The following is a 109723-nucleotide window of genomic DNA, read 5'->3' on the forward strand; positions in this document are numbered from 1 at the left end:
TCGATCTCGTCCGCGATCGCCCACTGGAAGGCGAGTATCGGCGGTGTGGCGCTCCGGAACGCGGCGACGACCGCGGAGGGATCCGCGTCGGCGATCAGTCGCGTGCGCCCGCTCCGGGACACGATCGGGACGCGAACGAGGGCGACGACGCCGACCGCGACGAGCGCGGCCGGGAGGGAATCGAGCGACAGGAACGCGGCGGCGGCGACGACGAGGAGGGCGACGAGCCAGCTGACCGCGCGTTCGGTTCGGTGGTATCGCCGGACGACCGACGCGACTTCGGGCGGGGACTCCGCGGTACCGCTCGTGGAGGACATGAGGGATACTCAAGATGGCGGTAACGTAACACCCCGAGTACGCCGACAGAATTTTTTCAGCTACCAACGACGCCCGCACATGGATATCCGCCCTCCTGAAACGGACACGGACATCGTGGAGCTGATCCGAGCCCACGGACGGGCGTGGCGGGAAGCGTACGACGACGTCCTCCCGGACCCGGTGCTCGACGAGGTGACGGTCGAGCCGACTCCTGAGGAAGTCGAGGAGTGGGCGGAGGGACTCGACGGCGACTGCGCCGCTACCTTCGTCGCGGTCATCGATGGAACGGTCCGGGGGTTCGTCGACGTACGCTGGGGCGACGACAACACGAAGCCGTTCGTCGGGATCGGCGAGGCCGGCCTGAAAGCCATCTACGTCCACCCCGATCGGTGGGGAGAGGGGATCGGAACGGCGCTGCTCGAGCGCGGTCTCGACGCGCTCCCGACGGATATCGACGCGATTCGGCTCGACGCGTTCGCCGACAACGAGTCCGGCGCTCGCTTCTATGAGTCGCGCGGCTTCGAACGAGCCGGCGTGAGAGCGGTCGAGATCGCCGATGAAACCTACCCGCTCGATGTGTGGGTCCGCAGTCTCTAGGTGTCTCGCTCTCGATCGGAGGCGTTGGCGGGACCCGGTTCCGGATCCACGCTCCGATCCGGCTCCCCGCTCGGGTCGGGCTCCGGCTCGGTCACGTACGCGCGCAGGTCGTCGGGGTCGACGTCGATCCCCTGTCGGGTGAAGAAGGTCGCCACGTTCTCGCAGTCGCGGTCGAGGAACTCCCCGGCGTTCGGGTGGTGAACGGTGACGGCCTGCCCCATGTCGATGACCACCAGCTCGCCGTCGTGGATGATCATGTTGTACTCCGAGAGGTCGCCGTGGATCAGTCCGGCGCGGTAGAGCCGACGCATGTACTCGCGAACGACCTCGTAGGCCGTCTCGGGGTTCTCGACGTCGACCTCGCTCAACCGGCGGGCGCGCTCCTCGGCGTGACCGACCAGCTCCATCACCAGCACGTTCCGCTGGACCGCGATCGGTTCGGGGACGCGCACGCCGGCCTTCCGGGCGCGTTTCAGGTTCGCGAACTCCTTGCGGGTCCACGCCAGCACCACCGCCTTCTTGTCGTTCGCGATGCCCTCGAAGCGCGGGTCGCCCTCGAGGTAGTCGCGCATCTGTCGGAAGTTCGAGGAGTTGATCCGGTACACCTTCACCGCGACCTCGCGGGCGTGCTCGTCGGCGGCCGCGGCCGATCCCGGTTCGGGCCGCTCGCCCGCCTCCCCGCCGAGCGCCTCGAAGACGCTCGCCTCCTTCCCCGTCGAGACCGGGCCGCCGAAGGCGTCGACGTAGCCGTCCTGGACCAGCTTGTACACCGCCGCCAGCGTCGCGTCGTCGAAGACCGACTCCTGGAGTTTGAACTGCTCGGTGTCTTTCACCCGCTCGCGGAACTCGCTGAACTCCCGGTCCTGCCGGCGGGCGATCCGGTCCGCCTCGGTGTCCGAGACGTCCAGCTCCTCCCACTCGTCGCCGGGCTGGTCCTCGGGCTCGAGCAGCACGAACTCCTCGCTCATTCGTCCGGTCTTCGCCGGGACGACGTATAAGCGGGCGGGTCGGAGCCGCGGATCGGAGGCGAGAGTCGACCCGTCGGAGCCGCGCGGGCGGTCACCCCCGGCGTGGGGTATATACGCCCGACCGGCCTACGTGAGTCCGTGACATCCCGGACCATCCGCGCCCGCGACCGGCCGGTGTTCGGCGTCGACGTGCAGAGCGGCGACGTTCGCGGCGACGACCCCTCCTACGCGCTCGTGATCCTCGACCCGGTCGACGACGACGACCCCGACGCCCCGGACGCCGAGGGGCCGCTCGCGCGGGTCACCCGCGACGTGGTCTCCCTCCGGAAGCTCCGCCGGCTGATCGACGACCGCGAGCCGCTGTACGTCGCCACCGACAACGCCTACGAGCTGGCCCCCGACAAGAACGCGCTCGTTGGCTTTCTGCGGTCCTTGCCGGACGGCACCCGGCTCGTTCAGGTGACGGGCGCGGAGCGCCCGGAACCCCTCTCGCGGGTCGCCTCCAGACACGGGATCCCGTACGGGAAGAAGCCGATGGAGGAGGCGGAGGCGGCCGCCCGCCTCGCCGCCGCCAACGTCGGCCACGAGGTGACCGCGTTCACCGACGAGACCACGGTGAAGGTCTCCCGCGGGCGCTCGACCGGGAAGGGCGGCTGGAGCCAGGACCGCTACACCCGCCGGATCCACGGCAACGTCCGGAAGCGGACCAGACAGGTCCAGTCGAAACTGGAGGAGGCGAACCTCGAGTTCGACCGCGAGGTGACGGAGAAGTACGGCGGCTACGCGAACGCCGTCTTCACCGTCGAGGCCCGACCCGAGGACATCCCCGTGTCGAACTCGCGCGCGGGCGACGTCCGCGTCGAGGTCGAACGCGAGCGCCGCGACGGGATCGAGTACGAGCCGCTCGTGAAGCGGCGCGACCGCGTCATCGTCGGGATCGACCCCGGCACCACCACCGCGGCCGCGGTGGTCGGCCTCGACGGCACCGTCCACGCGCTCTACTCCTCGCGGACCGCCGACACCGCCGAGGTGACCGAGTGGGTGATCGAGCAGGGGCGGCCGATCCTCGTCGCCGCCGACGTGGAGCCGATGCCCGAGACCGTCGAGAAGTTCCGTCGCTCCTTCGACGCCGCCGGCTGGCGCCCCACGACGGATCTCCCGGTCGACGAGAAGCTCCACCGCACGCGGGAGGCGAGCTACGGGAACGACCACGAGCGCGACGCGCTGGCGGCGGCGCTGTACGCCTACGACGCCCACGAAGACCAGTTCGAGCGGATCACGGAGAAGACGCCGCCGCGGCTCGACCGCGAGGAGGTGATCGCCGGCGTCGTCGCCGGCGGCGCGTCCGTCGAGGCCGTCATCGAGGACCTCCGGGAGGACCCCGACGGCGGCGAGGAGGCCGGGGGGAAACACCCAAAAGACCCCACGGAGCCGGAACGCACCGAGGAGGAGGAGACGATCCGGCGGCTCCGCGACCGGGTCGACCGGCTGGAGTCGCACGCCGAGTCGCTGGAGGCGGACCTCGCCGAGCGCGACGATCGGATCGAGGAGCTGGAGGCCGACCTCGAGGAGGCGAAACGCGAGGAGCGGATCGAGGCGCGCAGCCGGCGGATCGTCTCGCGGCTCGAACGCGAGACCGATCGCTTGGAGCGCGAGCGCGACGAGGCACGCGAGACGGTCGCGGAGCTGGAGGGGAAAGTGGAGACGCTGAAGGAGCTGTGGCGGCTCGACCACTCGAACTTCGACGACGTCGCCGAGGGACGGGGGCTCGTCAGCGTGAAGCCAGTCGAGCAGTTCACGCTCGACGCGCTCGACGCGGCCGACGAGGCGTACGGGCTCGTCGCCGGCGACGTGGTCTACCTCCGGGACGCCTCCGGGGCCGGCCGACGGACCGCGGAGCGGCTCGCGGGGACCGACCCGCGGGCGGTGATCCGCGACGGCAACCTCTCGGAGGTCGCGGATCGAGTGCTCTTCGACGGCGGGATCCCGGTCGTTCCCGCCGATGACGTCCCCGTCCGCGAGGTCGACGAGCTCGCGGTCGCCGAGGAGGCGGCGCTGGAGGCCGCGATCGACGACTGGGAGTCGCGCGCGGAGCGTCGCCGGCGCGACGAGCGGGCCGAGCGGCTCGACCGGATCATCTCCGAACACCGGGCGGGGACGAGACTCGAGACGGAGGAGTGACCGCCGACCCGGACCGGCGCGTTTCCAGAAGTCATATGCCGAGCGGTCGCGCTATCGTAGCCATGGACGCCCACGAGCGGATCACCCGGAACACGGCCGAGGTGGTCACCGAGGAGGAGATCGAGACGCTGGCCGACGACCCCGACGGCAAGCGGGCGTACGTCGGCTACGAGCCCTCCGGCGTCCTCCACATCGGCCACATGCTCACGGCGAACAAGCTGATCGACCTCCAGGAGGCCGGCTTCGAGGTCACCGTCCTGCTCGCGGACGTCCACGCGTACCTCAACGACAAGGGGTCGTTCGCGGACATCCGGAGCACCGCCGAACGGATGCGCGACCAGTTCATCGCCTACGGGCTCGACGAGTCGAACACCCAGTTCGTGCTCGGCTCCGATTTCCAGCTCGACGAGGACTACACGCTCGACCTCCACGCGCTCGAGCTGGAGACGACGCTCGCGCGCGCCGAGCGGGCCATGGCCGACATCAAGTCGGGCGACTCGGTGAAGGTCTCACAGGCGGTCTACCCGCTGATGCAGGCGCTCGACATCCCGTACCTCGGGGTCGACCTCGCGGTCGGCGGGATGGAACAGCGGAAGGTCCACATGCTCGCGCGCGACGTGCTCCCGAGCATCGACCGCGAGCCGCCGACGAGCCTCCACACCCCGCTCATCGCCGACCTCGGCACCGGCGAGGGGAAGATGTCCTCCAGTACGGGCGTCACCATCTCGATGGAGGACTCCCGCGAGGCGATCGAGGAGAAGGTGAACAAGGCGTACTGCCCGCCGACGGCCGACCCCGAGCCGACCGAGGAGGGCGTCGAGCGCGAGAACCCCGTCCTCCAGGTGTTCGAGTACCACGTCTTCCCGCGGTTCGAGACCGTCGTCGTCGAGCGTCCCGCGGAGTACGGCGGCGACCTCGAGTACGCGGAGTACGACGCGCTCGAGGCCGACCTCGAGTCCGGCGAGCTCCACCCGGCGGACGCCAAGGGGGCGCTCGCGGCGTACCTCGACCGACTCGTCGCGCCCGGCCGCGAACAGCTCGCGGAGTAGCCGCGACGACCGTAGCTACCGTCATCGAGTAGCCGCGACGACGACCGCGACCGCCGCCGGGCCCCCGTTCTCACCTCCCGCCGCCGACCGGGCAGGTCCCGTCGAGACAGCGTCGGCCGGTCGCCGTCTCGAACGCCGGCAGTCCGCAGTCGCACTCGTCGACGGCGACGCCCGACGGGATCGAGAAGGTGGTCTCGCAGTCGGAGTCGTTCTCGCAGGCGAGGTAGACGCGGCCGGGCGCGAACCGAACCCGGAGGTCGCCCCCGCAGTCCGGGCACTCCCAGACGCGGTCGAACCGGTCGCGGACCGCCTCGAAGAGCGGGTCACACGACGGGTCCAGACAGAGGTGGAACGCCTCGCCGCGCTCGACGCGGATCTTCGGCAGCCCGCACGCCTCGCAGGTCGCGTCCGTGACGCTCGCCCCGGCGGGGAGCCCCCACCGACGCTCGCAGTCGAGACAGACCACGTCGCCGCGCGAGCGCACGAGCGACCCACCGTCGTCGGGACAGGTTCCGACCGGGATCCCGGCCTCGGTGACCGGAAGCGCCCGGCTGGCGGTCGCCCCCTCGGCGACGACGCGGAGCCGCCGGGATCCCTCCCGTGCGGTGACGGTGAAGCCCGTCCCGTCGCCCTCGACGACGACGGAGTCCGGACGGGTGAGCCACGCCACGGGCTGGTAGCCGTCGGCGTCGTGGACGAGCGTGGTGTTGTCGGGTTTGATCAGGACGACGACGCGGCCGCGGTGGGTGCGGGTCCGGTCGCCCCGTTCGGTCACTCGACAGTCGCCGGCGAGGACGCGAAGGCGTGCTGGCATGCGCCGACTGGCCGCGGCATGCGGCTTAAGCGGTCGCCAGCTCAGGACGCCTCCTCGACCCGCGAGACGAGGTCGCTCGCGGCCGCGGCGGCGCGGGCGCGGATCGCGTCGGAATCGAGCGTCAGCACCTCCCGGTCGCGCATGAGGACGCGCCCGTCACAGACGGTGTGACGCACGTCGCTGCCGCGGACCGCGTACGCGAGGTGCGAGACCGGGTCGTGAACCGGCGTCAGGTGCGGCCGATCGAGGTCGACGACCGCGAGGTCGGCGGCCGCTCCCGCCGCGATCCGCCCGCCGGGCAGGCCGAGCGCGTCCGCGCCGCCCGCGGTCGCCATCTCCACGACGGCCTCCGCGGGCACCGCGCTCGCGTCGTCCGCGGCGAGTTTGCCGACCATCGCGGCGTCGCGCATCTCGTCGAACAGGTCGAGGTCGTTGTTCGAGGCCGCCCCGTCGGTCCCGAGCGCGACGGTGACGCCCGCCTCGCGCAGGCGCTGAACGGGGGCCATCCCGCTCGCGAGCTTCATGTTCGATGCCGGACAGTGAACGGCCGCGGTCCCCGTGTCGGCGAGCAGTTCGATCTCCGCGTCGTCGACGTGGACACAGTGGGCGAGGAAGTTCTCGGGCCCGAGCGCGCCGAGGTCGTCGGCGTACGCGAGTGGTCGTTCGCCGCGCTCCTCGAGGATCGGGTCGACCTCCGCGCGCGTCTCGTTTGCGTGGAGGTGGACGGGGACGTCCTCCGCCGCGGCCCGCTCGATCCCCTCGCGGAGGTACGCCTCGCCGACCGTCGTCAGCGAGTGGGGCATGAACGCGGTTCGCACCCGGCCGTCGGCGGCCCCGTCGAGGTCGGCGGCGACCGCGAGGCTCTCCTCGACGTCCGCGACCGCTTCCGCTTCCGATTTCCCGACCGTGACGACCCCGTGGCCGAGGCGCGCGCGAACGCCCGCGCGGTCGACCACGTCGGCGACGCGGTCGGTCGCGAAGTACATGTCCGCGAAGGCGGTCGTCCCCGACCGGATCATCTCGAGGACGCCGAGCTCGGCCCCGACCTCGATGTCGTCGTCGGTGAGTTCCGCCTCCGCGGGCCAGACGTCCTCCCGAAGCCACGCGTCGAGCGGCTTGTCGTCCGCGTAGCCGCGCAGCAGGGTCATCGAGACGTGGGTGTGCGCGTTGACCAGACCGGGGATCACCAGTCCGCCCGTCGCGTCGAGGATCTCCGCGGCGTCGTCGACGTGGTCGGCGACCGCGTCGTCTCCGCCGACGGCGAGGACCGTCCCCGTCTCCCGGTCGACGACGACGTCACCCTCGCGCACGCGGCCGTCAGGGTGGAGGACCCGTCCGCCCGTGATACACAGCGTGTCCATGCGGGTCGGTTTCGCGCCGCGGGCCTAACGCCTTCCGTTCGTCGTCGGGTCGTCGACCGCCGCCTACCCCGCGTCGACGACGGTGTACAGCGTGAGCGCGACCGTCGCCCCCGCCGCCGGGACGAGGGCCAAGAGCAGGAACGTCCGCCCGACGGTCGTGGCGTCGAGGAGGAAGCCGGCGAGCGCCGCGCCGGCCGCGCCGATCCCGAAGTTCGCGAGGTAGGTGTAGCCGTACGAGAGCCCGCGCCCGTCCGGCGGGCTGTACACGGCGATGGCGGCCTGATACAGCGGCTGGATCGAGAAGAGCACGAAGCCGAAGACGGCGCTGATGGCGACGAGCGGCCAGAGCCCGGCCTCGGCGACCGGGATGAAGGCCACGGCGAGGACGACGAGCGCGCCGAAGACGGCCGCCAGCCCCGCCGACACCGGGATCCGGTCGGTGAGCTTCCCGCCGACGTACTGGCCGGCGATCCCGACCGTCAACAGCCCCGCGTAGAGGTAGGAGGCGAGGTCGAACTCCTCGGCCATCGGGCTGTCGGGCGCGAAGAGGCCGAGCGTCTCCGAGACGTCCGGGAGATAGCCGCCCAGCACGTCCGGCAGGAAGGTGAGCACCCCGCGGTAGAACACCCCGTTCATGAGGACGACCGCCATCGCGAGCGCGAACCCGAGGGTGAAGAGCGCCCGGCTGTCGGCGAGGAACCCGGCGAGGGAGTCGGGCGCGCCGGAGCGACCGTCGTCCGCGGCCTCGTCGTCGGCGTCGCCACCGTCGTCCCCGCCGACGTCGACGGCCGCCATCTCGTCGAACTCGGCGGTCAGCGCGTACGCGACCGCGAGCACGGCGGGCACGACGAGCAGCGCGGAGACGAGCCGCCAGTCGAAGACGATGAGCAGCGAGGCGGTGACGAGCGGTCCGAACGCGATCCCCAGGTTGCCGGCCATCCCGTGGTACGCGAAGCCGGTGCCGCTCTCGGAGACGCCCGTCGAGATCAGCGAGAGCGACGCCGGGTGGTGGACGCTCGCGAAGACGCCCCACAGCGCGAGCGCGAGCGCGATGGTCGCCGTCCCCTGCGCGGCGCTCAAGAGCAGGAAGGACGCGCCCATTCCGGCCAGCCCGATCAGCACCATCGACTTCGTACTGTAGCGGTCGGCGAGGAGGCCGCTCGGGAGCGCCCCGATCCCGAAGAGCGCGTAGCCGACCGCGACGATGGTGCCGATCGCCGCGGTCGTCGCGGAGAACTCCGAGAGCCAGATCACGACGAGGATCGGGATCGAGAGCTCGTAGGTGTGGACGATCGCGTGGGACACCATCGTGAACGCCACGATCGACCGGCCGTTCTCGTTCATTTACGTCCACGAGGCGCGGCGCGTGGGTAAAGCGTATCGAAGCCGGCGGGTGACGCGGGAACCCGCACCGCTCCGTCCCCGGAAACGAGGCGGCTCCGAAGCTTCTTACGCCGCCGGACCGCGCCTTCGACCATGGCCACCGACGCCCAACAGGCGTGTTTCGAGGCGGGGATCAAGTTCGGCTCGCTGTACCACCAGTTCGCGGGGACGCCCGTGAGCCCGGCGAGCACGCGGAGCCTGGAGGCCGCGATGGCGGAGGCGATCGAGAACCAGCCGTTCTGTGAGTCGGTCGACGTGACGATCCACGACGACCGCGTCGCGGACGCGATCGACCACGCGAACGGCTACACCGAGCTGACGGGCTCGCTCATGGACGTCGAGATGCGGATCGACTACGAGGGCGTCGTCGTCGACGCGCGGATGGAGACGGTCGACGGCTACCCGCTGATGGAGCTGGCCTCGGTGGCGGAGTGACCCGACCGGGGGCTTCCACGGGGAGGGTCCCCACGAACGCGACGCCCGGATCCACGAGAGGCGCATCAGCGTTCGTCCACAAGGGAGCACGGTAAGCACAATAGATAGGAACTATATTGTCAATATGTGATTGAATATTCGAACAATCCGGACAATAAGTTTATGTTAGTGAAGACGGGTTCGGTAGACGATATCGAATGGACGGATCCGAATCGGACGACCTCGATCACCTGTTCAGCGAGACGGTCCGGGAGACGATGGACGGCTCCGTGTACGGGGCGTGGCGATCGATCCGGGACGCGGACGCCGTCCCGCTGAGCTTCGGCTTCCCGTATCCGGAGTCGTTCCCGAACGGGGAGCTGGTCTCGGCGGCCGAGTCCCTCTTCGAGTACGAGGGGGATCGCGCGCTCCAGTACGGCGGCGGCGAGTACGCGGACGCGCTCCCGGCGGTGATCGTCGAGCGGGCCCGCGACCGCGGGATCGACTGTACGACCTCGCAGGTCCACCTGACGAACGGCGCGACGAACGCGATAGACACGGCGTGTCAGACCTTCCTCGACCGCGGCGACACCGTGTTCGTCGAGGCACCCACGTTCATGGGCGCGTTGCGGCTGTTCCGTAACTACGGGGTCGACATCGAGGACTGCGAGATGGACGAGAACGGGCTCGACGTCGAGGCGCTCGCCGCCGACCTCGCGGCCCGCGAGGAGGCGGGCGACCCGCTGCCGAAGCTCCTGTACACGATCCCCAACTTCCACAACCCGACCGGCGTGACGCTTCCCGAGGGTCGACGCGAGCGGCTCCTCGAGCTCGCGGAGACGTACGACTTCCTGGTCCTCGAGGACGACCCGTACGGACAGCTCCGGTACGACGGGACGGAGCCGCCGCCGATCAGGGCGCTCGACGGGACCGGGCGGGCGATCCGGATCAACACGTTCTCGAAGACGGTCGCTCCGGGCGTCCGAACCGGATGGATCATCGCCGAGGAACCGTTCGTCGAGCAGTTCGACCGGATCAACGCGGGCGGAGAGCCCAGCTACACCCGCGGGCTCATCGCCCGATACGCGGAGGAAGGCCGGCTCGATCGGGCCATCGAGGAGCTGTGTGCGGGGTATCGAGAGCGACGGGATCGGATGATGGAGAGCCTCGCGGATCGGATGCCGCCGGGAACGACGTGGAGCGAGCCGGACGGCGGATTCTTCGTCTGGGTGGAGTTCCCCGAGGGCGTCGACGCGGAAGGGATGCTCCCCGACGCCATCGACGAGGGCGTGACGTACCTCCCCGGCTCGTTCTTCTACGCCGGCGACAACGGCACGCGTCACGCGCGGCTGTCGTTCAGCCACGTCCCGCCCGCCGCGATCGACGAGGGGATCGCGGCGCTGGCGACCGCGGTGCGTGCGGAGGTTCCCGCGATCGGGGCGGGCGACTGAGCCGCCCGAGGGGCAGTCATCCGACGACCAGGTTCCGTAGTTCGTCGCGTTCCCCGGCCGCGTACCGCGCGTAGTTCTCGACGAACAGGTCGCCGATCCGGTCGGCGTACTTCGGCGTCGTTCCCGCCATGTGGGGAGTGACGATCGCGTTCGGCAGGTCCCAAAGCGGCGACTCGGGCGGCAGCGGCTCCTCCTCGAAGACGTCGAGTGCAGCCCCGCGGATCCGGCTCTGTTGGAGCGCGGTCTCGAGCGCGGACTCCTCGACCACCTCGCCCCGTGCGACGTTCACGAGGACCGCGTCCGACCGCATCGACATGAACTCCTCCGTACCGATCAGTCCGCGAGTCGCCTCGACGAGAGGGCACGCGAGGACGACGTAGTCCGAGCGGGCGAGAAGCTCCGGGAGCCCGGAGGGCGGATACGCCTCGTCGACGACCGCCGGAGCTGTCTCGGGAGTGCGCTTCGTCCCGATCACGTCCATGTCGAACCCGGCGGCCAACTCGGCGACGCGCGTGCCGATCGCGCCGACGCCGACGATCCCGAGGGTCTTCCCGCGGATCTCGCCCGCGGAGTAGCGCCGCCAGATGCCGTCCCGCTCCTGTTGGCGGATCCCCGTGTGGATCCGTCGCTCGAAGACGAGCAGGTAGCCGAGGACCTGTTCGGCGATCGGGTTCGCCGCGACGCCCGCGGCGTTCGTCACCGCGACGCCCCGATCCGCGAGCTCGTCGAGGTCGTACGAGTCTACCCCGGAGTTGAGCGTCTGGACCCAGTCGGGAGCCGTCCCGTCGGGGAGGTCGTCGGTGATCGGCCGGACGGTCAAGACGACGTCGACGTCGCCGACCGCCCCGCGGGACTCCGCGGCCGTCGCCGCCGTCTCGATCCGGTCCGTCGACGGGAGCGCGGCATCGATCCGGGAGTACAGTCCTCGAACGAAGTCGGTACCGAAGACGGCCGGGACGCTGTGGTGTACCAGCACGTTCGCTTCGGCGACGTCGGTCTCGGGGTCCACGCTCCCCTTCATGCGGCGTCGGGAGGTCCGTTCGCGGGTTCGATACGCCCTTTCGAGTCGATCGGGGTCGCCGTCGATCCCACGACCGCGAGCGGGCGGGCGGGACGGCTACTTCGCATACACGCTCATCGCGTCGGGATTGAGTTCGACGGAGACCTCCTCGGAGTCCGGCAGCTCCGACCGTCCCTGGACGGCGACGTCGAACTCCGGAAGCGAGTCGTCGTGCGGTTCGACCACCAGATTGGTCCGGTCGCCGTGGAAGAAACGGTTGACGATCGTGCCGTCTATCGTGCCGGCACCCGGCTCCACGAGATCGACCTCCTCCGGCCGGATGGAGGCGATCACGTCGCCTTTCACCGCGGAGTCGCCCAGATCGATCGTCATCTCGGTTTCGGCGTCGAGCTCGAGCCGTGGCGGGTGCGTCGTGTTCTCGACGACGCCGTTGAGCAGATTCGTGTCGCCGATGAAGTCGGCGACGAACGCGGTCGACGGCTCGCGATAGATCTCCCTCGGCGTGCCGATCTGTTCGATCCGCCCGTCGTTCATGACGGCGAGCCGGTCGGACATGCTCATCGCCACGTCCTGGTCGTGTGTCACGTAGAAGAACGTGCTCTCGACGCGGTCGTGGATCTCCTGGAGTTCGACCTGCATCTGTTGGCGCAGCTTCCGGTCGAGACTCGAGAGGGGCTCGTCGAGAAGCAGGATGTCCGGTTCGTTCACCAGCGCACGCGCGATCGCCACGCGTTGTTGTTGTCCACCGGAGAGGTCCTGTGGCTTCCGGTCTCCGTAGCCGGAGAGGTCCACGATGTCGAGGTACGTCTCGATGAGCCGCTCGCGTTCGTCCGGGTCGACGTCGTCCTTCTTCAATCCATACCCGACGTTCTCGGCGACGGTCATGTGCGGGAAAAGCGAGAGGCTCTGGAACACTAGGTTCGTGTTCCGCTTGTTCGGCGGGCGGTGAACGACGTCCTCGCCCTCGATGCGGATCGAACCGTCGGTGGGCGTCTCGAAGCCGCTTATCATCCGCAGAGTGGTCGTCTTCCCGCAGCCGGACGGACCGAGCAGCGAGAAGAACTCGCCGCGCTGGAGGTCGACGTCGATCCCGTCGACCGCGGTCGTGTCGCCGAACTCCTTACGGACGCCGTCGAGCTGTACTGCCGTCGTTGGTGTCGTCATACCGCGACCGACCGGACGACACGTATTCAAGCTTTCTTCCGATCAACTCGTATATTTTTGATAATACATACACCTTAATCGGATTGTTATTTGTAAGTATAACATATTCACCGGTAGAGTACGACATACGGAAGATAACGTTCGAGCACTCGCGTCTCGCGGCGGTAGCGGACGTCTCACGCCGCCCACAGAAGTGGATGATCGATCTGTATGTCTTCATCGAAGTATTGTTCATAGGAGTATTAGGACGATTTCCCAATGTTCATGTGTTAGTCAGGATAGATTTATTACATAGAAGTAGAAGTCGGTTGACGATGGTAGACAGACGGCAATTCATCAAGGCGGCAGGCGCGACCGGCGTTACGGGTATGGCGGGCCTGTCGGGGTGTATGGGCGGTAGCGGAGCGACGACGGTGTCGATCCTCACGTGGACGGGCTACGACGCGGTCAACGACCAGATCGAGGAGGCGCTCGAGGACGTCACGCTCGAGGTCTCGGTGGCGGACGGCTCGGCGAACATGTTCTCCACCGTGAACGCGGGCGGCGGCGAGGAGTACGACATCGTCATCCCGAACAACGAGTACGTCCCGCGGTTCATCGACGCGGACCTGGCGGCACCGGTGGACATGGACGTGATGACCAACTTCGACGCGCTGTATCCCACGTTCCAGAGCGCGGCCGAGGGACAGTTCTCCGACGGAGGAGAGATGTACGGGCTCCCCGTCCAGTTCGGGTGGTACGCGTACGGTTACGACAGCTCGGTGCTCCCGGAGGACCACGACCACTCCTACGACGTGCTCTTCAGCGAGGAGGTCGAGGGTGTCGACCTCACCGGCAGCATCACGCTGTACGACGGCTACTACAAGTCGATCATGGCGACGGGGCTCGCGCTCGGCTACACCGAGGCGTTCGAGGGCGACACGGTGTCGTTCACCGACGAGCAGCTCACGAACATCGAGGAGACGCTGATCGACTTCAAGCCGAACCTCCTCGGGTTCATCCACGACGAGGAGACGCTCACGCAGGACTACCAGAACGGGAACCTCATCGCGTCGTTCGCGAACCGGAGCACGCACGTGGGGATCATGAACGACGTCGAGAGCGTGGAGTTCTCCCAGCCGGCCGAGGAGGAACTGACCTGGTTCGAGGGGGCCGTCGTCACCGCCGGCTCCGAGAACAAGGAGGCCGCCTTCGAGGTGTTAAACGAGTACATCGATCCCGAAACCGGCGCTGAATTATCAGAGAATCGGAACATCATGAACGCGTCCCAGGACGCGATGGACAACATCGAAACGGAGTCGCTCCAGATCGAGCCGGAGATCCTGGATGGAATGATCCCGTTCAAGCCCGCGGAGCGGGACGACACGTGGATCGAGATGTTCGAACGGGTCAAGAACGCGTGAGAACGATATGAGCACCATCCAGGAGCTCGGCGACGCGTTCGAACGGCGGGGAAAGCGGGCGAAGCTCGCGATCATGGCGGGACCGGGAGTCGGATGGCTGCTCACGCTGATACTGGTCCCGACGACGTTCCTCGTGATGGTGAGCTTCGCGGAGATCAACAGCTCCTACGACGTGGTGTGGTCCTTCTCGGTGTCGAACTACCGGGAGCTGTTCGTCGGGGAGAGCGGGTTCCTCCAGACGCCGTTCGTCGACTCGTTTTTCCTCTCTTTGCGCATCGCGGCGGCCACCACGTTCCTGACGGTCGTCCTCGCGTATCCGGTCGCGTACCTGCTCACGCGACTCTCCGGACGGCGGTTCAAGGTCGTGTTGTTCGCGGTCCTGGTGCCCTTCTTCACCATCTTCATCGTGCGCATCTACTCCTGGCTCTCGCTCTTCGGTAGCCAGGGACTGATCAACTCGGCACTGGTCGCGACTCCCCTGACCTCCGAGCCGCTCGGGATCTTCGAGTACGGGCTCGCGGCGGTGGTCATCTCGCTCACCCACGCCTTCTTCCCGTACATGCTGTTGACGCTGTACTCGAGTCTCGAGGGGATCGATTACGGCGTCATCGAGGCGTCGCGGGACCTCGGGGCGACGCGGATCGAGATCGCGAGGGACGTCGTGATCCCGCTTTCGGCACAGGGGCTCATCACCGGGTGCGTCTTCGTGTTCGTCCCGGCGCTCGGGACGTTCATCACGCCGCAGTTCCTCGCGCGCGGGAAGTTCACCATGATCGCCGAGGTGCTCACGGCCAGAATAAACGAGCTGTACGCCATCAACTACGGCGCGGCGGGGTCGCTGTTCCTCATCATCCCGACCCTGATCGCGTTCGCGATCGTGATGCGTACCACCAGCCTGGAGGCGATGGGGTGACCCATGGCGGACAGTGAAGGACACGGTCGGCTCTCGCGTCTCGTCGGCGAGCCCGGACTGGCGGGAACCGTCTCCGTCGACCGGCTCGTGAGTGCGATCGCCTCCTACGGCATGTGGGCGCTGACGATCGGGATCGTCGTCTTCCTCTGGCTCCCGCTCTCGCAGATAATCGCGCTCTCGTTCATGGAGAACTCGGCGGTGTTGTTTCCGTTCGAGGGAGTCACCCTCCAGAACTACGTCAGCCTGTTCACCAACGAGGGACTCCTCATGGCGGCCAGACAGAGCGCGTTCGTGGCGACGGTGTCCGCCTCGGTCGCGACGCTGATCGGCGTCCCGATGGGGTTCGCCATCGCCCGCCACGAGTTCCGCGGCAGGAAGATGCTCAGGGGGCTCGTCATCGTCCCGCTCCTGATGCCAGGGATCATCATGGGGATCTCGCTTCTGATCCTGTTCCGTGTGATCGGGCTCTCTCCCGGTTTCTTCGGGACCGTGCTCGCTCACTCCGTGTACGGGCTGCCGTTCATCGTCCTCCCCGTGGTCGCCAGGCTCGCCGTGTTCGACCGCAAGCTCGAGGAGGGAGCACGCGACCTCGGCGCGGACGGACGCGGCGTGTTGACGGACGTCACCCTCCCGATCATCTCGCCCGCGATCGCCGCGGGCTTCATCTTCGCCTGGCTCCGCTCGTTCGAGGACTTCATCCGCGTCTTCTTCGTCGGCGGAACCATGGACGCGCTCACCAAAGAGATGTACGGCATGGTGGTGTACTCACAGGGGACGGAGGCGATGGACCCGATGGCGACGATCATCGTGCTGGTCGTCAGCGCCGCGCTGGCCGTCGCGATCAACTTCCGGGACATCCTCGAGTACGTCTAGTTGCGCGTCGGCGGGGCGGGTCGTTCAGTCCCCGATTCCCGTTTTTCGGGAAGCGGTTCCTACGTTCCGCCGCCCGAACCGTCGGCCCCGACCGAACCGTCCGGCTCCACGTCGCGGACGGTTCCCACGCCCTTGCTCGATCCCTCGCGGAAGACGAAGCGCTGTCCCTCCTCGATCAGGTACGGCCGGAACTTGAACCGGACCCGCGTCCGGCCGGTGTCGCCCGGAAGCAGTCGCCCCTCCTCGGGCGCGAACGCCGCCGCCTCCGAGACGGTCTCGACGTGGACGACCGGCTCGTACCCCTCGCGGATCCGCGTCGGGTGGTTGAGCACCATCACCTCCGCGTCGAACTCCCGAACCGGATCGGGGTCGCTCTCGCGGGGAACGAGCGCCATCCCGCGTTCGATCTCCACCTCGTCGACGCCCTTCAACGCGATCCCGACGATCCGGCCGGCCTTCGCCTTGTCGACCCGGTGGTAGTGCATCTCGATCGAGCGGACCTCGACCTCGCGGAAGGAGCCGTCGGCCATCGGACCCAAGAGGAGCTCGTCGCCCGCCTCGACCGTCCCGGAGTTGACCGTGCCGGACGCGACCGCGCCCACGCCCGTCACCTTGTAGCTTCGATCGACGTACATCCGGAACGTCCCGCGCTCCGGCGTCGCGCGCTTCGGCAGCGCCTCGAACAGCCGGTCGAGCGTATCCACGCCCTCCTTCGTCACCGCGCTGGTTCGAACCACGGGAACGACCCCGTCGCCCACCTCCGCGACCGCGACGTCGACGTCGTGGCGGTCGAGTAAAAGCGGCGTCTGGCCGGCGTTCCGGAGCGTCGACTCCACCTCGCGTTCGACCGCGGCGAGTCGCTCGTCGGTCACGGCGTCCGCCTTCGTGATCGCGACGATCGTCGGGAGTTCGGTCGCGAGCAGGATCCCGAGGTGTTCGCGGGTCGTCGCCGTCGGGCCGTCGTCGGCGGCGACGACGAGCAGGCCGTAATCCAGCTTCTGACCGACCAGCCCGCGGATCGTCGTGTGAAGCCACGGCTCGTGACCCACCGTGTCGACGAACGACACCAGCCGGTCCGCCTCCTCGACGATCCGTGCGCGGTCGGATTTTCGATGGGGGTTGTCCATCCGAACCGCGTCGTCGGCGTCGTCGACGAAGCCGTACACCGCGTACGAGAGGTCCGCGGAGAGCCCCCGCTCGACCTCGTGGGGCTGAACGTCGAGGAAGCCGCGCGTACCGCCCTGGCCGTCGTCGGCCCGGCCCGTGACGAGCGTCCCGACGAGCGTCGACTTCCCGTGGTCGACGTGGCCGGCCGTCCCGACGACGAGGTGGTCGTCGTCGGCCTCGAACATCCCGCCCTCCCGGACGGTCGCGAGTCCGACGAGCCCCGCGGCGTCGCCGTCCCCGTCGGCCCCCGCGCTCCACGTCTCCACGTCGGCGATGTGGGCGTCCGCCTCCTCGGCCAGAAGCGAGAGGACGTCCATCGTCTCCGAGAAGGCGTCCGGCGGGACCCCCGCGAGCCCCCCGTCGTCGGTGACGCCGAGGACGTACGTCGCCTCGCCGTCGCCCGAGAGCACTCGGTGGCGGAGCTGTGCCACGAGCGACTCCATGCGACCGTCCGCCAGGTGGACCTCGCGGGTGAGCCGTTCCTTGAACTCGATCGCCCCGCCGTCGCGCTCGCCGCGCTCGATGGCCCGCCGCAACGCGGACCGGTCAGCGCTCATGAAGCCCCGTAGGCGACAGCCGGGCTTAACGGTTTTCGTGGGAGCCGTCCCCACGCCACGTGATCGGTACGGAGCGCTCCGGAGACCGGGGGACCCGGTCGAGGCGGACCGGAACCGGTACGGGGGCATTTAACCTCTCCCCGCGGGGAGAGAACGCATGGACACAACGGTCCCCCGCGTCGCCGAACGGCGCGTCCACGTCGTGCCACTCGGCCACGAACACGACCGGATAGTCGAGCCCCTCCGCAGCCACGGCGCGGACGTGGTGTACCTGCTCGCGGACGTCCCGGACCGCGAGGCCGATCGCGGCACGGTCGATTTCGAGGCGGCCGCCGCCGGCCCGGAGGAGAACTGCGTCGACGTCGACCGGCTGACGGAGTACCAGCGGGACGCGTGGGCGGAGACCGCCGAGTTCGCCGCGGTCCGCGCGCTGCCCGTCGAGCTCGCGGACGTGTACGACGTGCTCGGCGTGACGACCACCGTCGCCGCTCGCCACGACGCCGGCGAGCCCGACGGCGACCGGCTGTTCGCCAACGTCTCGACGGGCCCGCGGATCGCGGCGGTCGGCGTCGCCATCGGCTGTATGGTCGTCGGCGCGCGGCCCTACAGCGTCGAGCCCGAGGTCCACCGCCACGACGTGGCGGAGACGCCGCTCACCGCCGGCGTCGCGGAGACGGTCGACCTGCCGCTGTACCCGATGGACGCGCCGACGACGGATCAGGTCGCGGTGCTCGGCCGGCTCCGCGAGCGGACCGACCGGAACGTGACGACGGACAAGTGGAACCTGATCCAGTGGGCTCGCGAGCGCGACCTGGCGTTCCTGCGCGAGGCCGGCGAGAGCCGGACCGCGAAGTACCGCGCGCTGGAGACGCACGTGCTCTCGCCGCTCCGCGACCGCGGCTACGTCGAGTTGGAGGACGTGGGGCGCTCCGACACGGTCCACCTCACGGAGACCGGCCGGCGCGTCTTCTTCGCGTTCCAGCACAAGCTCGGCGAGCCCTGAGCGCGTCGCCGGATCGCTCGACGGGCGACGCACGAACCGTCCACGGCCCTCCAGGAGCCGTCACGGATCCCGCATGTCGTGCGGATCGTACGGTTCGTCCGGACTATCCATGGCTAACGTAGAATCATCGACCGGGCATCGATCGAAACGCGTGACGCCCCGTCGGGCGGGCGCGGCACCCGCTCCGCCCTCCCCTGCCCTCCATCCGCCCTCGCGGTCCCCGCTGACGCGATCGCGGTCGCCCGGCGGAGCGTCACGGACGACGGCTCGTCCGTCGTTTTGACGCCGCAGAGCGGTCTCGCGAACCAACTCCGGAACGCGGCGGCGCGTCCCGCGACCGCCGGAGGTCGGTCGTTTCGCTTCCGGCGGCTCCGCCGTCGGCCGGCGGAGGGACCGTCGATCTCTCCTCGCTCGCGGAACCGCACCCGCACCTCACGCCTCCTCAGACTCGGCGGACGGGTCGGGGAGGTTCCGTCCGAGTCGAGGAGAGAGGAGCGCGGTTCGAGGAACGTCCGCCCGTGGACGCCCGGTCAGTCCCGCAGTTCGACGTACGTCCGGCGGACCGTCACGGGCGTCACGCCCGCGACGTCGGCGGTCTCCTGCTGGGTGTAGTCGGCGTCGAACTGGCGCGCCGCGGTGTACAGGCAGGCGGCGGCGACGCCGACGGGGTTGCGACCGTTCGCGATCCCCTCCTCGACGGCACGGTCGGCGAGTTCGCGGGCGCGCGCCTCGACGCTCGAGTCGACCTCGAGCTCGCTCGCGAACCGCGGGAGGTACTCGGCGGGCGCGGCCGGACCGATCGGGAGGCCGAGCTCGCGGTTCATCGCGTCGAAGGCCGCGCGGTGTTCCGCCTCGGTCGCCTTCGCCTCCGCGCACACCTCGCCGACGGTCCGGGCGACGTCGGCGGTCCGGCAGGCGACGTAGACGCACGCGGCGGCGAAGCCCTCCAGCGAGCGCCCCCGGAGCAGGCTCTCCGACTGCGCGGAGTCGAACAGCGCGCAGGCGGTGTCCCGGAGGCTCGTGGGCAGCCCCAGCGCGCCGGTGAGCCGTCGGATCTCGGTGTAGGCGTACACCTTGTTGCGGTCGCGCTTCGTGGAGATCCGCGCGCGGTTGTGCTGGGTGCGCATCCGGGCCATCCGGCGGCGCTTGCGCCCCTTGAGCCGGGTCGAGCGGCCGATCTTCGTCGAGAGTCCGCGATCGTGACGTGACCGCGTCAGGGGGGCGCCCGTGCGCTTGGGGTCCGTGTCGTCATCGGAGAAGGAGCGCCACTCGGGGCCGTGATCGATCCGGTCAGCCTCGAGGACGAGCCCGCAGTCGACGCAGGCGCGCTCCGCGCTGTCGACTTCGGTGCGCCCGCCGCACTCGGGACACTCCTCGTCGCGGACGGCGGTCGAGGACGAGGTCGTCTCGGCGGCGTCGGCGGTACCGGTGCGGTCGGTGCGGTCGGCGCGGTCGGTGCGGTCGGCACGGTCGGTGCGGTCGGCGCGGTCGGTGCGGTCGGCGCGGTCGGCGCGGGCGGACGTCGAGGCGGCGCGGGGGTTCCGGGAACGGCGCGAACGGACGCGGGTCGAGGGTGCCTTGCTCATCACACCTGAACCTCGGTCCCGATCCCTTACTTAAATCCCGGTGGATCGGGGGGTGAACCGTCGGATCCGCGCTCCCGTACCGACCGGTTACCGGTCGGTGACCGGCGTCGGTCCCGACGGAGTAGGTGGGTTTATTTATCCGAACGCGAGACCGGTCGACATGACGCTGTCGGACATCGCGGCGGGTCTCGAGGTGACGGCCAACCAGCGCGACAGGGGGGTCGCCGTCGCCGACGACACGGAGACGCCGCTGACCGAACGCCTGCGCGAGTACGCCGAGAACCTGCCGTGTACGCCGGAGGCGACCGCAACGGTAGTGGACGCGTACACGGCCGGTCGGAGCGTCGGCGACGCCGCCGCGGACGCCGGCGTCGCGCCCGTGACCGCCGCGAAGACCCTCCACCGCTGTGGCGTCTCGGGCGTCTGCCCGCTCGCGCCGACCCGCCGGGGGGTCGTCCGCGACTGGCTCGACGGCCGGATCGGCCGCAGCGAGGCGGTGACGCTCGCCGGCGGCGACGACGCGGACTTCGCGCTCGCGACGTACGTCGAGACCCACGACCCGCTCCCGGCGGTCGCCGACGTGGTGGACGCCAAGCTCGCGGGGTCGTCGCCGCTCGGGACCGGCCTCGGCGCGGACGATCCCCTCGGCGACGCGCTGGACTCGCCCGACGACCTCCGCTGACCGGCTCCGCCGGCTCCCGATCAGTGCGGTCTCCCGCAGAACCGTGCTCCACAGCCGGACCGTCTCCCGCTACGACCGCATGCGTTCGATCAGTCCCTCCTCCGAGAAGTCGACCTCGAGCGTCGTATCGAAGAGCCGGGCGTACGCGTCGGCGACCGCCCGCGGGTACGCTCCGTCGCCGGTCGCTGTCGCGGGCGCGACCGCCACGCGCGGGTCCGTCTCCGGGAGAGTCACGTCGGCGGCGGATCCCCCGGTCTCGCCGTCGATCCCGCGGGACACCGCGACCGTCGCGTCGACGCTCGCGCCCACGTCGGCGATCCGGCCGCGGAGCCGCTGGAGGGCGTCGCTGCCGTGCGGCGTCACGGGACGGACCGCGGCGACGCCCTCCGCGGCCGTGACCGCCGCGACCGCCTCGTTCGACGCCACCGGCGACGCGTCGACGAGCACCGCGTCGTAGGCGGTCGCCGCCTCGTCGATCCGCCGTTCGAGCCTACGCGCCGCCTCGGAGGTCTTCGCGCGGGCGATCCGCTCGAACGGGGCGCGGGCGGGGACGGCGTCCGCGCGTCCGGGGAGCGTCGAGGCGTCGTCCCCGTCGTCGGCGCGCCCGGATCCGCCGCCGAGGGCGATCGGGTACGTCGCCGCCGACAGCGACGCGCCGGCCTCGTCGGTGACGAGCGCCGTGAGATCGGTTCCGATCCGGCCGCGAACGTACTCGGAGAGGCCCTGCGTCGCGAACGCCGCGTCGATCACCGCCACGTCCCGCCCGCCGCGTGCGCCGGCCGCCGCCAGTTCGACGGCCGTCCGTGTCGTCCCCGCGCCGCCGGTCGCTCCGACCAGCGCGAGCGTCGTCGCGTGCATGGCTTGGATCGCCGGAGTCGAGTGTTAAGCGTCGCGGATCGCCTCCGAACGCCGGCCCGCCGGCGTCGTCGTCGCCCGTCCCGGCGGTCTCGCCGGACCCGGTGATCGCGGCGTCGCCGAGAGCGTTCCGGTGCCACAACGCTTATATCGAGATGTTGGGGTCTGTACGCACACATGGCGGCCATCGCGGACGGGAAGTGGCGTGCGCTGGCGCTCGTCGGCGTCGCGGAGCTGTTCGCGATGACGCTCTGGTTCAGCGGGAGCGCCGTCGGGCCGGAGCTGGCCGCGGCGTGGGGGCTCTCGGCCGCCGAGACGGCCTGGCTGACGAACGCGGTCCAGCTCGGGTTCGTCGTCGGTGCCCTCGCGTCGGCGTCGCTGACGATCGCCGACGTCGTCCCGCCGCGGTATCTGTTCGCCGGCTCCGCGCTGGCCGGGGCCGCGGGGACGGCGATCATCGCGGCGGTCGTCTCGAACGGACCGCCCGCGATCCTCCTGCGGTTCCTGACGGGCGTCACGCTCGCGGGCGTGTATCCCACGGGGATGAAGATGATGGCGTCGTGGTTCGACGAGGGCCGGGGGTTGGCGATCGGGGTCCTCGTGGGCGCGCTGACGGTCGGGTCGGCGTCGCCGCATCTGCTCCGGGCGGCCAGCGGTATCGGTCGTCCCGACGTGGTTCTGTACGGCACCGCCGGACTCGCGGCGTTCGGGGGCGTACTCGTCCTCGCGTACGAGGACGGTCCGCACCAGCCGGAGACCGCCCCGTTCGATCCGAGCGCGATCCGGCGGATCGTCACCGACCGCGGCGTCGTTCTCGCGAACATCGGCTACTTCGGCCACATGTGGGAACTCTACGCGGTCTGGACGTGGATCCCCGTCTATCTCGTCGCAAGCTTCGAGGCCAGGGGAGTGGCCGCCGCGAACCGGAGCGCCGCGCTGCTCGCGTTCGCGACGATCGCCGTCGGCGGCGTCGGCGCGTGGCTGGCCGGCTCCGCGGCCGACCGCTGGGGTCGATCCGTCGTCACCAGCGCGTCGATGGTCGTCTCCGGGAGCGCCTGTCTGCTCGCGGGCGTCGTCTTCGGAGCCCCGCCGGCCGTGGTCGTCCCGTTCGTTCTCGTCTGGGGCTTCGTCATCGTCGCCGACTCCGCGCAGTTCTCCGCGGCGGTCTCGGAACTCGCCGACGAGAGCTACGTCGGGTCGGCGCTGACGCTTCAGACCGCGGTGGGCTTTCTCATCACCATCGCGTCGATCCAGCTGATACCCGTCGTACGGGACGCCGTCGGCTGGCGCTGGGCGTTCGCTCCGCTCGTCGTCGGGCCGCTCGCGGGGACCGCCGCGATGTTGTGGCTCCGTACGCTTCCGGCGGCCGACCGGCTGGCCGGCGGGCGGGGCTGATCCGTCCGCAGGAAGTGACGGGCGGCAGGCCGGAGTGGTCCGACCGGAGATATCGATCGCCCGCCGGTCTCACCCGTCGATCGCGGACGCGACGTCCTCGGCGATCGCGTCGAGCTCACCGTCGGAGAGGTCGGGACGCTTCCCCGCGACCGCGTGGATAGGCGCGCCGCCGTCGCCCTCGAACCGCGGGACGACGTGTGCGTGGACGTGCGGGATCTCCTGGCCGGCCGCCTCGCCGTCGTTGATCCCGACGTTCGCCCCGTCGGCGTCGACCGCGTTCTGTACGCGGGGCGTGAGTTCGCTCACGGCGTCGAACACGGCGCTCGCGAGGTCGGCGTCGAGGTTACCGACGCGCTCGGCGTGTGCCTTCGGGATCACGAGCGTGTGGCCGCGCGCGAGCGGGTTGGCGTCGAGGAACGCCAGGACGTCGTCGGTCTCACACACCGTTCGCGCCGGGATCTCGCCGTCGACGATCGAACAGAAGATACAGTCGTCGGGCATACGCGAGGGGTCGACGCCGCGACGTATCAAGGTTTCCCGGACGGTACCGGAGACGCCAACCGTGGTGGGACCGGACCGCATGACGAGTGAACGATCACCATAGTATGAAACTATATACTTGTACGTATATTTATATGAGAGAATGAGATCGATACGTGTTTTCCTTACGGTAGTCGCCGCGGTGCTGCTCGTGAGCGCCGCGACCGGTGGTGCGGTCGCGCAGTCCGACGGGGACGAAGACCTGTTCGAATCGCTGGAGGAGATGGTCCCGGTGTACAACGAGAACGCGGAAAACGTCGACCTCGGCCCGGTCAACCTCGCGGGCACCAGCAACGTCTACATCGAGGACGGCGACTCCGAGACCGTCTACTCGATCACGATGGACGAACGGAACCGCATCACCGCGCTCGACGACGAGCCCGACGAGGACGCGGTCCGACGGATCACCGCGGATCGGGCGACGCTCGTCGGCATCACCGAGGCCGACAACCCGGCCGCTGCGTTCCGGGACGCCGTCGCCAACGACGACATCGTCATCACCGGCGAGAGCGGCCACGTCATCGAGCAGGTCAAGTGGGCGGTCGTCAATGCGTTGAAGGGACTGCTGCTCTAGGGAGGGTTCGGCCGTCCCGCGGCGCCTTTTCTCGAACTCACTCGCTCCGGTCCGGAAACGGGACCTCGATCAGCGTTCCGTCGTCCGGGAGGAGACACTCGCCGTCGAACGCCTCGCGGGCCTCCCGCAGGATCGGCGACGCGTCCGCCGCGTACCGCGAGGAGACGTGGACGAGCGCCAGCCGCTTGGCGTTCGCGCGCTCGGCGATCCCGCCCGCCTCGCGGCCCGTCGAGTGGGCGGTGTCGCGGGCGCGGTCGGCCATCCCGTCGGCGAAGGTGGCGTCGTGGACGAGGAGGTCGGCGTCCTCGGCGACCTCGACGGTCCGTTCGCGCGGTCGGGTGTCGGCCGTGTAGACGAACGTCCGGCCGGGGCGGGGCGGTCCGACGACCTGCTCGGGCTCGACGACGGTCCCGTCCGCCAGTTCGACGGACTCTCCCTCGTGGAGCCGGCCGAACGCCGGACCGACCGGGACGCCGAGCTCCTCGGCCTTCGGTCGGTCGAACCGGCCGGGGCGGTCAGCCTCCTCGAGGACGTACCCCTGTGAGACCGTCCGGTGTGTCGTCTCGAAGGCGCGGACCTCGTAGCCGTCGGCGTCGAGCGCGACGTCGCCGGGGGCGACCTCCTCGATCCGGACCGGGAACCCCGGCTGGTGGTCCGCCGCGTGGACCAGGTCGTGGAGGTCGTCGCCGGTGCCGGGCGGACAGTGGATCGAGAGCGGCTCGGTCCGATCGTTGAACCCGAGCGTCTGAACGAGTCCGGGGATCCCGAGGACGTGGTCGCCGTGGAGGTGCGAGACGAAGAGGCGATCGAGCCCGAATCCGGTGCCGGCCCGCATCATCTGGCGCTGGGTGCCCTCGCCGCAGTCGAACAGCAGGCGGTCGCCCTCGCGGTTGACGAACAGGGCGCTCGGCGCGCGCTCGGTGGTGGGGACGGCACCGCCCGTCCCGAGGAAGGTGACGCGAAGGGACATACGCGCCCTGTGGCCGGCGGGGGTAAACTCCTTTCGAGCCGCGTCCGCCGGGACGAGGGAAGCCGGCGACCACGAGAGGGACGCCGCGACCGCGGCGGCCGCCGGTCGAAGCCGACATGAGGCTCCCGCCCCGAGGTCGGGCATGCACGACGAGATCGCCGCGCTCGTCCGCCAGGAAGGGTGGCGCGCGGAGGGGGCCGCCGCCCGCGTCCACTACGACGGCGGCGGCGACCGGGTCGCGATCGAGTTCTACGCCGACGCCGAGCGCGTCCTCTACTGGACCGTCCCCGAGGGATCGGGGACCGGGGCGGAAACGAGGAGCGGGGTGACGACGGCCGACACCGGCACTACCGGCACCGCCGCGCCGATCCCGCGAGAGACCGTCCCGGACCCGCTTCGGCGGCGGATCCGCGAGGACCTCGACGCCGCGGGCGTCGACCCCGACGTCGAGCGGCGCGGCGTCTGAGGGGCGATCCTCGAGTCGGGCGTCGTCGAGGCGTCGCCGAAGCGGCGGTGACGTGCTCGGCGACGCACTCGTCGATCGCCGTCCGCGAAGGGACCGACGACGAGGTCACCACACGACCTCGTCGTCGACGGCGATCGTCCCCGACTCGACGATCCGGGCGTCGAGCCCGCCGCGGTGTTCGAGCGCCGCCTTCGCGTCGGGCTGGTCGGCGTGTGACGCCATGTACCCGCAGGGCTCACAGAGGCCGGTCCCCTCGAGGACGGTCTCGCCGACCCGGAACCGCTCCCCGACGAGGTGGTTCAACGCCACCCCGCGCGTCGTGACGTTTCGCCGGTGCGCGCCGCCGGGGAGGTCGACGTCGTACGCCTCGGCGGCGGCCTCCAGCGCCTCGGCCTCGACGAGCGTGACGTCGCTGGGATCGAGGTCGTCGCGTTCGTTGTAGATCCCCTCGCCCCTAAAGTAGCGGTCCCCCTTCAGCCCCCGGCCGGCGACGGCCTCGACCGACTCCCGCGGCTCGGGGTCGCCGCCCGTGTCCGGGGTGACGTGGATGCGTTCGACCGCGCCGACGCGGGCGTCGCGCGATGACGCGTCCTTCGCGTGTTCCATTGCCGTACCCGTTCGATCGGACGATATTGACATCCTCCCCGCCCTGAAGGGCGGGGTTTTAGCCTTGTAACTTCCATAATAAACCTACGTCGTCGCCGGCGCGGCAGGGGCCGTTACGGACTCCGGCCTCGTCGGGCGCCGAAATCAATCGCCACCCTCGCGTGCCGGTCGCCGAAAGGATATAACGGAAGCGGTGCCTACACGTTCACATGAGCATCGCCTGCGACGACGACGTCCTCGGCGGGGAGCCACGGATCGACGGGACGCGCGTGGGCGTCCGCCACGTCGCGGCACGGGTGATCGACGGCGGACGCGCTCCCGCCCACGTCGCGGATCAGTTCGACGTATCCCTCGCGGACGTGTACGAGTGTCTCTCGTACTACTACGCCCATATCGACGAGATGCGTGAACTCGAACGGGAGAACGAGGAGGCGTTCGAGCGGATTCGAGAGTCGTCGGTGAAGCCCAAAGAGCCCGTACAGTGACGGAGATCCGGATCCTGCTCGACGAGCACGTCGGCCGGGTTTTCGAGCGGACGCTTCGGGAGCGCGGATACGACATCGAACAGGCGAAAGATCGGTTCGGAGAACACACGAGCGACGCCGAACTCGTCGAGTGGTGTGGCGAGTCCGGAACGGTTCTGGTGACGAACAACGCAAAGGATTTCGAACGACTCCACCGCGAGCACGACCACGCCGGGATCCTGCTCTACTACGACCAAAACCTGCCCGACACCGATCCCGAGGGACTCGCCCGAACGGTCGAGAAAGTGTTCGATCAGTACGGACTCGACGGGGTCGCGGATCAACTCGTCGATCTCGGAGAGTGGTACGAGTGGCTCCACGACCGATAGCGGCCGTTCTCTCCGATTTCTGTCGGCCGGGATCGATCCGAAGGAAACGCACTTGGCTCGTGGTCCGATAGGGTGCGTGATGAGTAGCGCCGAGTGGGAGGACGACGACCCGTTCGAGGAGCAGCGCGCGGAGGTTGAGAACCCGATGAAGCGGCTGTTCGCCGAGTACGGCCGCGCGTACCTCCCGCAGGTGACGGTCGGCGTCGTCGCCAGCGTCTTCGCGCGACTGCTCGATCTCCTCCCGCCGCTCATGCTCGGGATCGCCATCGACGCGGTCTTCTACGAGGACGCGCTCTTCAGCGAGCAGATCCCGCTCGTCGTGCTCCCGGACGCGTGGCTCCCGACCGGCCGCACGGAGCAGTTCTGGTTCACGGTCGCCGTCATCGCCGGCGCGTTCGCGCTCGGCGCGGCGTTCCACTGGGTCCGCAACTGGGGGTTCAACGCCTTCGCCCAGCACATCCAACACGACGTCCGCACCGACACCTACGACCGGATGCAGCGGCTGAACATGGCGTTCTTCTCCGACAAGCAGACCGGCGAGATGATGTCGATCCTCTCGAACGACGTGAACCGCCTCGAGCGATTCCTGAACGACGGGATGAACTCGCTGTTCCGGCTCTCCGTGATGGTCGTCGGCATCGGCGGACTCCTGGTGTGGATAAACTGGCAGCTGGCCCTCGTGGCGCTTCTGCCCGTCCCGATCATCGCCGGGTTCACCTTCCTCTTCATCAGGACGATCCAGCCGAAGTACGCCGCGGTGCGCTCCTCCGTCGGGAAGATGAACTCTCGGCTGGAGAACAACCTCGGCGGCATTCAGGTGATCAAGTCCTCGAACACCGAGCCGTACGAGTCGGACCGCGTCGACGACGTCTCGATGGACTACTTCGACGCCAACTGGGGCGCGATCCGAACCCGGATCAAGTTCTTCCCGGCGCTGCGCGTGCTCGCGGGGATCGGCTTCGTGTTCACCTTCGTGGTCGGCGGCCTCTGGGTGTTTCAGGGGGCCGCACCCGGCCCCTTCTCCGGCGACCTCTCCGTCGGAATGTTCGTCGTCTTCATCCTCTACACCCAGCGGTTCATCTGGCCGATGGCCCAGTTCGGCCAGATAATCAACATGTACCAGCGGGCCCGCGCCTCCTCCGAGCGCATCTTCGGGCTGATGGACGAGCCCTCGAAGCTCGAACAGGACGCGGACGCCCCGGACCTGGTCGTCGAGGCGGGCGAGGTCGTCTACGACGGCGTCACCTTCGGCTACGACGACGAGCCGATAGTCCGGGACGTCGACTTCGCCGTCGAGGGCGGCGAGACGCTCGCGCTGGTCGGCCCGACCGGAGCCGGGAAGTCGACCGTGCTCAAGCTGTTGCTCCGGATGTACGACGTCGACGAGGGCGAGATCCGGGTCGACGGCCAGGACGTCAGCGAGGTCACGCTGCGGTCGCTGCGCCGGTCGATCGGCTACGTCGGACAGTCCTCGTACCTGTTCTACGGCACCGTCCGCGAGAACATCACTTACGGGGCCTTCGAGGCGACGGACGAGGAGGTCCGCGAGGCCGCGAAGGCGGCGGAGGCGCACGCGTTCATCGAGAACCTCCCGGACGGCTACGACACGATGGTGGGCGAACGCGGCGTGAAGCTCTCCGGCGGCCAGCGCCAGCGAGTCACCATCGCCCGCGCGGTGTTGAAGGACCCGGACGTGCTCGTCTTAGACGAGGCCACCTCGGACGTGGACACGGAGACCGAGATGCTGATCCAGCGGTCGATAGACCGGCTCACCGCCGACCGCACGACGTTCGCGATCGCCCACCGGCTCTCGACGATCCGGGACGCCGACACCATCCTGGTGTTGGAGGACGGCGAGATCGTCGAGCGCGGCAGCCACGACGAACTGCTGGAGAACGGGGAGCTGTACGCGCACCTCTGGGGCGTCCAGGCCGGCGAGATCGACGAGTTACCCCAGGAGTTCATCGACCGCGCACAGGAACGGACCGCGCGAGTCCTCGAGGACGTCGAGGGCGACGACGACTAGCGGTCCGAAACCGACGGCCGACGGCGGCTCACGGACGGCCGGGTCACGGCGAACGCCGGCTCCAGTCGCCCGTCTCCCTCCCGACCGTCTCCGGATCGACGGAGTTCCCCGTCCCGTCGACGCCGACGACCGCGAGGATCGCGTCGCGGACCTGACGGGGTTCCCGGAACGTCGTCACGTCGGTTCGGCGCAACACCTCCTCCAATCGGTCGGTTCCGTCGGCGTGGTCGAGCTCGAAGCCGCCGTACTGCTCTATCAGTTCTTCCTTCGTCACCGGGTAGGCGTGCTCGCGGATCGCCGGCTTCAGCGGACCGAACCGGACGCCGTAGACGGCCTCCGAGGTGGTCTCGTCGTCGGACATACTCGCCGATCCACGCCCGACGGATTAAGTTCCGGGGGCGGATCGAGCGAGACGGAACCCGCGACGCGCCGAGGAGCCGACCGTCGGCTATACGGTGTCGGTCGACACAGGGGAGGTATGCGACTCGCGGACGCAACCTGGACCGACGTGCGGGACGCCGACGTCGACGTCGCGTTCCTCCCGGTCGGCAGCACCGAACAGCACGGCCCCCACGCGCCGCTTTCGACCGACACGCTGAACGCGGTCGCCGTCGCGGAGGCGGCGGCTGCGGCCTACGGCGCGGAGCCGCGGGCGGGCATCGCCGACGGCGTCCCCCGCGGCGAGGCGCTGGTCGGCCCCCCGATCCCCGTCGGCGTCGCCGAGGAGCACCGCTCGTTCGACGGGACGATGTGGGTGAGCCCGGACGCCTTCCGGACGTACGTGCGCGAGGCGGCCGCCTCGTTCCCGGCACACGGCGTCGACCGCGTCGTGTTCGTGAACGGTCACGGTGGCAACGTCGAGGCGCTCGCGGAGGTCGCCCGGCGCTTCTCGCGCGACCCCGCACACGACGGCTACGGGGTGGCGTTCACCTGGTTCGAGGCGGTCGGCGAGCACGCGGGCGACATGGGCCACGCGGGGCCGCTCGAGACGGCGCTTCTGCGCGCGACGAACCCCGACCTCGTCCGCGAGGACCGCGTCGACGACGCGCGCGACCGGGGAGCCGAGCGGTGGGGCGAGTGGGTCTCGGGCGTGAACCTCGCGCACGACTCCGACGAGTTCACCGACAACGGCGTCGTCGGCGACCCGACCGCCGGCGACGCCGACCGCGGCCGGGAGCTGCTCGACCGCGCACGCGACGCGCTCGCCGAGCTGGCGCGGGCGGTCGCGGACCGGGAGGTCGAAAACGACGAGTAGGCCGCTCAGATGACGTCGTCGGAGTCGTGCGCGTCGCGCATCCGCCGCGCCTCCGCGGCGTAGCGCTCCCGTAGCTCGGGGTCGTCGACGGAGCCGAGCTCGCCCGGTCCGGCCTCGACCGCCGCGGTGGTGTCCCGCACGTCCGAGAAGGAGGTGAGCGCGCGCTCCTTCCGGAAGTATCGCTCGCCGTCGGGCGTGGCGTACGTGAGTATCACCACGTTCTGTTCGTCGTCGGAGTACGTCCGCTCGACCAGCCAGACGCGAACGCCCTCCGTGGTTGGTTCCGTCATGCCAGTGGGTTCGAACGCGCAGAGCATAAACCGAGGAGGGCGTTCCCGTCGGGAGGAAACGGACGTTCGGGCCGATCCCGCCTACTCGTCGTCGTCCTCGGCGTCCTGGAGCGCGCCGCGGATCGCGGGGATCGTCCCGGTGAGCGAGGCGACCTCCTCGGCCGCCGACTCGATATCTCCCACGAGCGACTCCAGATCGGCGATCTGCGCCTCGAGGTCGTCGGCGTCCTCGAAGGCGTCGGCGCGCTCGCCGAGGACGTACGCCTTCTTTGCCGACCTGACGTGATCGACCGCGTCGCCCACGTCCAGCGCCGACTTGAGCCCGTTGAGCGCGCCCAGCACGTTCTCCGCGTCGGTCACCCACACGTCGTCGGGGTCGGGCAACTCCTCGCGGGCCGCCGCGAGGTGGTCTTCGACCTCCGCGCGGGTCTCCTCGGCCGCCTCCCCGAACAGGTCGTCGTCGTCGAACGTGGACTGGCTCATGGGGGGACCGTCGTGCCGACGCGGTTTATATCCGAGCCCGAAAGCGAAAGTGAAATTCGCCGATTGCGGGGCCCTGCGCGGGATCGAGGCGAGCGCCGGTCGCCGCAGATCGAGCGTGGGTCACTCAGACCCGGCCGAGGAGTTCGAGCGTCACGAGGAGGATCGCGAGCGTCAGGAACCCGACGAGGACCGAAAGGGCCCGCAGCCACGGGATCACGGTCTCGGCGTCCGGGGTCGCCGCGATGAGGAGGCGGTGCGTCCGGGGATCCGGATCCGACGTGCTCATGATCGGGGGTCGGGAGCCGATCCACCTGAAGTCGACTATGAGGGAACCGTCCGGGATCGGAGGGCTCGGGAGCGATACGGAGGAGTTCGAACGGGACGGGTCCGCGGGTATCGCGCGTCGCCTACGCGATCTTCGCGTACTGCTCGGAGAGCTTCTCGGCCGCCTCGTCGAGGAGATCGGACTCGTACTCGTCGAGTTCCCACTCGATCACCTCCTCGACGCCGTTCGCGCCGAGCTTCGCCGGCACGCCGAGTGCGGTGTCCTCGTAGCCGTACTCGCCGTCGAGCACGACCGAGCAGGGGAGCACCTCGCCGGTGTCGTTCAATATCGCCTCCACCGTGTGTGCGACGCCGGTTGCGGGGCCCCACTGGGTCGCGCCCTTCCGGCTTATCACGTCCATCGCGGACTCCTGGAGGTCCGCGAGGATCTCCTCGCGCTCGTCCGCGTCGAACTCGGGGTCCCGGCCGTTCACGCGCACCTTCGAGAACACCGGAGCCTGCGCGTCGCCGTGCTCGCCGAGGATCGTCGCCTCGACGTTCCTCACGGGCGCGTCGAAGCGCTCGGAGAGGACGTACCGGAACCGCGCGGAGTCGAGGCGTCCGCCGAAGCCGACCACCTGGCCGCGATCGCGGTCGCCCGCCTCGTAGAGGTGGCGGTTGAGGAGGTCGACCGGGTTCGAGGTGGTGACCGTGACGAAGTCGTCGTTGTGCTCGGCGATGGAGGACCCGATGTCCTCCATGATCGGCGCGTTGTCGCCGGCGAGATCGATCCGGGTCTGTCCCTCCTGCCGAGGGATCCCCGCGGTGATCACGACGACGTCGGAGCCGGCGGTGTCCGCGTACTCGCCCTGTCTGACCGTCGTGTTCGAGTCGTAGGCGACGCCGTGGTTCGCGTCCGCGGCCTGTCCGATCGTCGTCTCGCGCTGGTCGGGGATATCGACGAAGACGAGCTCGTCGACCACGTCGCGCAGTGCGAGGTTGTAGCCGGCCGCGGCTCCCACCGTTCCCGCCGCGCCGATCACGCTGACTTTGGTCATGCCACCTGATACCGCGGGCGGGCGGCGAGTAAACGTTTCGGAAGGGCCGACGCGGTCCGGTCGCGCCGCGCCTCCCGCGCGTTCCTCCGCTCCCCGCCGCGCCGTCGCGAAAACCCTAACTCCGGGCGCGACGCAGGGGCGCGTAGTGCCGACGTTCCGCTACCCGTGTCCCGGCTGCCGGACGACCAACAGCCTTCACGACGCCGACTGCGAGTTCGAGGGCGTGAGCTGGCCCACCGTCGAGAAGGCGTACGCGGACCTCCTGGCCGTCCTCACCGCCGAGCGCGACGGTATCACCGAATCGGCGCTCCGCGAGGCCGTCGCCGGCGAGTGGGGTGGACTTCACAAGGCCGCGCTCGGCGCACTCGAACGCGAACAGCGCGTCGTCCGCGAGGGCGACGACCTCAGACTGCTCACCGCCGCGGAGTTCAAAGAGCTCGTCTCGGAGCCGACCCGCGAGCCGATGCGGACGGTCTACGAGCGCGGCTCCGTCCCCGGCTGTCACGACAACGCCGTCTTCGCGATGGTCGCGTGGTACGAGATGGTCGGGCTCTCCTGGCCGGAGACCAAGGAGAACGTCGTCGAGTGGCTCCGCACCTCCGGCGCGTGGGACCGCGGCGGCTTCGAGGAGTCCTCGCCGGAGGAGCTCGTCGAGTCGAAACGGCACGTGTACGAGTCGGGGTACGGCTGGAAGGAGAAGGGACGGGCGGCGAAGCGGGTCATCGAGCGCCACCGATGACCGGCGTTCCGGTCGACCCGGTCGACCCGTACGGACCCCCATCGTGACGCATCCGGAGGCGGGGACCGCGTCGGTCGGCGGCGTGTCGAACCCGCGACGGGCGCTCGCGGTCGTGATCGGCGTCGTGTTCATCGACCTGGTCGGGTTCGGCATCGTGATCCCGATCCTGCCGTTCTACGTGCGTTCGTTCGGGGTCAGCGACGCCTTCATCGGGCTGGTCGCGGCCTCGTATTCGCTCGCACAGTTCCTGGCCGCCCCCACGCTCGGCCGGCTCTCGGACCGGGTCGGCCGCCGCCCCGTCCTGCTCGCGTCGCTCGCGGCGGCCGGGGTCGCGTGGGTCGCGTTCGGCTACGCCGGCGCGGCGGAGGCGCGCTTCGGGACGGTCGCCGCGATCGCGACGCTGTTCGGCTCCCGAACCCTCGCGGGGGCGATGGGCGGCAACATCGCGGCCGCGCAGGCGTACGTCGCGGACATAACCCCGCGGGACCGTCGTGCGGGGGCGCTCGGGCTTGTCGGGGCCGCCTTCGCGCTCGGGTTCGTCTTCGGGCCCGCGATCGGCGGGCTGCTCGCCGCCGACGCGGTCGTGACCCGCGCCGACGCGCTCCTCCCGGCGTTCGTCCCCGCCACCCCGTACTCGCTGCCGAGCTTCGCCGCCGCGGCGATGAGCTTCCTCGCGGTCGGGGTCGGCCTCGTCCTCTTGGAGGAACCGGACCGTGCTCGCGGGACCGCGGGCCGCCGGACGACCGTCGTCGGCCAGTTTCGGGAGGCGCTCGCGTCCGTCGCGCTCCGGCCGCTGACGATCGCGTACTTCGTCGTCGCGGTCGCGTTCGCGGGCGTCCAGGTGATGTTCGTCCCCTACGTCGCCGACGCCTTCGGCTACGACGCGACCGCCGCCGCGCTGCTCCTCACCTACGTCGGCGTCCTCGGCGCGGTGAACCAGGGCGTGCTCGTCGGCCGGCTCTCGCGGGTGGTCCCCTCGCGGACGCTCGTCGCGGTCGGGGCGGTGCTCCTCGCCGCGGCGCTCGTCGCGCTCCCGGCCACGGGGGCCGTCGATCGGTTCCTCGGGGACGTCGCGCTCGGCGGCCCGGCGTGGCTCACCCTCCCGCTCGTCGCACTGCTCGTCGCCCTCGCAGCGCTCTCGCTGGGGAACGCGCTGGTGAACGTCTCGCTGGCGACGCTCGTCTCGGCGTCCGCCGACGACGCCGAACAGGGCGCGGCGTTCGGCGTGACGCAGGGGGCGTCGAGCCTCGGCCGGACCGTCGGGCCGCCGGTGATGGCGGTGCTGTACACCGTCGCCGTCGCGTCGCCGTTCCTCGTCGGCGCGGTGCTTCTCCTCCCCGTCGCCGTCGCCTTCGGACGCCGATCCGACGACGCCGACGCGGACCGACCCGGCTAGATCGGTCGACCGACCGCGACCCGATCGGGTCGCCGCGACAGGTTTACGCCGCCGGTCGCCGTCGGAGCCGACATGGGCCCCGCCGGCGTCGCCTCCGCGCTCGCGGCTCTCCCACCGTGGCCCGCGCTGGGCTCGCTCGCGGGCGGCGTCGGCGCGCTCGGGCTCGCGTGGGCGATACGCCGCCACCGCGGTCGGCCCGGCGTCGACTGGTTCCTCGTCGTGTTCGCCGCGCAGGCGACGTGGTGTCTCTCTTACGGGGTCGGCCTGCTCGTCGACGACCTCGCGCTCCGGGTCGTCCTGGAGGCGACGACCTGGCTCGGGGTCGTCTGGACGGGGATCGCCTTCCTCGGCTTCGCGCTCGCGTACACGGGACGGAGCGACGTGATCCGAGGCCGGCTCTTCGCCGCAATAGTCGGGTTCGGCCTGCTCTCGACGCTCGTTCTCGCCACCAACCCGATCCACGGCGCGTTCTGGACGGGGTTCGAAGTCGATCCCGTTCTCGGCGTCTCGACCGTCTCGTACGCCCTCGGCCCGTGGGCGTACCTCGTCGTCGCCGTCGAGTCGGTGCTCGTCGCGAGCGCGGTCTTCCTGCTCGTCGACACCCTGCTCAGCTACGGCCCGCTCTACCGCCGCGAGACGGCGGCGGTGGCGTTGAGCTCGCTCCCGCCGGGGTTCGCCTTGGTCGCGTGGACGCTCGGTGTCGGTCCCGTCCCCCAGCTCCGGCTCGCGCCACTCATGTTCGTCCCGCACGTCCTGCTCGACGCGTACGCGTTCGACCGCGCGGAGATGTTCGACCGCCACCCGACGACCAGCCGCGCCGCCGAGCGGAGGGCGATAGACGACCTCGACGACCCCGTCATCGCACTCGCGCTCGACCGCCGGATCGTCCGGCTGAACCCCGCCGCGGAGACGCTCCTGGGGGTCGACGCCGAGCGCGCCCGCGACCGGCCGTTCTCGGCGTTCCTCGACGTGCCGGCCGGCGTCGACGAGGACGGTGAGACCGACGACGCGGACGAGGAGGTCACGGTGGAGGCGGCCGACCGCCGCCGCACGTACGCGGTGTCGACCTCGAACCTGACCGACCCGAACGGGACCCACGTCGGGTACACCGTCGTCCTCTCCGACGTCACGGAACGCGAGCGCCGCCGCCAGCAGCTGGAGGTGCTCAACCGGGTGCTCAGACACAACCTCCGGAACGACGCCGGCGTCGTCCACGGCTACGGCGGGCTGCTCGCCGAGCGGCTCGACGACCCCGAACTCGTCCGGATGGCCGACGCGATCGAGCGGCGCGCCGGCGCGCTAACCGCGCTCGGCGAGAAGGCCGGCACCGTCGAGTCGCTGCTCGCCGACGCGGAGCCGACCGCGGTCGACGTCGTCGAGACGGTCGAGGGGATCGTCGAGGACGCGCGCGAGCGCGACCCGGACGCCACCGTCGATCTCGCGGTCGGCATCGGGGACGGTGAGACGGGAGCGGGCGGACCGACCGCCCGACTCAGGGCCGACGCGCTCCGGGCGATCGTCGAGAACGTCGTCGAGAACGCGATCGATCACCACGACGGCGCGGGCACGGAGCGCGAGGACGGCGGACCGTGGGTCCGGGTGACGCTCCGACGCGAGGACGCGGACGGCGGGGACGGTACCGGGAACGCCGACGGGTCGGAGGCTCGTGACTGCTTCCTCCTCGTCGTCGAGGACGACGGGCCGGGGATCCCCGAACACGAGGTGGACGCGGTCGAGTCCGGTCGGGAGACCGCGCTCGAACACGGCTCCGGGCTCGGGCTGTGGGTCGTCGAGTGGGCCGCCGGCGCACTGGGAGCCGAGGTGGCGTACGCCGACCGCGACCCGCGCGGGACGCGGGTGACGGTGCGGGTTCCGGTCGTGAGCGATCTATAACGCCCGCGCCTCGCCGTACGCCTGTGCCTTCAGGCGGTCGTAGCGTTCTCGTGAGTCGAGAACCCATTTGTATTCGAAGCCCGGAGGCGGGTTCCCCATCCAGTCGAGGAAAGAACGAGTCCCTTCGACCCCGAAACGAATGGTTTCACGATTGTACGTCGGCGAGAGGTCGACTTCCTCGAACAAATTCAAAAGGAAGTCCTGACGCTCGTCCCGATTTCGGATGCGTATCGCGGCTCTCGGCTGGCCGTACTCTTGAACATCGAGATACCCATCACAGGCGTACCACATTCGTGCGATCCGCGGCGTTAACGATAGGCCCCCCGGAAACCGTTTCTCGCCGGACCGATACCACCGTCGGAGCGACCTCATGAACGGATGGGAACGCGACACAACGGTGTACATGTCATGATAGTTCTCGGCCTTCGCTTTCGGACTGAACCCTGAGTCACGGTTATGACGCGCCAGTTCCTGCGCCGTCTTTTTTAAATTAACACCAGTACTCAAGATCCCCATCTCGTGATCGAACCACTCCAGAAATTGTCTGTTAACCATCGGGAGACGGAATGAACCGTGAGATCCGTCGTTCGTCTTTGGAACGGATCCATCACCCATGAGACAGCCGATGAGGATCTCGCGAAGGTACGTCGGTATCTCGGGATAGCTACAGTTTCCACGTGCCCAGTGGCTGCCGACCCGCTTGAACGATTTCTCGCATCCAGGACACGTTTCCCTAGGCAATTTAGTCGCTCTGGATGCGGGGTGCAAGCATATAGGTCACCTGACCCAGCCCCTCGCCGAAGGCGTAGTGGAGCTTGACGGGGAACTCCTCGCCGAGCTCGACGGTGACCTCGGCGTCGCCGGGGATCGCCTTGTTCATGTCCTTGAGGTAGTCGAGGCTGAAAAGCGAGTCCGCGGCCCCGGCGGTGAGCGCGATGAGGTCCTCGCGGGCGAGTTCGAGGTCGACGTCGTCCGTGTCGCCCTCGGCCTCGATGAGGAACGTCTCCGCGGTCTCGTCGACGCGCAGGCGGATGTGGTCGGAGACCATGTCGGCCGCCTTCACGCCGCGGTCGAGCTGTGCGCCCTCGACGACGATCTCGGCGGGAAGGTCCAGGTCGGGGATGTCCGGTTCCTGGCGAATGGAGTCCGGGTCGATGAGCGCGAGGGTGTACGAGAGCCCGTCGGTTTCGATGTGGAGCTTGCGGGTCTCCTCGTCGAGTTCGAGGTGGATCAGGTCGCCGGAGTTGGCCATGCCGGCGATGTCTTCGAGGCGGGCGAGGTTGACGCCGATGACGCCGCCGTCGGCCTCGTAGGACTCGAACGCGGCGGCCTCGAGGGTGAGATCGACCATGCCGACGTTCGCCGGGTCGACCGCGCGGATCGAGAGCGCCTCCTCGTTCAGGCGGATCTTACACTCGTCGACCAGCACGCTCACCGAATCGAGCGCGTCCTGTAGCGTCGACGCGCTCACGATGGCCTTGAACATATACGTTCGGCTAGGGCGGTATCCCCTAAAAAGACACCCGATCGAAACTCGTCGACGACGACCGTGAACCGCCCGTGAGTGACGGTCAGAGCCCTCGAATCAGCCGGGCGATCGCGGCGATAACGAGCAGCACGGCGCGGACGAGCCGCAGGCGTTCGATCCGGCGTTCCGAGCGGTCGGCGGGGTCGGCGTCGCGGTCGACAGGGTCACCGCTGCGGTCGCCGTCGCGGTCGCCGACCGGCTCGTCGGCAGCGCTCCCCGTGCCGGCGGCATCGGCAACGCCCCCCGTGCCGGCGGCGTCGCGGGGGGTGTCGTCGCCGGCGGCGACGGCGTCGCTATCGGCGCGTGCGGACCCGCGGTCGTCGGATCGGGCGGACGGCTCGGGCGGGGTGGGCGGGGTCGGTCGCCTCGGCGGGTGGTCGGGATCGTCGATCATGAGAACACGGTGCGGCCACCGGGGCCGCCGTGCCGACGGCTACACGCGTAATTCGGAAATATCCGAGCCGGACGGAAGGTGAAACTGAAAGTCGTCGAGGCCGCCTGCGACGGCAACGACGATCGACTCAGACCAGCGGCTCGACCAGTTCGCGGCCCTCGGCGAGCAGCGAGTCGACGCGCGCGTCCGAGTCGGCCTCGGCGTACACCCGCAGCTTCGGCTCGGTCCCCGAGGGGCGGACGAGCAGCCAGGAGCCGTTCTCTAAGAGGAGCTTGAACCCGTCGAGCGTGACGACCTCCGCGACCGCGTGGCCGTCGACCGACTCCGGAATGTGGTCCTCCAGCTCGTCGAGGACCGCCGTCTTGCGGTCGTCCGGACAGTCGATCGACACCTTCCCGGCGGCGATGTGGCCGTGCTCGTCGAGCAGGCGGTCGACGCGGGCGTCGAACGGCTCCGCGTCGGCGGCGTCGGCCGCGAGCAGCGCCATCAACACGCCGTCCTTCTCGCGGACGTGCCCGCGCACGGAGAAGCCGCCGGACTCCTCGCCGCCGAACAGCGCGTCGTGTTCGCCCATCGCCTCGGCGACCCACTTGAAGCCGACGGGCGTCTCGTACACCTCCTCGCCGTGCGCCTCCGCGAGGCGGTCGACGAGGAACGTCGTCGAGACGGTCCGGACCGCGGGTCCGGAGTCGCTCTCCAGGAGGCGGTCGTAGCAGGCTACATAAAAGAGGTTGGCGTCGAGCACGCCGCGCTCGGGGGTCACCACCGCGACCCGATCGGAGTCGCCGTCGTTGGCGACGCCGAGGTCCACGTCGCTCTCGGGATCGGTCACCAGGTCGGCGAGTTCATCGAGGTGTTCCGCGTTCGGTTCGGGGGATTCGCCGCCGAACGTCGGATCCCGGTCACAGCGCAGACGGCGCACCTCCGCGCCGGCGGACTCGAGCAGGGCGTCGGTCACCCCGCGGCCGCTGCCGTGCATCGCGTCGTACGCGACCGTGAGCCCGTCGAGGTCGGTGTCGACGAGGTCGCGGGCGGCCGCGGCGTGCGGCGTCACGAAGTCGTGTCGCCGGATTTCCCCGCGCTCGCTCTCCGGGAGGAGGTCCGGCTCCGCGAGCCGCGAGACGACGTCCTCGGTCACCTCGGGGAGCGCGGGCGCGCCGTCGCTCGGGATGAACTTCACGCCGTTGTACTCCGGCGGGTTGTGCGAGGCGGTGACCATACACGCGCCCGCCAGTCCCTCCGCGACGATGCCGTAGGCGACGAGCGGGGTGGGGACGTCGCGTTCGGGAAGGAGCACGTCGAAGCCGTTCCCCGAGAGCACCTCCGCGAGGCTCTCGGCGAACCCCTCCGAGGTCTCGCGGGCGTCGTACCCTACCGCGACCGGCTCGTCGTGGCCCGCCGCCTCGAGGTGGTCGGCGACCGCCTGCCCCACGATCCGCACGCGCTCGTCGGTGAAGACGTCGAGCGTCGCCCGCCAGCCGTCCGTGCCGAATGAGATCTGGTCCATGTTCGCTTCCTCGGCGGCCGGGACCATAACGTCCGGTGTCGCCTACGAACCTTGCGCGGGGGAGTCGGCGGCGACCGGGGGAGTGGATCGTTCAGTACAGTCCAGCTATGGATCGAACCGTACCTGCGGTAGATGGTTTTTATTTGACATAGATAACACAGTAGCGATAATGGATCGAAAGGCGGTCGAAGTACGGGGGACGGCAGTGGAGGAGCTGCCGGAGTCACTGTACAATGCCCTCCGTGAGACCGACAGGAAAGAGGAGGAAACGGTACAGCTGGGTGGGTCACTGTACGGGGGTTCAGATCAGAACGACGGGAACGCCGTAGTGAGACATTCGGGCAGTGGCTTTGAGGTCATCGTAGCCGAACAGTACTACTTGCGGACGAACTCGGACCTCCAAGCGACGATCGTGATTGATCAGAAAACCACGGATCGGGCGTCTGTGACGGTGATAGCAGGTGGCGGCGCAACCGGACTGGGGCCTCTGAGCTGGGACTTGGGTTCGGAATCGGCCCAAACCGACACCATCGTTTCTCTGCTCGAAGACGTGTGCGACCGGTTGGATTTGTCGCTCGACCCAGACGAACGGTGATTCTATTCATCCGTAACTGAAAACGACGCAGCGAAAAAGAGGGAACTACTCCGTCCACCTGATCTCGTATTCGAGTTCGTACCGCTGTTCGCCGGTTTCCGAATCCGTGAGCCGTTCGAGTTCGACTTCGAATCGAGGCCGTTCCGGGACGGTTACGTGCCGTTCCTCCGCGTCGCTCACCAACGTGACGTCGCCCGTGTCGACCTGGTCGGCCGCATCGCGTAACGCTTCGGCGATCTCCGTTCTCGATACCTGTTCCTCGGTTTTGAACAGTTCTTCTTCGGGCATCGGTTCCCATTACGACCGCAACTGTGATATAGTCGACCTGCGGTTCCGAACGGGCAGGAACGGTCGAGACGGCCTCGGTACCCCACACCGAATCGCTCGCGTTTTTGGTTCCCCGGCCCGAATCCGGCGTATGACACGGATCGTCGCGATCTCCGGCAGCCGTCGGGAGGCGAGCACCACGAAGGCCGCCCTCCGGGTCGCGCTCGCCGCCGCGGCCGACGCCGGCGCGGAGACCGACCTGATCGACCTGGGCGCGGTCGACCTCCCGCTGTATCACCCTGACGAGGACCACCAAGGCGACAGCGAGCGACTGAAACGCCGAGTCCGCGAGGCCGACGGCGTGATCGCGGGCACCCCCGTCTACCGCGGTTCCTACTCCTCAACGTTCAAGAACTTCCACGACTTCTGCGGCTCCCACGAGTACGAGGACACCGCGGTGGGACTGCTCGCGACCGCCGGCGGCGGCTCCTACGGCGGTACCCTCGAACACCTCCGGTCGACGTTCCGGAACGTCCACGCGTGGGTGGTCCCCCACGAGGTCGGGATCCGGGGCGCGTCCTCCGAGATCGAGGACGACGGCCGGATCCCCGACGACGACCTCCGTAAGCGGACCGAGCGGCTCGGCCGCGTCGTGACCGCACACGCGGAGCGGCTGCGGGAATGAACGCGATCCGACCGGACGAGTTGGACGAGCGCCTCGCGGACGGGAACGCCGACGGGAACGGGGAGGAGCCCTTCGTCCTCGATATTCGCCCGGCGGACGCGTACGAGTCGGGGGCGATCGACGGGAGCCACAACCTGCCCGTGTACGGGGACCTCCGCGGCGGCGACGAGTCGGCGCTCCGGGCGCGACTGGAGGAGATACCGCGGGATCGGGAGGTCGTCACGGTGTGTAAGATGGGGATCGTCGCGAGGCGGGCGACGAGGGTGCTCGAGGAGGAGGGGTACGACGCGAGAACGCTCGCCGGTGGGATGAGCGGCTGGAACGGCTACCGGGCCGGATCGCTCGGATATACACTCCGGTCGCTGTGGTGGCGGCTCCGGTAGGCCGGCTGTCGTTCCCGGCGGGCTCCGACGGTCGTTCCCGGCGGGCTCCGGTCGACCCAGGTGAGCGACGGCCGGCAGAGCGTCGCCTCCCGCCTCCCCAGCCTCGGTGGACGGGCGGCCGCGGGACCGCTCCGCGGCCGCCCGCCACCTCCCTCGCGCGCGTTCCGCTCGGACTCCCGTCGGTCGTCCTCGCGGGTCGCACGCGCCGAAGCGGGCGGTCGGAGGAACGCGATGCCGGCGGGGTCGGCAGGGTCGGCCGGATCGGCCGGATCGGCCGGATCGGTTACGACCCGGTTCCGGCCTCGCCCTCGAGCAGCTCGACGAGCAGGGCGTTCTGCGCGTGCATCCGGTTCTCCGCCTGCTCCCACGCGAGCGCGCGGTCGGACTCAAGCACGTCGTTCGTGATCTCCTCGCCGCGGTGGGCGGGCAGACAGTGCATCACCCTCGCGTCCGTGCCGGCGAGCAGGTCGGCGTTCACCTGGAACCCGTCGAAGGCGGCGACCTTCTCCTCGCGTTCGTCCTCCTGTCCCATCGAGACCCACACGTCGGTGTAGACGACGTCGGCACCCCCGACGACCGACTCGGGGTCCGTGGTCGGATCCACGTCCGCGCCGAAGGCCGCCGCGCGCTCGAAGACGGCGGGGTCCATCCCGTACTCGGCGGGCGTCGCCACCCGCACGTCGATCCCGGCCATCGCCGCGCCGACGACGAACGACTGCCCGACGTTGTTGCCGTCGCCGACCCACGCCACGGTGGCGTCCTCGCCGACCGACTCCCGGATCGTGAGCAGGTCCGCGAGCGTCTGGCAGGGGTGTGCCTCGTCCGTGAGCCCGTTGATCACGGGGCAGTCGGCGTGTGCGGCGAGCGTCTCGACGTCGCCGTGGTCGAACAGCCGCGCCATCACGGCGTCGACGTACCGGCCGAGGACGCGCGCGGTGTCACGCAGCGGCTCGCCGTGGCCGAGGTGGAGGTCGTCGGGCCCGAGGTACATCGCGTGGCCGCCGAGCCGCGTCATCCCCGTCTCGAAGGAGATCCGCGTCCGCGTCGAGGGCTTCTCGAAGATCATCCCGAGCGTCGCGTCCGGGAGTCGCGGGTCGGTCTGGCCGGCCTTCATCGCGGCCGCGCGGTCGAGCAGGGCGTCCAGTTCGGCCGGCGTCACGTCGTCGATGTCGAGGAAGTCGTCGGTAGCGAGTGGCATGGGTGAGTTCGATGAGTGGTGTGTGGCTGATCTGCGTCGATGGGTCGGATTCGGTGATGGATCGGTACGGGAGGCGTCGTCGAGAAGGGCGCGCCGCGGCGCGTGGCCGCGACGCTACAGTCGGTCGCGACAGACGTCGGCGAGGACGGTCGTCGCCCGGTCCAGCTCCGACAGCGGGAGCCGCTCGTCGGGCGCGTGGTCCAGCTCGGAGTTTCCGGGGCCGTAGGTGACCATCGGGCAGTCCCACGCGGCCGCGAAGAGGTTCATGTCGCTCGTGCCGGTCTTTCTGAGCAGCCGCACGTCGCCGCCGGCCCCGCGGATCGCGACGCGGAACGCCCGCGCGAGGTCGGTCCGCGGGCTCTCCATCACCGGCGGGATCGGCTCCTTCCAGTGGACCGAGCCGGTCGAAAGCTCGGCCTCCGCCAGCTCGTGGACCTCGTCGACGGTCCGCGCGGGCGGCACCCGAAGCTGGACGTCCATCGCGGCCTCGACCGCGAGGCCGTCGTCGGTCAGTCCGCCGTCCATCGAGACGGGTTTCGTCGTCACCTGCTCGAAGACGGGCGTCTCCGGGTCCGTCGGCGTGAACGCCTCCTCGACGCCGTGCCACCAGTCGATCGCGTGCTGGATCGCGTTGGGCTCCGGCCGCGAGGAGTGGCCCGATTCGCTCGTGTTCACGTACGTGCCCGCGAGGAAGCCGCGGTAGCCGAGCGTGATGCCGTCCCAGCCGGACGGCTCGCCGTTCACCACCGCGTCGGGCGCGTTGCGGTCGTCGACGAGGTGGCGCGCCCCGCGCGACCCGGTCTCCTCGCCGACGACGCCCGCGAAGGAGACGCCGGTCTCGACGGCGGCGACCGCCATCGAGACGAGCGGCCCGGTCGCGTCGACCGACCCGCGACCCCACAACACGGGCTCGCCCGGCTCGCCCACCTCGACGTCGGTTGCGCCGAGTTCGTCCACGTCCTCGGGGGCCGGCCGCACCTCGACGGGGATGTCGCCGGGTACGGTGTCGACGTGCGAGGTCAGGAGGACCGCGTCGTTCGCCGGCGCGCGGACGTTGCCGACCTCGTCGATCCACGCCTCGCGGCCGTTGGCCTCGAAGAAGTCGACGAGCCGCTCGGCCGCCGCCGACTCCTCGCCGGACGGCGAGGGGATCGAGACGAGGTCGTACAGCAGCTTGCGAGCCGGCGTGTCGCAGGCCTCGGGGTAGCCGCCGCCGGCGACCACGTCGGTTCCGGCGTCGTCGATACCCGCGTCGCCGGCGGCGTCGCCGGAACCGGTACCGCCGTCGGCGGGAGCCCCCTCGGCGTTCCCGGCCGCGTCGGGCGCGGCGGTCACGCGATCACCTCCTCGAGCGCGTCGACCACGCCGTCGACGTGCCCGCGCTCGACCGTCAGCGGCGGCAGCAGCCGCAACACGGTGCGACCCGCCGGCAGCGCGAGGATCCCGTGGTCGATGGCGAGGTCGCGGAGCAGCCGGTTCGATCCGCGCTTCACCTCGACGCCGACCATCAGTCCCTCGCCGCGGACCTCGCGCACGTCGTCGCCGAGACGCGTCTCGATCCCTTCGCGCAGGTACGATCCCACGTCGGCGGCGTGATCGGCGAGCCCCTCGCGCTCGATGACCTCGAGGGTCGCGCCCGCGGCCGCGGAGACGACCGGCCCGCCGGAGAACGTCGAGCCGTGGTCGCCCGCGTCCGCGGCGACCCAGTCGCGACACAGCGTCGCGCCGATCGGGAGCCCGCTGGCGAGCCCCTTCGCCGTCGTGAGCACGTCCGGAACCACGCCGTGACGCTCCGCGGCCCACATCGAGCCCGTCCGGCCGAGTCCGGTCTGGATCTCGTCGAGGACCATCGCGGCCCCCGCTTCCGCCGTGGCCCCTCGCACCGCCTCGAGGTACGTCGTGGAGGCCGGGTTGATCCCACCCTCGCCCTGGAGCGGTTCGAGGATCACGGCGGCCGTCTCCTCGTCGACGGCCTCGCGCATCGCCGCCTCGTCCCCGTACTCGACGAACTCGACGCCGCCGGCGAGCGGCTCGAACCCCTGCTTGTACTTCGCCTTCCAGGTGGTCGCGAGCGCGCCCATCGTCCGGCCGTGAAAGCCCTGCGTGGTCGCGACGATCTTCTCGCGATCCGTGGCGTGCCGCGCGAACTTCAGTGCGGCCTCGTTGGCCTCGGTGCCGGAGTTACACAGCCAGGCGTTCCCGACGTCGCCGGGCGCGACCTCGGCCAGCCGCTCGTACAGCGCCGTCCGCGTCGCGTGCGGGTACGACGCCTGGACGTACAGGAGCTCCTCCAGCTGGCTCGTCGCGGCGTCGACGACCTCGGGGTGACAGTGGCCGACCGGGGTACACGCGTAGCTCGCGCCGAAATCGAGGTATTCGGTGCCGTTCGTATCGGTCAGGTGGACCCCGTCGCCGGCGGCGATCTCGATCGGCTTCTCGGAGAAGACGAAGCCGCTCACGCGTCGACCGCCTCCGTCTCCTCGGCGTCGCCGTCCGCCTCGCCGAGCGCCGAGCGCTCGATCGTCGTCCCCGACCCGCCGAGCGCGGCGAGGATCGGGTCGTCGGCGTTGGCGTCGGCGACCACGACGCGGGCGGAGCCGCCCGAGAGCGCCTCCGTCGCCGCCATCACCTTCTTGCCCATGAACCCCTCCGCCGCCTCCTCGAGCGCCGCGAGTTCGTCGGGCGTCGCGGCCGACTCGATCAGCGTGGACGAGTCCTCGGGGTCGGCATAGACGCCCGCCACGTCGGTCAACAGGACCAGGTCCGCACCGAGCGCGCCCGCGACCGCCGCGGCCGCGCGATCCGCGTCGGCGTTGACCGGCGTCACGCCGCCGTCGTTCTCCTTCCCCTCCATCGGAGGCGAGACGACGGGAGTGTAGCCGTCGTCGAGCAGCCCGGAGAGTAACTCGGCGTTGACCGACTCGATCGTCCCCGAGTGCTCGCCACGTCTGATCTTCCGCTTTCCGTCCTCGACCACGCGGACCGCCGACTTGCGCGGCCCCGAGAGGAGCCCGCCGTCGACGCCGGAGAGGCCGACCGCGTCGACGCCGGCCTCGCGGAACAGCGCGGTCAGCTCGGTGTTGAGCTTCCCGGCCATCGCCATCGTGAACGCCTCCATCGCGTCGGCGTCGGTGAACCGGCCGGTGACGCCGGAGGCGGACTCGACGTACTCGGGCTCCATGCCGAGCCGCTCGATCGTCTCGTCGACGACGGTCGAGCCGCCGTGGACGACGACGACCCGCCGACCGTCCGCCGCGAGGTCGGCGACGTCGTCGACCGCGCCGGCCGGATCGACCGCCTTCGCGCCGCCGATCTTGACGACGACGGGCGGCTCGCCGACTGGCGCGCCGCCGGCGTCGGTCCCTTCCTCGCTCATGGCGACCCCACGGGATGGAGCCCCCCGAACTCTAAGCCGGCGGTCTCGGGCAGTCCCAGCGCGACGTTGGCCGCGTGGACCGCCTGTCCCGCCGACCCCTTGGTCATGTTGTCGATCGCCGAGAAGACGACGACGCGGCGGTTGCCGGGGTCGAGCTCGAAGCCGACCTCGCCGTGGTTCGTACCCGCGACGGACTTCGGCTCGGGGTAGCGGTAGACGCCGCCCCCGCCGGAGACGATCCGCATGAACGGCTCGTCGGCGTACGCGCCGCGGTACCCCGTCCAGAGGTCCGCCTTCGAGACGGGCTCGTCGGGGAAGACGTGACAGGTCGCGGACGCGCCCCGGACCATGTCGACCGCGTGGACGGTGAAGGAGACGGAGAGACCGAGGTACGCCTCGATCTCCGCCTCGTGGCGGTGACCGGTCGGCGCGTACGGGCGCACGACGCCCGAGCGCTCCGGGTGCGAGGAGGCCGCGCCGCCGCCCGCGCCGCCCTCCGAGGAGCCGACCTTCACGTCGACGACGACCTCGCCGGTCTCGGGGCCGAGCACGCCCGCGTCGACGAGCGGCTTGAGCCCGAGGATCGTCGCGGTCGCGTTACAGCCCCCGCCGGCGATCAGGTCCGCGCCGGGGAGGTTCTCGCGGTTGAGCTCGGGGAGCGCGTACTCCGCGCGCTCTAAGTACTCCGGCGACGCGTGGCCGTCGTACCACTCGTCGTACATGGCGGCCTCCGGAAGCCGGAAGTCCGCCGAGAGATCGACGACCGTGTCCGCGACGTCGAAGTACTCGTCGACCCGCCCCATCGAGACGCCGTGGGGCGTCGCGGAGAAGAGCACGTCGACGGACTCGAGGTCGTCGGGATCCGAAAATCGCAGGTCGAGGTCCCGGAGGTTCGGGTGCGAGCGACCGACGGTCATGTTGTCCGCCGACCGCGAGGTGGCCTGGACGACCTCGAAGGCCGGGTGGCCGGCGAGCAGGCGCAACAGCTCGCCGCCGGTGAATCCCGTGCCGCCGACGACGCTCGTGGTGTAGGTTTCGACCGCAGTCTCCGCTTCCGCGTCCGCCCCGACCGCGGCTGCGTCCGCGGCGCCCGTTCCCGCTCCGCTCATGCGATGACCTCGTCGGCGTCGGTCGAGTCGTCGCCGTCGGCCGCGAACGCCTCGGCTTTCGTCTCCAGCCAGTCGACGACCCGCGCGGGGACGTCGACGTCGCTGGCCTCGGTGAGCGCCTTGAACTCCACCGTGTGGTTCACCTCGTGGACGGTGTACTCGCCGGAGCCCTTGCCGCCGACCTCCATCAGGTCGACGCCGAGCATGCCGCCGCCGACCGCCTCCGAGGCCCGCTCGACGAGTTCGAGCGCCCGGTCGTCGAGGTCGAACGACTCCGTGGTCCCGCCCTTCGCGGCGTTCGTGAGCCAGTGCTCCGACGAGCGCGTCATCGCGGCGACGGGCTCGCCGTCGACCGCCACCACGCGGACGTCGCGGCCGGGCTTGTCGACGAACTCCTGGACGTAGAACACCTTGTGCTCGTAGTGACCGAGCGTCTCCTTGTGCTCCAAGATCGCCTCGGCGGCGCTGCGGGTGTCGATCTTCGCCATCAGCCGGCCCCACGAGCCGACGACTGGCTTGAGCACGCAGGGGTAGCCGAACGACTCGATGGCCTCCATCGCGGCCTCCTTGGTGAACGCGACCTCCGTCGCGGGCGTGGGGACGTCCGCCTCCGCGAGCGCCAGCGAGTTCTTCGCCTTGTCCGCGCAGACGTCACCGGTTTCGGGGCTGTTCACCACGGGCACGCCGTAGCTGTCGAGGAACCTCGTCGCGTACAGCGAGCGGCTGGTGGAGAGACAGCGGTCGACCACGATGTCGAGGTCGGCGACGTTCGCCGTCGTCGACTCCAGCCCGAACCGCTGGTTGCGCACGTCGATCTTCTCGACGTCGTGGCCGCGGTCGCGGAGCTCCTCGAGCAGGAGCTTCTCGTCGCGGCGGATCCGCGAGTAGAGGATCCCTACGCGCATGTCGACCACTCGCGTGTCGCCGTCGTGACGGTCGTCACCATCTACTCCCCCCAGTCCTCCTCGAGTTCGGGAGCCTCCTCCAGCGTGACGGGGTCGAGCGAGATGACCTCCAGCTCGGTCCCGGTGACCGGACTGTCGATTATCTCGCCGACCTCGACGTCGGCCGGAAGCTCGATCTCCTCGCCCGTGATCGGATCCTCTGCCAGCACCGGATCGGTATCGGTCGTCATCGTGGGAGACACTCGCCGACGAGTACACATAAACCCATCGAAAATATAATTTTGTTTACAATACGTGGAGTCGCCTCTACCGGTTCGAAAAGCGAATTCGGCCGTCGTGTGAAATCCGGTGACAGATCTCAGTAATTAGTTGTCCCCCCGCGGGGACGGCGGCGCTCGCGGCGGTCGCGGCGGTCGCGACGGCTGCCGGAGCGTCGAGTCCGGCGCAAGAACGATCTCACACATACGTCGCCACCTCCGTCTCCAAGCGATCCGCCGCGTCGGCGAGCGCGCCGCGTCGGGCAGCCAGGTCCTCGTCGTCGTCGTCGAGCGCCACCTCGCTCGTCGCGAGCGCCTCGGCGACCGCGTCGGGAGCGGGCCCGCCGGTCGAGTCGCGGCTCGCGACGCTCTCGGTCGGGTCGAGCGCGGTCTCCACGTCCTCGCGGCTCACGTACGTCGAGAGGGGCTCACCCGTGATCTCCCGTGCGGCCTCGTCAACTCTTGCGGCCGCCGTCGCCGGCGCGTCGGCGTCGTCGATCGACCCGGCCGCGGCCGCGACGATCTCGTGGGCGGTCCGGAAGGGCATCCCGCCCATGGCGAGCAGGTCGGCGACGCCCGTCGCCGTCGAGAACCCGTCTCCGGCGGTCGCCGCGAGGTCCTCGATCGCCCAGTCGGCGGTGGCGACCGCGCCGGCGGCGACCTCGGTCGCCTCCCGCACGTCGTCGGCGATCTCGAAGACGCTCGCGTGCGCGCGCTGGAGGTCGCGGTTGTACGCACGAGGGAGCCCCTTCAGAAGCGAGAGCGTCCCCGTCGCCTCGCCGATCGCGTCGCCGGCGACGCCGCGGGTCAGCTCCAGCGTGTCGGGGTTCTTCTTCTGGGGCATGATCGAGGAGGTCGACGAGTAGTCGTCGGACAGCTCCAGGAAGCCCTTGTTGGAAAAGAGGATCAAGTCCTCCGCGAGTCCCGACAAGGTGGTCGCGAGCGTCGCGCACGCGGTCGACGCCTCCGCGAGGAAGTCGCGCGCGGACGCGGCGTCCATCGAGTTGCGGACGAGCCCGTCGAATCCGAGCAGGTCGGCGGTGCGCTCGCGGTCGACGTCGAAGGGCGTGCCCGCGAAGGCGGCCCCGCCGAGCGGCGAGCGATTCGTCCGGTCGTACGCGCCGAGCAGGCGTTCGGTGTCGCGGGCGATCCCACCCTCGTAGGAGAGCAGGTAGTGGCCGACCGTCGTCGGCTGGGCGGGCTGGAGGTGGGTGTACCCCGGCATCACGGTCCCCGCGTGCTCGCCCGCGACCTCGAGGAGCGCCTCCCGCAGCGTCAGCGTCGCCTCGATGACCGCGAGTAGGTCCTCGCGCAGGCGGTAGCGGATACACGTCGCCACCTCGTCGTTGCGCGAGCGCGCCGTGTGCATCCGCCCGCCGTCGGGGCCGACCCGGTCGATGACGGCCGTCTCGATCGCCTCGTGAACGTCCTCGCCGTCGGGGAGCGCGCCGTGGCCGGCGGTCTCGACGCCGTCGAGCGCCGCGAGGATCTCGCCCGCGACCTCGTCGTCGACGATCCCCTGCTCGGCGAGCATCACGGTGTGCGCGCGGTCGACCGCGAGGTCCGCCGCGAAGATGGCCTCGTCGGCGGCGAGGCTCGACAGGAACGCGCGAGCGGGGCCGCCGCTGAAGCGGTCGCGGCGGACGGCAGTCTCGCTCTCGCCAGTCGCGTCCGCCGCCGCACCGGGATCGTCGTCGGTCATCTAGCTCTCGTCCGTCCCGTCGGTGCCGTCGTCGGATGCGGCACCGCCGTCCGTGGCGAGCTCGGGCTTCTTGACGTTCGCGCTCACGTCGTTGGCGAGGCGCTCCTGGAGCCCGTGGTACTTCGCGACGCCCGTGGCGTCCTCCTGGGCGATGCCGGCGACGTCCTCGGTGTTGAACGAGGCCATCTCCTCGGAGTAGACGGCGTATTCGGAGTCACGGGCGACGACGCGGCAGTTGCCGCCGGAGACCTTGACCGTCGCCGTGCCGGTCACCACGTCCTGGGTCTCGTCGATGAAGGCGTTCAGCGCGTCGACGACGGGCGCGAAGGTGAGACCCTGGTAGGCCTTCTCGGACCACTCGTGTTCGATCCCCTTCTTGAACGAGCGCTCGTTCTTGGTCAAAACGAGGTCCTCGAGGGCCTGATGCGCCGTCAGCAGGACGGTCGCGGCCGGGTGCTCGTAGTTCTCGCGTACCTTGAGCCCGAGCATGCGGTCCTCCATGACGTCGGTGCGGCCGATGCCGAACTCGCCCGCGTACTCGTTGAGGTACTGGATCAGGGAGACGGGGTCCATCTCCTCGCCGTCGACGGCGACGGGGACGCCCTCCTCGAAGGCGACCTCGATGGTCACCTCGCCCTCGGGCTCGGCGGTCCACTCGTAGATGTCCTCCGGCGGCTCGTAGTTCGGGTTCTCCAGTTTGCCGCCCTCGACCGCGCGCGACCAGATGTTCTCGTCGATGGACCAGACGCCGCCGTCGCCGGCCTCGACGGGGAGGTCCTTCTCCGCGGCGTACTCGATCTCCCACTCGCGGGTGAGCCCCAGCTCGCGAACCGGCGCGATGACCTCCAGGTCGGAGCCGCGCCAGACGGCCTCGAACCGGAGCTGGTCGTTGCCCTTGCCCGTACAGCCGTGCGCGATGGCGTCACAGCCCTGCTCCTCGGCGACGCCCAGAATGGCCTCGGCGATGACGGGACGCGCCAGCGCGGTCCCGAGCGGGTACCCCTGGTAGGTGGCGTTCGCCTTCACCGCGTCGAAACAGAGGTCGGCGAACTCCGCTTTCGCGTCGACGACGTGGAGGTCGAGCCCGAGCGCCTCCGCGGTCTCCGCCGCCTCGTCGAACTCGTCTGTCGGCTGGCCGACGTCGACGTTGACGCCGATGACCTCGTCGTAGCCGTACTCCTCTTTCAGGATCGGAACGCAGACCGTGGTGTCGAGTCCGCCACTGAACGCGAGTGCAACGCTTGTCATTACCGGAGAAGAATCACCTTAGACCCTTAAATTCATCGGTTTAAGTATCGTAAGAAAAGAAGAGAGCCGACGCTGACGAACGATACAGCGACGACTCTCCGGGACGAAACGGCGCGAACGCGACGAGAGAGATGTGCGGCCTCAGGGGGCCGGTCGTCGCGCCGCGCCGGAGGCCGGTCGCGGCGGTCGGACTGCTCGTCGCGGTCGCGGGGCTCGTCGTCGTCGGAAGCGGGCGAGGTCGCGACGAGCCTCCGCGGTCATCACTAGGACGTAATTCCGGTTCGGCATAAAAATGTTGCGTAACCGTGCCGGACGCGGCGACGTCAGTACAGTTCGCGATGGTTCTCGACCGTGAGCCCGTCGATCCGTTCGAAGCCTCCGTCGGCGGAAACCACGGGAACGTCCAGGGACCGAGCGATCCCCGCGATCATCATGTCGGGATGCTGGATTCGTTCACCCCTCTCTTCCAGCTCCCGACGGATACGGGCACCTTCGAGCGCGTGCGTCCGGTCGTAGTCCAGACGCTCCACCCACGGGAGATCGTCGTCGACGAGGACCGGGTCGCGACCTTCCTTCACCGCCCCGTGGTACAGTTCGTAGTAGCCGATGGGCGTGAGTAGCAGACTCTCGTCTTCGTTGTCGAGTCGGTACGCCTTCGCCGATTCCCGGCCACGGAGGAAGTCGGCACAGAAACTACTATCGAGGACCTTCATGGACCCGCTTCGAGGTCCTCGTCCATCTCCGATTTGACCTCGCGCACGGATTCGTCGATCGTCGTGTCACTCCACGCGCCGAAGCCGGCGAGCGGGTCGTCGTCTTCCAGTTCACGCTCGATCACGGCCTCGAAGCTCTCGTCACCCCGTTTCCGTGCTCGGAGTTTCCGCCACGTCTCCTCGGACACGCGGATCGTCTTATCCGCCATTATACATCGATGTATACACCCAACGGACTTCGGTGTTTCGACGCCGAAAAACGGTGATACGCCGGTGTGGTGTGACTCGGAAGACACGCCGCTTCCGCTCAGATCGCCTCGCGGTACGCCTCGAGCGTCGTCTCGACGTCCTCCTCGGTGTGCGCGTAGGAGGTGAACTGGCACTCGAACTGGTTGGCGGTGAGGAAGACCCCGCGCTCTTTCATCTCCTGCCAGAACACCCGCTCCCAGCGGTCGGTGGCGGCGTTCGCGACGTCCGCGCCGGTCTTCGGACAGGCGTCGTAGCGGTCGCAGTCGGGGTCCTGGAGACAGCCGCCGGCACAGCAGTCGTCGGGGTCGTCGGGAGCCTCGCGGGTGAAGACCGTCTTGAACATCGAGTCGGTGCCGACGACGGTGTACTCGGGCGCGCGCTCGGCGCAGATCTCCGCGATCCCCTCACGGAGCTTCCGGCCGAGCCGATTCACGTGGTCGTACACGTCGTTCTCGGCGGCGTACTCCAGCGTGGCCTTCCCCGCGGCCATCGTGACCGGGTGCCCCGAGAACGTGCCGGACTGGAAGACGTCGCCGGCGGGCGTGAACCCCTCGAGTATCTCCGCTTGCCCGCCGATCGCGCCGACCGGGAACCCGCCGCCGATTATCTTCCCGAACGTCGTCACGTCCGGGGTGACGCCGAACTTCGACTGTGCGCAACCGAGCCCGCCGACGCGGAAGCCCGTGATCACCTCGTCGAAGATCAGGAGCGACCCGTAGTCGTCACAGAGGTCCCGCAGCGTCTCGTGGTAGCCGTCGATCGGGGCGACGATCCCCATGTTCGCGAGGATCGGCTCGACGAGAACGGCCGCGATGTCGTCGCCGTGTTCGGCGAACACCTCCGTGGCGGCATCCGGGTCGTTGAATGGGATCGGCAGGGTGTGCTCGGCGAACGACTCGGGGATCCCCGCCGTCGACGGGTGGGGATCATCGGGGCCGCCCTCCACGAGCGTCGACTCCTGTGCGCCGTGGTAGCCCCCCTGCATCACCACGACCTTGTCGCGGCCGGTGTGGCCGCGCGCCAGCCGGACCGCAGAGACGGTCGCCTCCGTGCCGGAGTTGACGAACCGGATCGACTCGACGCTCGGGACGTGTCGTGCCACGAACTCGGCGTGCTCGACTTCGACCTCCGTCGGCGCGCCGTACATCGGTCCGGCGGCGACGTGCGACTGGATCGCCGCCTCGACCGGTTCGGGGAGGTCGTGACCGTACAGCAGGGGACCGTACCCCATCACCCAGTCGATGTACCGGTTGCCGTCGGCGTCGATCACGTGGCCGCCGTCGCCGCGTTCGACGAAGAAGGGGTGCGGCATCGTCGCCCGGACCGAGGAGTTGACACCGCCGGGCATGACCGACAGCGCGCGGTCGTACAGTCCGCGGGAGCGCTCGTGGTTCATGCCCGACGCTTCGACCGCCCCGTGGAAAGGTGTTACCGAGTCGGCCGCGGTCGCCCCCGTTCCTCCGGCGCCGGCTCCCCGTCATCCCCGCCGGACCGACGGCCTACATCCCGTCGTCGCTCCGCACCATGATCCCGCCGCTGACGAGCATGAGCAGCGCGAGCGCGACCATCCCGAGGTCCCACGGCATCGCCGCGGTCACCGTCGCGTCGCCCATCGCGCCGCCCATTCCCCCGCCACCCATGCCGCTCCCGTCCATCGTGCCGTCACCACCCATCCCGCCCGCCATGCCGGTCGCCAGCGCCGCCTGGGTGGCGGGCATGCCGACGGCGTACGCGACCATCAGCCCGCCGCTCGTCGCGTCGTCGAGGGGGAGGGTCGGCGCGAGGAGAAGGGCGCCGTGGACGACGACCACCGCTCCGAGCGCGAGCATGAGCCACGCGGTCGCCGTCATGCGCGTCGCGCCGGCGGCGCTCGCGAGCGAGTACCCGCCGGAGGCGAACGCGATCGCCGCGCCGTACAGCCGGGTGTCCGAGACCATGCGGTACGTGACGACGGCGGGAACAAAAGGGTTGGTCGGTCGTGTGTCGATCCCGCGAGGCGGGTCGGTTCGCGAGGAGAATCGCCCCCGCCGACTACACCGCCTCGGGACCGCTCGCGCCGGTCCGGACCTGAAGCGCGTCCTCGACCGGCAGGATGAACACCTTGCCGTCGCCCGGTTCGCCCGTCTTCGCGGCGCCGGCGATGGCGTCCGCGACCTCGTCCGCCGGGATGTCGGCGACGACCACGTCGACTTTCACCTTCTGGTGGAGGTCGACGGTGAACTCCTCGCCGCGCCACTGACCCGTCTTCGCGGGCTGGCTGCCGCGGCCGGAGACGTTCGTCACGGTGAGCGACGGTGCGTTGATCTCCGCGAGCGCCTGCTTGATGGCCCCGAGCTTGTCGGGGCGGACGACGGCGGTGACCATCTTGATCCCGGAGCCTGCCACCTCGCCGCCGTCGGCGCGCGGGGAGTCGGTGGATTCTGTCGTGTCGACGACGGCGGGTCCGCCGTCGGTCGCGACGCGGTCGCCGCCGAACTCGGGGTAGGTCTCGACGCCGTGCTCGGAGATGTCGAGCCCCTCCTGCTCGTGTTCCGCGGTGACGCGCGCCTCGCCCAGGATCTTGAGGACGAACCAGACGATGGCGGTCGCGGTGAGCGTCCAGCCGCCGATGATGACGACCCCGGTCAGCTGCGCGATGAAGTGCGCGCCGATGCCGGCGCTGAGTTCGCCGGGCGCGGCGACGAACGGGAAAAGCAGCGTTCCCAGCACGCCGGCGCTGCCGTGAACGGGGAACACCGCGCAGACGTCGTCGACCTTGAGCGTGTCCGAGACGAACTCGAAGACGAGGGGGAGCTGTGCGCCGGCCAGGAGGCCGACGACCAGCGCGCCCCACCACGCCGTGGTGTCGGGGATGGCGGTGATGCCGACGAGCCCCGCGAGCAGCCCGTTGGCGACGTAGAGCGTATCGACCTTTCCGGTGCGGAGCCACACGACGAGCGCGGCGCCGATCCCGCCGGCCGCCATCGCGACCGTCGTCCCCATCGCGACCAGGTTGAGCGTCAGCGTGTTGAACACGCCGCCGCTGACGACGGAGGCCGTGCCGACGTTGAAGCCGTACCAGCCGAACGCGAGGATGAGCGTTCCGAGGACCGCGAACGTCAACGAGTGGCCGGGGATGACGTTCGTGGAGCCGTCCTCGGCGTAGCGGTCCATCCGCGGTCCGAGGACCGCAGCGGCCGTGAGGCCCGCGATACCGCCCATACCGTGGACGATCATGCCGCCGGCGAAGTCGTGGAACGCGGTCCCGGTGAGCAGTTCGACGAGGCCGGTATCGGCGGCCGACCAGGTGAACGCGATGACCATCGGGTAGATGACCGCGGCCAGGAGGAAGGTGTAGATGACGTACGCGCGCAGCTTCGCGCGGCCGGCGACGGCGCCCGACACGATGGTCGCGGCGGTCATCGCGAAGACCGCGCCGTAGAGCCAGTTGACGTACGGCCCGATCGTGCCCTCTTCCACGGCGAGTTCGCCGCCGGAGAACAGCGTCCCTGCGGCGGACGCAACGCCGGGTGACCCGTTCACCAAGCTCGTGAACGCCGTGCCGATCAGGAAGAACACCGTCACCCCGACGCTCCACGTCAGGAGGTTCTTCGTCAGCTGGTTGGCGACGTTCTTCGACCGCACCTGCCCGGCTTCGAGCATCGCGAAGCCGGCGTGCATGAAGAAGATGAGGAACGTCACGACGAGGATCCACGTCCCGTTCATGGCCGAGGCGAACGTGCTCGGGTCGATCGAGGCGAGAACGTCGGTCGTCACGCCTCGGTCACCCTTACTGAACGCATGTCAGGTTCAAACCGCGTTTCGATCATGTTCATGTGTTGAATCACGTTTCGACACCCAGGAACGACCATATATAAACGTTAGAGTTGAGTTTCACAAAAAATGTTCTTGATAATACACCGAGTGTAAGATATAAAGACAGTACTATGTAATATAAGGACGTTTAACTCGGGATTCACCAGCAATAATTGCGGTGAAATCGGACGGATGTTGTGTCAACTTTCCGTTTGGTTCGTCGAGATCGGTCGGGATACGCCTCATCGGGCGGGTGCGCGCCCGATCGTGGCGAGTTTTGCCGAGCAGGGATCGACGGACCGACCGATTCACGCGGCGTATCCGTCGATATCGGATGATTCGGCACGTGAGATAGAAAATTGACGTTTGTCAACCTGGGATCGCGTCGGGGGATCTCACGTTCGGTGTCTCCCGATCGTCCGATTCGTCGACTCCGAGGGCGAACCCGTCCTTACTCCGGTTTCAGTCCCTCGCCCTGGACGCGCATCACGGCCTCGCCGTCGGCGAGGTTCGGCGCGTCGACGAGCCGGACGATCCGCTTGTTGCCCTTGGACTTGCGGAGGTAGATCCGGAACGTCGAAGCGTGACCGAGGATGTTGCCGCCGATCGCCTGCGTGGGGTCGCCGAAGTAGGAGTCGGGGTTCGACGCGACCTGGTTGGTGACGAGGATGGCGGTGTTGAACAGGTCGCCGATCCGCATCAGGTCGTGGAGGTGTTTGTTGAGCTTCTGTTGACGCTCGGCGAGCTCTCCCCGGCCGACGTACTCGGCGCGGAAGTGGGCGGTGAGCGAGTCCACACAGACGATCCGGATGGGCCACTCGCTCTCCTCGCGTTCGCCCGCGAGCTCCTTGGCCTTCTCGGCCAGCAGGATCTGGTGGTTGGAGTTGAACGCCTTCGCGACGTGGATCTGATCGAGGAAGGCGTCGATCAGCTCCTCCATGGCCTCCTCGTCGTCAGGGGAGCCCTCGATCTCGCGCCGCTCCATCTCGTCGGCGAGGACGTCGTCGTCGAGCCCGCGAACCATGTCGTCGATCCGCTCCGGCCGGAACGTGTCCTCGGAGTCGACGAAGATGCAACCGCCCTCGAGGCCGCCGTTCTCCTTCGAGAGCTGGACGTTGACGGCCATCTGGTGGGTGACCTGCGACTTCCCGGAGCCGAACTCGCCGTACACCTCGGTGATCGACTGGGTCTCGATGCCGCCGCCGAGCAGGTCGTCGACCTCGTCGATCTGCCAGGAGAGCTTGCCGATCTCCTGGCGGCGTTCGAGGACGGTCGCGCCCGTCTCGAACCCGCCGACGTCGGCCGCGTCGCGGGCGGCGTTGATGATGTCCGAGGCGGACGACTCGCCGATGTCGGCGGTGTTGGACATCTCGCCGGGGCTCGCGACCGCGATGGACTGGTAGCTCTCGAATCCGTTCTCGACGAGTTTGTCCGCGGTCGCCGGGCCGACTCCTGGGAGGTCCTCGAGTTCGTCTTCAGGCATGTACACCCGGCTTGTGCGGCTTCGGATATAAACCCTGGTTAACACCCGAGTGAAAGTGAACGCAGGAGGAACGAACGGGTCCCGAACGACAGAGTCGTGGACGGCGACCGCGCGGTCCGCGGATCCCAAACGCACGCCGGTACACCGCGATTCAGAAGCCGACGCGGCGGACGTACCCCAACTCGCGGATCTCGACGAGCAGCTCGCCGGGGAGCTCGGCGTCCGTGATCACGTACAGCTTTGGGTCGTCGGTGAACTCCGGATCGTCGCTCAACACCTGGCGGATGGGGACGTCGTGGTCGGCGAGGATCCCGGTGACCTCGGCGACGATCCCCGCCTCGTCGGCCGCGGCGACCTCGATCGTGAGAACGGTGAGGTCGAGGACGGGGGCCAGATCCATCAGGCTCGGGATCGACGAGATGTTGGTGAAGATGCGCTTCAGCTCGGGGTCCGCGAGGATCGCGTCGGTCGTGGAGTCGACCACGCGCCGGTCGACGTCGAGCTCGCGGGCGATCCCCGTGTACGGGATCTCGATCCCGCCGGAGACGACTCGCCCCTCCTCGTTGACGGAGAACCCGCGCTCCAAGAACAGCCGGATGACGGCCTGCTGGCTCGGGGACCCCTCGAACTTCTCGAGGATCTCGTCGAACATTCGTTGCTACGGATCCGCACCGTGAGGGGTTAAAAAGCGGGGTACCGTCGCGACGGTCAGTTGGCCATCGACGAGTAGACGCCGCCGAGAACCGTTCCGTAGACGACGTGACCGACGAGGCTCTCGACGCCGACGTTCGGGAGCGGCGGCGCGCCGGGGAACCCGACGGCGCCGAGCCAGATCGGCATCACGATCACCGCGAGCGCGACCCAGACGAGGAGGCCGTAGCCCGCACCGACGCCGAGACTCGTCCCGATCGAGTCGCCGATATCCGGCTTCAGGCCCGCGATCACGGCGAATCCGAGACCGATGACGGCACCGTGGGACATGTGGATCACCCAGCCGAGGGCGCCGGCGGGGCCCTCGATGCCGTACATGGCGGGGATCCCCATCTGTAGGACGCCGGGAGTCATCACCGACATCATCGCGCCGAACACGAGTCCGCCGGCCAGCCCGCCGGCCACCCCCGCTTGCCAGTGTCCGGTGTCGGTCGATACGTCGGTCGCCGTTGCGGTTTCGGTTGCCATATCCAGCCCGTCGCGCGATAGCCGGTAATAAACGCCGGTAGTGTGCGCTCGTTCCGCACGGGACCTCAACGGATATATACGGTGAGTCCCAACTATATTGGATCTCGTCGATCGACCACTTCCGCCGGGGTACCCCACCCCTTTTGCCCGATGCCGACGAAACTGCGACCGTGTCAGAGTCGCCGCACCTCCGGTTCTTCCCGTACGAGGAGCCGTACCCGAACCAGCGCGAGGCGATGGACCGAGTCGTCAACGCGCTCTCTCGGGGCCAGGACGTGCTGTTCGAGGGCGCGCCGGGGACGGGAAAGACCCTCTCCGCGCTCGTGCCCGCGCTCGAGCACGCGCGGGAGAACGACCGAACGGTCGTCATCACGACGAACGTCCACCAGCAGATGCGCCAGTTCGTCGAGGACGCGCGGGCGATCACCAGAACCGAACCGATCCGCGCGGTCGTCTTCAAGGGGAAGTCCTCGATGTGTCACATCGGCGTCGACTACCAGGAGTGTCAGACCCTCCGGGACGCCACCCGCTCGATGGTGGAGACGGAGTCGGAGAAGCGCGAGCTCGAGCAGCGCCAGCGCGAGCTGCTCGCCGAGAGCCGGGAGGGCGATGCCGGAGCCGCGGAGGCCCGCGAGGCGATCATGGACGAGCTCGATGACCTCGAGGGGGAGCTCGACGAGTTCGAGACGACCAACGTCTGCGAACGCTACCACAACAACCTGACGCAGGACACGGACGGCTTCTTCGAGTGGCTCTTCGAGGACGTGCGGACCCCGGAGGACGTCTACGAGTACGCGGAGGAGCGCGACCTGTGCGGATACGAGCTGTTGAAGGAGGGGATGGAGGGCGTCGACCTGGTCGTTTGCAACTACCACCACCTGCTCGACCCGAACATCCGCGAGCAGTTCTTCCGGTGGATCGACCGCGACCCCTCCGAGATAATCACCGTGTTCGACGAGGCGCACAACGTCGAGGACGCCGCCCGCGAGCACGCCTCGCGGTCGCTGACGGAGAACACCCTCGAGGCCGCCCTCGAGGAGCTCGCCGACAGCGACGACTCCCGCGCCGAGCCCGCCGAGAACGTGCTCTCGACGTTCCGCGACGCCCTCGTCGACGCGTACGACGGGGCGCTCGGGTTCGGCGCGCGCGAGTCCGTCGGCGAGGGCTGGGAGGACGTGTCGATCGCCAACGACGACCGCCGCGACGACCTCACGCTCGCCTTCCTCGAGCGGTACGAGGGTCGGGGGATCGATCCCGAGCTCGAGCTGGCCGTCCAGCTCGGGAAGGCGCTCGACGAGGAGTACGAGCGCGCCTATCGCGAGGGCGAGACGACGAGCCGGGCGGAGTGTCGCACCCTCCAGGCCGCCCGGTTCGTCGCGACGTGGATGGAGGAGGGGACCGCGCTCGGCCAGTATCCCGTCGTCTCCGTGCGCCGCGACGGGGGAAGCGACGAGGTGTACGGCCGCGCCGAGCTCTACACCTGTATCCCGCGGTCGGTCACCTCGGCGCTGTTCGACGAGGTGGCCGCCTCGGTGCTGATGAGCGCGACCCTTCGCCCCTTCGACGTGACCGAGGACGTGCTCGGCGTGGAGGACGTCGCCACCCTCGCGTACGGGATGGGGTACCCCGACGAGAACCGGCGGACGTTCGCGGTCGACACGCCGCCGCTTTTCGCCTCCGAGCGGAACGACCCGGAGACCCAGGAGGCGGTGGCCGGGCTCCTCCGCGACGCGATCCGGTTCACGCCGGGCAACACGCTCGTCTTCTTCCCGTCGTACGGCGAGGCCGAACGCTACCACGAGCGGCTCGGCGGCGACGGCGGTCTCGCGGGCGCGGACCTCGGCTCGCTGTACCTCGACGGCTCGGGCGAGGACGAGGAGGCGCTCCGGCGGCGGTTCGTCGCGAGCGACGGCGCCGCGCTCTTCACCTCACTGTGGGGGACGCTCGCGGAAGGGGTGAGCTTCGACGGCGACGACGCCCGCACGGTCGTCGTGGTGGGCGTCCCGTACCCGCACCTCTCCGACCGGATGGAGGCGGTCCAGGACGCCTACGACCGGGCGTTCGCCGACCGCGACCGCGCCCGCGACCCCGGCTGGGCGTACGCCGTCGAGATCCCGACGGTCCGGAAGACGCGGCAGGCGATCGGCCGGGTGATCCGCGGCCCGGACGACTTCGGCGTCCGGATCCTCGCCGACCGGCGGTACACGACCGCCGACATGGGAAAGTACTCCGTGCGCGGCGCGTTCCCGCCGGAGGAGCGCGAGGAATTGCTCGACGTCGACCCGGAGAAACTGAAGTTCGCGATGTTGAACTTCTACGGCGACCACGACGCCTACGACGGATCGCCGCTGCAGCCGTGAACGGCCGTCTCAGTGGACCTCGAAAGCGCGACGCCGAGTCACGCCGGGCGCGTCGAGAGCAGCAGTGCGATCCCGCCGAGAACGACCCCGACGAGGATCGTGACGGCGGCGTGGATGACGGTCATGACGGCGACGACCCGCGGCGGCTGCTCGTAGCTCCACTTGAACATGACGGCGTCGAGGGCGAACGCGACCGTCACGGTCACGGCCGCCGGGACGGCGAACCCCCCGCCGACGACGCTGACGGCGGCGGGGAGCGGGCCGACGTACAGCGCGCGCCGCGGGTCGACGTCGCCGAGGACGTTCCGGGCGGCCACGTGGGCGGTGACCGAGAGGAACAGCGCGAAGATGACGGTCGTCACGAGCACCGAGACCGGCGTCACCGTCTGAGCGGGCATACCCGCCGTAGGCGGCGGAGGCTAAAAGAGCCGACGGGATCCGGGCGCGCGTCGCGTCATTCGAGGAGGCCGAGTCCCGACAGCTCCTCCACGATCACGTCGACTGCGGCGGCCGCGTCCGCCGGATCCGTGCCGCCGGTGACGACGAGCTTCCCGCTGCCGAAGAGCAGGGCGACGACGTCGGGTTCCTCGATCCGGTAGACGAGTCCGGGGAACTGCTCCGGCTCGTACTCGATGTGCTCCAACCCGAGCCCGATGGCGATCGCGTTGAGGTTGAGGCTCTCGCCGAGGTCGGCGGACGTGACGATGTTCTGGACCGTGATCTCGGGGTCGTCCTCGATCGGTATCTGGAGGGCGCGGAGTTTCTCGAAGACGATGTCGAGGCTCTCGTGGACCGCCTCGGTCGAGTTCGCGCCGGTACAGACGATCTTTCCGGAGCGGAAGATGAGCGCCGCCGACTTCGGGTTCGCGGTCCGGTAGACGAGTCCGGGGAACTGCTCGGGGTCGTAGTCGGCGCCCTCGAGGTCCATCGCGACGCTCTGAAGGTCGAGTTCCTGCCCGATCCCGGTAGAGGCGACGACGTTCTCTATCGTGATCGTGTCCTTCGGGTCGGCCATTCGCTCGAACGTATGACGGTCAAGCTTTTAAAGGGGTCGGTAGGTGGGAGCGACGACGGCGGTGACGAAGCCGAAAACGATCCGAAATACAACGAAAAAATAATATATGCTACTTTGATAATTCTGGCGGCAGATCGTTCGTCGACCAGACGCGCGACGACCCGGACGAAGACGATCCGATCTCCGGTATTCGACGACTATCACCGGCATTTTGCCCGATTTTACCGTGACTCGGGGATGATCGTTGAACCGAGTGTGGATTCACGAGTATCGATCGGATCCTCATCAGTCGGAAATCGAACGCGGCTCTCGCCGGCGAAACGGATGGTTATACGCATTTCATCCCACAGAACGCGATCGAGGATGACGACGAGGGTTCGACGCCGAGATAGTATAAGAAATCGAATTAGTATTCTAAAAGAAAATATTTAGTATGTTTTTCAGTGGGAGGAGCCGGTCGGGTCGAGCACACTGCTTTACACCAGTACTTTTGTAAAGCAAGGGGTCGGATCGGACGTATGGACGGTTCCGGATCCGGTTCGACGAGCAAGGTCGAGCGGACGATGAACGAGTACGGCCTCGAAGGCCTCGGCGAGGAGCTGGAGGCCGCCTGGACGGGCGAGGACGGCGACCGAACCAGTCTGCGATCGCTCGCCGAGGAGTTCAATCGGACGGTTCTCGGGGCGGCGATGCGAGAGGTCGACGGGTCGGTGACGCGCTCCGACATCGAGAGCGCTCATCGGACGCTCACGGACGAGGAAGCCCCGCCGGCGGAAACCCTTCGAACGCGGCGGGAGCTCGAACGACTCGGGGTCGACGTGGACGCGGTCCGCGAGGACTTCGTAAGCCACCAGACGATCCACACGTACCTCACGGCCGAGCGGGAGGCTCGACCGCCCGAGGAGGGTGCGAACCGACTCGACGAGCGACGGGAGACGATCGAGCGCCTCGCGGGGCGGACGGAGGCGGTCGCCGAGTCGGCCGTGGGGGCGCTCGTGGACGCGGGCGACCTCGCCGAGCGTCCGTACGAGGTGTTCGTCGACGTTCGAGTGACGTGTGGAGCCTGCGGGACGGACTACCGGGCGGGGGAGCTGCTTCGGCGAGGCGGATGCGGTTGTGCGGCCGAGTGACGACGAGACACAAGTATTTACTGACGGGGGGGTGTGCGCCTACACGATGGCACGGAGCGAAGTGGCGTTGGAGTCAGTTCAGGTACGCGCACGGAACGTCGGCGGGATCGACCGGACCGCGGTCGACCTCTCCTCCGGCGTGACACTGTTACGCGGGCGAAACGCCACGCATCGGTCCTCGTTCCTACAGGCGATCATGGCGGGACTCGGAAGCACTCGCCCCTCGCTGAAGGGGGACGCCGACGAAGGGGAGGTAACGATCGACGTCGACGGAGAGACGTACACCAGGACGCTGACGCGACGCGACGGGAGGGTCGTCTTCGAGGGAGACCCGTACCTCGACGATCCGACCGCTGCGGACCTGTTCGCGTTCCTGCTCGGCGACAACGAGGCGCGGTTGGCCGTCGCTCGAGGGGAGGACCTTCGGGAGGTCATCATGCGCCCGATCGACGTGGACGCGATCGAGGCGGCGATCGAGGAGCGGACGCGCGAGCGGAACGAGATCGACGATCGGCTCACCGAACTCGAAGGGATCGAAGCGGAACTCCCGCGCCTCGAGTCGAGACGAACGACTCTCCGGGAGCGACTGGACGAGAAGCGGACGGAACTCGAGGAGGTGGAGGAGGCCATAGAGCGGGCGGACGCCGACCTCGAGGAGAGCCGCGAGCGGCGCGAGGAGGTCGACGACGCGTTCGAGGCGGTGCGGCGAGCACGGTCGGAGCTGGAAGACCTCCAGTTCGAACGCTCCACCGAGGAGGCGACCGTCGAGGAGCTCGAATCGGAACGTGTGGAACTCGAAGAGGAACTTGATGGGATCGACGTACCGGAGACGGACCCGGACCGGATCGATGACCGGATCGACGACCTCCGCGAGCGGAAACGGGACCTCGACGACACGCTCGGGGAGCTCCGGAGCGTGATCAACTTCAACGAGGAGATGCTGGCCGACGGAGAGGTCGAGATCGACCTCGCCGGCGACGGATCCGAGAGCGACGTGACCGACGCGCTGGTCGCCGACGCGGACCGAACCGTCTGCTGGTCGTGCGGATCGCGGGTCGATCGGACCGCGATCGAGGAGACGATCGAGCGGCTCCGGAGTCTCCACGAGACGAAGCTCTCCGACCGGAACGAGCTTCAGAGCCGGATCGGCGAGCTCTCGGAGCGGCGGTCGGCGGTCGTGGAGCGGACCCGGCGGATCGAGCGGGCGGAAGGGCGGCTGGCCGACGTGACGACCGAACTCGCGGAGTGTCGCGACCGGATCGACGAGTTGGAGACGGCGATGGACGAGAAGCGAGACGAGATCGAACGACTGGAGACGGTCGCGCGGGACGCCGGGGGCCCCGACTACGACGAGGTCATCGCGCTCCACCGCGACGCCACCGAACTCGAACTCGAGATCGAGGGGATAACGGCCGACCTCGAGGAGGTCGATACGGAGATCGACGAGACGGAGTCGGCGATAGCGGAGCGGGACCGCCTCGAGGACGAGCGGGAGACCCTCACGGAGGAGCTGGTCGATCTCCGAACGCGCGTCGACCGCATCGAGGCCGACGCGGTGGAGTCGTTCAACGAACACATGTCCGCCGTCCTCGACATCCTCGAGTACGACAACATCGAGCGGATCTGGATCGAACGGCGGGAACGGGACGACACGAGCGGACGTGGGACGGCCCGGACGGAGTCGGAACTCCACGTCGTCCGATCCAACGACGAGGGGGCGAGCTATCAGGACTCCGTCGCACACCTCTCGGAGAGCGAGCGTGCGGTAACCGGGTTGGTGTTCGCGCTGGCGGGGTACCTCGCTCACGAGGTGTACGAGGACATGCCGTTCGTGCTGCTCGACTCGCTCGAGGTCATCGACGCCGACCGGATCGCGCGCGTCGTCGAGTACTTCGAGGAGTACGCCGAGTACCTCGTCGTCGCGCTCCTTCCGGAGGACGCCTCGGCGCTCGACGACGGCTACGACGTCGTCTCCGAGATCTGACCGACCGATCCCGTGGTTCGACACGAGAGCGTCGCCGGTCGACGCGGACGCGTCACGATACGCCCGATCGGGAGCGAATATTCGTTGCGTGCGTGGGTTTTTATTTCGGGATGTGGATCCGCTATCCATGAACCTCAGACGCACGCTCCTCATCACGCCCGCCTCGGACGAGGACCTCATCCGGAAGGGACGCACGACCGACGCTGACGCGTTGTTCCTCGATTTAGAGGACGCCATCCTCTCGGAACGGAAGGTCCAGACCCGGAACGGCCTCGTCGAGTTCCTCGGCTCGGATCCCGAGATGGACAAATCGATCGCCGTGCGGATCAACGCCGTCACCACGAAGTGGTGGTACGAGGACCTGATCGAGACGATCACCGCAGCCGGCGAACACGTCGACAGCCTCATCGTCCCCAAGGTGTCTCGGGTCGAACAGCTCCACGCCGTCGACCTGCTGTTGCGACAGGTGGAACGAAACGCCGGAGTCGAACCCGGCGACATCGGGCTGATCCCGCAGCTCGAGAGCGCGACGGCGATCAACAACGCGACGCGGATCGCGCGATCGGTGGACCGACTCACCGCCCTCCTCTTCGGGCCGGGCGACTACGCGGCGAGCATCGGGGTCGGGCAGACGGGCGACGGCGGGGAGGTGGGCGGACACTGGGAGTACGCGCGTTCCCGAGTGGTGAACGCGGCGAGGGAGGTAGGGATACAGGTGATAGACGGGATGTACCCCGACACCGGCGACACGCAGGGGTTCCGCGCGGCGTGTCAGGCGAGCCGCGCCCTCGGGTTCGACGGCAAGACCGTCGTCCACCCGAACCAGATCCACATCGCGAACGAGATCTTCACGCCGAGCCCGCAGGACGTTCGGCGCGCGCGCCGGATCTACGAGGCGTACACCGCGTCCGACCACGACGAGCCGGGGACCGTCGAGGTCGACGGACAGGTGATCGACGAGGAGACGTTCGAGATGGCCGAAGAGATCGTCGAGAAGGCGACGGAGGCGGACGAACTGACCGACCTCTGACGGCTCAGTGCGAGTGGACGTGCCAGGAGTGTTTCGGCGAGAACGTCGCGTGGGAGTCGTACCAGGAGGTGAGCGAGAGTTCGACGCGCTCGACCGCCTCGAGCAGGCGGTCGCCCGCCGAGAGCGGGCTGGCGGCGTCGCCGGGGACGGTCACGGTCAGGGCCCCCATGACGGCGCCGTCCCGACGGGAGAGCGCGCCCGCGAACGTCCGGTCGGAGCTCGTCGAACTCGTCTCGACCGCGTATCCGCGGCGGTGGATGCGAGCGAACCGGTCACGGACCTCGTCGTCGACCTGGGGGGAGTCGGCGGCCTCGGCGGCGTCGTCGGGAGCCCCGTCGACGACGTCTCCGCCGTCGCTCCGGCCGTGCTCGGCGAGCATGACGGGTCCCGCGATCGACTCCGTGAGCGGCGTTCGTTCCCCGAGGTGCCGTTCGGGGATGCCGGGGTAGTACCCTTCCTGGGCGATCATCGTCGCGTCGTCGCCCTCCTTGAGATAGAGGCGGACCACGCCGTCGGTCTCGGCCGCCAGCGACTTCATCTCGATCCGGGCCGCCTGATACAGCGGCGACTGGTCCCGGAGCCTCCCGCCGAGCCGGAGGAGCTTCGTCGAGACGTGGTACTGTTTGTCGTGGTGGGTCACGTACCCGCAGTCGACGAGCGTCGTCAGGTGGCTGTGGACCGTGCTCTTGCTCATTTCGAGCGCGGTGGCGACCTCGGTGACGCCGGCACCGTCCTCTCGCTGAAGGAACTCCAGGATGGTGAGCGACTTCTCGGTGGTTCCCACCCGATTCCGCGATGGTTCAGTCATACATAACGATCGATCTATGTATACTAATCTGTTCGGATATGATAAATTAGTGAAGTGTGTGTTGCCGCGATCGGATCCGATCGAGGACGAGGACGGTGCGAACGCGGAGCCTGAACCGCGATACCGCATGGTCGTTCGGTATAGTCGAACGAGATCGTGAGATGGTTTCACAACCCACGTCCGTATACGCGACGGAAAGGTCGTGAAACGGGGATACTCCGCCGAACGGACCGTTTCCACGGATCGATCGCCGGCGTAGAATCGAACGTGTTCAGCCATGCGGAACGGAATCGAGGTGGACGTGGTGAGAGAAGTTCGGTACCACGGATCAATGGCAGGCGACGGCGGGAGCGACGGACGGAACTCGAGGTGGCGGACGCTGTTGGAGCGAAACGGGAGGCGAGAAGGTTCGGAGCCGCCTTCGGTCGACCGCCGGCCGTCCGTCAGCCCGACCAGGTCGGCGCGTACGGCGGATCGTACTGTCGGTCGCGGCGGTCGATCCCGTCGATCCGCTCCAGCTCCGCCGCCGAGAGGTCGAGGTCTCGAGCCCGGACGTTGTCGACGATGTGATCGCGGCTCGTCGCCTTCGGGATGGGGACGACGCCCCGGTCCATGGCCCACGCGAGGCTGACGCGCGCCGGGCTGACGCCGTGGGCGTCGGCGATCTCCGCGAGCTCGGGCACGTCGAGGACGCGTCCGTTTCCGAGGGGCGCGTACGCGACGAGGTCGATGTCGTGTGAGTCACAGTACGTCCGGAGCCGCCGCTGGGGGAGAAGCGGATGTAGCTCCACCTGGAGCGCGTCGATCGGAACGGCGGACGCCTCGCGCGCCTCGTCGATCTGGTCTGGGGTCATGTTACAGACGCCGAGCCGGTCGAAGAGCCCCTCGTCGTGGAGGTCGGCGACCGCGTCGAACGTCGTCTCCGGATCGTATCCGTCGGCGGGCCAGTGGACGGCGTAGAGGAGGTCGACGCGGTCGACCCCGAGCCGGTCGAGGCACGCGCGCGCGTTCTCCGTGACGCTCTCCGCCGAGTAGTCGTCGGTGAACTTCGGGTGCAACACCTTGGTGGCGAGGAAGACGTCCTCGCGGTCGACGTCGGCCGCAGCGATCCCCTCGCCGACGGCGACCTCGTTCCCGTACGCCTCCGCGGTGTCGACGTGTCGATACCCCTCCTCCAGCGCGGTCCGGACGCTCCGGACGCAGTCGTCGTGGTCCGTGACCCGGTACGTGCCGAGCCCCGGCGCGGGAATGTCCGCGGTCATGCGAGCGATTCACACATTCGGAACGGAGGTACTAAGTGTTATCCTCGTCGCGGCCCTCGCGCACGGATCCGACCCTCACACGTCGTCGGGCGAGTCGACGACGCGGACGTCCGCGTCGTCGATCAGGTCGTGAATGCCGAGCAGGTCGGCCAGGGTCTCCCCCTCGTCGATCCGCTCGCGCAGGGTCGCCTCGTGGTCGGCGATCGCCGCCGCGGCCTCCGCGGTGGCGTCGGCCGCCTCGCGCGGGACCACGGTGACGCCGTCCCGGTCGCCGACGACGACGTCTCCCGGCCGGACGGCAACGCCGCCGACGGAGACCGGGACGTTCACCGATCCGGGAGTCTCCTTCACCGCGCCCGCCTGCGAGACGGCCGCCGAGAACGTCGGGAACTCGCTCTCCGAGAGGTGGTCCACGTCCCGGACGTTGCCGTCGGTGACGAGCCCACCGAGCCCCTGCCGTTCCGCGTTGCGCGTGAGGAGCTCGCCCCAGACGGCCGCCCGACGCGACTCCGTGGCGACGGCGAGGACGTCGCCGGGCTCCGCCAGGTCGGACGCGAGGTGGACCATCGCGTTGTCGCCGGGGGGGACGCGGACCGTACAGGCGGGACCACAGACCGTGGCGTCCTCGTTTACCGGCCCGACCTCCGGGTCCATCGCCGTCCGTTCCCCCAGCGCCTCGTGAACGCTCGCGGCGTCCGACTCGGAGAGCGCGTCGATCGTTTCCCGGTCCGGCCGTTCGAAGTCCCTCACGACGACCATACCCCCGCGTTTCGTCGACGGGTGAAGAACGTATCGGCGGTTTCACTCGCGAGAAGGGTCTCCGCCGTGAGAAGGGTGCTCGGAGAGGGAGCGTTCGGAGGAGAGTGCTCGGAGAGGGAGCGTTCGGAAGGGGTCGGTCGGCGGAGCACAGACCGCCGGACCGACCGCTCAGTCCGTCATCACGGTGACGACGGGACAGTCGACGTCGAGTAGCACGTCCTGGGTGATGCTCCCGAACAGCGCCTTCCCGACGGGCGACCGGCGTCGACCGCCGAGCACGAGGTACCGCGGATCGATCTCGTTCGCGAGCGAGACGATCTCCTCGGACGGCTCCCCGACGGCCCCGCGCGCGTCGACGCGGGAGTTCTCGAACTCCGGAACCGCGTCGCGGACCGCGCGGCGGGCGAAGCGGGCGGCGCTCTCCTTCTCCTGGGTGATGGAGAGGTCGTGAAACCGCTTCGAACTCTCGATGGTTTCCTTGTGGTCTTCGAACTCGGACCGCGGAACGACGTGGAACGCCGTGACGGTATCGTCGTATCGCTCCGCGAGTTCGTAGCCGAGCGGGACGACACGATTCATGGCCTCGGTCTCGCCGACAGCTATCAGAACGGTCACAGGCGTCGTGATCGACGCCCCCTGTAATATAGATTGGCCCCGACATGCCGGTAGAGCGCCTCGGACGCGGCGCGTGAAACCGGGTATTCGCGAACGAACGGGACGGTCGAGCCGTCCGCCGCGGGAAGCGTTTATGTACGTACGGCGAACGGGTGGAGACACCATGTCAGCCGACAACCCGCTTCTCGCGTCCGGCGTCCTCACCGCCGAGGGAGGATCGGTGACGCTCTCCGAGGAGTTCGAGGAGGCGGTCGAGGAGTACCTGTCGCGGTTCGATGGACACACGGAGGCGGAGTTCGCCGACGCGATCGAGGAGCGCGTCGGTGACGAGGTCGCGGTCGAGCCGTTCGCGGCACTCGGCGAGAAGGACCCGCGGACGGTCGCCGAGCTGTGTGCCCTCGCCGATCGACTGGGAGCCGACGACGCGAAGGCGAACGGGAACCCGGTTCAGCTGCTTCCGTCCCTGCGGCTGTTCCGCGACGACGACGTCCGAACCGACGGGGTTCCCCGGTCGTTCGTTCCCGTCCCGGCGACACAGCTCCCGGAGCTGTTGCGGATCTACTCGCCGGCGCTCGTGTACGCCTGGCTGGACGACTCCGAGAGCTGTGATCTCGCGAAACGCGACCTCGAAGCGGTGTTCGAGGAACCACAGGAGGTGATGCCGTTCGCGGTGTACGGTCCGGACTACAGGGAGTTCCTCGAGCGGGAGTACTCCCTCACCGCGGGGCCGGCCGTGCTGTTCACCCGCGACGGCGAGGTCGAGGCGCGACTCTACGGAGCCCACGGACCCGGAACCATCGAGACGGAGCTCGAACGACACCGACGGTGAGACCGTCCCGACGAGCGCGTCGCCGTCGGATCGCCGCGCCGTCCCGGAACGACACCCCCATCTACCCGAACTTTTATTAAGTACTGGGAGAAGCCGACATACACCCTACAATGGCCAGTAACGGAGAGTGTGCCCACCATCGAGAGGTCCGCACAGACCAATGAGTATCGCTGACAAGGTTCACGCGTATCGCAACAGCGATCTCGCGATCATCGCGAGGCGTGCGCTCGAGAACCTCCTCGAAGAGCGGATCACGAGGGTCGCCTTCGTGATCCTGGCGATCATCCTGCTCATGGGTCTGATCGGTCCGGCGATCGCACCGTACTCGTACAACACCCAGCAGACGACCGACGACGGCGACCTGATGCGGTACGCCGAACCGTCGCTCGAGCACCCCCTCGGCACGAACGACCGCGGCGAGGACGTCCTGTCGCGGCTGCTGTACGGGGCGCGGGCGACGCTCATCACCGGACTGCTCGCCGGCGGCCTGATGATGACGATCGGGTTGACGGTCGGGATGACGGCCGGATACGTCGGGGGGAGGACGGAGAGCTTCCTCATGCGGTTCGTCGATTTCATGTACGGGATCCCCTTCATCCCGTTCGCGATCGTCCTCATCACGTTCTTCGGGGCGGGATTCTACACGACGGTCGCCATACTGGGGCTCGTCCTCTGGCGGTTCATAGCCAGGGTGATACGATCCCAAGTGCTCCAGATAAACCAACGGCCGTACATCATGGCCGCGCGGGCGACCGGGGCGAGCACCCCGTGGATCATGCGAAAACACATTCTCCCGAACATCGCGAACATGGCCGCGCTGTTCTTCGCGATGGGCGTCGGGCTGGCGATCCTCGAGCAGGCCGGCCTCTCGTTCATCGGAGTCACGGACCCGTTCACGCCGACGTGGGGGATCATGATCCGGAACGCGAACCAAGCGGGTCGTATCGCCGAGGCCTGGTGGTGGACGTTCCCGCCGGGCATCATGATCGCGTTGACCGTGCTGTCGCTGTACCTGCTCGGTCGCGGGTACGAGGGAAGCAGTGACGACGAGGTGGTGGTGTAAATGACTGACCCAATACTCGAGTTCGAGGACGTCGACATTCGCTATCGGACGGAGAAAGGAAACGACGTACACGCGGTCAACGACGCGTCGTTCTCGATAAACCGGCACGACTACTTCGGGCTGGTCGGCGAGAGCGGCTGCGGGAAGAGCACGATCGCGGACGCCATCGTCGGCGGCCTCGACGCCAACGGCGAGGTCACCTCCGGGACGATCCGGTACAAGGGCGAGGAGATCCAGGACTACTCCGAGAAGGAGTTCAACCGGAACGTTCGCTGGAAGGAGATCTCGGTCATCCCGCAGTCCTCGATGAACAGCCTGGACCCGGTGATGAAGCTGAGCAACCAGGCGGTCGAGATGGCGAAGTACCACACCGACCTGACGAAGACGGAGGCGGTCGACCGGCTGCGCGAGCTGTTCGAGGTCGTCGGACTCTCCGAGTCGCGGATCCACGACTACCCGCACCAGTTCTCCGGCGGCATGCAACAGCGGGCGATCATCGCGTTCGCGCTGTACCTCCGGCCCAGCCTCATCATCGCCGACGAGCCGACGACGGCGCTGGACGTGATCATGCAAGACCAGATCATCGACTACATCAACGGGCTCAAAGACGACTGGGACATCAGCATGCTGATGATCACCCACGACATCTCGGTCGTCTTCGAGAACTGCGACTCGATGGCCGTGATGCACGGCGGACAGGTCGCCGAGACCGGGAGCGTGGTCGACGTGTTCGACAGGCCCCGTCACCCGTACGCGATCCTGTTACAGAACGCGTTCCCGGACGTCCGGTTCCCGGACCGCGAGCTGGCGGTCATCGACGGCCACCCGCCGCAGCTTCGCGGCGAGGTCGACTTCTGTACGTTCGCCGACCGGTGCCCGTGGGCCAAACCCGAGTGCCGCGAGGGCGCGCCGGACCCGCAGGCCGTCGCCGGCGACGACGACCACCAGGCCTGGTGTATCCGCGCGGACGAGATGGAGGAGCTGGCGGCCGACCACCTCGATCGGAACGCGACCGAGGAGAGCATCCTGGAGGGAGAACGATGAGTGCGGACGAACCCGTCCTCGAGCTCGAATCGATGGACAAACACTTCAAGACGACCTCGAGCTTCGTCGAGACGGTCAAAGAGACCGTCTTCGGGGAGGGGCCGAAGCTCGTTCGCGCCGTCGACGACCTGGACATGACGCTCGAGCAGAACCAGGTCCAGGGCGTCATCGGCGAGAGCGGCTGCGGGAAGACGACGCTCTTGCGGACCGTGATGGGACTGTACGACCCGACGGGTGGGGACATTCGGTTCCAGGGACAGTCGACGAGCGAGTTCGGCAAGGCCGACTGGAAGGAGTTCCGCCGGAAGGTTCAGATCGTGTTCCAGGACCCGTTCAACTCCCTGGACCCGAAGTTCAGCGTCCGGCGGACGATCGCCGAGCCGCTGGAGATACACGACATCGACTACGACCGGTCCGACATCGAGGAGATGCTGGAGAAGGTCGGGTTGACGCCCGCGAGCCAGTACATCCAGCAGTTCCCGAACCAGCTGTCGGGCGGGGAGAAACAGCGCGTCGCCATCGCCCGCGCGCTGGTCACCGACCCCGAGGTGATCCTCGCCGACGAGCCGTCGTCGATGCTCGACGTCTCGACGCAGGCGGAGATCCTCAACCTGTTGAACGGGTTGACCAGCGAGTTCGGCGTCTCGATGATCTACATCTCACACGACCTGTCGACGGTCTCGTACATCTGTGACGAGATCAACGTCATGTACCTGGGGCGGATCGTCGAGAAGGCCGAGACCAGAGAGCTGCTCTCGGACCCGAAGCATCCGTACACGAAGGCGCTGATCCAGTCGATCCCGATCCCGGATCCGCACCACGACCGCGAACGGGCGACGATCGGCGGCGAGCCTGGCGACCCGATCGACATGCCGGAGGGGTGTCGGTTCAAGACGCGCTGTCCGGAGCGGATGGACGTCTGTGACCACACGCCGCGCGACGTCGACCCCGACGGCGAGGGGGAGCGTTCGGTCGCCTGTCACCTCTACTACGACCACGAAGCGACGACCGGCGACGCGGAGGAGCCGGTCGAAGAACACACCCCGGAGACACCGACATGACTCGAAACGAGCCCAACGCGGACGCACGACCCGACGCGCAGCCACCGACGAGCAGCTCCGCGGCCGTCGATCACGTCGACGGTGGCGGTTCCGGACCCGGAGGTGACCGGTCGTGAGCCGCCTGAGCTACTTCGTCCGCCGAACGGCGATAACGGTAGGGCTCATCTTCCTCGTGGCCTCGGCGCTGTTCTTCTTCTTCCGAGCGATGCCGGGAGACTACTCGTCGCTTCTGATCCAACAGGGGATGAATCCCGAACAGATCGCACAGCTCCGGGCCGACTGGGGGCTGGACGAGCCGATATACGTCCAGTACTACGAGTACATCACCAACCTCCTGACGGGGAACGCGGGCCAGTCCTTCCGCTTCAGCCAGCCGGTCTGGGAGCTCGTGGCCCCGCGCATCCTGAATTCGTTCGTGCTCGTCGCGCCGGCCATCACCGCGACGTACATCGTCGGCGGACTGTTCGGCGCGTACATCGGCCGTCGCCGCGGGAGCCCGCTCGAGAAGTCGGGGATCATCTCGGTCTCCGTCTTCCACTCGATCCCGGACTTCTTCCTCGGCATCATGCTGATCGCGCTGTTCTCCTCGACGCTGGGCATCTTCCCCACTTCGGGGATGCTCTCGCCGGCGACGATGCTCCAGGTCCAGGACCAGGCGTACTGGCAGCGGTTCCTGCTGCCGGAGTTCTGGCGGCACTACACGCTGCCGTTCATGACGGTGCTCCTGTATTTCATGCAGTACCCGACGCTGATAATGCGGAACAGCGTCGTCGAGGTGAGCGACCAGGAGTACCTCCACTACCACCGGCTGAAGGGGCTCCCGGAGTCGAAGCTGCTCCGGAAGATCATCCGGCACGCCTCGCTTCCGGTCATCACGCTGTACCCGATCTCGCTGGCGGCGTCGATCAGCGGGCTCGTCCTGATCGAGGTCGTCTTCAACTGGCCGGGGATCGGCCAGCTGCTGGTCTCGTCGGTCCTGGCGCGGGACTTCCCCGTGATCCAGTTCGTGTTCCTCATCGCGGCCACCTGGGTCATCATCGGGAACTTCCTCGTCGACCTCCTGTACGGCGTGCTCGACCCGCGCGTGTCCGTCGCCGGCGACGAGGACTGAGGCGTCGCCGTCCTTTCGGGTTCTTCCGGGTCCTTCTCGACTCCTCGTTCCGCGGACGATCGTCTCACGGACCACGTAGACGGTCGGTTCCGACCCGCTTCGCCGCTCGAAACGTGACGTACGTCAGAATTTCTAAGTATCACAAATTTTTTAACAGTACCTCCGAAGGCATAGGGTATGCCATCAAGTGGCAACCGCGTGGAGCGGAAGAGTATCGACCGTCGACAAGCGCTGAAAGTCATCTCCGTGGCGTCCGCCGCCGCACTCGCCGGCTGTGGCGGAAACGGTTCGGGGGGCGACGGCGGAGGCGGCGACGACGGGGGCGGCGACGACGGAGGCGACGACGGAAGCGGCGACGACGGAAGCGGCGACGGGGGCGGCGGTACCCCGGAGGGACTCGGCGAGCGGGTTCCCACGCTGACCTTCCAGTACTGGTCGGACCAGGGCCCGCCGACGATCCTGTTCGAGGAGACGATCTCGAGCATCCAGTCGGTCGCGTCGGACGTCGGCATCGAGATCGAGACGCAGCCGATGACGACCGCGGAGGGGATCACGGCGGTCGGCGACGACGTGCGCGACTTCCATCTAGCCGTGAACAGCCACGGACCGGACCCCGGACGGCTCGACCCCAACGGACTGATGCAGGCGTACAGCATCGACAACGCCGGGTCGAACGGCCAGTACAACCCGTCGAACTACGCGAACACGGAGTTCTCGGAGCTCGCCGACGAGCAGGCATCGATCGGGGTTCCCGACGAGCGCCGAGAGGTCGTCGGGGAGGCGATGAGCCTCTTCTCGGAGGACCTCCCGTTCATCCCGACCATCGAGCGGCCGACGACGGCGGCGATCAACACGGACATGGTCGAGCCGGTGGAGGCGGGCGGCGCGGGCCTCTCCGCGGTCAACTGGGCCGCGCTGGTCGAGTCGGGCGCACAGACGACGAGCGGCACCGACACGATCCTGGCGAACCTGCCGGGGGAGTTCCTCACGAGCAGCTTCTACCCGACCGTCGGGGACACCGACTCGCTGGGGCTGTACACGCAGCTGACGCACTCGCCGCTGATGCTGTACGACTCCAACTACGAGCGGGTGCCCGTGCTCGCGGAGGACTGGGAGGTCTCCGACGACGGGACGGCAGTGACGTTCAACCTCCGCGACGCCACCTTCCACAACGGGGAGCCGGTGACCGCGACCGACGTCAAATGGACCTACGAGTTCCTGAGCGAGCAGTTCCACGACGGCCCCTACCAGTGGACGGACCTTCCCGAGGAGCTGACCGTCGAGGCCGTCGACGAGACGACGGCCCGGTTCGAGACGCCGGAGCCGGCGCCGACGCTGGTGACCGCACAGCTCCCGACGTTCGGCGTGCTGCCGCGTGACGCGTACGTCGACGCCGGCATCGAGGAGAACCCGACCGACTTCGAGGACCCCATGATCGGCGCGGGTCCCTACGAGATCGCGACGTACAACAACCAGGAGAACATCGAGCTGGTGCCCCACGACGGGAACCCGGCGTTCGACGTCGAGTCGTCGATCATCATGTCGATCTACGACAGCGTCTCCGCGGTCCGCCGAGCCTTCGAGAACGGCGAGCTCGCCATCGCGGTGACGCTGACGCCCGACGCCGGCCGGCAGATCAGCGAGACGATGGGCGACACCGCGCAGATCGTCAACGGGGCGGCGTTCCTGCCGTTCGGCATGATGCCGCAGATGTCGTACGCGCCCGGCATGCACATGGAGTTCCGCCAGGCGCTCTCGCACATGGTCGACCGGGCGGGACTGAACGAGACGTACGCCTTCGGCGAGTCCGACGAGGTGACGTACTGTACGTTCAACTCCCAACAGCACCCGTGGTACGACGAGGAGTACCTCAGCGAGGCCGGCCCGGAGACCCGCGACGTCGAGGCCGCCCGGCAGGTCCTCGAGGACGCCGGCTGGGGCTGGGACGACGACGGCAACCTCTACTACCCCGAGGACGCGGACCTCGAGGCGTGGCCCGAGGGCGAGGAGCCGAACCCGGACGACTTCTGAGCGACGCCGTCGCCGACCCGCGGATTTTTACCGTCCCAAGGACCCGTCGAGCCGGCCGTATCGGCCCGCGTTCCGACGGAATTCGCGGCGGCGACCCCGAACCTTTTTTTGTGAGAGCGTCGCACAGTAACTCGCCATGCGAAAGGTTAGATTTCGAGATCCGGCTGGATCCGTCCGTACCGGCGAGTGGACCGACGACGACGAGCTTCGATTCGGCGAGGAGAAGTTCGACCCGTCGGAGGTCGACGTGCTTCCGCCGACCGAACCGAGCAAGATCGTCTGTGTCGGTCTCAACTACTCGGATCACGCCGAGGAGACGGACTCGGAGATCCCCGACCGACCGCTTCTGTTCTTGAAGGGGCCCAACACGCTGGCCGCCCACGGGGACACGATCTCGCTGCCCGAGGGGAAAGAGCGGGTCGACCACGAGGCCGAGTTCGGCGTCGTCATCGGCGAGCAGTGTCGGAACGTTCCCGAAGACAGAGCCGAGGAGGTCATCGCCGGCTACACCTGCGTGAACGACCTCTCGAACCGCGACGACCAGCGGAAAGAACAGAACTGGATCCGCGGGAAGGCCTTCGACAACGCCGCGCCGATCGGGCCGGTCGTCGCGGACCCGGAACACGTCCCCGACGACGCGGAGATCACGCTGACGGTCAACGGCGAGGAGAAACAGCACTCCTCGATCGACAACCTGATCTTCTCCGTCCCGGAACTCATAAGCGAGATCACGAAGCTCGTCACCCTCGAGCGCGGCGACGTCATCGCGACGGGGACCCCCTCGGGCGTCAGTCCGCTCAGCGACGGCGACACGGTGGCGGTCACCGTCGAGGGCGTCGGCACGCTCGAACACGACATCGTCGGGGCGGGCGAGTTCTCCGGCGACGTGGACCACCGGTTCATGCCGAACCAGTGACGCGCACACCTCGACCGCCGAGACGCCGCTGAGCGGACGAGACGAGCGAAGCGAGGAACGACCGAGACGAACGGTCACACGGAGGCACACGTCTCTCCGGCGCTCGAGCGCACGCGTGCTGAACCACCGCCGGAAACGGGTCCGAGGCCACCCGAAACTGGACGGAACACGTCGCTCGAGCGGCCGGCGTCCCGCCGTGAGACGATAAAGACAACTATTGAGGATGTCATTGTTATTCATATAATATTGCGTATAGTTAAATAGAATGGAAGGCTGTGAGACGCGAAGAGTCATTCTTTCCGGTTTTAATCGCGCAATATATCGATGGAGACGATCGGAGAGCCGTGAGAACGTTGAAGACGTATATTCGAGTTATATCTCGTAAAAGAGCCTCTGAGATCGTTATTGTCTCGAAGAGGAGCATCAAGAGAACTATAAGATATCTTGTATTTCGAGAATATGATCAGATTCCTGTAATTTTCTTCGGCGGGCGGTCGACCGGATCCGCCACCCTCATGCGACGCCGCCGCGGAGCATCCGGCGTGTACTGGATCGAGCTCGCGGGGGAGACGGACGCGTTCGCGGCCTGCGAGGCGGCGACGGCCGCGACCGGCGTGGAACTCCTCGCGCCGGGGATCGCGGCCGCCGGGAGCGTCGGCGAGGGCGTCGGGCGGCTGGCGTACACCCGCGCCGCCCACGAGGCGGTCGCTCGGACGGACGCGACGGTCGCCTCGGCGGTCGCCGCCCTGGAGGCCGCGCCGCTCGATCGAACGGGAAGCGTCGCGGTCCGCGCCCGCAACGTCCGGAACACGACCGACGTCTCCACGACCGACGCCGAGCGCGCGCTCGGGAGCGTCCTCGTCGACCGCGGCTTTTCCGTCGACCTCGACGATCCCGACCACGTCCTGCGCGCGCTGTTCGCGGCGGGCGAGCGCGCCGACCACGACGCGGTCGCCGGGGCGGACGGCGAGAGCGCCTCCGTCTGCGCGCTGGGGTGGGTGGCTCTGGAGGCCGCCCGCGACTTCGCGCCGGACCCGACCGACCGGCCCTTCTTCCAGCCGGGGAGCATGGCCCCCGCGGACGCCCGCGCGTACGTCAACCTCGCCGGCGCGGCCCCCGGCCGGACCCTGCTCGACCCGATGTGTGGAACCGGCGGGCTCCCGCTGGAGGCGGGGCTCGTCGGGGCCGACGCGGTCGCCTGCGACGCCCAGGCGAAGATGGTCCGCGGGACGCGAGAGAACCTCCGAGCGTACGTGAGAGAGGGCGGAGACGACGTGAGCGATCCGGGCGACGCGCCGAGCTGGCACGTCGCCCGCGGCGACGCCACGGACCTCCCGATCGTCGACGACGCGGTCGACGGCGTCGCCTTCGACGCGCCCTACGGCAGGCAGTCCAAGATCGCCCGCCACGAGCTCGCCGACCTCGTCGCCGGCGCGCTCGGGGAGGCCGCGCGCGTCGCACCGCGCGCCGTGATGGTCGCCGACCGCGACTGGCGTCGACCCGCCCGCGAGGCCGGATGGGACGTCGCCGCCGCCTTCGAGCGCCGCGTTCACCGGTCGCTGACCCGACACGTGCTGGTCTTAGAGCGCGACCGGAAGCCGTCCCGGACGACGTGAGGGCGGCGGCGAACCGGAAACCGAGCGACGTGAGAGTGAAGCCGAACGTCCGGGTACCGCGGGATTCGACCGCCGGCGAACGGGTTTTCAGTTTCGCCGCGGCCGGGCAACCGTTAAGTGACCGGCGGGGAGTGGTACCTCCATGCCAGGGGACGCCGACGACGACATGCTCTCGTGGGACGAGTCGGTGTTCCGCGAGGAGTCGGTCTTCGAGATCGACCACGTCCCCGAGACGTTCCGCCACCGCGAGAGCCAGCTCGAGAGCCTGAAGTACGCGCTCCGTCCGGCCGTTCGCGGCTCCCGCCCGCTCAACACGATCGTCCGTGGACCGCCGGGAACGGGCAAGACCACCGCGGTCCAGAAGCTCTTCTCGGAGCTGCGCGCGCGAACGGAGGTGCGGACCGTCCGCGTGAACTGTCAAGTCGACTCGACGCGCTACGCCGTCTTCTCCCGGCTCTTCGAGGGGATCTTCGAGTACGAACCCCCCTCCTCGGGGATCTCCTTCAAGAAGCTGTTCGGCCAGATCACCGACCGACTCGTCGAGGAGGACGAGGTGCTCGTGGTCGCCCTCGACGACGTGAACTACCTCTTCTACGAGAACGAGGCCTCCGACACGCTCTACTCGCTTCTGCGCGCCCACGAGGCGCACTCCGGCGCGAAGATCGGCGTGATCGTCGTCTCCTCGGACCTCTCGCTCGACGTCATCGACGACCTCGACGGCCGGGTCCAGTCGGTGTTCCGGCCCGAGGAGGTGTACTTCCCCGTGTACGACGCGACGGAGATCTACGACATCCTCGGCGAGCGCGCGAAGCGCGGCTTCCACGAAGGCGTCGTCGGCGACGCGGAACTGGACCGGATCGCCGAGCTGACCGCCGAGAGCGGCGACCTCCGCGTCGGGATCGACCTGCTGCGTCGGGCCGGACTCAACGCCGAGATGCGCGCCTCGAAGACGATCTCGGTCGAGGACGTCGAGGCCGCCTACGACAAGTCGAAACACGTCCACCTCTCGCGGTCGCTCCGGGGGCTCTCGGAGTCCGAACGCGCGCTCGTCCGCGTGCTCGCGGCCAACGACGGCGAACAGGCCGGCGCGGTGTACGAGGCGTTCCACGAGGAGACGGACCTCGGCTACACCCGCTACTCGGAGATCATCAACAAGCTCGACCAGCTCGGCGTGATCGACGCCGAGTACGCCGACGTCGAGGGGCGCGGACGCTCGCGCGAGCTCACCCTCGCGTACGACGCCGACGCGGTGTTGGACCGGCTGGAGTGAGCGGGTCGACGAGTTCGATCGACCGGGCCGACGCCTTTTCCACCTCCCCGCACGCACGCGAGGACATGAAGACGAGCGGCGGCAGCGACGCGATGAAGCGACGGGCCGGCGAGTCGGCCGCGGAGGCGGTCGACGACGGCGACGTGGTGGGGCTCGGAACCGGGTCGACGGCGGCACACGCGATCCGCGCGATCGGCGCGCGCGTCGACGCGGGGCTCGACGTCCGGGGCGTGGCGACCTCCTTCGCGAGCCGGGAGCTCGCCGTCGCGGAGGGGATTCCCCTCCTCGATCTCGACGAGGTCACGGGACCGGGCGCGGCGGGGATCGACGTCGCCGTCGACGGTGCCGACCAGGTCGCCGGGGGCGACCTGATCAAGGGCGGCGGCGGCGCACACGCACGCGAGAAGCTCGTCGACTCGGTCGCGGAGCGGTTCGTCGTCGTCGCCGACCCCTCGAAGGAGGCCGCCGTCCTCGACCGGCCGGTTCCGATGGAGGTCCTCCCGAGCGCCCGCGGCGTCGTCGCCGACGCGGTGCGGGCGGCCGGCGGCGAGGCGACGCTCCGGCGCGCCGAGCGGAAGGACGGCCCCGTCGTCACCGACAACGGGAACCTGCTTCTCGACTGCGAGTTCGGCGAGATCCCGGAGCCGGGTGCGCTCGCGACGACGCTCGCGGGGACGCCGGGCGTGCTCGAACACGGGCTGTTCGTCGGGCTCGCCGACGAGGTCCACGTCGGGACCGCCGAGGGGGTTCGGATACGGGAGGCGTGAGCGTGCGAGAGCCGCCGTCGGACGATGGCCGCCGCTGTCCGGGGACGGTCGAAATAAAACGGCAGGATTGGACGCCTTACAGGTCGCGAGGCTGGACCGTCTTCCGGTCGTTGGCCTCGGCGCGGCGTGCGGCGTCTTCGAGCAGCTCGTCCACTTCTTCGTCCAGCGCGTCGTAGAAGTCCGAAGCGACGTTCTTGTCGTCCAGGGCTTCCTTGACTGCCGCTTTGACAATGAGGTCTGCCATGCGGTCGTGGATATCCGTCGATAGTTAATAAGAGTTCCTGAATTCGCCCGCGAGGGCCGCCGTGCGGGCGGTTCACGGCGGGGTGCCGGGCGGAGGACTTATATATTTTGTGGAGCAGCGAGCCGTGGCGGGAACCGGAACGGCGGGTCGAGGCGATCCGTCGCGGATCGACGGCTACGAATCCGTTCGTCCCGACGGGCCGACCATGCGCGAGGAGAACCAGCGCGAAACGGACGGATCGACGGTTCGCGGGACGCTCGAGGCGCTCGCGAGCGGGGAGATCGGTGTCACGGAGGCGGAATCACGGATCGCGGGATACGCGACGACGACCGCGGGGCGGTTCGACACCGCCCGCGAGGACCGCCGCGGGATCCCCGAGGCGGTCCTCGCGGAGGGGAAGCGCCCCGCCGAGGCCGCGGCGCTCGCGACGACCGCCCTCGAGACGACCGGTCGGGCGCTCGTGACCCGCGCGAGCCCCGACCACGCGGCGGCCGTCCGGGAGGCCGTCGGGGACGCCGCGCCGGACGCCGACGTCGACCACGACGAGGTGACCCGCACCGTCGTCGTCCACGCCGCGGGGTTCGAGCCGCCGGAGCTCTCCGCGACCGTCGCGGTCGTGACCGCCGGGACCGCCGACGCGCCCGTGGCGGGCGAGGCGGAGGTCGTCGCCCGCGAGATCGGCGCGAGCGTCGACCGGGTCGAGGACGTCGGCGTCGCGAACCTCGATCGGCTGCTCGACCAGATCGAGCGGATCCGGGAGGCCGACATCGTCGTCGTCGCGGCCGGCCGCGAGGGGGCACTGCCCACGGTCGTCGCCGGACTCGTCGCCGCGCCCGTGATCGCGGTGCCCGTCTCGACGGGGTACGGCGAGGGCGGCGAGGGCGCGGCCGCGCTCGCCGGGGCGCTCCAGTCGTGTACCGCCCTCACGACGGTGAACGTCGACGCCGGGTTCGTCGCCGGCGCGCAGGCGGGGCTCATCGCCCGCACGATCGACGGGGCGGGCGTCGGCGACGAGGGTGGCGTCGACGACGAGGCGGGCGGAACGGGCGGAGGGTGAGCCCGTGTCCGACCACTACGTATACGTGATCGAGTGTGCCGACGGAAGCCTCTACACCGGCTACACCACCGACGTGGAGCGGCGAGTCGCCGAACACGACGCCGGCGAGGGGGCCAAATACACCCGCGGGCGGACGCCCGTGACGCTGCGACACGTCGAGTCGTTCGACTCGCGGTCGGCGGCGCTGTCGCGCGAACACGCGATCAAGTCGCTGTCGCGCGCCGGGAAGGAGGACCTGATCGGCGGGGAGTGAGCGTTACTCCACCAACCGTTCGATCTCGGTGACGAGGATCCCGCTCGCGCCGACCGCCTTCAGCTCCGAGATGGTCGCGAACACGTCGCGCTCCTCGACGACGGCGTGGACCGCGACCATGCCGTTTCCCTCCGCGTCGGCCTCGACGTCCATCACGGTCGGGCCGCCGAGACCGGGGATCACGTCTTTCACCTCCTCGAGGCGGTCCGTCGGCGCGTTCATCATCAGGTAGCGCCGGCCGTCGGCGGCGAGGACGGACCCGAAGGCGGTGACGACCTGCTCGACCTTCGGGTCGTCGACGACGTCCGGCCGGGCGAACAGCCGGACCGAGGAGTCGAGCACGTCGTCGATCACGGCGAGGCGGTTCACCTTCAGGGTCGTGCCCGTGGAGGTGATGTCGACGATGGCGTCGGCCATCTCGACGTGGGGGGTGAGCTCCGTCGCGCCGGTGACGGTGACCACGTCGGCGTCGACCCCCACGCGCTCGAGGTAGCTCCGGGTGACGGTCGGGAACTCGGTGGCGATCGTTTTCCCGGTCAGGTCCTCGACCGTCTCGACGTCGCCGCCCTCGGGCGCGGCGAGGACGAGCCGGCAGGAGCCGTACCCCAGGTCCAACACGTCGACGAGGTCGTCGTCGGACGCGTCCGCGGGATCCGAGACGACGCCGCCGGACTCGGCGGCCTGGTCGAGGCCGGTGACCCCGAGGTCGGCCGCGCCGTCGCGCACGTACTCGGGGATGTCGGCCGCCCGGACGTAGAGGACCGTCACGTCGGGGTCGACCGTCTCGGCGTACAGCTGTCTGTCGGCGGTCTCCTCGACGTGGAGGCCGGCGCGTTCCAGAAGCGAGAGCGTCGGCTCGTGTAGGCGGCCCTTGTTGGGGACGGCGATGCGCATACGCGACGACTCGCGGGGCGCGCGGGAAACGTTTTCGTCCGGCGACGGCCCCGAACGCGGGGCGGTCGCGGTCACGCGAGCGACCCGGCCCGCACGCTCACAGCAGCCGGTGGGCGACGGGGAGACAGCAGACGAAGACGACGGGCCACGCGAGCATCTGTGCGATCGGGTCCGCCGGCGACGCGACGACGGTGCCGATCAGCCCGCCGAACCCGGCGAGCGCGACGACCGCGGCGCGGTGCTCCCACCTGGACGGCTCCGCCTCCCGGTCGGTCCCGCGACGCCACCACAGCAGGTAGTACACCAGGAGGATCCCGGAAAGCGGCGCGAGGAGGCCCCAGAGAAGCGGGCGAGCGCTCCCGCGGGCGCGGGCGTCGAGGACGACCCACGCGCCGGTCGCGACCCAGACGACCGGGAACAGCAGCGCGCCGAACGCGACGACGAGCCCGAACGCGGGGGACATGGTTCCCCTTCCGTTCCGAGGAGGGTAGGTCTTCGGTTCGGGACGGGGACGAAGCCGATCGAGCGCCGACCCACTACGTCGCGTCCGTCTCACCGCCTCCCTCACGCCGCCTCCCTCTCGCCGCCTCCCTCTCGCCGCCTCCCTCTCGCCGCCTCCCTCTCGCCGCCTCCCTCTCGCCGCCTCCCTCTCGCCGCCTCCCTCTCGCCGCTTCCGTCCTGCCGTCCCACTCCCCGTCCCGCCGCGCCGCTCAAGTGGTTCCGCCGCCAACGACGCGTATCGTGAGCGACGCCGACTCCCCTCTCTCGGAGGACCGACCGACCGCCGACAGACCGCTCCGGGTGGACGCCCCGTTCGAGCCCGCGGGCGACCAGCCCGAGGCGATCGAAGAGCTCGTCGAGGGGTTCGAGGCGGGCGCGGAGAAACAGACGCTGCTCGGCGTGACGGGCTCCGGGAAGACCAACACGGTCTCGTGGGTCGCCGAGGAGCTGGATCGGCCCACCCTCGTGTTGGCACACAACAAGACGCTCGCGGCCCAGCTGTACGAGGAGTTCCGCGAGCTGTTCCCGGACAACGCCGTCGAGTACTTCGTCTCCTACTACGACTACTACCAGCCGGAGGCGTACGTCGAGCAGACGGACACGTTCATCGACAAGGAGATGTCGATAAACGAGGAGATCGACCGGCTGCGACACTCCGCGACGCGCTCGCTTCTGACGCGGGACGACGTCATCGTCGTCGCCTCCGTCTCGGCAATCTACGGGCTCGGCGACCCCGAGAACTACCGGGAGATGGCTCTCCGGCTGGAGGTCGGCGAGGAGGTGGGTCGCGAGGGACTGCTCGCCGACCTCGTCGACCTGAACTACGAGCGCAACGACGTGGACTTCACGCAGGGCACCTTCCGGGTGCGCGGCGACACCGTCGAGATCTACCCGATGTACGGCCGGTACGCGGTCCGCGTCGAGCTGTGGGGCGAGGAGATCGACCGGATGGTGAAGGTCGACCCGATGAAGGGCGAGGTCGTGAGCGAGGAGCCCGCGGTAATGCTCCACCCTGCGGAGCACTACTCGATCCCCGACGACAAGCTGGAGCAGGCCATCGCGGAGATCGAGTCGCTGATGGAGAAGCGCGTGGCCCACTTCGAGCGGGAGGGCGACCTCGTCGCGGCCCAGCGCATCGAGGAACGCACTACCTTCGACGTCGAGATGCTCCGCGAGGCGGGCTACTGTTCGGGCATCGAGAACTACTCGGTCCACATGGACGACCGCGACCCCGGCGACGCCCCCTACACGCTGCTCGATTACTTCCCCGACGACTTCCTCACCGTGGTCGACGAGTCCCACCAGACGATCCCCCAGATCAAGGGCCAGTACGAGGGAGACAAATCCCGTAAGGACTCGCTCGTCGAGAACGGGTTCCGGCTCCCGACCGCCTACGACAACCGCCCGCTGACGTTCGAGGAGTTCGAGGAGAAGGCCGACCGGACGCTGTACGTCTCCGCGACGCCGGGCGAGTACGAGCGCGAGACGTCCGCGAACGTCGTCGAACAGATCGTCCGACCCACGCACCTCGTCGACCCGAAGGTCGAGGTAACGGAGGCGACCGGGCAGGTCGAGGACCTCCTCGAACGGGTCGACGAACGTATCGAGCGCGACGAGCGCGTCCTCGTCACCACCCTCACCAAGCGGATGGCCGAGGACCTCACGGAGTACTTCGAGGAGGCGGGGATCGACGTGGCGTACATGCACGACGAGACGGACACCCTGGAGCGCCACGAGATCATCCGCGACCTCCGTTTAGGCAACATCGACGTGCTCGTCGGGATCAACCTGCTTCGGGAGGGCCTCGACATCCCCGAAGTGAGCCTCGTCGCCATCCTCGACGCCGACCAGGAGGGCTTCCTCCGCTCGACGACGACGCTCGTCCAGACGATGGGGCGAGCCGCTCGCAACGTCAACGGCGAGGTGGTCCTCTACGCGGACCGGGTCACCGACTCGATGGAGGCCGCCATCGGGGAGACCCAGCGCCGCCGCGAGATCCAACTGGAGTACAACGCCGAGCACGGCCACGAGGCGACCACCATCGACAAGCCGGTCGGCGAGACGAACCTGCCGGGCTCGAAGACGGACACGAGCGGCGTGAGCGTCGGCGACGTGGAGAGCGAGGAGGAGGCGAAAGCGCAGATCGAGGCGCTCGAAGACCGGATGGACGAGGCCGCGAGCAACCTGGAGTTCGAGCTGGCCGCCGACATCCGCGACCGGATCGCGGAGCTACGCCGGGCGTTCGAGCTCGACGGCGACGAGGAGGGCGTCCCCGCGCCGATGGTCGAGGAGTGACCGAGGCTCGGTTTCGCGGCGCGGGGCGTCGCGGAGGAGGATACCCGATTCGAATTGTAAATATGTGAACATCGGGCTCGTCGCGAACGTCGCGAAGACGAGGACGTACTACCGCTACGAGCGGACCTGGGGCCGGATCTCGCGGGGAGTCCCCGCCTCGACGTGACCGCCGATTATCAGCCGAGCGAGCCGCGGCGACGGGGTTTTTACCGACGACCGATCGACCGGGAAGCATGTACCGTCGCGCGGTCGTTGCCGGCGCGTTCGCCGTCGCGACCGCGGGGTGTACGGACCGGGTCCACGACCTCGCGGCGTCGGCTCCGGGAGACGTCGGGGTCAGGAGTCGATACGTGGACGACGACCCCCTGGTTCCCGGAGAGAGCGTGCGCGCCCAGCCCCCGGAACTGCTGACGCACGCCCTCTCGTTTCGGTCGGCCGCGGCCGCACGAGGAGCGGTCCGCCCGGACGCGGAACGGACGCGCTCGTTCGTCGACGCGACCCCGTTCGTCGACGACGGGGGCGACGCCGTGCTCGTGATCGCCCAGCGGCTGGCCCCGCCGGGGCTCGACGTCCGCCTCGGGTCCGTGAGCCGGATCGGCGATCGCGCGCTGCGGGTCGCGGCCGACGAGATCGGGCACCGCCCCGGCGACGAGGACGACCTCGCGGTCCACACGCTCCTCGTCCGGCTGACGGACGAGCGCGGGCCGCCGGAGCGCGTCGTCGTGTCGATCGAGGGCGACCGCGCCGGCGTCACGGTCTGAGCGCGGGACCCCGGTCGAGCGGCGAAGTCGTCGACGCGGGCGCGTTCGGCGGATATATACGGCCCGCCGGCGTCGCACGAACGTGACCTCCGGCACCTCCGTCTCCCGCCGCACGCTCGGGGCGGTCCAGCTCGGGATCGCGGCGCTACTTCTCGCCCAACCGCTCGCGCTTCGGTCCGTCACCGCCGGCGCGGCGATCCCGACCCTCGAGGAGCCGGCATCGCTGATCGGGCTGGCCCCGCCCGCGCTCGTGGCCGCCGGGGCGGTGACGCTCCTCTCCGGGATCGCGGCCGTCCGCGGTCGAACGCTGAGCGCACGCGCGAGCCTCGCGTCGCCTCTCGTCTGCGTCGCCGTCGGCGTCGCCCTCGGCGTCGACGTCGGACCCGAGGCCGTGTCGGTGCCGACGCTGCGCGTCTCGGGCGTGACGCCATTCGTCGTCGCCGGCGCGGTCATCGGCGGGTCGCTCGCGCCCGTCGTCCTCGGGGCGACCCGCGAGGACACGGTCGCGCTGCTCGCCGGGGCCGCCCTCCTGCTGGTCGCGCTCGCGCTCGCGCCCGCTCCCGCCCTCGCGCTGGTCGCGGGACTGCTCGGCGGGGGAGTCGCGATCGGGCTCCTGTGGACGCTCGACGCGGAGAGCTGGCGGCCGTGAGCCGCATCGATCGGTCGGGCTTGGTCGTGAGGCGTCCGGCTCGGGACACGAACGACGACAGCACGGACTCAGTTGTGCGGTGAACAACTGAACTTGTACTACTGAAATCCTGTTGGTAATGTTTATGCCGATGGAGCCGGAGACGTTTGACACGGTTCACACGGAGCGGTTCGCCCGGAGCGGTCCGCCCGGTTTCAACGGGTAGCCGCGCGTTCGCGTCGAATGGGGAACGTACCGAGAGTGGCGACGCCGTCCGACGCACCGACCCGTGGAACCCCGAGCACCCATGAGCACGACGACACACGACACTGCGGTTCGCGACCTACTCGACCGAGCCAGGGAGGGGAACGAGGACGTACTGGACGCCGACGAACGCGACCGGCTGGTCGCCGAGATCGAGCGCGCGCTCTACGACGGAGCCGACGCCGACGAGGTGGCCGAGGCGACCGTCGACGCGCTCACGGCGCGGATCGAGCGCGACCCCGCCTACGACGCGATGGCGGCCCGCGTCGCACGCGAGGACTACTTCCGCCGGGTGACCGGCGAGCGCCCGCCCGACGACGAGGGCGACCTCGCGGCGGCGTACCGCGACTCCTTCCGCGAGGCGATCGACCGCGGCCTCGGGGCGGACCTCCTCGACGAGCGGATGGACGAGTACGACCTCGACCGGCTGGCCGACGCCATCGAGCCGGCGCGCGACGAGCTGTTCGAGTACACCGCGCTCGACACCCTCGAACAGCGGTACTACCTCCGGGAGGCGGACGTGGCGCCGTTCGAGCTCCCGCAGGTCTTCTGGATGCGGGTGGCGATGGGGGTCGCGCTCCGGGAGGACGAGTCGGAGCGAGCGGCGCGCGCCGAGGAGTTCTACGAGGTCCTCTCCACGCTGCGGTTCGTCCACTCCACGCCGACGCTGTTCCACGCCGGGACGACCCATCCGCAGCTCTCCTCGTGTTACCTCACCACCGTCCCCGACGACCTCGAGGGGATCTTCGAGGCGTACAAGGAGCACGCCAAGCTCTCGAAGTGGTCCGGCGGGCTCGGCAACGACTGGACCCCGCTCCGCGCGGACGGCGCGTTGGTCTCCTCGACCGGCGTCGAGTCGACCGGGACGGTCCCCTTCCTCAAGATCTCCAACGACGTGACCGGCGCGATCAACCGCTCCGGGAAGCGCCGGGGGGCAGCCGCCGCCTACCTCGAGGCGTGGCACCTTGATTTCCCCGCCTTCATCGACCTCCGGCGGAACACCGGCGACGAGCGCCGGCGCACCCACGACATGAACACCGCGGCGTGGGTGCCCGACCTGTTCGTGAAGCGCGTCGAGGCCGACGAGGAGTGGACCCTCTTCTCGCCCGACGAGGTGCCCGATCTCCACGGGACCTACGGCGAGGAGTTCGAGGAGCGGTACGAGGCGTACGAGGAGGCCGCGGAAAAGGGCGAGCTCCGCCAGTACGAGACCGTCGACGCGAGCGAGCTCTGGCGGGAGACCCTGACGCGCCTCTTCGAGACCGGCCACCCGTGGATCACGTTCAAGGACCCGTGTAACGTCCGGTCGCCGCAGGACCACGCCGGCGTCGTCAACTCCTCGAACCTCTGTACGGAGATCACCCTCAACACGAGCGAGGAGGAGACCGCCGTCTGTAACCTCGGCTCGGTCAACCTCGCGCGGCACATGACCTTCCGCGGCGACGCCGAGGCCCACCCCGCCCCCGACGACGTCGCGGTCGCGGCGCGGGGCGACGGGGCGAACGCCGGCGACGCCGACGTGGACGGCGCGATCACCGTCGGAGCCGACGGCGAGGCGGCCGAACTCGACGCCGAGCTGTTCGCCGACACCGCCGAGACCGCGATGCGGATGCTCGACAACGTCGTCGATCTCAACTTCTACCCGACGGAGAAGGCCGAACGCTCCAACATGCGCCACCGGCCCATCGGCCTCGGGATGATGGGTTTCCACGAGGCGCTCCAGCTCGCGCGGGTGCCGATGAACTCCGACCGCGCGCTCGAGTTCGCCGGACGGGCGGGCGAACTCCTGGGCTATCACGCGATCGACAACTCCGCGAAGCTGGCGGGCGAGCGCGGCGCGTACGACAGCTTCGAGGGGTCGAAGTGGGACCGCGACCTGCTTCCGCAGGACACCCTCGACCTGCTCGCCGAGGAGCGCGGCCGGGAGATCCCCGTCGCCCGCGAGGAGACGCTCGACTGGGACGCGGTCCGCGAGCGGATCGCCGAACACGGCATGCGCAACTCCAACACCACCGCGGTCGCGCCCACGGCGACCATCTCCACCATCGCCGGCACCTCCCCCTCGATCGAGCCGCTGTACTCGAACCTCTACGTCAAATCCAACATGTCCGGCGACTTCACCGTGGTCAACGAGCGGCTCGTCGCCGACCTCAAGGCCGAGGGGCAGTGGGGGTCGGAGGCGCTCGACCGCCTGAAGTACCACGACGGCGCGGTCGGCGACCTCGATTTGCCCGGCGAGCTCTCCGACCTCTACCGCGGGGCCTTCGAGATCGACCCGCGCCGCCAGCTCCGGCTCACCGCGCGCCGCGGCGCGTGGATCGACCAGAGCCAGTCGCACAACGTCTTCTTCCCGTCGACGGACGGCTCGCTGCTCGACGACGTGTACCGGACCGCCTGGGAGCTGGGGCTGAAGACGACCTACTACCTGCGCACGCTCGGCGCGTCGAGCATCGAGCAGTCGACGCTGGACATGGCCGAGTACGACGACACGCAGTCGCGCGGGGGCGGGCTCGACGGCGGAGACGAAGCGGACGGCGAGCCCGGTGGCGACGCGGAAGCCGACGCTGACGCGGACCGCGTCGACGGGCTGCCGACCGTCGAGGACCCGACCTGCGACGCCTGTCAGTGAGTCGGACGAACGACAGTCGACACCACACGATCTACACCATGCCGCTCATCAACACCGACAGCCAGCACGACCCGAACAAGATCCTGCCGATCGACTACGACTGGGCCCGCGAGTACTACCGCGACGGCGTCAACAACAACTGGGTGCCCGAGGAGATCCCGATGGCCGACGACGTCCACCAGTGGGAGGGCGACGAGCTGACCGACGCCGAGCGCCGGCTCGTCGAGTGGAACCTCGGGTTCTTCTCGACGGCCGAATCGCTGACCGCGAACAACCTCGTGCTCGCCGTCTACGACTACGTCACCGCGCCGGAGTGCCGCCAGTACCTCCTCCGGCAGGCGTACGAGGAGGCGGTCCACACGGACACGTTCATCTACTGCTGTGACTCGCTCGGCTTCGATCCCGAGTACCTCTACGGGATGTACGACCGCATCCCCGCCATCGAGGCGAAAGACGAGTTCGTCGTCGATCTGACCCGCGCCATCGACCGCCCCGACTTCACGATCGAGATCGACGAGGACGTCCGCGAGTTCGTCCGCGACCTCATCGGCTTCTACGTGATCATGGAGGGGATCTTCTTCTACGCCGGCTTCGCGATGATGCTCGCGTTGAAGCGGCGCGGGAAGATGGTCGGCGTCGGCGAGCAGTTCGAGTACATCATGCGCGACGAGTCGCTCCACCTCAACTTCGGGGTGGAGCTGATCAACACGATCCGCGAGGAGAACCCCGGCGTCTGGACCGACGAGTTCGAGGCGGAGATCGACGGGCTGATCCGCGAGGCGGTCGAGCTCGAGTCGGCGTACGCCGCGGAGGCGTGCCCGCCGGACCTGCTGGGGATGTCCGCGGAGGGGTTCATCGAGTACGTCGAGTACATCGCGGACCGCCGGCTCACGCAGCTGGGGATGGAGGAGGCGTACGGGACCGAGAACCCGTTCCCGTGGATGTCCGAGGCGGTCGACCTCAACCGCGAGGCCAACTTCTTCGAGCGACAGGTGACCGAGTACCAGTCCGGCGGCTCGCTCGACTGGTAGGCCCCCGCGAGCGACGCCGGCCGCTCGCCGCCCCGGAGTCTCGCCGACCCGGACTTCACCGGCCCGGACTCTCCGACTCCGACTCCAGCTCGATGTCGCGGTCGGCCTCGCGGTCGGGGCCGTCCGCGTCGTCGAGGTCCGGAGCGGTTCCGACGTCGACGTCCCCGCCCACGTCGATATCCCCGCCCACGTCCACGTCGCCGGCGACGCCCGCCGCGTCGCGCTCGCGGCTCTCGTCGGTCCGGAGGTCGTCGTCGGCGACCGTGTCGAGCTGTTCGAGCGCGCTCTCGATGTCGTCGAGCCCGAGCAGCCGTTCGGTCTCCTCGTCGAACGCCTTGCTCTCGAGCCCCTCCATCTCCTGTGCGTCCGACCCCGAGAGCGTCTTCCCGTAGCGGCCGACGAGGCTCGTGAGCTCCTGCGGGAGCACGAACGTCGTCGAGTCGCCCTTCCCGATCGCCGCCAGGGTGTCCATGCCGCGCTCGATGATGGCGCGCTCGCCCATCGACTCGGCGGAGCGGGCGCGAAGCACCGTCGAGATGGCGTCCCCCTGCGCCTCGAGGATCTGGCTCTGTTTTTCCCCCTGCGCGCGGATGATGTTCGACTGCTTGTCGCCCTCCGCCTGCTCGACCGCCGAGCGGCGTTCCCCCTGCGCTTCGAGGATCATCGCGCGACGGCGGCGCTCCGCGCCGGTCTGTTGCTCCATGGCGCGTTTGACCTCCGCGGAGGGGCTCACCTCGCGGACCTCGACGCCCTCGACGCGGATCCCCCACTCGTCGGTCGGCTCGTCGAGCTCCTCGTTGATCCGGTCGTTGATCTGCTCGCGTCGGGAGAGCGTGTCGTCGAGCTCCATGTCGCCGAGGACGGCCCGGAGCGTGGTCTGGGCGAGGTTCGAGGTCGCCTTCTTGTAGTCGTCGACCTCGAGGAACGCCTTCTTCGCGTCCATCACCTTGATGTAGACGACCGCGTCCGCGGTCACCGGCGAGTTGTCACGCGTGATCGCCTCCTGGCGGGGCACGTCCAGCGTCTGCGTCCGCATGTCGAACGCGTACGTCCGCGAGACGAACGGTGGGATGAGGTGGACGCCGGGTTCGAGAAGCGTCCGGTACTCGCCGAACACGGTCAGCGCCTCCTTCTCGTAGGCGTCGACGATCTCGACCGCGCTGGCGAGCGTCACGATCGCGAGCAGGATCGCCAGCACGCCGACCCCGAGGGTGAGGCTCTGGCTCAGCGCCGCGAACCCGACGACCAGCGCGAACGCCAGCGCCGTGTACTGCCAGACGGAGTCGGGGATCCCGCCGGCCACGTCGGAGAGGTCTGGAGGGCCGTCCTGCGGGCCTTGTGTTCCCATACCCGAGGTTACGGTTCGACGACGTTAACAGTTCGCACGAAACCGGGATCGGAGACGCGCGGAGCGGGCGACTCGCGAGGATCCGCGGGGTGATCTCGGATCGACGGTGTGATCGCCGATCTCCGTCCCCGCCGTGGGGAAGCGTCTTGGTCTGGGGAGGAGTGGGTACGCCGGATGTATCTGGTGACGTTCCGCCTCGCTCCGGGCGAGTACGACGCGGAGTTCCACGAGTTGAACGACGCGATACAGGCGGCCGCCGAGGACACGGAGGGGTATCTGGGCAAACGGACGTGGCACGCACCGGACGACGAGGAGGTGCTCGTCGTCTACTACTGGGAGACGTTGGACGCGCTCGAGTCGTTCGGGGCGGATTCGGACCACGAACGCGCGAAACGGCGGTGGACGGAGTGGTACGACGCGTACGAGGTCACCGTCACGGAGGTCGTCGAGGCGTACGGGAGCGGATTCGGCGAGGACGCGAACCCGTTCGTGTAAGGCTCGAACGAGAGGATTCCGTTGAATCCTGTTCTTCGAATGCGTTCCCTACCGAGATCCTCGTCAGGATTTGAGTGCTAGTTGTACGGGTGTTTCGTGAATTATCGAGGTGATAAAAAGAATGTCGTTGCTGGCGCGGTGAACACCAGCAAAGCCCCAGTCGCGAGAACTCGCGCGGCTTGCTGTGCTCCTCGCTCGCTTCGCTCGCTGCGGTGTCGCCGGCGGCTCCGCCGCCGGCTGCCCGTGGCGCGTAGCGCCACGCTGCTTACTGCGCCGGGCTTCGTCCTCGCGACTGCCCCTTTGAGTCCCCCCGCAACTGCCCCGAACCTCACACCTCCCCAGCCTCGCGGTTCGCGCTCTCCGAGCGCTCACCGCGTCCCTCGCGTTCCGGTCGCGGGCCGTCGGCCCGCTCCCGGGCGCGCCACCGCTCCGGCGATCGTTCGTTGTTTGGGCCCCTCCGAGCTACCGGTAGCATCCGTGAACGTCTGTCGGCTTTAACCGGATCGCGCACGGAGGGAGGTACATGCCCAGCGACGAGGATCCCGACCGCGAGTTCCGCACGCGAAGCGTCCACGCCGGGTCGACGCCGGACCCGACCACGGGGGCGCGCGCGACTCCGATCTACCAGACGACCGCCTACGAGTTCGACGACGCCGACCACGCCGCGCGGCTGTTCGCGTTAGAGGAGGCGGGCAACGTCTACTCGCGGATCATGAACCCGACGAACGCGGCGCTCGAAGAGCGGATCGCCTCCCTCGAGAACGGCGTGGGCGCGATCGCCACCTCCTCGGGAATGGCGGCGCTCGACCTCGCGACGTTCATGCTGGCCGCCGCCGGCGACAACGTCGTCACCTCCTCGGCGCTGTACGGCGGTACCTACACCTACCTCACCCACTCCGTCGAGCGCCGGGGCGTCTCGACGCGGTTCGTCGACCCGCTCGACTACGAGGGGTACGCCGAGGCGATCGACGACGACACCGCCTACGTCCACCTCGAGACGATCGGTAACCCCTCGCTGGTCACCCCTGACATCGAGCGGATCGCGGAGATCGCCCACGAGCACGGCGTCCCGCTGTTCGTCGACAACACGTTCGCGACGCCGTACCTCTGCCGGCCGCTCGACCACGGCGCGGACCTCGTCTGGGAGTCGACGACGAAGTGGCTCACCGGCAACGGGACCACGATCGGCGGCGTCCTCGTCGACGGCGGCTCGTTCCCGTGGGGCGAGTACCCCGAGACGTTCCCGGAGATAGCGCAGGACAACCCCGCCTACCACGGGATCAACTACGTCGACGCGTTCGGCGAGGCGGCGTTCACGTTCGCGGCCGTCACCCGCGGCCTGCGCGACCTGGGCAACCAGCAGGCCCCCTTCGACGCGTGGAACACGCTCCAGCAGACCGAGTCGCTCCCGCTGCGGATGGACCGCCACTGCGAGAACGCCGCGGTCGTCGCGGAGTACCTCGAGGAGCACGGGGACGTGGCGTGGGTGAACTACCCCGGCCTGGAGAGTCACGAGACCCACGAGGAGGCGAGCGAGTACCTCGAGGGCGGCTACGGCGGCATGATCACGTTCGGGCTGGAGGCCGGCTTCGAGGCCGCGAAGGCGACCGTCGAGAACACGGAGCTCGCCTCGCTGCTCGCGAACGTCGGCGACGCGAAGACGCTCGTGATCCACCCCGCCTCGACGACCCACCAACAGCTGACCGAGGAGGAGCAGGCGGCCGCCGGCGTCACCGGCGACATGGTGCGGCTCTCGGTGGGGATCGAGGACCCCGCGGACATCGTCGCCGACCTGGAGGCGGCGATCGAGACGGCGACGGAGTAACGCCGGTTCGGGAGGACGACGGAGCGAGAGAGGTACGCCGTCCCTCGGGCAGTCACGCCGGCGTCAGCCGCGCGACCGGCGCGTCCCCGGCGTCGACCGCGACGTAGAGGTGGCCCGTGTCCGGATGCTCGGCGACGGTACGGACCCGCCACTCCCGGTCGGTCAACAGCCGCTCGATCCCGGTCGCCTCCCGTCCCTCGACGGTCAGCCGGGCGAGCGCCCGCGAGGCGAGCCCGCCCACGAACAGGTCGCCCTCCCAGTCGGGGAACGCGGTTCCGGAACAGAACGTCATCCCGCCCGGCGGGAAGCCGCCGCTCCCGCAGGGCCACGAGTACGCCGGCGCGATCACGTCCTCGCGGTCGTCGTGGGAGACGCCGATGGGCTCGCCGGTGTCGTAGGTACACCCCTCGTCGGCGACCGGCCAGCCGTAGTTGCCGCCCCGCCGGAGCACGTTGATCTCGTCGCCGGCCCGCTCGCCGTACTCGCTCTCCCAGATCTCGCCCGTCTCGGGGTGGACGGTCAACCCTTGCGCGTTGCGGTGGCCGTAGCTGAATATCGCGTCCCGCGCGTCCGGATCGTCGACGAACGGGTTGTCCGCGGGGACCGAGCCGTCGGCCTCGAGCCGGAGGGTCTTGCCGAGTTCGACGCCCAGATCCTGGGCGACGTGGTCCGGGCCGAAGTCCTTGAACTGGCGGTCGCCGACGGTGACGTACAGCCGCTCGTCCGCGTCGAAGGCGATCCGCGATCCGTAGTGACCCGTCGAGTCGACGAAGGGTTCGGCGGCGTGGAGGACCTCGAACCCCTCCAGTCGGGCGCCGTCCGGGTCGAACCGCCCGCGGCCGACGTGGGTCGCCGTGTCGCCGGCGGCGTTCGACGCCGAGTAGGTGAGGTACGCCCAGCCCGGATCCGGGAACGCCGGACCGAGCGCGACGTCGAGGAGCCCGCCCTGTCCGCGTGCGTCGACCGCGGGCGTCCCGTCGACGGGACGAACGTCGCCCGACTCGGGGTCGACGACGTTCAGCGTTCCCGCTCGTTCGGTGACGAAGAGGTCGCCGTCGGGAAGGAAGGCGATCGACCACGGGTGCTCGAATCCGGAGGCGACGGTCTCGACCGCGTACGCCGCGTCCGGATCGGGTCCATCGTCGCCGTCGGCGGGCCCCCCGTTTCCCGCGTCGTCGCCGTTACCACCGGAACCACCGCCGTTTCCAACACAGCCAGCGAGCGTTCCGGTCCCGGCGAGCCCGGCGAGCGAGAGGAATCGACGTCGGTCCATCGTGTCGGCGGTGGGGCCCGCCGGACATCAAGGGCGCGGTGGGCGAGGAGCGTCTCGGGGCGGGAGAAACCCACGAACGGCGGCCTCAGAGGTCGTCGCGCTCGAACTTCAACAGCCCAGCCAGCGGGGGCGCGAGCGTCCAGAAGACCAGCATCGCGACCGCGGAGATCTGTCGGTCCACCGACTCGCCGGCGAACAGCTGGTCGCCCAGGAACGCGTTGGCGAGGAGTTCGATCCCGCTCGTCGGATTCGCGGCGTCGAGGAACGTGCGGATCTGCGCCATGGAGACGGGGAGCGCCTCGATCGGTCCGGAGAACGCCCCGACCACGCGACCGGTGAACAGTCCCCACAGCAGCACGAAGAGGGCGTAGACGCCGATGCCGGCGATGAGCGCGCGCTGGCGGGTCGCTACCGCGGCCGAGCAGCCGACCGCGATGGCGACGAACACCACCCCGAGCGTCGCGGCGAAGACGGTGTATCCGAGGAACGCCCCCGCGTTGAACGTCACCGGGACGACGATCAACACGAGCGCGGGCAGCAGGAAGCCGGCGAACGTCGCCAGCGCCAGCGCCGCACCCCGACCGATCACCTTGCCGAAGACGACGTCGGCCCGCGAGTGGGGTAAAGAGAGGAGCAGCTTCAGCGAACCGGACTCGCGCTCGCCGCTCACGGCGTTGTAGCCGACGACGACGCCCACGAGCGGGACCAGCCCGGTAACGAGCACCGGGCCGACGAACGAGCTCAAGAGCAGCTCCGTCGCGAACTGCTCGGCCTGTCCCTGCGGGCGGACGACGTACGCGAAGACGGCGACGAGAAGCGAGAACAGCGCGACGAGAAGCACCATCCCGCGCGACCTGACCGTGTCCTGGAAGTCCTTGTTCGCGACCGCGAGCAGGCTCATGCGTCCACCTCCTCCGTGGCCGCGTCTCCGTGCCTCCTCGGCGTCCCCTCGCCCTCCGTGTACGCCAGGAAGAGGTCCTCCAGCGACGCCTCCTCCGTGTGGAAGTCGTCGACGACGGCACCCGCGTCCTCGGCCGCGGCGATGACCCGCGTCTTCACGCCGGGGTCGCAGCTCACGAGGAGGGTGTCCCCGTCGGCGTCGACCCGCGAGACGCCCTCGACCGCGCGGACCGCGTCGACGACCGCGTCGGTCGCGTCGTCGACGGTCACTTCCAGCGTCTCGCCGTCGCCGACCGCCTCGCGGAGCCCCTCGATGGAGTCCTCGGCGACGAGCTCGCCCTCCCGGAGGATGCCGACGCGATCACAGACGGCTTCGACCTGCGCGAGCACGTGCGAGGAGAAGAAGACGGTCGCGCCGCGGTCGGCCTCCGCGGCGACGATCTCACGCATGTCCTTCACGCCCGCGGGGTCGAGCCCGGAGGAGGGCTCGTCGAGGATCAGCAGGTCGGGGTCGCCGACGAGCGCCATCGCGAGCGCGAGCCGCTGGCGCATCCCCTTCGAGTAGCCGCCCGCCTTGCGGTCGGCGTCCTCGAGGAGGCCGACCCGCTCGAGGACGGGTTCGGGCTCGACGTCGACCTCCTTCGACTCGATCGCGAACTCGACGTGTCTCCGGCCGGAGAGCCGATCGTACACGGAGAATCCGTCGGGGAGAACGCCGGTCCGTCGGCGGATCTCGACGCTGTCCGCGGTGGCGTCGTGGCCGAGCACGGTCACGGTTCCTTCGCTCGGCCGGACGAGGTCGAGCACCATGTCGATGGTCGTCGACTTTCCCGCCCCGTTGGGGCCGAGGAAGCCGTACACCTCGCCTTCCTCGACGGTGAGGTCGAGATCCCGCACGGCCGTGACGCCCGGAAACTCCTTCGTCACGCCGCGCAGATCGATGGCGGTCATATCCTCCCGTTCCGGTGGGATCGGATAAAGGGTTGTGGCTCGCCACGGCGTCGAGACCGAACGACTCGCGTCGCTCTACGCCGCGTCGGCGTCCGGCGGCCACGCCACACCGCGCTCGTCGAGCAGGTCGGCGAAGCCGTCCTCGTCGAGGACGGGCACGTCCTCGGCGTCCGCGTCCTCGCGTTTCGATCGTCCGGGGTCGTCCCCCACCACGAGGTAGTCGGTGTTGCCGGAGACCGACGAGGTCGCGTTCGCGCCGTGCGCCTCGACGAGCGCCTGCGCCTCGTCGCGGGTCGTCGAGAGCGATCCGGTGAAGACGAACGTCAGCCCCTCGAGCGCGTCGGCGTCGTCAGCGGCGGCCTCGACGGACCGCGGCTCCACTCCGCGCTCGCGGAGCGCCTCGATGGCCGCTCGATTCTCCGGACTGTCGAAGAACTCTCGGATCGACGCCGCGACCGCCGGTCCCACGTCGTCGACCTCGCGGAGCGTCTCCTCGTCGGCGTCGAGCAGGGCGTCGAGGTCGCCGAACGCCCGCGCCAGCGCTCGGGCGGTCGTCGGGCCCACGTCGGGGATCCCGAGGCCGGCGAGGAACCGGTCGAGCGGGGGGTTCCGCGTGGCGTCGAGGGAGTCGACCAGGTTCTCGGCGCTCGTCTCGCCCCACCCCTCCAGGCTGGCGAGGTCGTCGACCGTGAGATCGTACAGGTCCGGGAGCGACTCGACGAGTCCGGCCTCGCGGAGCCGTTCGACGCGCTCCGGGCCGAGCCCCTCGACGTCGAGCGCGTCCCGGCGCGCCCAGTGTTCGACCGCCCGTTCCAGCTGTGCTGGACAGCCGAGTCCCCCGGTACAGAAGGCGAGCGGCCCCTCGCGCTCGACCGGCGCGTCACAGACCGGACACGTCTCGGGGAACGCGTAGGTCCCCGCAGAGCGCTTTTCGACGACCTCGGGGATGTAGGGGATCACGTCGCCGGCACGGTAGATCCGGACCCGATCGCCGACGTTCACGCCGAGCGACTCGATCTCCGCGGGGTTGTGGAGCGTCGCTCGCGAGACCGTGACGCCACCGACCTCGACCGGATCGAGTTCGGCGACGGGGGTGAGCCGCCCCGTGCGGCCGACCTGAACCGTGATCGCCTCGACGGTCGTCGTCGCGGTCCGGGGCGGGAACTTGTACGCGAACGCCCACCGGGGGGCCCGCGAGGTCGAGCCGAGCGTCTCGCGGGCCTCCCGGTCGTTCACCGAGATCACGACGCCGTCGACCGCGAAGTCCAGGTCGTCGCGGGCGGCCAGGGTTCGGTCGCGGTAGTCGATCGCGGCCTCGACGTCGTCGACCAGCGCCACCCGGTCGGTCCGGCGGAGCCCGAAGCGGTCGAACGCGTCGAACTCGGCCCAGTGAGCGTCCGGACGGGCGTCGGCCGAGTCGTCGGCCGGATCCCCTTCGTCCCACGCCAGCACGTCGAAGAAGAAGACGTCGAGCGGGCGCTCGGCGACGACGGCGGGGTCGAGCTGGCGGAGCGTCCCGGCGGCCGCGTTGCGGGGGTTCGCGAACGGCTCCTCGCCGCGCTCGATCAGCTCCCCGTTGTACGCCTCGAAGGCGTCGCGGGGCATGTACACCTCGCCGCGGACCGCGAGTCGGGACGGGGGGTCGCCCCGGAGCCTGCCGGGCACGGACCGGATCGTCCGGACCTGCTCGGTCACGTCGTCGCCCTCGATCCCGTCGCCGCGGGTCGCGGCGCGGACGTACTCGCCGTCCTCGTAGAGGACCTCCACGGAGAGGCCGTCGAACTTCGGCTCGCAGACGTACTCGACGCCGTCCGGGTCGAGCCCCGCGTCGGCGACGCCCCGTCGGACGCGTTCATCGAACTCGCGGACCGCGTCCGCCTCCTTCGCGCTGTCGATGGAGCGCATCGGCGCGACGTGTTCGACCGTCTCCAGCCCGTCGAGCGGCTCACCGCCGACCCGCCGAGTGGGGGAGTTCTCGGTCGGAAGATCGAACGCCTCCTCCAGTTCGCGGAGCCGCTCGAAGAGGCGATCGTACGTCGCGTCCGCGATCAGCGGGTCCGCGTCGACGTAGTAGCGGTGGTCGTGTTCGCGGAGCGCCGACCGCAGGAGCGACGCCTGCCGCTCCGCCGCGTCGGACGACAGCTCCGCGACCGGATCGAAGTCGGTCGGCGGCTCCTCGACGTAGGGGTTCTCCTCGGGGTCCGCGTGCCGCGTCGACGAGCTCGTCATCGACCGACGATAGGGACGGTTCGGGTTAAAAACGCCCGGCACGGACCGGCGAATCGAGGGGTTCGGTCGACAAACAATACCAACCCACATTTATAACACATCGGACATAGATTTCGAAGACATGACAAACGACACGCCGACGGGACCGCTGGCGGAACTGTACGAGGGGCGCATCGGGACCCCGACGACCGACGACGAGGTGCGTGGATACTGGATATTCTCGCTGGGCGTGCTCGTCGGCGTCCTCGGCGTCGTCGTCTTCGCGGTCACCGCGCCGCGGACGACGAGTCGGGCCGTGGGGTACGCGCTCGTCGCACTCTCGCCCCCGCTCGTCATGCTCGGGGCCATCGTGCGGTTCCCGCTCCGACGGTCGGCGACGACGCTCGGAACGCTCGGCGGGCTGTTGACGCTCGCGGCCGTCGCCTACTTCTTCGTCGTCTTCCCCGACGGCTGGTCGCGGGCGACCGGGAACGCGACCGCCAACGCGCTGTACGCGGCGGGCATCGTCGTGATCGGGCTGGCGGGGACGATCGTCCCTCTGGTGACCGACCCGGTTCGGGAGGATTACGAGCGGATGCGAGCCGAGACGGCCGCCACCGCGGCCGCCAGCGAGGAGACGGAATCGGAGCTCGCGACGACGGAGGGCGAACTCGAGGCGACCCGCGAGGAACTCGAGGCGACCCGCGACGAGCTCGACGCCGCCGAGGCGCGGATCGAGGAGATCGAGACGGGAGCGGCGGCGGAAGCGGAGGAGCGCGAGGCCGAGACCGCGGCCGCACGGGCAGAGACCGCGGCGCTCCACGAGAGCAAGGCCAGGTTCGAGCTGTTCGAGGACGCGAGCGGGAAGCCGCGCTGGCGGCTCCGCCACCGCAACGGCAACGTGATCGCGACCTCGGGGCAGGGGTACAGCAGCCGCGGCAAGGCCCAGAGGGGGCTCCACAGCGTCAGACGGAACGCGCTCGGGGCGGGGTTGTTGCGGATCGAGACGACCGCCGAGGAGGCAGAAGTCATCGCCGACGACGGCCCCGAGCCCGCGGACGCCGACGAGCCGGAGGTGGCCGTCCCGAGCGACGACGAGGCGATCGAGAGCGAGGCGACCTTCGAGCTGTTCGAGGACGACGCGGCGGAGTGGCGCTGGCGGCTCCGTCACGACAACGGCAACGTGATCGGCGACTCCGGTGAGGGCTACGCCTCGAAGTCCAACGCGAAGCGCGCGCTCTCGCGAGTCCGCGAGCACGTCGCCGCCGCCGACTACCTCCGGGTCGATCCCGCGGCCTTCGAGGTGTACCGGGACAAGGGCGGGAAGTGGCGCTGGCGGCTGATCCACGAGAACGGCAACGTCCTCGCCGACTCCGGACAGGGGTACAGCAGCCGGTCGAAGGCCCGCCAGGGGCTCGAGAGCGTCCGGTCGAACGCCGCCGAGGCCACCCTCGAGGACCTCGACGCCGACGCGAGCGACGCCGAAGCCGACGCGGACGAGGCCGGATCCGACGGCGGGGCGAACGCGACGTTCGAACTGTACGAGGACAACGCCGGGGAGTACCGCTGGCGGCTCCGCCACCGCAACGGCAACGTCGTCGCCGACTCCGGCGAGGGTTACGCCTCGAAGGGTGGGGCGAGAGACGCGATCGAACGCGTCCGCGAGTACGCCCCCGACGCCGACACGCTGGAGGTCGGAAACGCCGCCTTCGAGATCTACGAGGACGCCGCGAGCGAGTGGCGCTGGCGGCTCCGCCACCGCAACGGCAACGTCGTCGCCGACTCCGGCGAGGGCTACGCCTCCCGGTCGAACGCGGTCGAGGCCGTCACGGGCGTGAAGCGGAACGCGCCGGGAGCCGACGAGGAAGCCGTCGAGTGATCCGGAGGCGTCCGCGGGCGGACCGTTCCGGCCGCGCACGCCGCGCGGTTTACGTCGGATCGCCCACAAGCGCTCGGACGAGATGAGTCGGATCCGCGTCCTGAGCTACAACGTCCGCTACGACAACCGACACGACGGCCACGACGCCTGGTACGCCCGCAGGGACGGGGTCGCGGACCTGGTCCGCTTCCACCGGCCGGACGTCGTCGCGTTCCAGGAACCGCTGCCCGGCCAGCGGGCGGACCTCCGCGAGCGGCTCCCCGAGTACGACCTCCTCGGGCGGGGCCGAAAGCGCGACGACGCCGGCGAGGGGTGCCCGATCGGGGTCCGAACCGACCGCTGGCGGACGGTCGACGGCGGCACGTTCTGGCTCTCGGAGACGCCGGCGAAGCCCTCGGCCGGCTGGGACGCCGCGCACCCGCGGATCGCCACCTGGGTCCGGATCCGACCGCGGGAGAGAACCGATGGACCGGCCGCGACGGCCGGTTCGCCGCTGCTCGTCGTCAACACCCATCTCGATCACGTGAGTTCGCGCGCGCGTCGCGAGTCCGCTCGACTGCTCCGCGAGCGGGTCCCGGAACTCGCCGCGGCGATCGGGGAGGACGGTGACGCGGACTCCGCCGGCAGCCGATCCGGGGACACCGAGCGGATCCCGCGGGTCCTCGTCGGCGACTTCAACTGTACGGCCGGATCGGCCCCCCATCGGATCCTGACGGGGACCGATCCGAACGCGGAGACCGGATCGGCCGACGGTGCGGGCGGCGGAACGGACGACACCCTCCACGACGCGGCCGCGGCCGCCGACGTGCGTCACGGACCGCGGACGAGCCTCACCGACTTCTCGCGGCTGATCGACGGCCGACGGATCGATCACGTGCTCGTCTCGCCGGGGATCGAAACGGAGGCGTTCGCGACGCTCGCCGACCGCGACGACCGGGGACGGTATCCCTCCGATCACCTGCCGGTGTTCGCCCGGTTGCGACTGTGACGCTCGAGTGGCGGGGAAGTCTCACTGCTCGTCGTCCGCGTACCGCGCCAGCGCGTCCTCGTGGCCGCGGCGGGCGGTCTCGAACGTCTCGCGGAGGTCGACGATCGGCGTCTCGGTGGCGTCGACGCGAAGGTCGTCGTGGGAGGGTTCGAGCCGGCCCGCCGCCTCGGTCGTTTCCACTCGAACCGCCGCCGACTGGACGGAGAGGTCCTCGCGTTTGTCGCCTCCCGCGTCGTGACCCGCCGCGAGCGCGTCGATCAGCCGCTCGGCGAGCGGGGCCTCGCCGTGTGCGGTCGACTCGTAGGCGGCCGCGGCGTCCTCGAGGACGGCCGGTCCGACGAGGAGGTTGCCGGCGACGGTGTAGTTCTGTCCGACTCGATGACCGAACCACTCGCCACACTCGTCTCCGGAGAAGGCGAAGGTTCCGTCGGCGTCGACGCCGTGGAGCTGTCGCCGCTCGCGGCCCTCGTCGGCCGCCAACAGCGCGTCGAGCGCGTCCTCGATCGCGAGACCGTCGGCGAGATAGGCGATCCCCTTGCGACCGAGTTCGACGTTGGTGTGCGACTGCGTCGCCACCGCGCCGTGCTCCGAGGCGAACGGACACAGCGCGCCGACACCCGGCAGCCGCGTGGTGACCGCCACGCCGAACCGGACCTGGCCGTCGCCCGCGTCGTCCGTGTACCGCTCGCGAACGCAGATGCTGAACGTCACGTCCCGAGGTCGACTCCGGCCGCGAAAAAGGTACGGAACGTCCGGACGACGATCCGGATCACGGGAGGACGGACCGCCCTCGCGGCGAGGCCGGTCGCGGCGGCGACTACGACAGCGCCGCGACCATCGCCGAGACGTGCTCCGTCTCGTCCGCGTTGATCCCGTGGCCCATCCCCTCGTAGATCCGGGTCTCGACGTCGCCGCCGAGCGCCTCCAACACCGCGGCCGTCTCGTGGACGCGCTCCTCGGGGATGTGCGGGTCGACGTCGCTACAGCCGAGGAAGGCGGGGGTTCCGGCGAGCGCGTCCGCGGGGTCCGCGTCGCTCCCGGCGGCCGCGTCCGCGATGTAGTCGTCGACGGTGACCGAGTCGCCGATCAACCCGCCGCTCAGGGCGGCGAGCCCGCCGTACTCGCGGGGGTTCCTCGCGACGAACTCGCTCGCGAGACACGCCCCCTGTGAGAACCCGGCCACGAGGACGCGCTCGGGGGGGATCCCGGCGTCCGTCGCGGTTGCGACGGCGTCGCCGACCGCCCGAAGCCCCGAGCTCCGTCCGGGCTCGTTCTCCTCGACGGGCGCGAGAAACGAGTTGGGGTACCAGGTGTTCGCGGCCGCCTGCGGCGCGAGGAGCGCGACGCCCCCGTTCGCGGGCGACACCTCCTCGCCGAACCCGACGATGCTCCGGGCGGTCGCGCCCCGGCCGTGGACGAGGACGACCGCCGCGTCGGTCTCTGCGAGGGGCGTTCCTGCCGTGACCAGCTCCTCGTCTCCGTGGGGGTCGTCGCTCGCGTGTGGGGCTCCCCGGCTCATACGCCGACTCCGGCGTCGGCCTCGGGCAGGTCGTACTTCTTCACGGGAAGCCCCAGTTCCTCGAGGGCCCCCTCCATGTGGCGGTCCTGGGCGAAGTCCGCGCCGTCCTCCTCGCGAAGCCGCTGGGCGGTCGCGAGCACCTCGCCCTTGCGGTCGGCGGGGATCTCGTACTTGTCCGAAGAGAGCTCGATCACGAGCCCGTTGTTGTCCTGGGTGTAAATGGAGTGGAAGATCCCCCGATCGAAGACGTTGTACCCCTTGCCGGCGTCCTCGAGCGCCCGCATGATGTCCTCGTACTCGTCGGGGTCGACGCTGAAACAGAGGTGGTGGACCGCGCCGGTCCCCGGACGCTGGCCGCGCGCGGAGGGGCGGTCGTCGCTCACGAAGACGGTGAGGATCCGGCCGTCGCCGGTGTCGAAGAAGAGGTGCGTCTGCGACGGGTCGTCGAGGTTGGGCTGGCGGAGGACGAGCGGCATCCCCAACAGGTCGCGGTAGAACGCGACGGTGTCCGCCTCGTTGCTCCCCCAGATCGTGATGTGGTCGGTTCCGGTCGTGTGAAACGGCGCGTCGGGATCCTCTGCGGTCACCGGGACCTCGCTCTCGTCGCTCATACACCCCCTTGGAGACCCACCGGAATAAAGCCGGGAGAGACCGGACGGTGACCGGCTGACGTGGATGTTATCGGATCGAATGGATGGGTTTTAGCGTCGGCGCGAGGAGGAGTCGACATGGAGATCCTGTTACACACCGGCCACGGACATCCCGAACTGCTGTGGATCGCCGTCTCGGCCGTCGCTTCCTTCGCGCTCGGCGTCGGCGTCGGCGCGTACGGACTCGACGTCGGACCCGACCGGACCGCCGACGCGAGCCCCGAAGAGGAGTAGCGCGGCGATCGAGACCGGCCGCAACCGGGCTATCCCATCACCGCTCCCACACCTCGGGAGCGACGCCGAGGACGCGAACGACCGGCGGGTAGCCGACGGCGACGACGAGGACGACGAGAAGCGATCCCCAGAGCGGGACGGCGAGGACGACGCGCTCCGCGACGGCGAGCGCGGAAAGCATCGCGACGAACATGACGCCCCAGTGAGGTGCGAGCTGTCGCACCGTCTCGGCGAGGGAGTTCATGGCCGCGCTACCGGTTCCGGGGGCTAGTGGATGTCGATCCATCGGAACCGGCACGGAGGAAAGGGGGCTCGGTCGAGGCCCGGTTCAGTACCGCGAGGGCATGAACGCCATCGCGAGGAACAGCCCCGACGACAGCAGGCTGGCTATCATTACGCGCCACAGGCCGTCGCTTCGCGTCTCGTGGCGATCGATCGCGGCCTGCTGCGCCTCGAGCGACTCGAAGTCCGTCGACAGCGTCAGCGTCGACGCGTCCTCGAAGTGGGCGACGAACTCCGTCTCGCCGATCGTCACCCGCTCGTTCTGGACGACCTCGGTGGAGACCGTCTCCGTACCGGTCCAGACGAGGGTGGCCGCGTCGGCGGAAACCGCGTCGACGGTGACCGTCCGATCGTCGTACTCGAGCTCGTCGTCGACCGCGTACGAGCGCTCCTCCGGCTCGGGGAAGTACTCGTCCGCCGGGACGAGCCGCGTCTCGTCGTCCTCGCTGACGACGACGTACTCCTCGCCGTCGCGCTCGATCGTCTCGTTGTCCGCGTTCGGGTCCTCCTCGAGGATCGCCGTCCGGTCGAGGACCTCGACGAGCGCGACGGAGGTGGCGTTCTCGCCGTCGATCCGGACGGTCCACTCCTCCCCGTCGAGCTCGACGGTCGAGCCGTTCGACCACGACTCCGACATCTCCGCGGTTCGGTTCCGTTCGACCTGTCCGATCACCTCGCCGTCGGTCTCGCTGGCCCCCGCGAACGTGTACTCCTCCCCGTCGACTTCGAGCGAATCACCCTCCGACAGGTCGTAATCCGGGTTCTCGAAGGATATCCCAGGAGTCTGGGCCGTCGTGACGAGCACACCGGTCGCGCTCCCGACGAGCAAGAAGAACGCGACGTATACGGCTACAGCGCGTCGTTGCATGGTTCGAGTGTGGGTCACCCGATGTATAACGGTTACTAACCCGTAGCGATTCGACGAAGGATCCCGTCCCTCGTCATCGCCTGACGACGAGCACCGAGAGGTCCGAGAACGGGGAGTCGTCGCGCCCGTCGCCGCCCGCGTGCTCGGCGAGGTCGCCGAGCGTCGTCCGCGCGATCGCCTCGTCGTCGTGGGTGAGTCGCTCGCAGACGAGCGCGGTCGCGTCCGCCCGCCCGCCGTGTTCGAGCAGGTCCGCCGCGACGTCCCCCGGCATCCAGTCGAACGGACGCGGGAGGACGAGCAGGTGACGGTCGCCGACGTCCCGGTGGAGCCGGTCGAGGTCGGCCGTCAGATCGCCGCTCTTGTGGAGCGTGACGAACGTCGCGTCCTCCATCGGCGTCCGGCACCTGCTCGCCGCGACCTGAAGCGAGGAGACGCCGGGAACGACGTGGACGTCCACCCCGCCGTCGGTCGCCTCGTCGACCGCGCGTTCGACCTTACCGAGGAACTGATACCCCGAGTGGTTCGGGTCCCCCATCAGGACCGCGACCCCGCGGTCGCCGCCGGCGACGCGGTCGGCGAACGCCGTCAGCGTCTCGGCCTCGTCGCGGTACCCACAGGAAAGGAGGTCCGCGTCGGTGCGGTCGCGGACGAGGTCGACGACCGTCTCGAACCCGACGACGACGTCCGCCTCACGGAGCGCACGCTCGGCCCGTGGGACGAGGAACGCCGGATCGCCGGGACCGATCCCGACCGCGCGGACCGCGGGAGCGGAGTCGGCCGACCCCGGCGCGTCCGGAAGCTCGATGTCGGGCGTCGCGGCCGCGTACGCCGCCGGATCTGTCCCAACGTCGAGGTCGTAGGCGTCGTCAGGATCGCCCGTGTCGTCGGAACACCTCTCGTCGTCGGGATCGGTAGCGTTCGGATCGCATCCGTCGTTCGAGTCCCTCCGACCGTCCGCGTCGATCCCGTCGCTCATGTCCCTGGAAACGAGACGGGCCGGTAACACCGCTCCGGTTCGGCGCGAGACCGAGGGAACCGCGAGACGGACCCGATACGCCAACACGAACCGAATCGACGGTGGCGACACACAACCGCGGACGCATTTAGTACGAGCGCGACCTGTGGCGGTGCGATGACTTGACATCCTCCCCGCGCTGAAGCGCGAGGATTCCCACGGCACTGCGCTGGTAAGCAGCGATAGTGATCCTCGCCGGCAACGAATCGCACGACGACGACGGCCGCCTCGCGAACGCGTTGGAGGCCGCAAAGGAGTTCGCCGAAACCGACCGCGACGAGCCCGAACGGATCTTCGACGACGCCGGTACCCAGTGGATCCCCGAACGCGAGGGCGAAGAGAGCGACTACTACGAACTGTACCAAGCAGTACGCGACGACGCGACCGTCGGTGACTACTGTTCGGGCGCGTTCGGCGTCGCCGACCGCGAAGACGCCGGCCTCGTCACCCCCGACGAGCACGACGGCCACCCGAGCATCCGCTCGCTCGTCGACGACGACTACGAGATCATCACGTTCCAAACGCGCCCCGGACACGGCCACCCGTTGGCCCGCTTTCGAACCGACCGGACGAGCCGTTCTCTCGACGCACGACGACGACGCGACGAATCACCTACCCGAGCCGACGGCTGTTCGCGTCAAAACGTAAAGCCAAGGGCCGGATTTGAACCGGCGTTGGGCGGCTCTGCAGGCCGCTGCGTCTGACCAGACTCTGCCACCTTGGCGCTATCGAACCTACCGCAGTCGAGCGTTTAAGCCTAGCGGTCGGAAAGCGTCGCTGTTCGTCCGATGTGTATGAAAAAAGCCCACGGCCGCGACGACCGTGGGCCCGAATACGACTACAGTATGAATGGCGAGGCGGCGAACCGCGGTTCCCAGAGGATCGCTCACTCCAGTACTTCCCGGCACGCGGGTGGGCT

General features: G+C 69.2%; 108 protein-coding genes, 1 tRNA gene and 1 pseudogene. 50 read left to right on the plus strand and 60 right to left on the minus strand.

The features are described 5' to 3' along the window. Positions 1–396: 396 nt before the first annotated feature. Positions 397–915, plus strand: a complete 519-nt coding sequence (locus NO889_RS01725; protein WP_256410517.1) for a GNAT family N-acetyltransferase — start codon at positions 397–399, stop codon at positions 913–915. On the opposite strand, the gene rio1 is transcribed toward NO889_RS01725, so the two are convergent. After that, complete coding sequence (gene rio1 / locus NO889_RS01730) at positions 912–1883, minus strand: serine/threonine-protein kinase Rio1 (protein WP_256410518.1); 972 nt, start codon at positions 1881–1883, stop codon at positions 912–914. The two genes, NO889_RS01725 and rio1, sit on opposite strands and share 4 nt — an antisense overlap. Before the next feature lie 138 nt (positions 1884–2021). Between rio1 and NO889_RS01735 the strand changes: the two genes are divergently transcribed. Next, complete coding sequence (locus NO889_RS01735; RefSeq protein WP_256410519.1) at positions 2022–4064, plus strand: DUF460 domain-containing protein; 2043 nt, start codon at positions 2022–2024, stop codon at positions 4062–4064. Between the two features lie 62 nt (positions 4065–4126). Further along, positions 4127–5113, plus strand: a complete 987-nt coding sequence (locus NO889_RS01740) for a tyrosine--tRNA ligase (protein WP_256410520.1) — start codon at positions 4127–4129, stop codon at positions 5111–5113. 70 nt (positions 5114–5183) lie between these two features. On the opposite strand, the gene NO889_RS01745 is transcribed toward NO889_RS01740, so the two are convergent. From NO889_RS01745 to NO889_RS01755, 3 genes are all read right to left on the minus strand, one after another. Then, a complete protein-coding gene (locus NO889_RS01745) occupies positions 5184–5927 on the minus strand; it encodes an endonuclease NucS domain-containing protein (RefSeq protein ID WP_256410521.1) in 744 nt (247 codons plus the stop codon). A 41-nt stretch (positions 5928–5968) separates the two neighbouring features. Next, complete coding sequence (locus NO889_RS01750) at positions 5969–7288, minus strand: amidohydrolase (protein ID WP_256410522.1); 1320 nt, start codon at positions 7286–7288, stop codon at positions 5969–5971. Between the two features lie 63 nt (positions 7289–7351). After that, positions 7352–8632 (minus strand): MFS transporter, encoded by a 1281-nt coding sequence (locus NO889_RS01755; protein WP_256410523.1) that lies wholly within the window; start codon positions 8630–8632, stop codon positions 7352–7354. A gap of 132 nt (positions 8633–8764) precedes the next feature. Here NO889_RS01755 and NO889_RS01760 point away from each other — a divergent pair, with 132 nt between their 5' ends. After that, a complete protein-coding gene (locus NO889_RS01760; RefSeq protein ID WP_256410524.1) occupies positions 8765–9106 on the plus strand; it encodes a dihydroneopterin aldolase family protein in 342 nt (113 codons plus the stop codon). A gap of 197 nt (positions 9107–9303) precedes the next feature. After that, positions 9304–10536 (plus strand): aminotransferase-like domain-containing protein, encoded by a 1233-nt coding sequence (locus tag NO889_RS01765; protein ID WP_256410525.1) that lies wholly within the window; start codon positions 9304–9306, stop codon positions 10534–10536. A gap of 16 nt (positions 10537–10552) precedes the next feature. Here the strand turns inward: NO889_RS01765 and NO889_RS01770 are convergent, their stop codons facing one another. Beyond that, on the minus strand, positions 10553–11557 hold the full coding sequence (locus tag NO889_RS01770; RefSeq protein ID WP_256410526.1) for a D-2-hydroxyacid dehydrogenase: 1005 nt from the start codon (positions 11555–11557) through the stop codon (positions 10553–10555). Positions 11558–11653: 96 nt separating this feature from the next. Beyond that, a complete protein-coding gene (locus tag NO889_RS01775) occupies positions 11654–12721 on the minus strand; it encodes an ABC transporter ATP-binding protein (protein WP_256410527.1) in 1068 nt (355 codons plus the stop codon). Positions 12722–13035: 314 nt separating this feature from the next. On the opposite strand from NO889_RS01775, the gene NO889_RS01780 reads away from it, so the two are divergent. The 3 genes from NO889_RS01780 to NO889_RS01790 are packed head-to-tail and all read left to right on the plus strand — an operon-like array spanning position 13036 to position 15910. Further along, positions 13036–14124, plus strand: coding sequence for an ABC transporter substrate-binding protein (locus tag NO889_RS01780; protein ID WP_256410528.1), 1089 nt, complete (start codon positions 13036–13038; stop codon positions 14122–14124). A gap of 7 nt (positions 14125–14131) precedes the next feature. Then, a complete protein-coding gene (locus tag NO889_RS01785) occupies positions 14132–15037 on the plus strand; it encodes an ABC transporter permease (protein ID WP_256410529.1) in 906 nt (301 codons plus the stop codon). Between the two features lie 3 nt (positions 15038–15040). Next, the gene (locus NO889_RS01790) at positions 15041–15910 is read left to right on the plus strand and encodes an ABC transporter permease (protein ID WP_256410530.1); all 870 of its coding nucleotides are present in this window, start codon (positions 15041–15043) and stop codon (positions 15908–15910) included. Between the two features lie 59 nt (positions 15911–15969). Here NO889_RS01790 and NO889_RS01795 read toward each other — a convergent pair whose 3' ends face one another. Beyond that, the gene (locus NO889_RS01795; protein WP_256410531.1) at positions 15970–17634 is read right to left on the minus strand and encodes a GTPBP1 family GTP-binding protein; all 1665 of its coding nucleotides are present in this window, start codon (positions 17632–17634) and stop codon (positions 15970–15972) included. Positions 17635–17791: 157 nt separating this feature from the next. Between NO889_RS01795 and NO889_RS01800 the strand changes: the two genes are divergently transcribed. Further along, positions 17792–18637, plus strand: coding sequence for an HFX_2341 family transcriptional regulator domain-containing protein (locus NO889_RS01800; protein WP_256410532.1), 846 nt, complete (start codon positions 17792–17794; stop codon positions 18635–18637). A 530-nt stretch (positions 18638–19167) separates the two neighbouring features. Here the strand turns inward: NO889_RS01800 and NO889_RS01805 are convergent. Continuing rightward, the gene (locus NO889_RS01805) at positions 19168–20223 is read right to left on the minus strand and encodes a transcription initiation factor IIB (RefSeq protein ID WP_256410533.1); all 1056 of its coding nucleotides are present in this window, start codon (positions 20221–20223) and stop codon (positions 19168–19170) included. 160 nt (positions 20224–20383) lie between these two features. Between NO889_RS01805 and NO889_RS01810 the strand changes: the two genes are divergently transcribed. Beyond that, entirely contained in the window at positions 20384–20905 is a 522-nt protein-coding gene (locus NO889_RS01810; RefSeq protein WP_256410534.1) for a DUF7858 family protein, read from the plus strand. A 69-nt stretch (positions 20906–20974) separates the two neighbouring features. Here the strand turns inward: NO889_RS01810 and NO889_RS01815 are convergent, their stop codons facing one another. Further along, on the minus strand, positions 20975–21763 hold the full coding sequence (locus tag NO889_RS01815; protein ID WP_256410535.1) for a P-loop NTPase family protein: 789 nt from the start codon (positions 21761–21763) through the stop codon (positions 20975–20977). 174 nt (positions 21764–21937) lie between these two features. Here NO889_RS01815 and NO889_RS01820 point away from each other — a divergent pair, with 174 nt between their 5' ends. Then, entirely contained in the window at positions 21938–23155 is a 1218-nt protein-coding gene (locus NO889_RS01820; protein WP_256410536.1) for an MFS transporter, read from the plus strand. Between the two features lie 69 nt (positions 23156–23224). Here the strand turns inward: NO889_RS01820 and NO889_RS01825 are convergent, their stop codons facing one another. Further along, the gene (locus NO889_RS01825; RefSeq protein ID WP_256410537.1) at positions 23225–23656 is read right to left on the minus strand and encodes an HIT family protein; all 432 of its coding nucleotides are present in this window, start codon (positions 23654–23656) and stop codon (positions 23225–23227) included. 142 nt (positions 23657–23798) lie between these two features. On the opposite strand from NO889_RS01825, the gene NO889_RS01830 reads away from it, so the two are divergent. Next, positions 23799–24269, plus strand: a complete 471-nt coding sequence (locus NO889_RS01830) for a hypothetical protein (RefSeq protein WP_256410538.1) — start codon at positions 23799–23801, stop codon at positions 24267–24269. A 37-nt stretch (positions 24270–24306) separates the two neighbouring features. Here NO889_RS01830 and rnz read toward each other — a convergent pair whose 3' ends face one another. Then, positions 24307–25239, minus strand: a complete 933-nt coding sequence (rnz, locus tag NO889_RS01835) for a ribonuclease Z (protein WP_256410539.1) — start codon at positions 25237–25239, stop codon at positions 24307–24309. Positions 25240–25381: 142 nt separating this feature from the next. On the opposite strand from rnz, the gene NO889_RS01840 reads away from it, so the two are divergent. After that, positions 25382–25705, plus strand: coding sequence for a DUF7538 family protein (locus NO889_RS01840; protein WP_256410540.1), 324 nt, complete (start codon positions 25382–25384; stop codon positions 25703–25705). Positions 25706–25810: 105 nt separating this feature from the next. Here NO889_RS01840 and NO889_RS01845 read toward each other — a convergent pair whose 3' ends face one another. Continuing rightward, positions 25811–26311 carry an MOSC domain-containing protein gene (locus NO889_RS01845; protein ID WP_256410541.1) on the minus strand — a complete coding sequence of 167 codons (501 nt, stop codon included), beginning with the start codon at positions 26309–26311 and terminating at the stop codon, positions 25811–25813. A gap of 209 nt (positions 26312–26520) precedes the next feature. Here NO889_RS01845 and NO889_RS01850 point away from each other — a divergent pair, with 209 nt between their 5' ends. The 3 genes from NO889_RS01850 to NO889_RS01860 all read left to right on the plus strand — a co-directional run bounded on the left by NO889_RS01850 (position 26521) and on the right by NO889_RS01860 (position 29190). Next, complete coding sequence (locus NO889_RS01850) at positions 26521–26796, plus strand: DUF433 domain-containing protein (protein WP_256410542.1); 276 nt, start codon at positions 26521–26523, stop codon at positions 26794–26796. After that, positions 26793–27164 carry a DUF5615 family PIN-like protein gene (locus NO889_RS01855; protein WP_256410543.1) on the plus strand — a complete coding sequence of 124 codons (372 nt, stop codon included), beginning with the start codon at positions 26793–26795 and terminating at the stop codon, positions 27162–27164. The genes NO889_RS01850 and NO889_RS01855 overlap by 4 nt, the downstream gene beginning before the upstream one ends. A gap of 79 nt (positions 27165–27243) precedes the next feature. Further along, complete coding sequence (locus tag NO889_RS01860; RefSeq protein WP_256410544.1) at positions 27244–29190, plus strand: ABC transporter ATP-binding protein; 1947 nt, start codon at positions 27244–27246, stop codon at positions 29188–29190. Positions 29191–29233: 43 nt separating this feature from the next. Here NO889_RS01860 and NO889_RS01865 read toward each other — a convergent pair whose 3' ends face one another. Continuing rightward, complete coding sequence (locus tag NO889_RS01865) at positions 29234–29551, minus strand: DUF5789 family protein (RefSeq protein ID WP_256410545.1); 318 nt, start codon at positions 29549–29551, stop codon at positions 29234–29236. A 117-nt stretch (positions 29552–29668) separates the two neighbouring features. Here NO889_RS01865 and NO889_RS01870 point away from each other — a divergent pair, with 117 nt between their 5' ends. Next, on the plus strand, positions 29669–30445 hold the full coding sequence (locus NO889_RS01870) for a creatininase family protein (protein ID WP_256410546.1): 777 nt from the start codon (positions 29669–29671) through the stop codon (positions 30443–30445). Positions 30446–30450: 5 nt separating this feature from the next. Here the strand turns inward: NO889_RS01870 and NO889_RS01875 are convergent, their stop codons facing one another. From NO889_RS01875 to mdh, 4 genes are all read right to left on the minus strand, one after another. Continuing rightward, complete coding sequence (locus NO889_RS01875; RefSeq protein WP_256410547.1) at positions 30451–30735, minus strand: DUF7967 family protein; 285 nt, start codon at positions 30733–30735, stop codon at positions 30451–30453. 81 nt (positions 30736–30816) lie between these two features. Further along, positions 30817–31218, minus strand: a complete 402-nt coding sequence (locus NO889_RS01880) for a DUF5790 family protein (protein WP_256410548.1) — start codon at positions 31216–31218, stop codon at positions 30817–30819. Positions 31219–31342: 124 nt separating this feature from the next. Then, the gene (locus NO889_RS01885) at positions 31343–31504 is read right to left on the minus strand and encodes a hypothetical protein (RefSeq protein ID WP_256410549.1); all 162 of its coding nucleotides are present in this window, start codon (positions 31502–31504) and stop codon (positions 31343–31345) included. A gap of 121 nt (positions 31505–31625) precedes the next feature. Continuing rightward, positions 31626–32540 carry a malate dehydrogenase gene (gene mdh, locus NO889_RS01890; protein ID WP_256410550.1) on the minus strand — a complete coding sequence of 305 codons (915 nt, stop codon included), beginning with the start codon at positions 32538–32540 and terminating at the stop codon, positions 31626–31628. A 145-nt stretch (positions 32541–32685) separates the two neighbouring features. Here mdh and NO889_RS01895 point away from each other — a divergent pair, with 145 nt between their 5' ends. From NO889_RS01895 to NO889_RS01905, 3 genes are all read left to right on the plus strand, one after another. Beyond that, a complete protein-coding gene (locus NO889_RS01895) occupies positions 32686–33279 on the plus strand; it encodes a DUF7474 family protein (RefSeq protein WP_256410551.1) in 594 nt (197 codons plus the stop codon). A 43-nt stretch (positions 33280–33322) separates the two neighbouring features. Beyond that, the gene (locus NO889_RS01900; RefSeq protein WP_256410552.1) at positions 33323–34675 is read left to right on the plus strand and encodes an MFS transporter; all 1353 of its coding nucleotides are present in this window, start codon (positions 33323–33325) and stop codon (positions 34673–34675) included. A gap of 72 nt (positions 34676–34747) precedes the next feature. Beyond that, positions 34748–36568 (plus strand): histidine kinase N-terminal 7TM domain-containing protein, encoded by a 1821-nt coding sequence (locus tag NO889_RS01905; protein ID WP_256410553.1) that lies wholly within the window; start codon positions 34748–34750, stop codon positions 36566–36568. Here NO889_RS01905 and NO889_RS01910 read toward each other — a convergent pair. The 4 genes from NO889_RS01910 to NO889_RS01925 all read right to left on the minus strand — a co-directional run bounded on the left by NO889_RS01910 (position 36563) and on the right by NO889_RS01925 (position 39997). Beyond that, the gene (locus tag NO889_RS01910; protein WP_321169280.1) at positions 36563–37336 is read right to left on the minus strand and encodes a hypothetical protein; all 774 of its coding nucleotides are present in this window, start codon (positions 37334–37336) and stop codon (positions 36563–36565) included. The two genes, NO889_RS01905 and NO889_RS01910, sit on opposite strands and share 6 nt — an antisense overlap. Beyond that, positions 37311–38054: a DNA polymerase sliding clamp gene (locus NO889_RS01915; RefSeq protein ID WP_066413032.1), complete on the minus strand. Its 744-nt coding sequence runs from the start codon at positions 38052–38054 to the stop codon at positions 37311–37313. Before NO889_RS01915 ends, NO889_RS01910 begins: the two co-directional genes overlap by 26 nt. Positions 38055–38139: 85 nt before the next feature. Continuing rightward, on the minus strand, positions 38140–38490 hold the full coding sequence (locus NO889_RS01920; RefSeq protein ID WP_256410555.1) for a hypothetical protein: 351 nt from the start codon (positions 38488–38490) through the stop codon (positions 38140–38142). A 127-nt stretch (positions 38491–38617) separates the two neighbouring features. Further along, complete coding sequence (locus tag NO889_RS01925; protein WP_256410556.1) at positions 38618–39997, minus strand: phosphoglucomutase/phosphomannomutase family protein; 1380 nt, start codon at positions 39995–39997, stop codon at positions 38618–38620. A gap of 169 nt (positions 39998–40166) precedes the next feature. Here NO889_RS01925 and NO889_RS01930 point away from each other — a divergent pair, with 169 nt between their 5' ends. Beyond that, positions 40167–40592, plus strand: coding sequence for a hypothetical protein (locus tag NO889_RS01930; protein ID WP_256410557.1), 426 nt, complete (start codon positions 40167–40169; stop codon positions 40590–40592). A gap of 45 nt (positions 40593–40637) precedes the next feature. On the opposite strand, the gene NO889_RS01935 is transcribed toward NO889_RS01930, so the two are convergent. Further along, the gene (locus tag NO889_RS01935) at positions 40638–40880 is read right to left on the minus strand and encodes an amphi-Trp domain-containing protein (protein ID WP_256410558.1); all 243 of its coding nucleotides are present in this window, start codon (positions 40878–40880) and stop codon (positions 40638–40640) included. Positions 40881–41010: 130 nt separating this feature from the next. Here NO889_RS01935 and NO889_RS01940 point away from each other — a divergent pair, with 130 nt between their 5' ends. Beyond that, entirely contained in the window at positions 41011–41544 is a 534-nt protein-coding gene (locus NO889_RS01940) for an NADPH-dependent FMN reductase (protein ID WP_256410559.1), read from the plus strand. Next, positions 41541–41927, plus strand: a complete 387-nt coding sequence (locus tag NO889_RS01945) for a rhodanese-like domain-containing protein (protein ID WP_256410560.1) — start codon at positions 41541–41543, stop codon at positions 41925–41927. The genes NO889_RS01940 and NO889_RS01945 overlap by 4 nt, the downstream gene beginning before the upstream one ends. A 283-nt stretch (positions 41928–42210) precedes the next feature. Here the strand turns inward: NO889_RS01945 and argF are convergent, their stop codons facing one another. From argF to NO889_RS02030, 17 genes are all read right to left on the minus strand, one after another. Beyond that, the gene (gene argF, locus NO889_RS01950) at positions 42211–43125 is read right to left on the minus strand and encodes an ornithine carbamoyltransferase (protein WP_256410561.1); all 915 of its coding nucleotides are present in this window, start codon (positions 43123–43125) and stop codon (positions 42211–42213) included. A gap of 114 nt (positions 43126–43239) precedes the next feature. Next, positions 43240–44370 carry a [LysW]-lysine hydrolase gene (locus tag NO889_RS01955; protein WP_379787245.1) on the minus strand — a complete coding sequence of 377 codons (1131 nt, stop codon included), beginning with the start codon at positions 44368–44370 and terminating at the stop codon, positions 43240–43242. 86 nt (positions 44371–44456) lie between these two features. Continuing rightward, entirely contained in the window at positions 44457–45584 is a 1128-nt protein-coding gene (locus tag NO889_RS01960) for an aspartate aminotransferase family protein (RefSeq protein ID WP_256410562.1), read from the minus strand. Continuing rightward, on the minus strand, positions 45581–46501 hold the full coding sequence (locus tag NO889_RS01965) for an acetylglutamate/acetylaminoadipate kinase (protein WP_256410563.1): 921 nt from the start codon (positions 46499–46501) through the stop codon (positions 45581–45583). The genes NO889_RS01960 and NO889_RS01965 overlap by 4 nt, the downstream gene beginning before the upstream one ends. Next, a complete protein-coding gene (gene argC, locus NO889_RS01970; RefSeq protein ID WP_256410564.1) occupies positions 46498–47610 on the minus strand; it encodes an N-acetyl-gamma-glutamyl-phosphate reductase in 1113 nt (370 codons plus the stop codon). Before argC ends, NO889_RS01965 begins: the two co-directional genes overlap by 4 nt. Further along, complete coding sequence (lysX, locus tag NO889_RS01975; RefSeq protein WP_256410565.1) at positions 47607–48515, minus strand: lysine biosynthesis protein LysX; 909 nt, start codon at positions 48513–48515, stop codon at positions 47607–47609. The genes argC and lysX overlap by 4 nt, the downstream gene beginning before the upstream one ends. A 41-nt stretch (positions 48516–48556) precedes the next feature. Continuing rightward, positions 48557–48745: a lysine biosynthesis protein LysW gene (gene lysW, locus NO889_RS01980; protein WP_066413002.1), complete on the minus strand. Its 189-nt coding sequence runs from the start codon at positions 48743–48745 to the stop codon at positions 48557–48559. Positions 48746–48971: 226 nt separating this feature from the next. Next, positions 48972–50474, minus strand: coding sequence for an argininosuccinate lyase (gene argH, locus NO889_RS01985; RefSeq protein WP_256410566.1), 1503 nt, complete (start codon positions 50472–50474; stop codon positions 48972–48974). Next, complete coding sequence (locus NO889_RS01990) at positions 50475–51722, minus strand: argininosuccinate synthase (RefSeq protein ID WP_256410567.1); 1248 nt, start codon at positions 51720–51722, stop codon at positions 50475–50477. 323 nt (positions 51723–52045) lie between these two features. Beyond that, positions 52046–52435 carry a PIN domain-containing protein gene (locus NO889_RS01995; protein WP_256410568.1) on the minus strand — a complete coding sequence of 130 codons (390 nt, stop codon included), beginning with the start codon at positions 52433–52435 and terminating at the stop codon, positions 52046–52048. After that, a complete protein-coding gene (locus NO889_RS02000) occupies positions 52432–52644 on the minus strand; it encodes an antitoxin VapB family protein (protein ID WP_256410569.1) in 213 nt (70 codons plus the stop codon). The genes NO889_RS01995 and NO889_RS02000 overlap by 4 nt, the downstream gene beginning before the upstream one ends. 98 nt (positions 52645–52742) lie before the next feature. Then, on the minus strand, positions 52743–54080 hold the full coding sequence (gene hemL / locus NO889_RS02005; protein ID WP_256410570.1) for a glutamate-1-semialdehyde 2,1-aminomutase: 1338 nt from the start codon (positions 54078–54080) through the stop codon (positions 52743–52745). Positions 54081–54183: 103 nt separating this feature from the next. Beyond that, a complete protein-coding gene (locus NO889_RS02010; RefSeq protein ID WP_256410571.1) occupies positions 54184–54621 on the minus strand; it encodes a hypothetical protein in 438 nt (145 codons plus the stop codon). 94 nt (positions 54622–54715) lie between these two features. Continuing rightward, entirely contained in the window at positions 54716–56389 is a 1674-nt protein-coding gene (locus NO889_RS02015) for an ammonium transporter (RefSeq protein WP_303653022.1), read from the minus strand. Between the two features lie 541 nt (positions 56390–56930). Beyond that, the gene (radA, locus tag NO889_RS02020; RefSeq protein ID WP_256410573.1) at positions 56931–57962 is read right to left on the minus strand and encodes a DNA repair and recombination protein RadA; all 1032 of its coding nucleotides are present in this window, start codon (positions 57960–57962) and stop codon (positions 56931–56933) included. Positions 57963–58113: 151 nt separating this feature from the next. Beyond that, complete coding sequence (gene trpY / locus NO889_RS02025) at positions 58114–58614, minus strand: TrpY family transcription regulator (RefSeq protein WP_256410574.1); 501 nt, start codon at positions 58612–58614, stop codon at positions 58114–58116. 56 nt (positions 58615–58670) lie between these two features. Then, the gene (locus NO889_RS02030; RefSeq protein ID WP_256410575.1) at positions 58671–59141 is read right to left on the minus strand and encodes a DUF1440 domain-containing protein; all 471 of its coding nucleotides are present in this window, start codon (positions 59139–59141) and stop codon (positions 58671–58673) included. Positions 59142–59311: 170 nt separating this feature from the next. On the opposite strand from NO889_RS02030, the gene NO889_RS02035 reads away from it, so the two are divergent. Further along, entirely contained in the window at positions 59312–61501 is a 2190-nt protein-coding gene (locus tag NO889_RS02035) for an ATP-dependent DNA helicase (RefSeq protein ID WP_256410576.1), read from the plus strand. 38 nt (positions 61502–61539) lie between these two features. Here the strand turns inward: NO889_RS02035 and NO889_RS02040 are convergent, their stop codons facing one another. Together NO889_RS02040 and NO889_RS02045 are read right to left on the minus strand one after the other, a co-directional pair. Continuing rightward, positions 61540–61899: a DUF7473 family protein gene (locus NO889_RS02040; RefSeq protein ID WP_256410577.1), complete on the minus strand. Its 360-nt coding sequence runs from the start codon at positions 61897–61899 to the stop codon at positions 61540–61542. 56 nt (positions 61900–61955) lie between these two features. Next, positions 61956–62516, minus strand: a complete 561-nt coding sequence (locus NO889_RS02045) for a TATA-box-binding protein (protein ID WP_256410578.1) — start codon at positions 62514–62516, stop codon at positions 61956–61958. Between the two features lie 518 nt (positions 62517–63034). Here NO889_RS02045 and rdfA point away from each other — a divergent pair. The 3 genes from rdfA (at position 63035) to NO889_RS02060 (ending at position 66660) form a co-directional block, all read left to right on the plus strand. Further along, complete coding sequence (rdfA, locus tag NO889_RS02050; RefSeq protein ID WP_256410579.1) at positions 63035–63646, plus strand: rod-determining factor RdfA; 612 nt, start codon at positions 63035–63037, stop codon at positions 63644–63646. A gap of 46 nt (positions 63647–63692) precedes the next feature. After that, positions 63693–65630: an archaea-specific SMC-related protein gene (locus NO889_RS02055; RefSeq protein ID WP_256410580.1), complete on the plus strand. Its 1938-nt coding sequence runs from the start codon at positions 63693–63695 to the stop codon at positions 65628–65630. Between the two features lie 127 nt (positions 65631–65757). Next, positions 65758–66660, plus strand: coding sequence for an HpcH/HpaI aldolase/citrate lyase family protein (locus NO889_RS02060; RefSeq protein ID WP_256410581.1), 903 nt, complete (start codon positions 65758–65760; stop codon positions 66658–66660). Positions 66661–66664: 4 nt separating this feature from the next. On the opposite strand, the gene NO889_RS02065 is transcribed toward NO889_RS02060, so the two are convergent. The 4 genes from NO889_RS02065 to NO889_RS02080 form a co-directional block, all read right to left on the minus strand. Then, complete coding sequence (locus NO889_RS02065) at positions 66665–67468, minus strand: IclR family transcriptional regulator (RefSeq protein WP_256410582.1); 804 nt, start codon at positions 67466–67468, stop codon at positions 66665–66667. Between the two features lie 443 nt (positions 67469–67911). Next, positions 67912–68730, minus strand: coding sequence for an aldo/keto reductase (locus NO889_RS02070; protein WP_256410583.1), 819 nt, complete (start codon positions 68728–68730; stop codon positions 67912–67914). Positions 68731–68805: 75 nt separating this feature from the next. Beyond that, entirely contained in the window at positions 68806–69489 is a 684-nt protein-coding gene (locus NO889_RS02075) for a 4-carboxy-4-hydroxy-2-oxoadipate aldolase/oxaloacetate decarboxylase (RefSeq protein ID WP_256410584.1), read from the minus strand. 168 nt (positions 69490–69657) lie between these two features. Further along, entirely contained in the window at positions 69658–70104 is a 447-nt protein-coding gene (locus NO889_RS02080; RefSeq protein WP_256410585.1) for a universal stress protein, read from the minus strand. 163 nt (positions 70105–70267) lie between these two features. Between NO889_RS02080 and NO889_RS02085 the strand changes: the two genes are divergently transcribed. From NO889_RS02085 to rpiA, 10 genes are all read left to right on the plus strand, one after another. Further along, positions 70268–70933 (plus strand): thioredoxin domain-containing protein, encoded by a 666-nt coding sequence (locus NO889_RS02085; protein WP_256410586.1) that lies wholly within the window; start codon positions 70268–70270, stop codon positions 70931–70933. A 160-nt stretch (positions 70934–71093) separates the two neighbouring features. Then, a complete protein-coding gene (locus NO889_RS02090; RefSeq protein WP_256410587.1) occupies positions 71094–71996 on the plus strand; it encodes an ABC transporter permease in 903 nt (300 codons plus the stop codon). Continuing rightward, complete coding sequence (locus NO889_RS02095; protein WP_256410588.1) at positions 71997–73040, plus strand: ABC transporter ATP-binding protein; 1044 nt, start codon at positions 71997–71999, stop codon at positions 73038–73040. It abuts the gene before it with no gap. Continuing rightward, positions 73037–74101, plus strand: coding sequence for an oligopeptide/dipeptide ABC transporter ATP-binding protein (locus NO889_RS02100; RefSeq protein ID WP_256410589.1), 1065 nt, complete (start codon positions 73037–73039; stop codon positions 74099–74101). Before NO889_RS02095 ends, NO889_RS02100 begins: the two co-directional genes overlap by 4 nt. Before the next feature lie 112 nt (positions 74102–74213). Then, complete coding sequence (locus tag NO889_RS02105; RefSeq protein WP_256410590.1) at positions 74214–75212, plus strand: ABC transporter permease; 999 nt, start codon at positions 74214–74216, stop codon at positions 75210–75212. A gap of 177 nt (positions 75213–75389) precedes the next feature. Then, positions 75390–77243, plus strand: a complete 1854-nt coding sequence (locus NO889_RS02110) for an ABC transporter substrate-binding protein (RefSeq protein WP_256410591.1) — start codon at positions 75390–75392, stop codon at positions 77241–77243. 136 nt (positions 77244–77379) lie between these two features. Continuing rightward, positions 77380–78159: a fumarylacetoacetate hydrolase family protein gene (locus NO889_RS02115; RefSeq protein ID WP_256410592.1), complete on the plus strand. Its 780-nt coding sequence runs from the start codon at positions 77380–77382 to the stop codon at positions 78157–78159. Between the two features lie 542 nt (positions 78160–78701). Beyond that, positions 78702–79775, plus strand: coding sequence for a TIGR01177 family methyltransferase (locus tag NO889_RS02120; protein ID WP_379787231.1), 1074 nt, complete (start codon positions 78702–78704; stop codon positions 79773–79775). A 142-nt stretch (positions 79776–79917) separates the two neighbouring features. Next, complete coding sequence (locus NO889_RS02125) at positions 79918–81045, plus strand: ORC1-type DNA replication protein (RefSeq protein ID WP_256410594.1); 1128 nt, start codon at positions 79918–79920, stop codon at positions 81043–81045. A 65-nt stretch (positions 81046–81110) separates the two neighbouring features. Further along, a complete protein-coding gene (gene rpiA, locus NO889_RS02130) occupies positions 81111–81812 on the plus strand; it encodes a ribose-5-phosphate isomerase RpiA (protein WP_256410635.1) in 702 nt (233 codons plus the stop codon). A gap of 76 nt (positions 81813–81888) precedes the next feature. On the opposite strand, the gene NO889_RS02135 is transcribed toward rpiA, so the two are convergent. Beyond that, positions 81889–82056, minus strand: a complete 168-nt coding sequence (locus NO889_RS02135) for a DUF1931 family protein (protein ID WP_004267503.1) — start codon at positions 82054–82056, stop codon at positions 81889–81891. A 205-nt stretch (positions 82057–82261) separates the two neighbouring features. Here NO889_RS02135 and larB point away from each other — a divergent pair, with 205 nt between their 5' ends. After that, complete coding sequence (gene larB, locus NO889_RS02140) at positions 82262–83113, plus strand: nickel pincer cofactor biosynthesis protein LarB (protein ID WP_256410636.1); 852 nt, start codon at positions 82262–82264, stop codon at positions 83111–83113. Positions 83114–83117: 4 nt separating this feature from the next. Continuing rightward, the gene (locus NO889_RS02145; protein WP_256410595.1) at positions 83118–83366 is read left to right on the plus strand and encodes a GIY-YIG nuclease family protein; all 249 of its coding nucleotides are present in this window, start codon (positions 83118–83120) and stop codon (positions 83364–83366) included. A gap of 3 nt (positions 83367–83369) precedes the next feature. Here the strand turns inward: NO889_RS02145 and hisG are convergent, their stop codons facing one another. Together hisG and NO889_RS02155 are read right to left on the minus strand one after the other, a co-directional pair. Beyond that, the gene (gene hisG / locus NO889_RS02150; RefSeq protein ID WP_256410596.1) at positions 83370–84260 is read right to left on the minus strand and encodes an ATP phosphoribosyltransferase; all 891 of its coding nucleotides are present in this window, start codon (positions 84258–84260) and stop codon (positions 83370–83372) included. A gap of 97 nt (positions 84261–84357) precedes the next feature. Further along, entirely contained in the window at positions 84358–84723 is a 366-nt protein-coding gene (locus NO889_RS02155) for a hypothetical protein (RefSeq protein ID WP_256410597.1), read from the minus strand. A 278-nt stretch (positions 84724–85001) separates the two neighbouring features. Between NO889_RS02155 and uvrB the strand changes: the two genes are divergently transcribed. From uvrB to NO889_RS02180, 5 genes are all read left to right on the plus strand, one after another. After that, positions 85002–87056, plus strand: coding sequence for an excinuclease ABC subunit UvrB (gene uvrB, locus NO889_RS02160; protein WP_256410598.1), 2055 nt, complete (start codon positions 85002–85004; stop codon positions 87054–87056). A 233-nt stretch (positions 87057–87289) separates the two neighbouring features. After that, a complete protein-coding gene (locus NO889_RS02165; RefSeq protein ID WP_256410599.1) occupies positions 87290–87817 on the plus strand; it encodes a hypothetical protein in 528 nt (175 codons plus the stop codon). 82 nt (positions 87818–87899) lie between these two features. After that, positions 87900–88466, plus strand: coding sequence for a hypothetical protein (locus NO889_RS02170; RefSeq protein WP_256410600.1), 567 nt, complete (start codon positions 87900–87902; stop codon positions 88464–88466). Positions 88467–88752: 286 nt separating this feature from the next. Continuing rightward, on the plus strand, positions 88753–91338 hold the full coding sequence (locus NO889_RS02175; protein ID WP_256410601.1) for a ribonucleoside-diphosphate reductase subunit alpha: 2586 nt from the start codon (positions 88753–88755) through the stop codon (positions 91336–91338). Between the two features lie 38 nt (positions 91339–91376). Then, entirely contained in the window at positions 91377–92369 is a 993-nt protein-coding gene (locus NO889_RS02180; RefSeq protein ID WP_256410637.1) for a ribonucleotide-diphosphate reductase subunit beta, read from the plus strand. 55 nt (positions 92370–92424) lie between these two features. Here NO889_RS02180 and NO889_RS02185 read toward each other — a convergent pair whose 3' ends face one another. After that, positions 92425–93717, minus strand: a complete 1293-nt coding sequence (locus tag NO889_RS02185; RefSeq protein WP_256410602.1) for an SPFH domain-containing protein — start codon at positions 93715–93717, stop codon at positions 92425–92427. 174 nt (positions 93718–93891) lie between these two features. On the opposite strand from NO889_RS02185, the gene NO889_RS02190 reads away from it, so the two are divergent. Beyond that, on the plus strand, positions 93892–94212 hold the full coding sequence (locus NO889_RS02190; protein WP_256410603.1) for an antibiotic biosynthesis monooxygenase family protein: 321 nt from the start codon (positions 93892–93894) through the stop codon (positions 94210–94212). A gap of 523 nt (positions 94213–94735) precedes the next feature. Further along, positions 94736–96037, plus strand: coding sequence for an O-acetylhomoserine aminocarboxypropyltransferase/cysteine synthase family protein (locus NO889_RS02195; RefSeq protein ID WP_256410604.1), 1302 nt, complete (start codon positions 94736–94738; stop codon positions 96035–96037). A 52-nt stretch (positions 96038–96089) separates the two neighbouring features. Here the strand turns inward: NO889_RS02195 and NO889_RS02200 are convergent, their stop codons facing one another. From NO889_RS02200 to ligA, 4 genes are all read right to left on the minus strand, one after another. Continuing rightward, on the minus strand, positions 96090–97310 hold the full coding sequence (locus tag NO889_RS02200) for a PQQ-dependent sugar dehydrogenase (RefSeq protein WP_256410605.1): 1221 nt from the start codon (positions 97308–97310) through the stop codon (positions 96090–96092). A gap of 85 nt (positions 97311–97395) precedes the next feature. Continuing rightward, positions 97396–98211 carry an ABC transporter permease subunit gene (locus tag NO889_RS02205; protein ID WP_256410606.1) on the minus strand — a complete coding sequence of 272 codons (816 nt, stop codon included), beginning with the start codon at positions 98209–98211 and terminating at the stop codon, positions 97396–97398. Then, positions 98208–99161 (minus strand): ABC transporter ATP-binding protein, encoded by a 954-nt coding sequence (locus NO889_RS02210; RefSeq protein ID WP_256410607.1) that lies wholly within the window; start codon positions 99159–99161, stop codon positions 98208–98210. The genes NO889_RS02205 and NO889_RS02210 overlap by 4 nt, the downstream gene beginning before the upstream one ends. A gap of 75 nt (positions 99162–99236) precedes the next feature. After that, complete coding sequence (gene ligA / locus NO889_RS02215; protein ID WP_256410608.1) at positions 99237–101390, minus strand: NAD-dependent DNA ligase LigA; 2154 nt, start codon at positions 101388–101390, stop codon at positions 99237–99239. 121 nt (positions 101391–101511) lie between these two features. Between ligA and NO889_RS02220 the strand changes: the two genes are divergently transcribed. Next, complete coding sequence (locus NO889_RS02220; protein ID WP_256410609.1) at positions 101512–103248, plus strand: HVO_2922 family protein; 1737 nt, start codon at positions 101512–101514, stop codon at positions 103246–103248. An 82-nt stretch (positions 103249–103330) separates the two neighbouring features. Then, on the plus strand, positions 103331–104236 hold the full coding sequence (locus NO889_RS02225) for an endonuclease/exonuclease/phosphatase family protein (protein ID WP_256410610.1): 906 nt from the start codon (positions 103331–103333) through the stop codon (positions 104234–104236). A gap of 21 nt (positions 104237–104257) precedes the next feature. Here the strand turns inward: NO889_RS02225 and NO889_RS02230 are convergent, their stop codons facing one another. The 3 genes from NO889_RS02230 to NO889_RS02240 all read right to left on the minus strand — a co-directional run bounded on the left by NO889_RS02230 (position 104258) and on the right by NO889_RS02240 (position 106366). Next, entirely contained in the window at positions 104258–104947 is a 690-nt protein-coding gene (locus NO889_RS02230; RefSeq protein ID WP_256410611.1) for a DUF1028 domain-containing protein, read from the minus strand. Between the two features lie 106 nt (positions 104948–105053). Further along, positions 105054–105755, minus strand: coding sequence for an alpha/beta hydrolase (locus NO889_RS02235; RefSeq protein ID WP_256410612.1), 702 nt, complete (start codon positions 105753–105755; stop codon positions 105054–105056). After that, positions 105752–106366, minus strand: a complete 615-nt coding sequence (locus tag NO889_RS02240; RefSeq protein ID WP_256410613.1) for a VOC family protein — start codon at positions 106364–106366, stop codon at positions 105752–105754. The genes NO889_RS02235 and NO889_RS02240 overlap by 4 nt, the downstream gene beginning before the upstream one ends. Before the next feature lie 117 nt (positions 106367–106483). Between NO889_RS02240 and NO889_RS02245 the strand changes: the two genes are divergently transcribed. Next, positions 106484–106639 (plus strand): hypothetical protein, encoded by a 156-nt coding sequence (locus NO889_RS02245; protein ID WP_256410614.1) that lies wholly within the window; start codon positions 106484–106486, stop codon positions 106637–106639. A gap of 37 nt (positions 106640–106676) precedes the next feature. Here the strand turns inward: NO889_RS02245 and NO889_RS02250 are convergent, their stop codons facing one another. The 3 genes from NO889_RS02250 to NO889_RS02260 all read right to left on the minus strand — a co-directional run bounded on the left by NO889_RS02250 (position 106677) and on the right by NO889_RS02260 (position 108765). After that, positions 106677–106883 carry a hypothetical protein gene (locus NO889_RS02250; protein WP_256410615.1) on the minus strand — a complete coding sequence of 69 codons (207 nt, stop codon included), beginning with the start codon at positions 106881–106883 and terminating at the stop codon, positions 106677–106679. Positions 106884–106967: 84 nt separating this feature from the next. Next, positions 106968–107789, minus strand: a complete 822-nt coding sequence (locus NO889_RS02255; protein WP_256410616.1) for a hypothetical protein — start codon at positions 107787–107789, stop codon at positions 106968–106970. 73 nt (positions 107790–107862) lie between these two features. Further along, positions 107863–108765 (minus strand): cobalt-precorrin-7 (C(5))-methyltransferase, encoded by a 903-nt coding sequence (locus tag NO889_RS02260; RefSeq protein WP_256410617.1) that lies wholly within the window; start codon positions 108763–108765, stop codon positions 107863–107865. A gap of 221 nt (positions 108766–108986) precedes the next feature. On the opposite strand from NO889_RS02260, the pseudogene NO889_RS16415 reads away from it, so the two are divergent. Then, a pseudogene (locus tag NO889_RS16415) lies at positions 108987–109322 on the plus strand (DsrE family protein); the annotation flags it as partial. Positions 109323–109452: 130 nt separating this feature from the next. On the opposite strand, the gene NO889_RS02270 reads toward NO889_RS16415, so the two are convergent. Further along, positions 109453–109528 (minus strand) — tRNA-Cys (locus NO889_RS02270). Between the last annotated feature and the right edge of the window lie 195 nt (positions 109529–109723).

This window comes from Halorubrum rubrum (assembly GCF_024494685.1).
Taxonomy (GTDB): domain Archaea; phylum Halobacteriota; class Halobacteria; order Halobacteriales; family Haloferacaceae; genus Halorubrum; species Halorubrum rubrum.

What these genes read in the sequence shown, in the direction of transcription:
- lysX (WP_256410565.1), bottom strand. Translation starts at nt 48,515, where the DNA reads ATGCGCGTAGGGATCCTCTACTCGCGGATCCGCCGCGACGAGAAGCTC.
- NO889_RS01765 (WP_256410525.1), top strand. Translation starts at nt 9,304, where the DNA reads ATGGACGGATCCGAATCGGACGACCTCGATCACCTGTTCAGCGAGACG.
- NO889_RS01865 (WP_256410545.1), bottom strand. Translation starts at nt 29,551, where the DNA reads ATGTCCGACGACGAGACCACCTCGGAGGCCGTCTACGGCGTCCGGTTC.
- NO889_RS01740 (WP_256410520.1), top strand. Translation starts at nt 4,127, where the DNA reads ATGGACGCCCACGAGCGGATCACCCGGAACACGGCCGAGGTGGTCACC.
- radA (WP_256410573.1), bottom strand. Translation starts at nt 57,962, where the DNA reads ATGCCTGAAGACGAACTCGAGGACCTCCCAGGAGTCGGCCCGGCGACC.
- NO889_RS02000 (WP_256410569.1), bottom strand. Translation starts at nt 52,644, where the DNA reads ATGGCGGATAAGACGATCCGCGTGTCCGAGGAGACGTGGCGGAAACTC.
- NO889_RS02250 (WP_256410615.1), bottom strand. Translation starts at nt 106,883, where the DNA reads ATGAACTCCCTCGCCGAGACGGTGCGACAGCTCGCACCTCACTGGGGC.
- NO889_RS02115 (WP_256410592.1), top strand. Translation starts at nt 77,380, where the DNA reads ATGCGAAAGGTTAGATTTCGAGATCCGGCTGGATCCGTCCGTACCGGC.
- rio1 (WP_256410518.1), bottom strand. Translation starts at nt 1,883, where the DNA reads ATGAGCGAGGAGTTCGTGCTGCTCGAGCCCGAGGACCAGCCCGGCGAC.
- NO889_RS01845 (WP_256410541.1), bottom strand. Translation starts at nt 26,311, where the DNA reads ATGGAACACGCGAAGGACGCGTCATCGCGCGACGCCCGCGTCGGCGCG.
- NO889_RS01795 (WP_256410531.1), bottom strand. Translation starts at nt 17,634, where the DNA reads ATGAGCGCTGACCGGTCCGCGTTGCGGCGGGCCATCGAGCGCGGCGAG.
- NO889_RS02085 (WP_256410586.1), top strand. Translation starts at nt 70,268, where the DNA reads ATGTCAGCCGACAACCCGCTTCTCGCGTCCGGCGTCCTCACCGCCGAG.
- NO889_RS02040 (WP_256410577.1), bottom strand. Translation starts at nt 61,899, where the DNA reads ATGCCCGCTCAGACGGTGACGCCGGTCTCGGTGCTCGTGACGACCGTC.
- NO889_RS02095 (WP_256410588.1), top strand. Translation starts at nt 71,997, where the DNA reads ATGACTGACCCAATACTCGAGTTCGAGGACGTCGACATTCGCTATCGG.
- NO889_RS01810 (WP_256410534.1), top strand. Translation starts at nt 20,384, where the DNA reads ATGACGCTGTCGGACATCGCGGCGGGTCTCGAGGTGACGGCCAACCAG.
- NO889_RS01915 (WP_066413032.1), bottom strand. Translation starts at nt 38,054, where the DNA reads ATGTTCAAGGCCATCGTGAGCGCGTCGACGCTACAGGACGCGCTCGAT.
- NO889_RS01870 (WP_256410546.1), top strand. Translation starts at nt 29,669, where the DNA reads ATGCGACTCGCGGACGCAACCTGGACCGACGTGCGGGACGCCGACGTC.
- NO889_RS02110 (WP_256410591.1), top strand. Translation starts at nt 75,390, where the DNA reads ATGCCATCAAGTGGCAACCGCGTGGAGCGGAAGAGTATCGACCGTCGA.
- NO889_RS01755 (WP_256410523.1), bottom strand. Translation starts at nt 8,632, where the DNA reads ATGAACGAGAACGGCCGGTCGATCGTGGCGTTCACGATGGTGTCCCAC.
- NO889_RS01875 (WP_256410547.1), bottom strand. Translation starts at nt 30,735, where the DNA reads ATGACGGAACCAACCACGGAGGGCGTTCGCGTCTGGCTGGTCGAGCGG.
- NO889_RS01825 (WP_256410537.1), bottom strand. Translation starts at nt 23,656, where the DNA reads ATGCCCGACGACTGTATCTTCTGTTCGATCGTCGACGGCGAGATCCCG.
- argC (WP_256410564.1), bottom strand. Translation starts at nt 47,610, where the DNA reads ATGAGCGGAGCGGGAACGGGCGCCGCGGACGCAGCCGCGGTCGGGGCG.
- NO889_RS01805 (WP_256410533.1), bottom strand. Translation starts at nt 20,223, where the DNA reads ATGAGCAAGGCACCCTCGACCCGCGTCCGTTCGCGCCGTTCCCGGAAC.
- NO889_RS02165 (WP_256410599.1), top strand. Translation starts at nt 87,290, where the DNA reads ATGTACCGTCGCGCGGTCGTTGCCGGCGCGTTCGCCGTCGCGACCGCG.
- NO889_RS01820 (WP_256410536.1), top strand. Translation starts at nt 21,938, where the DNA reads ATGGCGGCCATCGCGGACGGGAAGTGGCGTGCGCTGGCGCTCGTCGGC.
- NO889_RS01935 (WP_256410558.1), bottom strand. Translation starts at nt 40,880, where the DNA reads ATGCCCGAAGAAGAACTGTTCAAAACCGAGGAACAGGTATCGAGAACG.
- NO889_RS02100 (WP_256410589.1), top strand. Translation starts at nt 73,037, where the DNA reads ATGAGTGCGGACGAACCCGTCCTCGAGCTCGAATCGATGGACAAACAC.
- NO889_RS01920 (WP_256410555.1), bottom strand. Translation starts at nt 38,490, where the DNA reads ATGATCGACGATCCCGACCACCCGCCGAGGCGACCGACCCCGCCCACC.
- NO889_RS01885 (WP_256410549.1), bottom strand. Translation starts at nt 31,504, where the DNA reads ATGAGCACGTCGGATCCGGATCCCCGGACGCACCGCCTCCTCATCGCG.
- NO889_RS02070 (WP_256410583.1), bottom strand. Translation starts at nt 68,730, where the DNA reads ATGACCGCGGACATTCCCGCGCCGGGGCTCGGCACGTACCGGGTCACG.
- NO889_RS01770 (WP_256410526.1), bottom strand. Translation starts at nt 11,557, where the DNA reads ATGAAGGGGAGCGTGGACCCCGAGACCGACGTCGCCGAAGCGAACGTG.
- NO889_RS02030 (WP_256410575.1), bottom strand. Translation starts at nt 59,141, where the DNA reads ATGGCAACCGAAACCGCAACGGCGACCGACGTATCGACCGACACCGGA.
- NO889_RS02225 (WP_256410610.1), top strand. Translation starts at nt 103,331, where the DNA reads ATGAGTCGGATCCGCGTCCTGAGCTACAACGTCCGCTACGACAACCGA.
- NO889_RS01800 (WP_256410532.1), top strand. Translation starts at nt 17,792, where the DNA reads ATGGACACAACGGTCCCCCGCGTCGCCGAACGGCGCGTCCACGTCGTG.
- rnz (WP_256410539.1), bottom strand. Translation starts at nt 25,239, where the DNA reads ATGTCCCTTCGCGTCACCTTCCTCGGGACGGGCGGTGCCGTCCCCACC.
- NO889_RS02090 (WP_256410587.1), top strand. Translation starts at nt 71,094, where the DNA reads ATGAGTATCGCTGACAAGGTTCACGCGTATCGCAACAGCGATCTCGCG.
- NO889_RS01850 (WP_256410542.1), top strand. Translation starts at nt 26,521, where the DNA reads ATGAGCATCGCCTGCGACGACGACGTCCTCGGCGGGGAGCCACGGATC.
- NO889_RS02175 (WP_256410601.1), top strand. Translation starts at nt 88,753, where the DNA reads ATGAGCACGACGACACACGACACTGCGGTTCGCGACCTACTCGACCGA.
- NO889_RS02205 (WP_256410606.1), bottom strand. Translation starts at nt 98,211, where the DNA reads ATGAGCCTGCTCGCGGTCGCGAACAAGGACTTCCAGGACACGGTCAGG.
- NO889_RS01830 (WP_256410538.1), top strand. Translation starts at nt 23,799, where the DNA reads ATGAGATCGATACGTGTTTTCCTTACGGTAGTCGCCGCGGTGCTGCTC.
- NO889_RS01940 (WP_256410559.1), top strand. Translation starts at nt 41,011, where the DNA reads ATGACACGGATCGTCGCGATCTCCGGCAGCCGTCGGGAGGCGAGCACC.
- NO889_RS01790 (WP_256410530.1), top strand. Translation starts at nt 15,041, where the DNA reads ATGGCGGACAGTGAAGGACACGGTCGGCTCTCGCGTCTCGTCGGCGAG.
- NO889_RS02135 (WP_004267503.1), bottom strand. Translation starts at nt 82,056, where the DNA reads ATGGCAGACCTCATTGTCAAAGCGGCAGTCAAGGAAGCCCTGGACGAC.
- NO889_RS02010 (WP_256410571.1), bottom strand. Translation starts at nt 54,621, where the DNA reads ATGGTCTCGGACACCCGGCTGTACGGCGCGGCGATCGCGTTCGCCTCC.
- NO889_RS01995 (WP_256410568.1), bottom strand. Translation starts at nt 52,435, where the DNA reads ATGAAGGTCCTCGATAGTAGTTTCTGTGCCGACTTCCTCCGTGGCCGG.
- NO889_RS02180 (WP_256410637.1), top strand. Translation starts at nt 91,377, where the DNA reads ATGCCGCTCATCAACACCGACAGCCAGCACGACCCGAACAAGATCCTG.
- NO889_RS02055 (WP_256410580.1), top strand. Translation starts at nt 63,693, where the DNA reads ATGGCACGGAGCGAAGTGGCGTTGGAGTCAGTTCAGGTACGCGCACGG.
- NO889_RS01930 (WP_256410557.1), top strand. Translation starts at nt 40,167, where the DNA reads ATGGATCGAAAGGCGGTCGAAGTACGGGGGACGGCAGTGGAGGAGCTG.
- NO889_RS02245 (WP_256410614.1), top strand. Translation starts at nt 106,484, where the DNA reads ATGGAGATCCTGTTACACACCGGCCACGGACATCCCGAACTGCTGTGG.
- NO889_RS02185 (WP_256410602.1), bottom strand. Translation starts at nt 93,717, where the DNA reads ATGGGAACACAAGGCCCGCAGGACGGCCCTCCAGACCTCTCCGACGTG.
- larB (WP_256410636.1), top strand. Translation starts at nt 82,262, where the DNA reads ATGCGCGAGGAGAACCAGCGCGAAACGGACGGATCGACGGTTCGCGGG.
- NO889_RS02075 (WP_256410584.1), bottom strand. Translation starts at nt 69,489, where the DNA reads ATGGTCGTCGTGAGGGACTTCGAACGGCCGGACCGGGAAACGATCGAC.
- NO889_RS01780 (WP_256410528.1), top strand. Translation starts at nt 13,036, where the DNA reads ATGGTAGACAGACGGCAATTCATCAAGGCGGCAGGCGCGACCGGCGTT.
- rpiA (WP_256410635.1), top strand. Translation starts at nt 81,111, where the DNA reads ATGAAGACGAGCGGCGGCAGCGACGCGATGAAGCGACGGGCCGGCGAG.
- NO889_RS01815 (WP_256410535.1), bottom strand. Translation starts at nt 21,763, where the DNA reads ATGCACGCGACGACGCTCGCGCTGGTCGGAGCGACCGGCGGCGCGGGG.
- NO889_RS02220 (WP_256410609.1), top strand. Translation starts at nt 101,512, where the DNA reads ATGACAAACGACACGCCGACGGGACCGCTGGCGGAACTGTACGAGGGG.
- NO889_RS01990 (WP_256410567.1), bottom strand. Translation starts at nt 51,722, where the DNA reads ATGACAAGCGTTGCACTCGCGTTCAGTGGCGGACTCGACACCACGGTC.
- ligA (WP_256410608.1), bottom strand. Translation starts at nt 101,390, where the DNA reads ATGACGAGCTCGTCGACGCGGCACGCGGACCCCGAGGAGAACCCCTAC.
- argH (WP_256410566.1), bottom strand. Translation starts at nt 50,474, where the DNA reads ATGACCGACGACGATCCCGGTGCGGCGGCGGACGCGACTGGCGAGAGC.
- NO889_RS01760 (WP_256410524.1), top strand. Translation starts at nt 8,765, where the DNA reads ATGGCCACCGACGCCCAACAGGCGTGTTTCGAGGCGGGGATCAAGTTC.
- mdh (WP_256410550.1), bottom strand. Translation starts at nt 32,540, where the DNA reads ATGACCAAAGTCAGCGTGATCGGCGCGGCGGGAACGGTGGGAGCCGCG.
- NO889_RS02195 (WP_256410604.1), top strand. Translation starts at nt 94,736, where the DNA reads ATGCCCAGCGACGAGGATCCCGACCGCGAGTTCCGCACGCGAAGCGTC.
- NO889_RS02210 (WP_256410607.1), bottom strand. Translation starts at nt 99,161, where the DNA reads ATGACCGCCATCGATCTGCGCGGCGTGACGAAGGAGTTTCCGGGCGTC.
- NO889_RS01745 (WP_256410521.1), bottom strand. Translation starts at nt 5,927, where the DNA reads ATGCCAGCACGCCTTCGCGTCCTCGCCGGCGACTGTCGAGTGACCGAA.
- NO889_RS01905 (WP_256410553.1), top strand. Translation starts at nt 34,748, where the DNA reads ATGGGCCCCGCCGGCGTCGCCTCCGCGCTCGCGGCTCTCCCACCGTGG.
- NO889_RS02190 (WP_256410603.1), top strand. Translation starts at nt 93,892, where the DNA reads ATGTATCTGGTGACGTTCCGCCTCGCTCCGGGCGAGTACGACGCGGAG.
- NO889_RS01750 (WP_256410522.1), bottom strand. Translation starts at nt 7,288, where the DNA reads ATGGACACGCTGTGTATCACGGGCGGACGGGTCCTCCACCCTGACGGC.
- NO889_RS01965 (WP_256410563.1), bottom strand. Translation starts at nt 46,501, where the DNA reads ATGAGCGAGGAAGGGACCGACGCCGGCGGCGCGCCAGTCGGCGAGCCG.
- NO889_RS02240 (WP_256410613.1), bottom strand. Translation starts at nt 106,366, where the DNA reads ATGAGCGACGAGAGCGAGGTCCCGGTGACCGCAGAGGATCCCGACGCG.
- NO889_RS01925 (WP_256410556.1), bottom strand. Translation starts at nt 39,997, where the DNA reads ATGGACCAGATCTCATTCGGCACGGACGGCTGGCGGGCGACGCTCGAC.
- NO889_RS02260 (WP_256410617.1), bottom strand. Translation starts at nt 108,765, where the DNA reads ATGAGCGACGGGATCGACGCGGACGGTCGGAGGGACTCGAACGACGGA.
- NO889_RS02235 (WP_256410612.1), bottom strand. Translation starts at nt 105,755, where the DNA reads ATGAGCCGGGGAGCCCCACACGCGAGCGACGACCCCCACGGAGACGAG.
- NO889_RS02065 (WP_256410582.1), bottom strand. Translation starts at nt 67,468, where the DNA reads ATGACTGAACCATCGCGGAATCGGGTGGGAACCACCGAGAAGTCGCTC.
- NO889_RS01725 (WP_256410517.1), top strand. Translation starts at nt 397, where the DNA reads ATGGATATCCGCCCTCCTGAAACGGACACGGACATCGTGGAGCTGATC.
- NO889_RS01785 (WP_256410529.1), top strand. Translation starts at nt 14,132, where the DNA reads ATGAGCACCATCCAGGAGCTCGGCGACGCGTTCGAACGGCGGGGAAAG.
- rdfA (WP_256410579.1), top strand. Translation starts at nt 63,035, where the DNA reads ATGGACGGTTCCGGATCCGGTTCGACGAGCAAGGTCGAGCGGACGATG.
- NO889_RS02155 (WP_256410597.1), bottom strand. Translation starts at nt 84,723, where the DNA reads ATGTCCCCCGCGTTCGGGCTCGTCGTCGCGTTCGGCGCGCTGCTGTTC.
- lysW (WP_066413002.1), bottom strand. Translation starts at nt 48,745, where the DNA reads ATGACGACCGATACCGATCCGGTGCTGGCAGAGGATCCGATCACGGGC.
- argF (WP_256410561.1), bottom strand. Translation starts at nt 43,125, where the DNA reads ATGCCACTCGCTACCGACGACTTCCTCGACATCGACGACGTGACGCCG.
- NO889_RS02060 (WP_256410581.1), top strand. Translation starts at nt 65,758, where the DNA reads ATGAACCTCAGACGCACGCTCCTCATCACGCCCGCCTCGGACGAGGAC.
- hemL (WP_256410570.1), bottom strand. Translation starts at nt 54,080, where the DNA reads ATGAACCACGAGCGCTCCCGCGGACTGTACGACCGCGCGCTGTCGGTC.
- NO889_RS02255 (WP_256410616.1), bottom strand. Translation starts at nt 107,789, where the DNA reads ATGCAACGACGCGCTGTAGCCGTATACGTCGCGTTCTTCTTGCTCGTC.
- NO889_RS01840 (WP_256410540.1), top strand. Translation starts at nt 25,382, where the DNA reads ATGCACGACGAGATCGCCGCGCTCGTCCGCCAGGAAGGGTGGCGCGCG.
- NO889_RS02200 (WP_256410605.1), bottom strand. Translation starts at nt 97,310, where the DNA reads ATGGACCGACGTCGATTCCTCTCGCTCGCCGGGCTCGCCGGGACCGGA.
- NO889_RS02015 (WP_303653022.1), bottom strand. Translation starts at nt 56,389, where the DNA reads ATGAACGGGACGTGGATCCTCGTCGTGACGTTCCTCATCTTCTTCATG.
- NO889_RS02125 (WP_256410594.1), top strand. Translation starts at nt 79,918, where the DNA reads ATGCCAGGGGACGCCGACGACGACATGCTCTCGTGGGACGAGTCGGTG.
- NO889_RS01860 (WP_256410544.1), top strand. Translation starts at nt 27,244, where the DNA reads ATGAGTAGCGCCGAGTGGGAGGACGACGACCCGTTCGAGGAGCAGCGC.
- NO889_RS01945 (WP_256410560.1), top strand. Translation starts at nt 41,541, where the DNA reads ATGAACGCGATCCGACCGGACGAGTTGGACGAGCGCCTCGCGGACGGG.
- NO889_RS01880 (WP_256410548.1), bottom strand. Translation starts at nt 31,218, where the DNA reads ATGAGCCAGTCCACGTTCGACGACGACGACCTGTTCGGGGAGGCGGCC.
- NO889_RS02045 (WP_256410578.1), bottom strand. Translation starts at nt 62,516, where the DNA reads ATGGCCGACCCGAAGGACACGATCACGATAGAGAACGTCGTCGCCTCT.
- trpY (WP_256410574.1), bottom strand. Translation starts at nt 58,614, where the DNA reads ATGTTCGACGAGATCCTCGAGAAGTTCGAGGGGTCCCCGAGCCAGCAG.
- hisG (WP_256410596.1), bottom strand. Translation starts at nt 84,260, where the DNA reads ATGCGCATCGCCGTCCCCAACAAGGGCCGCCTACACGAGCCGACGCTC.
- NO889_RS01775 (WP_256410527.1), bottom strand. Translation starts at nt 12,721, where the DNA reads ATGACGACACCAACGACGGCAGTACAGCTCGACGGCGTCCGTAAGGAG.